Here is a 115,343-nt window from a genome sequence, read left to right as displayed (position 1 = left end):
GGCGTGACTGGATCTGCTCGATCAGCATGCGTCCCTTCTCACCGGCGGAATGCTTGAGACCGACCTGCCCGAGGAATTCTTCCTCCGTAAGGTTCAAGCCCTTCCACTGCTCAAGCACCTGCGTGGGCGTTTCATGCACGCCGCCGTAGAAGCCCGGAATGGTGATGCGGCCGTTGTCGTCGTGGAAGGCCGCGATGATCTTCGAGAGCACATGGATCGGGTTGCGCGCAGCACCCCCGAAGGAGCCGGAATGCAGGTCACGGTCGGCGCAGCGCACGATGATCTCCTCATAGACCATGCCGCGCAGAGACGAGGTGATGCCGGGCGTATCCTGGTCCCACATGCCCGTATCGCAGACGAGCGCCACATCGGCCTTCAGCTCGTCCTTGTTGGCCTCGATGAACTCAGGCAGAAACTTGGAGCCGTCCTCCTCCGCGCCCTCGACCAGGAAGGTGATGTTGATCGGCAGCGAGCCGGTCTCGGCCTTCCAGGCGCGGCAGGCCTCGACGAAGGTCATCACCTGACCCTTGTCATCGGAGGAGCCGCGCGCGCTGATGGCCTTGCGGCCATCCGACAGCGTGATCATGCGCGGCTCGAAAGGCGGCGTCTCCCACAGCTCCAGCGGATCGACCGGCTGCACGTCGTAATGGCCGTAGAACAGCACATGCAGCTTCGCGTCGCCCTTGGCATGCGCCACCACGGCCGGATGCCCGCCCGTCTCGCGTAAAGCGGCTTCGATACCGATGCTCTTCAGCTCGTCGACGAGCCACTGGCCCGCGGTGCGGCAATGGTCCTTGTAGGCAGGATCGGTGGAAATGGACGGAACCTTGAGCCACTGGAACAGGCGCTCCAGGGAGGAATCGAGATCGGAATCGATGCGCTGCAGAACTTGGTCGAGCTTGGACATGGTGGCCCTGTGTTGGAATTTGTCGCGGCCGACAAGGTGCATCCAACAGGGGACTGCCGCAAGAGGTGTTCATCAAAACGGCTATCCCGGACGGCGGAGCCAATCCAGGATCGCAAGACAAGTAGAGCGCGGGTTTCCCTCCCCCTTGTGGGGAGGGACTAAGGGTGGGGGTGTCAGCGCCAAGATTTCAAAACGTGACGCTCACACCCCCACCTCCAACTCCTCCCCACAAGGGGGAGGAGGGCTCCCGTGCCACTCTCGTCCCGCGATCCCGGATCGCCTGCGGCGTCCGGGATGACCATCGATGAAGATTACCGCCTCAGCAGCCCGCCCAGGGTTCCGCGCACGATCGCTCTGCCGATGGAGCTGCCCTGGCGGCCGCCGATGGATTTGCCGATCTCCGCGGCGAGGTTGCCGACCGTCTGGTTGACGATGGTTCGCGTTACCTCGCGGGTGACGCGCTGCGTCACCGTCATGGAGCCCTTGCGCTGCGTTCCCGCTCCGAAGAGGCCGCCCAGCATGTCGAGGATGCCGCCTCCCCCTTCCGCCGCCTGGGTCTCGGCGGCCGCCTGCTCGGCGCGCTTAGAGAGCATCTCATAGGCGGATTCCACATCGACGGTGTGGTCGTATTTTCCCTTCATGGGACTCGCCGCGATGATCTGCTGGCGCTCGGTCAACTCGATCGGCCCCACCTGCGCCATGGGCGGCGCAATCAGCGTGCGCTCCACCATGGAGGGGGCGCCCTTGCCCTCGAGGGTCGAGACCAGCGCCTCGCCGACACCGAGTTCGGTGATTGCCTTTTCCGTGTCGAAGGCCGGGTTCTCCCGGAACGACTGGGCCGCCGCCCGCACCGCCTTCTGCTCGCGTGGAGTATAGGCGCGCAGCGCATGCTGGATCCGGTTGCCGAGCTGCGCCAGCACGCTTTCGGGAATGTCGATCGGGTTCTGCGTGATGAAATAGACGCCGACGCCCTTGGACCGGATGAGACGGACCACGCGCTCCACGGTCTCGACAAGAGCCTTCGGCGCATCGTTGAAGAGCAGATGCGCCTCGTCGAAGAAGAACACCATCTTGGGCTGGTCGAGATCGCCCACCTCGGGTAGCTCCTCGAACAGCTCCGACATGAGCCACAGGAGGAAGGTGGCGTAGAGGCGCGGATTGCTCATGAGCTTGTCCGCCGCCAGGATATTGACGATGCCGCGCCCGTCGCGGTCGTTACGCATCAGGTCCTTGATGTCGAGCGCCGGCTCGCCGAGGAACTCGTCGCCCTGCTGGTTCTCCAGCACCAGGAGCTGGCGCTGAATCGTGCCGATGGTGGCCTTCGACACGTTGCCGTAGGTGGTGGTGAGCTGGCTGGCATTCTCGGAGATGAGCTGCAGCAGCGCGCGCAGATCCTTCAGGTCGAGCAGCAGAAGCCCCTGCTCGTCCGCGATGCGGAAGGCGATGTTGAGCACGCCCTCCTGCGTGTCGTTGAGATCGAGCAGGCGCGAGAGCAGCAGCGGCCCCATCTCGGAGATCGTCGCCCGCACCCGATGCCCCTGTTCGCCGAACAGATCCCAGAACACCACGGGGAACTTGTCCGGCACGTAGTCGACGCCGATCTCCTTGGCGCGCTTGACGAGGGGCTCCTTGCCGTTGCCGGTTGCCGCCATGCCGGAGAGATCGCCCTTGATGTCGGCGGCGAAGACCGGAACGCCCGCGTTGGAGAACCCCTCCGCCAGCACCTGCAGAGAAACGGTCTTGCCCGTGCCCGTGGCTCCGGTCACGAGGCCGTGCCGATTGGCGAGCCTCAGATCGAGATATTCGGGCTTGGTGCTCTTCCCGATGAAGATCTTCCCGTCCTGCAGCATCGAATCCTCCAGAATCTATCAATGGATCTTAGAAGCGTTGCCGCGAGTTTCCACTCTCGGAATTCTTGATTAAACGGTTTAGGTGTGAACTACCTGCCCGTTCCAAGCTTCAGGAGAATCAAATGGAAGAGCTCATCGCCCGCGTGACGCAGAAAACCGGCCTCGATCAGGCCACCGCCCGCAAGGCGATCGGCATCATTCTCGGCTACCTCCAGAAGGAAGGCCCCTCGAGCGAGGTCAACCAACTGATCCAGGCTCTTCCTGGCGCGATGGACGCCATCGAGGAGGGCAAGACCGGCGCCAGCGGCGGCATGATGGGCATGATGGGCTCCATGGGCGGCGGCGTGATGGCGCTCGGCGGCCAGCTCATGGGCATCGGCGTGTCCATGGGCCAGATGCAGCCGCTCGGCAAGGAGCTGTTCGCCTATGGCCGCGAGAAAGCCGGCGAGGATGTGATGGGCCCCATCGTGGGCTCGATTCCGGGGCTTTCGCAGTTCGTTTGACCGCTCAAGGCTCATCATCCTGGGGCTGTGCAGCAGAACCCGGGATCGTGTGCTGGATTAAATGTCGGATCCTCAACGCTGTCATCTCCGCGAAGGCGGGGATCCATAAACGCTAACGGTGCCGAACTGGTTTAAGGTCGTGGTTATGGATCCCGGGCTCTGCTGCGCAGCCCCGGGATTACAGTGCTGGGCTGGTCCAGCGATCCCGGATCGCCTGCAGCGTCCGGGATGAACAAGGTGGCGATGATGCCAGCGCGTCACGCCCGAAACGGATTGGAGATTGCCTCGACCCTGCCCCCATCCTTTGGGGCATTCCCACATTCCCCTCCTGCCGGTATTGTCCGCGCCATTCGCGCAGCCCTCCTCCGGACGAGGCCCTCATGGACGATCTCTCACTCGCCGCCGACTTTCCGCAAGCGACCCGCGAGCAATGGCTCAAGCTGGTCGAGGGCGTGCTGAAGGGCGCGGACTTTCAGAAGAAACTCGTCTCCCGTAGCCACGACGGCATCGCCATTCAGCCGCTCTATCCGAAAGCGGAAGGCTCAGCGCCGGTTGCGCGCGAGGAGGCCGGCCGCTGGCGGGTATCGCAGCGGGTCGACCATCCCGATCCGGCGAAGGCCAATGAGCTGGCGCTCGCCGACCTCGAAGGCGGCGCCGATGCGCTGACCCTCGTGACGCCGAAAGCCCTCGCGGCGCGCGGCTTCGGCGTGGGCATCGACTCCGTCGACGATCTCGACCGGACGCTCGGCGGCGTCATGCTCGACCTCATCCACCTGCGCGTCGATGCCGGCGGACACGGCCGCCAGATGGCCGCGCTGGTGCTGGCGCTGGCAGAGCGGCGCGGCCACAAGCTGTCTGAGCTTTCCCTCGATCTCGGCCTCGACCCTGTCGGCGCCATGGCAGCCCAGGGCCGGATGTCGGCCTCCTGGGACGCGATGGCGCAGCGCATGGGCGATACGCTTGATCACCTGACTGGCCAGGGCTTCGCCGGCCGTGCTTTCATGGCGGATGGGCGCGTCTATCACGAGGCCGGGGCCAGCGAGGCGCAGGAGCTCGCCGCCGTGCTGGCGACGGGATTGAGCTATCTGCGCGCCCTCGAAACTGCAGGGCATTCGCTTGATGCCACGCGCAAAACACTATCGTTCCTGCTCGTGGCCGATGCGGACGAGTTTCTCACTGTCGCCAAGCTCAGGGCTTTGCGCCATCTCTGGGCGCGGGTCGAGCAGGCCTGCGGCCTGGAGCCGAGGCCGATCCGCCTGCATGCGGAAACCGCCTGGCGCATGACCACGCGGCGCGATCCGTGGGTGAACATGCTGCGCACCACGGTGGCCGCCTTCTCGGCTGGCATCGGCGGTGCGGATGCCATCACGGTGCTGCCCTTCACGGCAGCGCTCGGCCTGCCCGATGCCTTCGCCCGTCGCATCGCGCGCAACACGCAACTGATCCTGCTCGATGAGTCGAACCTCGCCCGCGTGGCGGATCCAGCGGCAGGCGCCGGCGGGTTCGAGGCGCTTACCGATGCGCTGTGCCAGAAGGCCTGGGGACTGTTCCAGGAGATCGAGCGCGAGGGCGGCATTCTGGAAAGCCTTAAGGGCGAAAAGCTCCAGGTCCGGATCGCAACGGTTCGCGCCCAGCGCGAGAATGCCGTCGCCACGCGCAGGGAGCCGATCACCGGCACGAGCGAGTTCCCGAACATCAACGAAGCCGATGTGACGGTACTTTTCCCCTCCCCCTTGTGGGGAGGGGCCAGGGGTGGGGGTGCGAGCGAGAACCTACCAAGCTCTGGCGCCGACACCCCCACCTCCAACTCCTCCCCACAAGGGGGAGGAGAGCAGGACAGTGCAGCGGCTCCGACGGAAACGTCATTCTCCTCCCTCGTGCAGATGGCCTGGAATGGATCAACACTCCCGCAGCTGGCCGCGACGGCAGCAGGCTCGAACGCCGTAGCGGTCGCTCCCCTGCCCTCGGTTCGCATCGCGGAAGCCTTCGAACGCCTGCGCGACATCTCCGACGCCTACCGGGCAAAGACGGGAGAGCGGCCGAAGGTGTTCCTCGCGAATCTCGGGTCCGTCGCGGATTTCACCGCCCGCGCAACATTTGCCAAGAACTTCTTCGAGACCGGCGGCATAGAATCCATCATGAACGAGGGATTAACAGACCAACAGAGCATTAAAAGTGCCTTTGCCGTTAGTAAAGCCAAGATTAGCTGCATCTGCTCTACTGACGATATTTACAAATTTCATGCCCCTGCGACCGCAAGTACCTTGCGTCAGGCGGGAGCAGAACTTATGTTCCTGGCTGGCCGCCCCGGGGAAGATCAAAAAGAGCTGACCGAGGCCGGCATCACAACCTTTATTTTCACCGGGTGCGACACCCTCAAGATCCTCGGCGAGGCCCTCGACAAGGCCTGCGCGGAGCCTTGAGATTTCCTCCCGGCCCACAACCGGGAGGATCACGGTTATGACTTTCACAAAGACAACGGCTGTGGCCCTCAGCTTTGGCATGATGTGCACCGGCGCGGCCCTGGCTGCTCCTAAGAACAACCACGACGGCACCTGGCAGGTGCAGATGGTGACCGATTCCGGCATCTGCGGCACCAACACCTATGCCATCACGGTCGAGAAGGGGAACGTCCGCTACCACGGTGATCCCGGTGAGGCTCCGGCTCAGATCAGCGGGCAGATCGCCGCCAGCGGCGCTGTGAGCCTTGATATCCGCCGCAACTCCGCCCAGGCCCAGGCCTCGGGCAGCCTGGCGGGTCAGGCTGGCTCGGGCATCTGGAAGGTCGCCTCTTACGGCTGCTCCGGCCGCTGGAGTGCTCAGAAGCGCTCCACCATGGCGCGCAGCTGATCGACTACATCTTTCTCAGGCCGCCGCATTATCCGGTGCGGCGGCTTTTTCGTGCCTGCGACAGCACGACCCTAGAGAGGAACCGAGCCTGAAATACCCACGTTGGTTCATCCACCTCATCGTGTTCAGGGAGTGATTGATGCGTGTTCTTTCCTGGCTTGGCGGTGCCGCCCTGGCGGCCCTTGTCGCGGTTCCCCAGGCCCAAGCCCAAGCAAACCGATTCGATGGCAACTGGAGCGTCGAAGTCGTCACCGAGCAGGGCGCCTGCGACCGGGCCTACCGCTATGCGGTCGTCGTCCAGAACGGTCAGGCCCGCTATGGCGGACCGGAAAACTTCAACGTGAACGGCCGGGTGCAGCAGAACGGCTCGGTGACAGCCAGCATCTCGCGCGGTCAGGACCGGGCCAACGTCTCGGGCCGGCTCTCCGGCACCACAGGCCGCGGCACCTGGACCACCTCCGGCGGGCGGGTCTGCTCCGGCTATTGGAATGCCGAGAAGCGGGGCTGAGGGCTCAGACCTTGCTCCGATAGCATCGCGTTGGCGGATGCCCTAGAATGCACCTCATTCGATCCGTTTCCACCGGCAAGGGCATCCGCTTAATCCCATGACCAGCATCCCGGATTTCACGAGCGTCGCATTCGCCGATGCTCCCCTGGCATCCTCCTTAAAATCCCCGGCCGAGCCGTGGCTGACGCCCGAGGGCATTGCGGTGAAGGGATCCTACAGCCCCGAGGATCGCGCCGGGCTCGACTTCCTCGACACCTATCCGGGCATTGCACCGTTCCTGCGGGGCCCCTACCCCACCATGTACGTGAACCAGCCCTGGACCGTGCGCCAGTATGCGGGCTTCTCCACGGCTGAGGATTCGAACGCCTTCTACCGCCGCAATCTCGCGGCGGGCCAGAAGGGCCTGTCGGTGGCCTTCGACCTCGCCACCCATCGCGGCTACGATTCTGACCATCCGCGCGTCTCTGGCGACGTGGGCATGGCGGGGGTTGCCATCGATTCCATCTACGACATGCGTACCCTGTTTGCAGGCATCCCGCTCGACCAGATGAGCGTGTCGATGACCATGAACGGCGCGGTGCTGCCGATCCTCGCGCTCTACATCGTCGCGGCAGAGGAACAGGGCGTGCCCGCCTCCAAGCTGTCGGGCACGATCCAAAACGACATTCTCAAAGAGTTCATGGTGCGCAACACCTACATCTACCCGCCCAAAGGGTCGATGCGCATCATCTCGGACATCTTCGCCTACACGTCCGCGAACATGCCGAAATTCAACTCGATCTCGATCTCCGGCTACCACATGCAGGAAGCGGGCGCGACGCAGGACCTGGAGCTCGCCTACACGCTTGCCGACGGCGTCGAGTATATCCGCGCCGGCATCGCGGCAGGCCTCACCATCGACCAGTTCGCGCCGCGTCTGTCGTTCTTCTGGGCGGTGGGCATGAACTTCTTCATGGAAGTGGCCAAGATGCGCGCCGCGCGCCTCCTCTGGGCCAGGCTCGTGAAGGACTTCAACCCGCAAAGCGAGAAATCGCTGCCGCTGCGCACCCACTCGCAGACCTCCGGCTGGTCGCTCACCGCGCAGGACGTGTTCAACAACGTCACGCGCACCTGCATCGAGGCGATGGCAGCGACACAAGGGCATACGCAGTCGCTGCACACCAACGCGCTCGACGAGGCGCTGGCGCTGCCCACCGATTTCTCCGCCCGCATCGCGCGCAACACGCAGCTCTTCCTGCAGCAGGAAAGCGGCACCACCCGCATCATCGATCCATGGGGCGGCTCGTACTATGTCGAGCGCCTCACCTACGAGCTGGCGCAGAAGGCCTGGGCGCATATCCAGGAGGTTGAGAGCTTAGGAGGCATGGCCAAGGCCATCGAGGCCGGCATTCCGAAGCTGAAGATCGAGGAGGCGGCTGCCCGCACGCAGGCCCGCATCGATTCCGGCCACCAGAAGATCATCGGCGTCAACAGCTTCAAGTCGACGGACGAGGCCTCCATCGACATCCTGAAGGTCGACAACGCCGCCGTGCGCGCGAGCCAGATCGAGAAGCTCAAGCGCCTGAAAGCCGACCGCAATCAGGCCGATGTGGATGCGGCACTCGACGCCCTATCACAGGGCGCGGCGGGCAACGGCAATCTGCTCGACCTTGCCGTGAAGGCTGCGCGTGCCAAGGCGACCGTGGGCGAGATTTCGGACGCGCTGGAAAAGGTCTGGGGTCGTCACCGGGCCGAGATCAAATCGATTTCGGGCGTGTACAAACGGGAGGTCGGGATGGCGTCGCCAGCCGTCGAGAAGGTTCGCACTCTGGTGGAGCGGTTCGAGCATGACGATGGCCGCCGCCCGCGCATTCTCGTCGCCAAGATGGGACAGGACGGGCACGACCGCGGCCAGAAAGTGATCGCCTCGGCCTTCGCCGATCTCGGCTTCGACGTGGATATCGGCCCGCTCTTCGCAACCCCTGCGGAAGCGGCGCGTCAAGCCATTGAGAACGACGTTCATATCATCGGCGTCTCGTCGCTTGCGGCCGGACATCTCACATTGGTGCCGGAGCTGAAAAGCGAACTCGCCAAGTATGGTCGCGACGACATCATGATCGTGGTCGGCGGCGTGATCCCGTCGCAGGATTTCGATGCCCTGTACCAAGCCGGCGCCTCTGCGATCTTCCCGCCCGGCACTGTGATTGCCGATGCTGCCGTGAACCTGATCGAGGATCTCAACCGCAGGCTTGGATACGGGCCGAAACAGGCGGCGGAGTAACAGATCGAGCCTTTGGTGAACATCCTTCGATGTCATGGCCGGACTTGTCCCGGCCATCTCGCTTTGAAGAGCGCAGCGCCCTTCGCATCGAGATCACCGGCACAAGGCCGGTGATGACGAGGAATCACACGTGACGAGGGCTGAGAAGCAGGACAATCTGCAATGCAATCTATTAAGACCGCTCAATCGCCCGCTTCACCACCTGCTGCACCTCCTTGTTCGACAGGAACAGGTCGTGATTGATGATGCCGCCGCCGAATTCGGAGGCGTCGGCCACACGGACTCCCAAAGCTTCCAAACGCTCGCGGTCGGCTGCGCCTGCCCTCACGATGCCGCCGGCGAGGCGGCTTGAGACGGCGAGTGCCCGGTCGTTGGTGGAGCTGATGACGGTGATCTTCTTCGCATCCGTTCCCAGCCGCTCCAGGCCGCGGGCGAAAAGGTCGATATCGATGTCGGGCGCCGCCATCACTACCGCGCCGATCCGCTCCATGGCGCTCTCGCCGCCGGAGGCGCGCACCATGCGCAGGGTCTCAAGCGTCAGCAGCGTGCCCATGCTGTGCGCCACGATGTGGATGCGCCCGCCGCTCTGGGTCTTGGCGATGGCTGTCAGCAGATCCTCGAGGGAGTCGCGGGACCACATGGCGCTCTCGCGGTCGGCCACGTAGCTGAAGGTCGAGGCGGCGGACGGCCAGGTGAAGAGACCGGTCACGCCTGCGAACTTGATGCCCTCGGAGAGATCGACCGTCGATGTTGCGGCCGTCTCGAAGCTTTCCTTGTAGCCGTGGATGTAGAGCAGCAGGTCGCGGCCGAAGGCGGCCTGTGCGAAGGCCTGCGCGGCGTTGCTCCGCTCTACATTCTCGACCTTCGCGATGCTCCAGTCGCTCGCCGTCACGCGGCTGAGGAGCGAATCCGACGGCGGCGTCAGGCGAGCCTCCGCGAAGATCATGTCGGCCGAGCGTTCGCTGCTGAACCAAGGCTTCCTGGGCGGATCGCCCACCGGGAGCCGTGTGGTCGCGACGAGCAGCTTCGGGTCCTTCTCAAGGCCGATCTTGAAGGCTGCGGGGCTGACGAGCGCCGAATCCTCGCCGACACAGCCGGACAGGGCAATGCCGGCAAGGCAGACGATAGCGAGGCGGGACATAGAGAAGCGCATGAGGCCCTGATTTCGGGAGGAGACAAGGAAGGTCATGCTGTTTTGCCCTCGATCATGGCATGCGCAAGGCGAAAATCCTGCCGCAGCCCCCACTCGTGCCGCATTGCGGTAAAGCATTGGTGAACGAAGCTTTGGGCTTTGCGCCTTGATGCACGCAAGGGCCGACCGTACCTTCACCCCATGCTCGCCGCTCTCGCCCGTACTCTCCTTGTCATCGTTGCCCTTTTCCTCATCCCCCTGGGGGCTCATGCCCTCTGGTGGTCCCTGCGCGACGATATCGCGCCGAACCGTATCGCCGCCGATTGGTCGAGCGCGAAGCTTCTCCCGGCAGCCTCGGAAGCACCCAAGGCCATCGTCGCGGTCTACGCGGCACGGGTCGGACGCTGGCGTGGCATCTTCGCACACCACACCTGGGTGGTCGTGAAGGAAGCCGGCGCTCACCAGTACACCCGCTACGACAAGGTCGGCTGGGGCAGCCCGGTGCGCACCAACGGCTGGGCGCCGGATGGGCGCTGGTTCGGCAATGCGCCCCATCCCGTGGTGGTGATCGAAGGCCCCGAGGCCGAGCGGCTGATCCCGCAGGTGCGCCGGGCCGTGGCGAGCTACCCCTACCAGACCTTCGGCGCCTATAACGCCTGGCCCGGCCCGAACTCCAACACCTTCGTGGCGCATGTGATGCGCTCCGTTCCTGAGCTCGCCGCTCCCCTGCCGCCCACCGCGCTCGGCAAGGATTGGCAGCCCTGGCGCGACATCGTGGGTCTCACCCCGAGTCGCACCGGCGTCCAGATCTCACTGGGCGGCTATGCGGGCATCGCGGTTGGCTGGATCGAGGGCATCGAGATCGACTTCATGGGCCTCGTCGCCGGCCTCGACGTGCGCCGACCCGCCATCAAGATCCCCGCCTGGGGACGGTTCGGCATGGACCCTATCACGTGGTGAAAGCGCCGGAGCAGCGAAAGCCCTGGTAGGACCCTCGCGCCCCGGCACTTCATCTTACTGTACGCGACCGTTCCTTAGAGCACGAACCAGCTGGCCCGCATGTCATGCGCGCCTGCAAGTGCGATGACAGCTTCGGCCGCTGTGTCGCTGTCGGTGTTGAGAAGGATCAGCGTCTCATCCCCGGTCCTCTCGGCTCGGATCTGACCCGGAGCGCTGAAGGCTGCGGAGCCGATGAAGACGAAAGGCTGATTGCCTGATCGCGTCCCGTTAGCGTCGATGCGCGAGAGGTCGAGCAGATCGCCGTCGGCACCGGCAAAGTCGAGCACGCGATCGGCGCTTGCGGCGGTCGAGGATGTCTCGGAGAGCGAACGCCAGACAAATTTGTCCCCGCTGCTCCCTCCCAGGAGTGCATCCTTCCCTATACCGCCATCCATCGTGTCTGTTCCGGTGCCGCCCTCGAGGCGATCATCGCCTTCCTCACCGCGCAGGTCGTCATCGCCAGCGCCACCGAGAAGGCTGTCATTGCCTTTCAGGCCTTTGATGAGATCGGCCCCATCCCTTCCCGTCAGAATGTTCCCGGCAGCGTTGCCTGAGATGCGATTGTCGTGGTTGTTGCCGGTGAGATTGATCGCGGTCGTGCCGGAAGTGTTCTTGGTCCACAGAACCTCCACATGCATGTCGTCAGTGAGGGCATAGCTGACGGCACTGCGGATGACGTCTTCCGTGCCCTCCCCCGCTTTCTCCTCCACCACATCTGAGGCTGTATCGATGATGTAACGGTCGTTGCCGGTGCCGCCGGTCATGACGTCGTTGCCGGTGCCGCCATCGATGGTGTCGTCACCCGACCCGCCGAACACCACATCGTCGCCTCCGCGTGCGAAGATCGTGTCGCCTTGATCCTGGCCGCCGGATGTCATCTGAGGATTAAGGCGGAAGATTTCGCCGTCGTAGTCGATGAGATAGACATTACCGGCCGCGTCCTCGCCAAAGGACGATGGACGCGTGACACTGCCAGCATCCGCCGTCACGGTACGCTGCGTTACCTGCCAGGCACCGTTTACGACATTCATGCTCCAGACCCGCCCCGTGGCGTAGTCACCGAAGATGTAATGGCCCTGCAGCGCCTCGTTCGGTCCGCGGTACACATAGCCGCCGGTGATGGAACGCCCGTCTGCGCGGCCGTAGGAATGGATCGGTTGCGTATAGTCCGGGTAGTTGTTCGGATCGAATCCGCCTTCGGTGCCAGGCCAGCCGTAATTGGCACCGGAGCTTCCCAAATTGACTTCCTCTGCCGTGCTCTCTCCGACATCCGCAACGTAAAGCTGGCCTGTTGCCCGATCAAAACTGACCCGCCAGGGATTGCGCAATCCAGCTGCATAGATGCCTGTTCCCGCTGCGCTCCCGGAAATGCCGTCAATTTGGGTCGGATTGTCGGCAGGCAGGGCATAGTTCCGGCCTGGGTCATTCGGAAACGCATCTACGCTGACGTCGAGACGCAGGATCTTCCCCATCGGATTGGCAAGGCTCTGTGAGTTGGCGGAACGCGTACCGTCGCCAACGGCTGCATAAAGATAGCCATCCGGTCCAAACCCTATCCAACCGCCGCGGTGGCGGTTTGTCCCATCAGGGAAGTCGAGGGTCGTGATAAGTCGCATGCTGGCGGGATCGGCCGTGAGCGTGCCTGGAGTGTTCGTGTATTGGCGAATCTCCACATCGCCTGCGAGGTTGCTCATATAAACATAGAACTTGCCGTTGGCGGCATGGTTTGGATCAAAGGCAAGCCCCAGAAGGCCCTGTTCGCCTGCCGTGCTGATCTGACTGGCAAGATCGAGGAAGGCTTGGGATTGCAACTGGCCCGTCACGGTATCGAGCACACGGATCTGCCCCGTCTTCTGGACAACAAACAGGTGCTGGTTGTCCCCTGGAGCAGAAGCGGCAAAGAGTGCTTGAGACAAGCCCGTGGCGAGGCGCGATGACGTGATAGAAACCTCTTGGCCAGGAGCGTCAGGATCGTATCCGTAGATGCGATCGCCCGCGTCTGTTCCTTCTAGACGGTCTGCAGCATTCGTTCCTTTGATCACAAGTGTAGACGCCATGGCCAACCTCCTGTTGCCAATTGTTGCTACAAATATATTCCTATCGTTACTTTATGTTATTTCGATGGCACAATATGACGTTTCGTAATTATGCTCATTGGTATTGTGGGTTGCTTCCGAGGGCCATCTGAGGCCGAGCGCTTCATCCAATGTGAAGTTCAGGCAGCAGGCTGCAGCTTCGAATGCAGGCTCAAGGGTGCCTCTTGAAACCAGAATCGTCTAAGACGGGAGCATGAGCAGTGAACGATTACACAGGAAAGAAACAGTAACGGCTTCAGCCGTTACTGGGGGCGACCGCGCCGCGCTCGCGCGTGCCATCACGCTCATGGAATCGCGCCGTCCCGATCATCGAGAGGCGGCGCGCGCGCTCCTTCAGGAGTTGATGCCTCGAACCGGCAAGGCGGTGCGCATCGGCATTACCGGCGTTCCGGGCGTGGGCAAGTCCACTACCATCGACACCTTGGGTTCCATGCTGACCGAGAAGGGCCACAGGGTGGCGGTGCTAGCCGTCGACCCCTCCTCCACCCGCACCGGCGGTGCCATCCTCGGCGACAAGACCCGCATGGCGCGGCTGGCAGTTGATCCCAACGCCTTCATTCGTCCCTCGCCCTCCTCCGGCACCCTGGGCGGCGTCGCGGCCAAGACCCGAGAGACGATGCTGCTCTGCGAGGCCGCCGGGTTCGACGTGATCCTCGTGGAGACTGTGGGCGTCGGGCAGTCCGAGACGGCAGTGGCGGATCTCACCGACTTCTTCCTCGTGCTCATGCTGCCGGGCGCGGGCGACGAATTGCAGGGGATCAAGAAGGGCATTCTGGAGTTGGCCGACCTCATCGCCGTCAACAAGGCGGACGACGCAGGCGCCAAGGCGAAGGCGGCGGCCGCGGAGTACAAGGCGGCCCTTCACATTTTGACGCCTGCCTCGGCCACCTGGACGCCCCCCGTGCTGACGGTCTCAGGACTGACGGGCCAAGGGCTCGACGAGCTCTGGATAAAGGCGCTCGATCATCGGAAGCGCCTGGAGGCGACCGGCGAACTGGCCTCGAAACGACGTGCGCAGGACACGAAATGGATGTGGGCCTTGGTTCATGAGCGCCTGCACGAGCGCCTCGCCCACGATCCTGCTCTGCGCCAGCGCGTGCCGGAAATCGAGCGGGCCATTGCCAAGGGCACCCTTTCGCCCAATGCGGCGGCAAGCGAGATCGTACGGCTTCTGGGGATTTAGCAGCCTATCCGATGCCTATCCGGAATTGCACCTGATCCAGCCTCGAAAACTCGTTTCAATCATGGTCGATCTATTTGGTTCGCCGAGGATAGGAGCGGATTGCATTGTGATTGACAGGCTGCACCAACTGCCCCTCCTGCTCGGCGCCATTATCGTCTGCCTGATCTTCGTGGTGCCAACCCTGATCGGCTCGGCACTGCTGCAGCCTGTCGTCAGCCGTCTGCTGCGCGGGGAAAAGGATGCGAACACGGTTGTCGGCCTGCTCCTGAACGCCTTCTCGCTTTACTACGGCGTCCTTCTGGCCCTGCTCTCGATCGCAGTGTTCGAGAATTACAACAAGGCGCAGGATGCCGTCGGACGGGAGGCCTCGAGCGCAGTCGCTCTCCACCGGGTCTTCAGCGGCTATCCGGAGCCCGCCCGCACGTCACTCTCGGAGACCTTATTTCGCTATGTCGATGAGGAGACCGGCCCGGGCTGGGCCTTCCAGCAAGGCAATCAGGTCTCCACGCCGGGCATGCAGCTGGTCGACCGGCTGAGTCGAGAACTTCTGGGCTTCAGGCCCAACCGCGAGGCCGGGGAAGACCTGCTTCATGGCGAGGCCTTGAGGATCTTCGCCGAGTTCATCGAGCAGCGGCGTCTTCGGATTCAGGCGGCAGGAACCAGCATCCCGAGGGTGATCTGGGCTGTCGTCCTCGTCGGCGCGGCCCTCAACGTCTTCACACTCTGGCTGTTCGATCTGAAGCGTACGACCCACTTCATTCTCGGCGGCGTGCTGATGGCCTTCATCGGCCTCGTCGTCTACATGGTCGCTGTGCTCGACCGACCGTTCCACGGCGCGCATGGACTTCGGCCCGACAACCTCGTCCAGGCCCGCCAGCAGATGCAGCCGCGAGCCTGATGTCGGTTTACGCCGTGCCCAGGATTTCCGACGTCGGCCGGATCTGTCCGAGCTCGATCCCGTTCCAGTTCTTGAGCACAGGCTGTGCCAGGGCTTCGACGGTCTTGCGCTCGTTGTCGCTCAAGGAGAGGAAGCGAAGGACGAGACCGGCCATCATGGCCTCGGCCGCGCGGCCATTGCCGTCATCGGCCTTCAGGGCAATTCCGTAGCCGAGTTCCGGGAATGAGGCACAATAGACGCCCTCCGCGCCCACCTTCACGAAGGCGCGCTCGCCGAGACACTCCATCAGCTTCGTGTCGAACCGGCCGGTGCCGGCGACCATAAAAGGATGCCGGGCCACGGCCTTGCGGATGCGGGCGGCGGCGGCCCTGCCCTCGCCTGGCAGGCCGATCCCGGTGCCGAACCGGGCAAACCCGAAGGCAAGCGACGGGAGCCGGATTGCATAGGTAGGGATCGAGCAGCCGTCGATGCCGCTCTTCTCGATCGAGTGGCAGGCGCCGGTGATGTCCTCCAGGGTCTCACGGATGGTGCGCTGAACCGGGTGATCCGCCAGCACATAGCCCTTCGGGTTCTCACCCTGGCCGCAGGCGAGGCAGACAAAGCCTGCATGCTTGCCCGAGCAGTTGTTGTGCAGGGCGCTGGGGCTTGCTCCTGACGCCGCCAAGGCGCGGTTCGCGGCCTCGCCCATGGGCCAATGGGTGCCGCATTCGAGACAGCCGACATCCTGACCCGCCTTAGACAGCATGGACGCTGCCGCCGCCGCATGGGCCGGCTCGCCCGAATGAGAGGCGCAGGCCAGCGCGATCTCGTCGTCGGTGAGGCCGTACTTATCCGCAATCCCGCTCTCGACCAGCGGCATGGCCTGAAGCGCCTTGATGGCGGAGCGCGGAAAAACGCGCCGGTCCATATCGCCGATCGACAGAACCGTGGCTCCCTCCGCATCCACCACCGAGACGCTGCCCCTGTGGCGCGACTCGACCAGATGGCCGCGAGTGACCTCAACAAGAAATGGATTGTCCATCAATGCCCCGCTTGAAAAGCGGCGGTGTTGTGGAGGCACCGGCGGCAGAAGTCAAAGGGGACCTTGTTGCAAACCCCACTGGGCCACCACGAAATCGTCGCAAGCGACGGCTTGCGGCTGAGCCCCGGCCACCCTAAACCGGAGGTTTGAACGAGCGGGGAGCCCCTGATGCATGTCGCGATGATCGGAGCAGGCTATGTGGGCCTGGTCTCCGGCGCCTGCTTTGCGGATTTCGGCCACGAGGTCTGCTGCGTCGACAAGGATCCGGCCAAGATCGAGGCCCTCAACCGGGGCGAGATCCCGATCTTCGAGCCCGGCCTGGCCGAACTCGTCGCCAAGAACGTGCGCGAGGGGCGGCTGACCTTCACCACCGACCTGCCCCAGGCGGTCAGGAGCGCCGAGGCCGTGTTCATCGCGGTCGGCACCCCGTCCCGGCGCGGCGACGGCCATGCGGACCTCTCTTACGTCTACCAGGCCGCCCGCGACATTGCCGCCGCCATCGACGGCTACACGGTGATCGTGACCAAGTCGACCGTGCCGGTCGGCACCGGCGACGAGGTCGAGCGCATCATCCGCGAGACCCGGACTGATGCGGATTTCGCCGTGGTGTCCAACCCGGAATTCCTGCGCGAAGGCGCGGCCATCGCCGACTTCAAGCGCCCGGACCGCATCGTCATCGGCACCGACGACGAACGCGCCTTGAGCGTGATGAACGACATCTACCGGCCGCTCTACCTCAACCAGTCGCCGGTGCTCGCCATGTCCCGGCGCACCGCGGAGCTGACGAAGTATGCGGCCAATGCGTTTCTCGCCACCAAGATCACCTTCATCAACGAGATTGCGGATCTGTGCGAGCAGGTGGGCGCCAACGTGCAGGACGTGGCGCGCGGCATCGGGCTCGACAACCGCATCGGCGCCAAGTTCCTGCACGCCGGCCCCGGTTATGGCGGCTCGTGCTTTCCCAAAGACACGCTCGCGTTGATCAAGACCGCCCAGGACCATGAGGCGCCGATCCGCCTCGTGGAAACGGTGGCGGCGGTCAACAGCCAGCGCAAGCGCGCCATGGGCCGCAAGGTAATTGCCGCCTGCGGCGGCTCCGTGCGCGGCAAGACCATTGCGGTGCTGGGCCTGACCTTCAAGCCGAACACCGACGACATGCGCGACGCACCCTCCCTCGACGTGATCACGGCGCTGCAGGATGCCGGCGCCCGGGTGAAAGCCTATGATCCGGAAGGCATGCAGGCTGCGAGCTCCATGCTGACGGACGTGACCTATGCTCGTGATGCCTATGACTGCGCCCGCGAGGCCGATGCCCTGGTGCTCGTGACCGAGTGGGACACGTTCCGGGCTCTTGACCTGCGCCGCCTGAAGGCGGCCCTGGCCTCCCCAGTGGTGGTCGACCTGCGCAACGTCTACCGGCCCGACGAAATGCGCCGCCACGGCTTCACTTATGTGAGCATCGGACGGCCTTGAGCCCCGAGCGGGGATCGGCTTGCGCGCCGGTCCCGCCGATGCCATGAGAGAGGCATCTTAAAGATTGCGCTACCTGGAGCGGCCCATGCAGACCTTCTTCGTCGAGATCAAGTGCAAGCTCGGCAAGACCTACGCCGTCGCAAATGCCCTCGCGGACCGGGAGATCGCATCCGAGATCTACTCGACCGCCGGCAACTACGACATTTTGGCCAAGTTCCACGTGGATGACGGCGTCGATATCGGCCACTTCATTGCCGAGAATGTCCAGAGCATTCCCGAGATCGCCGACACCCACACGATCATCACCTTCAAGGCGTTCTGAAACCGACGATCTGCCCTCATGTGATGCAGGTCACATCAGGAAAGGACTGCAGCGGCTAACATCGAAGCTCATTCCTAAGCGGCGCATCGTTCCGCGCGGAAAACCGGGTCACTTTTCCGCACGATGCGCCAGAGGGAGAAGCCGATGTCATCTCGCATAGACTGGCAACAGGTCTACCGTTTCTGGTTCCCGGTCGATCTCTCGAACGCCGACATCGCCGCCCATTGGCAGATGCTCGCCTGGTGGATGCGCGGCGGCGCAAATGCCGATCTGGTGCGCTTCGCACCTGTCTTGCATGCGGCAAGGGCTCGCCAGCTGGACCACTGGCTGGAAACGCCGCGCGGGCGCCTGTCTCTCATCATCGTTCTGGATCAGTTTCCGCGAGGCCTGTTTGCTGGGACGGCTGAGGCTTACGCGTCGGATCAGGATGCGTTGAGCATCGCAGAGGATGGCTTCCGGAACGGGCATTACGATGCCCTGCAGAGCCCCTATGAGAGATTCTTCCATCTCCTCCCCCTCGCCCATGCGGAGGGGCCGGGCCATCTGGAGCGGATGAGGCGCATCGTTGCCATCTCGGAACAGGCGATCGAGGAGGTCCCGGAGCACCTCAAGCCCGTCTGGCAGTTCTCCCTGAGCCAAGCCCAGGCCAATTTCGAGGTGATCACCCGGTTCGGCCGGTTTCCGCACCGCAATCCGGTTCTGGGCCGTGCATCCACGCCCGAGGAGCTGGCCTATATGGCTGAAGGAGACTTCGTTCATACGCGGACGCTGCCGGCCTCGGCCTCGTCGGCGATCAGCGCAGTCGGGTAAGAGGTCCCAGGTCTGGGACCATCCCTTTATTGGACGATAGCAGTCGCTTCGGCCGTGCGCTCGGTCTGACGGCTGATCTCCGCGAGATAAGGGCCGATGCCCTCATAGCGGTCGAGGCGGCGGACGATCTTCGTGTCGATCTTGTTGTAGAGTTCGGCGACGCTTACGGGACGGCGCTTGCGGCCCTTGCCGTCCATGAAAAGCCCGGCATTGGCACGGGCCGCCTTCGGGAAGAGCTTGGAGGCCTTCATGTTAGGGTCCTGATCCAGGACTTCGAGAAACCGAACCGCGCTGGAGGCTCCCAGGAAGTGGGCAAGGTAAAGCTCGGCCTCGGCCAGTTCCCGCTCGCCCTGAGCCTGCAGGGCCCGCTCCACGTCCTTGATCAGCTCGCCGGCCATGAGCGCCGAGAAATAGGGGTCCGTGCGCAGGCTCATGACCCAGTCGCGGTCCTTAGGCTCGACGGCGAGTTCGCCGTTGACGTAGCGAATGGCCTGCGCCGCTGCCTTGAAGCCGTAATCGGCGGCATGCTCGTAGACGGTTTCGATCCAGGTACTGTCGATGAACTGGAACAGACCCTGGGCCGAGGAGGTCGGTGCCTTGGCTTCCGGCGAGAGGCTCGATTCCACATCGGCCAGGGTCATCATGTAGACCGGATCGGCGCCGGTCGCGTGGGCGGCCTTGAGAATGGAATGCACCAGCCAGCGCGGCACTGTGCGGCCGTTGAAGGGAATCAGCTCGTCTGGATCCCCAACCTCCGTCTCCGAGATGGTCGGGGATGCCGGCTTCTCGGCGCGCGGCTTTACGATGGAGAAGGCGCCGTCGAGGATGGCCTTGAACAGACCCGGATCCTTGGCGAGCTTCGGGGTGAAGGCCGCCGACGCCGTTACCACCGAACCGGTGATATCCTCCTGCACCTGCGGAACGGCAGCGGGTCGCGCCAACAGGGCGGTAGGGATGGTTGCCACGGCAGCCGGCCCGGCAGTAAGGCCCTGGAAGCCTATGATCAGGCCTGCGGCCAGGGCGAGGTGGAGAGAGAGGCGACTTCCGGTCCTACGCACATCCGCAACAGGCTGCGGTACTGCGCAAAGCAGCGTTTTCGCGTTACTCATCATCACTTATCCCGCATGGCCCGACCGGACGATCAGGCCTTCCCTTGTGTTCTTCTGAGGACAAGGGTTGACGGGTAGATGTGTCGAGAATCGGTCAGCTTGACCATAAAAAGTAGGGTTTCGCTAACCTTGTCCGGGTTTTCCCCGAAAAAATCTCTGGGTTTTTGCGGAAATTTAGGAGGATGACTGCGCGACAAGCTGCGCATTCGTCCGCTCCAGGCGCATCGCCAATTCCCGCATGATAGCGAGAGACATCTGGGGAAACTGAGCCAGAAGCTCCAGGAAGACCCGCTTGTCGATTCGCAGCGCTGTGGTCGGCTCGGCCGCCATGATCGTGGCCGAGCGCGGGGTGTCGGACAGAATTCCCATCTCGCCCACCAGGGCGTTGCTCCCCAGTTCGGCCACCTGGATATCCCCGCCAGGGGTGTTGAGGAGCACGTTGGCCCGGCCATCGAGAATGACATAGGCGGCGTCGGACGGGTCTCCCTGGGAGAAGAACCGCTGCCCCCCGGCGAACTGCACCCGCTCGCTGGTGAAGGCGAGAAGTTTCAGACGAGCGGGGTCCACATCCCGGAACATCGGGACTTGCCGCAGGGACTGAACTTCCGTCTCAAGGGTCATGCCACCTCTCCTGCTATCCTTTGGGGGGCGTCCGGCTCGGGCATGGAGGGCCTCGGAGCCGGAGCGGCCGTCTTGTCGGTTATGATCTGTCCATCGCGGAAGCGTATCTGAACATCGAAGGCGCCAGCCTGTCGATCATTCGGAAGTACCATGAACAGGCTTTGTTGATTAAAAAGGTCAAGTAGCAGCTGCATGAGTTGCTGACTGCGCGCCTCATCAAAAGGCGCGAGCGCTCCGTCGATCACGAGAATGTCCGGGCGCTTCACCAGGCAGCGAACCAGGTTGACGCTCGCGCGCTCCTGCGGCGAGAGGAGTCTTCCAGCCGTGCCGACCTGATACTCGAGCCCGACCCTCTCGACCTCCTCCTGAAGGTTGAGTTCGCGAACGACAGCGGCAACTGCTTCCGCGACCCGCGCCCGGGCATTGGCCACCTGATAGCTGACACGCCCGAACAGAAGGTTATCCCTCAAGGGGGCGGCCGTACAGATCCCTTCGGGGTCATAGAATTCGACGCCAACCGAGCCTGCCTTTTCGAGAACCTCCCTGACGAGTCCCCGTGCCTCGATGATGCGACCCATCATGGCGTCGTCGAGAAGGCCCAGGCGATGCCGGGCTTCGATATAAGCCAGCGGCAGAGAGAAGAGGCGTGTCCGGTCATCGCGTTTCAGGCTGCCCTCGCCACGGCCGCGACGGCGCAGGATGGCCTCGAAATCGGTCAACTCATCGGCGCCGATGAAGGAGAACTGTTCGAACAGGGAATGCCCGGGCGGCAGCCCTTCGAAGATCTCGGTCATGGTCTCGGCAATCTGCAGACCCATATGAACGAGGTCGTCCGTTATCCCTGCCCGGTCCATGGCGATGCGGAACTGGGCATTCTCGGCAAGGTTGCGCCCCTTGAACTCATCGGAGACCGGCACGCCGAAGAGAAGGTTTTCCGCAATGGTCGCCTGGCTGTTGTAGCGCGTTGGATCAAAGGGCTCGACCAGATCGGCCATTCCGTTGGACTGGAATGTTTCTCGGAGACGGTGTCGTGCATCGACAAGGCGCTCGGCGAGGCTCGTGTGGCGCTCCGGATCGATCCTGCCCGCAAGGCCGAACAGGTAGATCGTGTCACCCATGCCGACCCTGTCGAGGAGATCGAGGAGGATGCGATCCAGCTCGTCTTCGTCCTTTGCGCCGAGACGTTCGTAATCCACCCACTGATCCGAGATGCTCTCAATCGGATTGCCGGTTCTGAGCGCCTCTGCAATCCGGCGGTCCATCTCCTGCCTGTCCTCCTTCAACCGGCCGAGAGGCTTGGAGCGGAGTCCATAAACGAGATTATCGCGAATACTGCCGGGGAAGAGGATCGGATCAATGCCCGCATAGGCGATCCTGTGCCCGGTCACAGCCAAGGGAAGCTGGGTCAGGTCGCGCTCGCCGATGCGGATCCGCCCGCTGAACTCCAGGCTTCGACGGCCCAGGATCCGCGCTAGGATGCTGGCGGCCGCACCGCCATTCGAGATCAGCGCCACACTTGCGGGCAACTCGACTGCGAAGGCGCCACCTTCGACGATCAAATCGCCGTGCGATCCGGCGATCCGGATATCTTCGGCAACGAGGGGGCCGATCAGAGGCTGATCCGCCTCTGCCGCCTCGCGTGTCTCGATCAGCGGACCAAGCCTGTCCTCTGCGAAGTGTTGGGTGACCTGATCATACTTCACCTGGACGTCGAGGCGCTGCTGGTCCCAGTCGATCAGTTCCTTCAAGGGCGGCGGCAATTCGCGGTAAGCCGCGATGACGGCGACGAGCTGGCCGATATCAAGGGTGCCGCGCAGAGCGAAATAGCCGCCGATGGCGTAGAAGAAGAACGGCGTCAGCTGGGCCAGGAAGTTGTTGAGGGCTTTGACGAAGAATTTCCGGTTGTAGATCTTCAATCGGATGGAGAAGAGATTGAAGAGGCGTTGCCCGATCTCGGCCCTTTCCCAGCTATAGGCATTGTGAACATGCACGACCTCGATTCCGTCGAGGACCTCTGCGATGCGCCCGGCCAATTGGCGGGACGCCAGCTGGCGCTGCTTGCCGAGCCGCAGCAACTCGCGGCGCAGCCGCGGGATGATCGTGAACTGCACCGCGATCACCGCCAGTGCGATCAGGCCGAGCCAGACGTTCTGCACCATGATGAACAGGAGCGCGGTGATGGCCTGCGTGCCCAGGAACACGGGAGTGATGAAGGCATCGCCGATGAAGCCGCCGATCGGTTCGACCTCATCCTTGACGATCGTCGCGGTCTCAGAGGATTTGACAGTCCGCAGGGCTTCCGGGGTGAAGCGCAGCACCATGGAAAACAGGTCGAAGCGCATGCGCCTGAGCATCCGCTCACCCAGCACACCCTTGGAGACGTTGATCCAGTATTTGAAGGCCCCGTTCACGACCACGAAGAACAGGAAGACGAACGATAGGCCCATGAGAAGGCCGACCCTGCTGACCTGGAACCCCTCGAAGATCTCCCATGTGGCGCCCCCCAGCCAGTCTGGCCAATCGACCGCCAGATTGAGGAGAGGAGCTGTCGGATTTCCGTCACGGAAAGCCTCGCCCTGGATGGCTTGGTTCACAATCTGGCGAGGCAGATCGAGCGACATGAAGTAAAATGGCAGGGACGCCATCACGACCGCGCAGACGATCATCTGGTCGCGCTTCGAATGTGTCCAGATATAACGGAAAAGGCTCTTTTCCATCAGCGCCGTGATGCCATCTTCATGTGCCTGTGATCCCTCTTTCCGTTCCGGGGCATCGCCATAGTTTGACGAGGGGGGCTATTGCAAGGGTAGAGATAGCTGGCCTAACGTCAATAAACGATACGTCAATTTCCTTTTCTTGCCCACTAAGGGAAGCCTGCATGGCAGAGGCGGTCATAGAGCCGAAAACAGAGACAGGCCTGCCCCTGGTTGAATCCCGTCCGGGAGCAAGGGTCCTGATCTACAGCCACGACACGTTCGGGCTCGGCCATCTGCGCCGGTCGCGGGCGCTCGCCAATGCCATCGTGGAGGCGCAGCCGGGCACCTCGGTGATCATCATCTCGGGATCTCCCGTGATCGGCAACTTCGAATTCGAGAGCGGCGTCGACTACATCCGCATCCCGGGGGTTACCAAGCTTCACGATGGGGATTACCGCAGCCTCAACCTCAACGTGAACCTGGACGAGGCGGTCGGTCTGCGTCAGGCGCTCATTCTCCAGACGGCGAAGGCCTTCCAGCCGGACGTGTTCATCGTCGACAAGGAACCCACGGGATTTCGCGGCGAGGTCGTGCCGGCGCTTGAGTATCTGCAGGCTAAAGGCTGCAGGCTCGTGCTCGGCATCAGGGACGTCATGGATGAGCCTGCCCTCCTGGTCCCGGAATGGGAGCGCAAGGGCGCCAGGACGGCCCTGATCCGCTATTACGATGAGATCTGGGTCTATGGCCTGAAGGACGTCTATCAGCCCCTCAAGGCCTTGGACCTGCCCCCGGAGGTGGAAAGCCGGATCACCTATACCGGCTATCTGCGCCGGGACGTGCCGCCGACGCCCTCGCTGACCAAATACCCCAAGATTACCAAGCAGCCCTTCATCCTGGTGACCACCGGCGGCGGCGGCGACGGAGACGACCTGATTGATTGGGTGATCTCGGCCTATGAGGCGGATGCGGAACTGGACCAGCCAGCGCTGATTCTCTTCGGCCCGTTCATCGACAGGGACAAGCGCCGCTCCTTCGTGGAACGCATCGCCAAGCAGCCGAAGCTCGATGTGATGTCCTTCGACAACAAGATCGAATGGCTCATGAAGAAGGCCGAATCGGTGGTGGCCATGGGCGGCTACAACACCTTCTGCGAGGCTTTGTCCTTCGATAAACGCACCCTTATCGTGCCGCGCACGCGGCCACGGCTGGAGCAATACATTCGGGCGGTCGAGGCCGAGCGCCTCGGCCTCGTGCGCATGCTGAGCGATTACAAGGAGCCGCGCACGCCTGAGCGCATGGCGGCGGCACTGCGCGGCCTCTCGGCCCAGCCCCGGCCGTCCGAGGTGGTGATCCCGGGTCTTCTCGACGGCCTTGACCGGGTACGCGAACGGCTCAAAGTGCTGGCCGAGCCCGGAACACAATTTGCCCCTGCTTATCATCAGGCGGCCGAGTAGCGTGAAGAATGCTTCCCTCAACGACAGCCCGACGCATCGCCATCGTGGTGAAAGGTTATCCACGCCTTTCTGAAACCTTCATAGCCCAGGAAATCCTGGCCCTCGAGCAGCGTGGTCTCGACCTTGAGATCTGGTCCCTCCGGCATCCGACGGAACGGACCATGCATCCGATGCACAAGGCCATCGGGGCGAAGGTCAGCTATTTGCCGGAATATCTCTACGAAGAGCCCCTGCGCGTGCTGCGTGGCGCCCTCTGGAGCCTGAGACAGCAAGGTTTTGGGGCCACGATCAAGGCATTCTGGCGCGATTTGAAGCGCGACTTCACCGCCAATCGGGTGCGCCGCCTCGGTCAGGCCTTCGCGATGGCACGGGAATTACCAGCGGGCGTGCGGCACCTGCATGTGCATTATCTGCACACTCCGGCTTCCGTGGTTCGTTATGCTGCGCTCCTGACCGGCCGGACCTGGACCTTCTCGGCCCATGCCAAGGATATCTGGACGACACCGGATTGGGAGAAGCGCGAGAAAATGGCCGAGGCCCGCTGGGGCGTGACCTGCACGGCTGAAGGAGCCGCACACCTGCAATCGCTGTCGCGGCCGGAGCAGGTGTCGCTCGTCTACCATGGGCTCGATCTCGCGCGCTTTCCGTCCCCGCTCGAGAGCCGCCCCGCCCGCGACGGGTCGGATCCACTCGATCCGCTGCGCATCGTCTCCATCGGGCGGGCCGTGGCCAAGAAGGGCTATGGCGACCTGATCCAGGCTCTCGCCGCCCTGCCGCCGGATCTGCACTGGCGCTTCGCCCATGTGGGTGGGGGCGAGTTGCTCAACAGCCTCAAGAAACAGGCCGAGCAAGCCGGCATTGCCAGCAGGGTGGCGTTTCTCGGCTCCAAGGCACAGCCCGAGATCATCGCCTTGCTTCAAGAGGCCGATGTCTTCGTGCTGCCGTCCAAGGAGGCAAAGTCGGGCGACCGGGACGGCCTGCCGAACGTCATCATGGAAGCAGCAAGCCAGGGGCTTGCCATCGTGGCGACGGATTTTGCCGGGATCCCGGAATTCATCCGCAGCGGCACTGAGGGCGAATTGGTTCCGCCAGGGAATTGGGAAGCCTTGTCCAACGCCCTCAACCTGCTCGCCCGCGACCCTGAATGGCGTAAGATTCTCGGCTCCGCAGCCTTCGCGCGCCTGCGCCGTGACTTTTCCATGGAAGGCGGGATCGACGTTCTGGAGGCGCGCCTGCGCGCCGTGACCGACAACCCGCAAAGAGAACCGGAGCGGGTGTGACCCACGCGCGGCCAGTGGCGTTCTACGCACCCTTGAAGAGCCCGAACCATCCGCTTCCGTCGGGCGACCGCACCATGGCGCGCCTGCTGATGAAGGCCCTCGACCGAGCAGGTTACCCGCCGCAGCTCGCGAGCGAGCTGCGTACCCTCGAAAAGGCCGGCGACCCGCAATGTCAGGAAACCATCAGGCAGCAATCGCTTGAAGAAGCCTCACGCCTCATCGAGCATTATCGGGCGCTGCCGGAGCAAAGCCGCCCCTGCCTGTGGTTCACCTACCATGTCTATTACAAGGCGCCGGACTGGATCGGTCCCCGCGTGGCGCAGGTGCTGAATATCCCCTATGCCATTGCAGAAGGATCGCGGGCTGCAAAGCGTGCACACGGCCCCTGGGCCTTGGGGCATGAAGGAGCGGAGGCTGCTCTCGATCAGGCTGACGCGATTTTCGTCATGACGGCGCATGATCGGGAAGCCTTGGAAAGAGTTCGGTCGCCGCATCAGGCTCTCGTCGAACTTCCACCCTTTCTCGACATGCAGGATTGGCCTGCACCGAGCGCCCCCTCCTCACCTGGACGCGAGCCGCGCCTGCTCACCGTCGCCATGATGCGAAAGGGCGACAAGCTCGCCTCGTACAGCATCCTTGCCGCTGCCCTTGCACGTCTGCCGCATCTGCCCTGGTCGCTCGACATCGTCGGCGACGGCGAGGCGCGGGAGGAGATTGTGCAGCTTTTCTCGCACCTAGCAGACAGGGTGCGATACCACGGCCGGATCGAGGGACGAGCCGACCTGAAGACGCTCTATGAAAGCGCCGACCTGTTCGTCTGGCCTGCGGTCAACGAGGCCTACGGGATGGTGCTGCTGGAGGCGCAGGCCATGGGCTGTCCCGTGCTCGCCGGGGCCTATGGCGGCGTCGCCAGCGTGGTGAAGCATGGTGAAACCGGAATCCTTGCACAGCCCGGCGACATCTCGGCCTTTGCCGATGCCCTGCGCAATCTCGTGCAGGATCGGGACCGGCTCCGGAGCCTCGGTGCCAATGCCCTGCGCTTCGTGCGGCAGGAGCGCGATCTCGACCATGCCGCTTTGCGCTTGCGCAATGCGCTCGAACCGCTCACGGCTAGAGCGGGAGCATGACATTGCGCGTTCTCGTCGCTGTGACGCATTTGTTGGGCGCGGGCCACCTCACGCGCGCCGCCGCCTTGGCGCGTGCTTTCGCCGGCAAAGGGCATGAGACGACCCTCGTATCGGGCGGAGCCCCTGCCCGTCTGGCCGATCTCGGCGGAGCAAGGTTCGTTCAGCTGCCACCCGTGCGCACCGTCGGGACCGATTTCAGGACGCTTCTCGACGAGAACCTCCACCCGGTCGACGAGGCCTACCTCGACCGGCGCCGGTCGATCCTGCTCGACACGCTCCGCGGCACCCAGCCTGACATTCTGATCACAGAGCTCTTCCCGTTCGGACGCCGGGTGCTGGCGGGCGAGTTCACAGCGCTGATCGAAGCCGCGCGTGTCTTGGCCCCACGCCCGCTCGTCCTGTGCTCGATCCGCGACATTCTCGTGGCGCCGGCAAAAGCCGAACGCATCGAGCAGGCGCACGAGCGCATCCTTCGCAACTACGATGCAATCCTCGTCCATGGCGATCCCAATCTCGTGCCTCTGGAGGCCTCATGGCCGGTAGATGAGCGCGTCAGGCCGCTCATCCGCTACACAGGCTATGTGGACGAGAACGAAGATACCGTTACGGAAGCCCACAGGCATGGGATCGTAGTGTCGGGCGGATCGAGCGCCGCGAGCCTGCCGCTTTATCGCGCCGCGCTCCAAGCCGCGCACCTCATTATTGATCGACCCTGGCGTATCCTCATCGGGCGGGGTGTATCGGAAGAGGACTTTTTAGCGCTTAGGGATGGCGCTCCGGCCCATGCCGCCCTCGAGCGGGCAAGGCCTGATTTCAGGATGCTGCTCGCCAGCACTGAGATCTCCGTCAGTCAAGCCGGCTACAACACGGTGGTAGACCTCCTGCGCTGCGGAGTGCGATCAGTTCTCGTTCCCTTCGAAGGCGGCCGCGAGACGGAACAGCGCCTGCGGGCCGAGCGTCTGAAGAGCATGGGGCTCGCCGATATTGTATCTGAGGATGAGCTGTCTGGGACGCGTTTGGCCGAGGTGATCCGCCAGAGGCTGTCGCAGCCCGCGCCCGCGCCACCGGTCATAGCCATCGACGGCGCGCGGCAAAGCGTTGCCATCGCGGAAAGCCTGGTCCTATCCAGGCCCGCCCTGCATCCGACCATCGACTGGTCGCCTCTGGATACTGCGCTGGAGCGGGCCAGGGATCAGGGCTGCCCCATTCGTTTCTGGTGGCGGGATGACGATGCGGTCACCGACACCCCAGCCCTCGACCGCCTCCTCAAATTGGCCAGCCACTATGACGCTGGGATCGGCCTAGCCGTCATCCCGCGCGACCTTCAAGACTCCCTCGCCTCGCGCTTGGCGGATGAAATCTCAGCTTTCCCCCTCGTGCATGGCTGGAGCCATGCCAACCATGCTCCTCCGGAAGCCAAGAAGGCGGAGTTCGGCGCTCATCGCCCACTGAAAACCATGGTGGAGGAAGCCCAGCGCGGTCTGCAGGTCGCCCGCGAGCATCTCGGAGCGAAGCTGCTGCCGGTCTTCGTGCCGCCTTGGAACCGGATCTCCGGCGAACTGATCCCGCACCTGCCGCGCCTGGGTTTTGCGGGATTGTCCACATTCACAGACCGGAACACCGCCTCCCCAGTCGCAGGTCTCCTCCAGATCAACACCCATGTGGATCCCATCGACTGGCATGGCACCCGAAGTGCGATTGAGCCTCAGCAGATCATCGCCGGACTGACGGGAGCTATCGAGCGGCGCATCGACGGCAAATCCGACAGCGAGGAACCTATTGGGCTCCTGACCCATCATCTCGTTCATGATGAGGTCATCTGGATGTTATCCGAAAGGCTTATCGCGCATCTTGCCGCGCGCGACATCTATTTCCTGCGTCCTGATGTATGTTTCGGAATGGAAACAGAGTCACGTTTGCGATCTAATGGGGTCTGAAGCGTTATGCTCGTAGGCTTGGAGGAGCATATGGAAGCGCCAATCCTGTCGGTTCGCCAGCTGACAGTGGATTTCAGCACAGATGCCGGAAATTTCCGGGCGGTCGATGGGCTGACCTTCGACATTCCGAGAGGCAAGACGGTGGCGCTTGTCGGCGAGTCCGGATCCGGCAAGTCGGTGACCGCGCAGGCCATCCTCCAGATCCTGTCGAAGAAGGCGAGCATCACGAACGGCTCCCTTCTCTTCAACGACCCCTCGAACGGGGGAATCATCGATATAGCGGCGCTGCCAGCTGAGAGCGATGCCATGCATGCCCTGCGCGGCGGACGCATCGCCATGATCTTCCAGGAGCCGATGACGTCCCTGTCGCCGCTCCACACCATCGGCGACCAGATCTCCGAGGCGCTGATGATCCACGCCGACGTGGATCAGGCCGCGGCGAATCGGCGGACCATGGAGGTGCTGGACAGGGTCGGCTTCCCCGATCCCAAAAGGGCGCTCAGGACCTACCCGTTCGAACTCTCAGGCGGCCTTCGCCAGCGCGCCATGATCGCCATGGCGCTCATCACGCGCCCGGCTCTCCTGATTGCCGACGAGCCGACGACGGCGCTCGACGTCACGACGCAGGCGCAGATCCTCGACCTCATCAAGGAGCTGCAGGTCGAAACGGGCATGTCGGTGCTCCTCATTACCCACGATCTCGGCGTGGTCGCCAATGTGGCCGACGAAGTCGTTGTCATGTACCGCGGACGGATCATGGAGGCCGGTTCGCGGGATGACATCTTCCGCAATGCCCAGCATCCCTATCTTCAGGCGCTCATGCGGGCGGTGCCGCGTTTCGCCATGGCGGACAACGAGCGCCTGACGCCGATCCGTGAGGTGAAGAGCGCGAGCCTCGCAACCATCGATGCGCCGCAGCGCGTTCAGCCGGCAGGCCCCATCCTGAAGGTGGAGCGCCTCACGAAGTCCTTCACGCTCCGGTCTGGGTGGTTCTCGGGCAAGACGCGCGAGATCCGCGCCGTCAGCGAGGTCGACCTCGCCCTTCCGGCCGGCAAGACCCTGGGCCTCGTCGGCGAATCCGGCTGCGGCAAGACCACCGTGTCCAAGATGATCATGCGGGCGATCACGCCCAATTCCGGACGGGTGCTGTTCGACGACGGCACCGGCCCCAAGGACGTGCACAAGCTCGAAGGCGAGGCGCTGACCACCTATCGCCGTTCGGTGCAGTTCATCTTCCAGGACCCGTTCTCGTCCCTCAATCCCCGCATGACGGTCTACGAGCTTCTGACCGAACCCTTGCGCATCCATGACATCGGCACCTCGGACGAGCGCTACGAGCGCGTGAAGCAGCTCCTCGAGATGGTGGGGCTCGACCAGCGGGCGCTCCGGCGCTACCCGCATTCCTTCTCCGGCGGCCAGCGTCAGCGCCTCGGGATCGCGCGGGCGTTGGCCCTCGAACCGCGCGTCCTGCTCTGCGACGAGCCGGTCTCCGCCCTCGACGTCTCGGTTCAGGCGCAGGTGCTGAACCTGCTCAAGGATCTGCAGGCGGCGCTCGGCCTCTCCTACCTCTTCGTGTCGCACAACCTCGCCGTCGTGGACTACATCGCCGACACGATCGCGGTCATGTGCCGGGGCTATATCGTCGAGGAGGCTCCGAAATCCTCGCTGTTCCGCAACCCGGTTCACCCCTATACTCAGGCGCTGCTCGCGGCCGTGCCGGACGCGGATATCGATCGGCCCCTCGATTTCACCAAGCTGCGGACGGGCGGCTTCTCGCAGCCCTCTGCATGGCCGGAGCCTTTCCGCATCGAGCCGGGCGAGTTCGGGGTGATGAAGGAAATTGAGCCGGGCCATAAGGTCCGGTTGGGGCGACTGACAGCCCGGGAGGCTGCATGATGCTCAACATCCGCAAGACCACACTTGCCAAGACCACGCTTGCACTGGCCCTGACGCTCGGATGGTTTGCGCTGCCGGCCTTAGGCCAGGAATACAAGGAACCGCCCTTCTTCGCCGACCTGCCGGAGGGCAAGAAGCTCCCGCCGATAGTCGAGCGGCTTCCGAAAACTCCCATTGTGGTCGGTTCATCCGGTCAGTACGGCGGCGACATCATTACCCTCGTGCCCCGCCCGCGCGACATTCGCTACATCTCGACCTATACCTATACGCGCCTCATCGGCTACGACAGGAACCTGGACCTCCAGCCTGATCTCTTGGAAAAATTCGAGAACGAGGACGACCGGGTCTTCACCTTCACTCTGCGCGCCGGCCATCGCTGGTCGAACGGTTCGCCCTTCACGGCGGAAGACTTCCGTTACTACTGGGAGGACGTCGCTCACAACCTGGACCTCTCGCCCGCCGGCCCGCCCGAATTCATGCTGGTGGACGGAAAGCCGCCCCGCTTCGAGGTGCTCGACGATCGCACGATCCGCTACACCTGGGACAAGCCCAATCCGCGTTTCCTGCCGCAGCTTGCGGGTCCGCTCGATCCCGGCATCTACCGGGCCTCCGCTTATCTCAGACAGTTCCACGCCAAATATGCCGACAAGGCCTCCCTCGAGGACAAGGCCAAGCAGCAGAAGCTGAAATCCTGGGCTGCGCTCCACAACCGCATGGACGACATGAAGGAGCAGACCAATCCGGAGCTGCCGACCCTCATGCCGTGGCGCGTTATGAATGCGGCGCCGGCGAACCGATTCATCTTCGAACGCAATCCCTACTACCACCGTGTCGATGCGCAGGGGTTGCAGCTTCCTTACGTCGACCGGATCATCATGGACGTGTCGGCCAGCGGCCTCTTCGCCGCGAAGGCCAATGCGGGCGAGGAGGATCTGCTGTTTCGAGGTCTGTCCATGGGCGATATCCCCGTCCTGAAGCAGGGTGAGAAGGCGAAGGGCTATACGACCCTTCTCTGGCCCTATGCCCGAGGTACGGAACTCGCGCTCTATCCCAATCTCAACACGGTGGATCCGGTCTGGCGTCAGCTCAACCGGGATGTCCGTTTCCGGCGCGCCCTGTCGCTCGGAATCGACCGCAAGACGCTCAACAACGCGCTGCTCTTCGGGCTCGGTGTCGAGGGCAACAACACGATCGTGGCGGAAAGCCCGCTCTTCATGCCGGAGCTGCGCACGAAGCACGCGACCTACGATCCCAACCAGGCCTCCCGCCTCCTTGACGAGATCGGCCTGACGAAGCGCAACGGCGCAGGCATCCGCCTGCTGCCGGACGGGCGCGAGCTGGAAATCATCGTCGAGACCGACGGCGAGAGCAGCCTCGTGGTGGACGGGCTCACTCTCATCGGCGAGTTCTGGCGCGAGATCGGCGTGCGGCTCTTCGTGAAGCCGCAGGACCGGACCGTCCTGCGCAACCGCTCCTATGCGGGCCTCACCGTGATGGTGGCGGCCCCCGGCCTCGATAACGCGATCCCCACCGCCCTCATGCCTCCGACCGAGCTCGCTCCCATGCGGCAGGACAACTATGCCTGGCCGAAATGGGGGCAGTACATCGAGACCAAGGGCAAGATGGGAGAGTCGGTCGATATTCCGGAGGCCGAGCGCCTACTCAAGTCTTACGATACCTGGATGAACACCGGAAACCGCGAGGTCCAGAGGGCGGCTTGGCGCGAGATGCTGAGGAACCACGTGGAAAACCAGTGGATCATCGGCACCATCGCCGGGGCCCTGCAGCCCATCGTGGTGCGCAACGGCCTCCAGGGTCTTCCCGCCAAGGCCCTCTACAGCTGGGAGCCGACGGCAATGCTCGGGATCTACCGGTTGGATGAAATCTACTGGAACAAAGCCGCCGGCAAAGAGGCCCGTCGATGATCCGCTTTCTGTTGCGTCGCATCATCACCATGGCGGTAACCCTGCTGATCATTTCGGCCCTGGTGTTTTTCATCATCAAGCTGCCGCCGGGCGACTTCCTGACCAACCAGATTGCGGAACTGAGGGCGCAGGGGGAATCCGCCTCCATCGCCAAGGCCGAGTTCCTCATCAGGCAATACGGCCTCGACAAGCCGACCTGGCAGCAATACCTGGTCTGGCTCGGCGTGATGCCCGGCCCGAACGGCTTTTCCGGCCTGCTGCAGGGCGACTGGGGCTGGTCCTTCGAATACGACAAGCCCGTCGTGGACGTGGTGGGTGATGCGGTGTGGCTCACGCTCCTCGTCAACTTCGCGGTGGTGATCTTCATCCACCTGATCGCGATTCCGATCGCGATCTATTCGGCCACGCGGCAATATTCCATCGGCGACTACATCGCGACCTTCATCGGCTATATCGGACTTGCGACTCCCAGCTTCCTGCTCGCGCTGATCCTGCTCTATTATATGAACCGCTGGTTCGGCATCTCCATCGGCGGCCTCTACGATGCGCAGTATGCGGGCGAGCCCTGGACCTGGCCCAAGATCCAATCCCTTCTCTCGCATCTTGTGGTTCCCACTGTGGTGATCGGGCTCGGCGGAACAGCCGCCATGATCCGGCGCATGCGCGCAAACCTCCTCGACGAGCTGGGCAAGCAGTACTACGTGACCGCGAAGGCGAAGGGTCTCGGCCCCACCAAGGCCCTGCTGAAATATCCGTTTCGCATGTCGCTCAACCCCTTCATTGCCGATATCGGCAATCTCCTGCCGCAGCTTGTCTCGGGCTCGGTGCTGGTGTCGCTGGTCCTGAGCCTGCCGACGGTCGGCCCGATCCTGCTCAGTGCGCTGAAGAGCCAGGATCAGTTTTTGGCAGGCTTCATCCTCATGTTCGTCGCCGTGCTCACCGTCGCCGGCATGCTGGTCTCCGACCTCCTGCTGGCGTGGCTCGATCCGCGCATCCGCATGGGAGGCGCACGATGAACACGATCGTGACCTCCAAGCGACATTACGTCGACCCCGAGCCCTTCGATCCAGGCGCCACGGAGCCCATGGGCACCCAGAGCGAAAGCTTCTACCGCGCCTCGTCATGGCAGCTGATGTGGTGGAAGTTCCGGCGGCACAAGGTGGCGCTCGCCGCCGCCTTCGTGCTCCTCGCCTTCTATGCCATCGTGCCCTTCGTCGAGGTGATCGCGCCCTACAATCAGACCAAACGGCACGGGGACTTCCTCTATGCGCCGCCTCAAGGCATCCACCTGATGCACGAGGGGCAACTCATGCGCCCCTTCGTCTATCCCTATACCTACAGCTTCGACCTGGAGAACTTCCGGCGCGTCTACACACTCGACACCTCAAGGCCGCAGCCCATCCGCTTCCTGTGTCGGGGTGACGATTACGAATTCTGGGGGATGTGGCAGACGAACGTGCACCTGTTCTGTCCGCCGGAGAACGGAACGGTGTTCCTGCTCGGTACGGACAGACTCGGACGCGACTTGCTGTCACGCATCATCTACGGCGCGCGGATCTCGCTCACCATCGGTATCGTGGGCATCGCGGTCTCGTTTACCCTGGGGCTCTTCTTCGGCGGCCTTGCGGGCTATCTCGGCGGCTGGGTCGATCACGTGATCCAACGCACGATCGAAATCCTGCGCTCCCTGCCGGAGCTCCCCCTGTGGCTCGCCCTCTCCGCCGCCCTGCCGCCGAACTGGAGCCCGATCCTTGTCTTCTTCGGTATCACGATCATCCTCGGCCTCCTCGACTGGCCGGGTCTGGCGCGCGCCGTACGCTCCAAGCTGCTCTCGCTCCGGGAGGAGGATTTCGTGAAGGCCGCGGAGCTGATGGGAGCGTCCAAGCAGCGGGTGATCGCGCGTCACCTCATCCCCAACTTCATGAGTCACCTGATCGCCTCGGCGACGCTCTCGATCCCATCCATGATCCTTGGCGAAACGGCCCTCTCCTTCTTAGGCTTGGGCCTGCGCCCGCCGGTGACGAGCTGGGGCGTGCTCTTGAACGAGGCGCAGAATCTGGCCGCCGTGCAGCTGCACCCCTGGCTGCTATTCCCGATGGCTCCGGTGGTGCTTGTGGTGCTCGCCTTCAACTTCATGGGCGACGGTTTGCGCGACGCGGCGGATCCTTACCATTAGCCGGATAGCCTGTTGTCCTGAGGTCAAGGGAATGCGAGACATCCTGCATCGATAGAGACAGCAGAGGTGTTTCGTGGCCGAGTACCGGATTGATGCATCGCCTGAGAGCGTTCACTGGGGCTATTTCGATGCGGGCATTCCCCCGCTTCTCACGGTGGATTCCGGCGACACGGTCACGATCTCGACCGTGTCCGGCGGCCCGGAGGCGATGCCGAAGGAGCCTTTCGTCATCCCGCAGGCCCTGTCGGACATTCATGCCACCCAGAAGCCGAAGCTGCCGGGTCACATCTGCACGGGTCCCGTTGCCGTGCGCGGTGCCAAGGTCGGTCAGGTTCTCGAAGTCCGCATCAAAGACATTCAGCTGCATTACGACTGGGGCTTCACCTATTCCGCACCGCAGAAAGGCGCCCTGCCCGACGATTTCGACGAGATCCATTTCATGACGATCCCGCTCGATCGCGAGCGGATGACAGGCAGGCTGCCCTGGGGATTGGAACTACCGTTAAAACCGTTCTTCGGCGTCATGGCCGTGGCACCGCCGGCCTCCTGGGGCGCACTCAGCACTCTGCCGCCCCGCCGCAACGGCGGCAATCTCGACAACAAGGAGCTGGTGGCCGGCGCGACACTCTATTTGCCGATCCATGTGGACGGTGCCCTGTTCTCGGTCGGCGACGGGCACGGCGTCCAGGGCGATGGTGAGGTCTGCGTCACGGCCATCGAGACCGGCCTGATCGGCACCTTCGAATTGCATCTGCGCGACGACATGAGCCTCACTTGGCCCATGGCCGAGACGCCGACGCATATCATGACCATGGCGTTCGATCCGGACCTCGATGATTGCGTGGTGATCGCCCTGCGCAGCATGATCGACCTGATCGTGGCCCGCACCGGCATCACCAAGGCGGAGGCCTATGCCCTGTGCAGCCTTGCGGCGGATTTGCGCATCACCCAGGTGGTCAACGGCAACAAGGGTGTCCACGTGATGCTCGATAAGAGCCTGCTGCAGAAAGCCCAGCGTTAAACCGTCTCCGGTGGCGGCTCATCTCCGAAGATCGAGCGGCCGCCGTAAGCGTGCGACTTCGCCGTCTCCTGGCGGATGTGGTCCTCCACATCCGGACCGGTGGCATGGCGCTCCAGCTGACGGGCTTGATCGTCCAATCGCTTCAACGCGAAAAGCTCCTCCTGCTGACCGAGCTTCGCCTTCTGCACGGCGGATTTCAGCACGCGGATCGTCTCGTCATAGACGCGCACCGGCACGGGATACGGGTGTCTATCCTTGCCGCCATGGGCAAAGGAGAAGCGGGCCGGATCGCTGAAGCGGCAGGGCGTGCCGTGGACGACCTCCGCCACCATGGCGAGCGCCTGCACGGTCCGCGGACCGACGCCGGGTGTCATCAAGAGACCCGCGAAATCTTCAGGCCCGCGATCCGCTGCTGCCGCGAGGGTTCCATGGAGCCGCCGCAGCACAACGTCATTCGCTCGAACATCGTGATGCTCCGGCATCACGAGATGCGGCAACAGAGGCTGGAGGCTTGCAGTTGGTGCCGCTTCCGCTTCACGCTCCTCAATCGCCAAGAACCTGCGGGCGATGCCGTCAGGCCCGAGCGAAGCCAGAATCTCGATCTGCGCCTTGCGCGAGGCCTCTGCCTGGCGGTCGGTGAGATTGACGATAGTGCCCTGCTCTTTACCGTCGATAGCCATGTGCGGCTCGTCGATGAAGCTCTCGAGATCCTCCGACAGCCAGTGATAGCGGCGCGCCTGCCGGCTCTCGTCGTTCATGCCCTGCTGCACCACGGCCCATTTGCCATCATCCGTGACGATGAAGCCATGGAGATAGAGATCGAACCCGTCCTGGATAGCCGCGCTGTCGACCTTCGCCACCAGCCGACTGGCGTTCGCGAGAGCAGCCCCGTCGAAGCCGACGCGCTCGCCAATCGTGATCAGTTCATGCGGCGTCTGTCGCGAGTGACGTCCCCGTCCGCCGCAGACATGAATTCCGAGTTCCTTCGAGAGCGGCGTCAGTCCGCGCTTCAGAGCCCCGATGACACTGGTGGTGATGCCGGAGGAATGCCAATCCATACCCATCACGGCGCCGAAGGACTGGAACCAGAACGGATGTGCGAGCCGGCGCAGCAGCTCGTCGCGCCCGTAATGGTGCACGACGGCCTCGCTGATCACGCCACCGAGACGCGTCATCCGGTCGGCCAGCCATTTAGGCACATGCCCCGAATGCAGCGGCAGATCGGCGCTTCCGGCGCGCTTCGCCATCGATTGAAATCTCCTCGGAAAGGTTCAGGAAATTGCAGTATCAGGACCGAATACCAAGGTGCAACGCCAGCTCTCCTCCCCCCTTGTGGGGAGGAGTTGGAGGTGGGGGTGGAAGCGCTGAAGTGGATCAGCGTGGCGCCGGCACCCCCACCCTTAATCCCTCCCCACAAGGGGGAGGGAAACAGGTTGAGCCATTCTCAAGAAAAAGGCGCCCGAAGGCGCCTTAAACTGTCTTACCGGCGGCGGGGGCTTTTTTCGAGCCACGCCACCTGGGCTCCGTCACCACGGCGCCCTTCTGAGCGGTTCGCCGCGGGCTTTCCTTGAGCAGGTCGTTGCCCTTGAGCAGGCCTCTGACCTTGCGCCGGACGCTGCTGGTTCCCATTGGGCTGGCCGCCCTGCGGCTGACCGTTGCCCGCAGGCTTGCCGCCACGACCGCGACGGCGATTCGCCCCCCGGTCGGCGCTCGGATCGGCGCTGCGCGGCCCGCCATGACCCTGATGCCCACGGGCATGAGGAGCCGGACGGCTCCGCTGCGGCTGACCGTTGCGGCCGGACTGCTCGCGACGCGGCTCGGACTCAGAGACGGCGGAAGCGGCAGGAAGGCCCTCGGGAAGCGGCATGACCGGCACCTTGAGGCGGGTCAGCTTCTCGATGTCCTTCAGGTATGCCTTTTCCTCGTCGTTGCAGAACGAGATGGCGAGACCCGTGGCGCCCGCGCGGGCCGTACGGCCGATGCGGTGGACATAAGACTCGGCCACGTTCGGCAGGTCGTAGTTGATCACGTGGGACACGCCCTCGACGTCGATGCCGCGGGCCGCGATGTCGGTGGCCACCAGCACACGGCACGAGCCGTCACGGAAACCCGCAAGCGCACGCTCGCGCTGCGGCTGGGACTTGTTGCCATGGATGGCAGCGCCCGCGATGCCGGCCTTGTCGAGGCCGCGCACCACCTTGTCCGCTCCATGCTTGGTGCGGGTGAAGACGAGCACGCGCTCGACGGACGGATCGCGCAGGAGCGTCTCGAGCAGGACCTGCTTGCGGCCGGTCTGCACGAAGATCACGCTCTGCTCCACGCGCTCCGCAGTCGTCGCCACCGGAGTGACGGCCACATGGGCGGGATTGCGCAGGAAGGACTCGGCCAGGGTCGAGATCGTCTTCGGCATGGTGGCCGAGAAGAACAGGCTCTGGCGCTCCTTCGGCAGCATGGTCACGATGCGCTTCAACGCATGAATGAAGCCGAGGTCGAGCATCTGGTCGGCCTCGTCGAGGACGAGGATCTCGATTTCACGCAGGCTCAGCGCTCTGCGCTCGATGAGGTCCATCAAGCGGCCGGGAGTGGCGACGAGCACGTCGACGCCATTGACCAGCGCCTTCTCCTGGCGGGAGATGGTGACGCCGCCGAAGACTACTTCGGTGGTGAGCCTGAGGTTGCGGCCATAGACCTTGAAGCTGTCGGCGATCTGGCTCGCCAGCTCGCGGGTCGGGCTGAGCACGAGGACGCGGGGGCTCTTGGCTCTGCGCGGCTTTGGGGTCTCGGACAGGCGGTGCAGGATCGGCAGCGCGAAGGCGGCCGTCTTGCCGGTGCCGGTCTGGGCGATGCCGCAGACGTCGCGGCCTTGCATGGCATACGGAATGGTTTGGGCCTGGATCGGTGTGGGCTTCTCATAGCCTTCAGCGGTCAGGGCCTTCAGGATCGGCTGGGCCAATCCGAAATCAGTAAAGAGTGTCAAAGGAGATGTCTTTCGAACGGATACAGTGAGCCGGAAAGCAGGTCGGCTTCATAAAGCAAAGGCGCTTCAGGGCTCTTTAGGAAACAGCCCGCGTGATGGGGCCGTCTTATGATGGAGCGAATGAAGAAGGGGACCGGGGTCTTCGCTCATGCGAATATCCGTCACGCAGTCCCGCTCAAGCTGCCCGGTATGCCGGGCGCCGTCGCCTGTTGTGCATATGGGGGCTAAAAACCTATCCGTCAACCGTAAGGCCTGACATAAAGCAAGAATGTCACCCTCCGGCCCCATGCCTTGGCGCATCGTCTCGGCCCTGTCGATCACGCATCTGATCTCCTACGGGACACTGTTCTATGCCTTTGCGCTCCTCATCGAGCCCATGGAGCGGGACCTCGGATGGTCGAAGACGGCCCTCACCGCCGCCTTCTCGCTCGCGCTCATCTCTTCCGCGTTCTTCGCCGTGCCCGTCGGGCGGCTCATCGACCAGGGCTACGGGCGGGCTGTGATGACCGGAGGCTCGGTGCTGGCTGCCCTTCTTCTCGTCCTCTGGGCCTTCACGGAGAGCTACCCGACCTTCGTCCTGATCTGGATTGGCCTGGGGGCCGCCACGAGTGCCCTCTTCTACGAGGCGGGCTTTGCCGTTCTGGCCTTGAACCTCGGCCTTCTGGCCCGCCGGGGCATCACCATCATCACCCTCGTGGCCGGGTTCGCCAGCACGGTGTTCATCCCGCTCCTCCACGTGCTCATCGACCGCTACGGCTGGCGCGACACGCTTCTGGCGATGGCAGCCCTGAACATCGGGATCTGCGCCGTCCTGCATGCCACCGGTATCCCGGCCGCTCCTGAAAAGCCGAGGCATCGGGACGAAAGCCGCACCGTCGCACCCTCCCCGTCGAACCCTCGCCGCGTTCTCGCCAAGCCCGCCTTCTGGCTGTTCGTGATCACCAGCGTCCTCCAGGGGATCATCTCGGTCGGAATTCCCGTCCACCTGATCCCGATTCTCCTCGAGCGGGGATTCTCCATCGATGCAGCCGTGGCCGCATACACGGTAATCGGGCCGGCTCAGGTGGCTGCGCGGTTCCTGACCGGATTCGGGGAGCGGGCTATGAGCCTCAGAGGCATCGGGGTTGTCACCATGGCGCTCAGCGCCCTTGGCTTCCTGCTCCTGCCGTTCATCACGGCCGGATCCTGGTTGATCTTCATTTTCGCCGCCCTCTACGGCGCCTCCAACGGGATGCTGACCATCGTACGCGCTCTGCTCCCGCCGGAGCTGTTCGGGCGCGAGGATTACGGGGCGATCCAGGGCATGATCGCCATGCCGGTCCGGATCACCATGGCCGCGGCCCCCTTTGCCTTCGGCGCCCTCTGGGCCTGGTGGGGCAGCTACGATGCCGTGATCGTCCTTTGCCTCGGCATGGCCGTGTGCTCCCTCATAGCTTTCATGCTAAACTTGGCCTTGGCGAAGGAGCCCTGAACAAGTTCAAGAAATTGCTTGCCTTAGGCGGCTAAAGAAACCATCTGCAGGGCACCGGGACAGCCTGGTATCTAAGGAAAGACGCATTCCGTGACGACAGTGACCGATCTTCTGATTGTAGGCGGCGGCATCAACGGCGCCGGCATCGCGCGCGATGCCGTGGGCCGGGGCCTCTCGGTGGTGCTCTGCGAGCAGGGCGATCTGGCCGGCTACACCTCCTCCGCCTCGACCAAGCTGATCCACGGCGGATTGCGCTACCTCGAGTATTACGAGTTCCGGCTGGTCCGCGAAGCCCTGTTCGAGCGCGAGCGGCTGCTGGAATCCGCCCCCCACATCATCTGGCCCCTGCGATTCATCCTGCCGCATGAAAAGGGCATCCGCCCGGCCTGGTTCGTGCGCCTGGGCCTGTTCATGTACGACCACTTGGCTCCGCGAAAGAAGCTGCCGGGCACGGAAGGCATCAAACTCACGAGGCACCCTGCCGGAAAGGCCCTGAAGCCCGGCTTCGACACGGCCTTCGTCTATTCCGACTGCTGGGTCGAGGACAGCCGCATGGTGGCGCTCAATGCCATCGATGCCTTCGAGAAGGGTGCGGACATCCGGGTGCGCACCAAGCTCACCTCCGCCCGCCGCGATGGCCAGACCTGGGTCGCCACCCTCCAGAACGTGGAGACGGGCGACACGGAAGAGGTGCGCGCCAAGGTGATCGTCAATGCGGGCGGCCCCTTCGTGGCCGACGTGCTCAACGCCAAGCTGGGCCTCAACACCACCAAGAACGTCCGCCTCGTGAAGGGCAGCCACATCGTGGTGCCGAAGCTCTTCGACACCAAGGAAGCCTTCATTCTCCAGAACACGGACAAGCGGATCGTCTTCGCCATTCCGTATCAGGAGAAGTTCACCCTCATCGGCACCACCGACATCCCGGTCGAGTCCGTGCCGGACAAGAAGGTGGAGATCACCCAGGACGAGATCCAGTATCTCTGCAACGTCGTGAACCACTTCTTCAAGCGCGAGGTCACTCCGGCCGAAGTGGTGTGGACCTATTCCGGCGTGCGCCCGCTCTTCGACGACGGATCGAGCAATGCCTCAGCGGTCACCCGCGACTACGTGTTCGACATGGACGCGCCGCAGGGCCAGGCGCCGGTGCTCTCGATCTTCGGCGGCAAGATCACCACCTTCCGCAAGCTCTCGGAGCATGCTCTCGAGGAGCTGAAATCCTACTTCCCCAATATGAAGCCGTCCTGGACCGAGAAGGCCAAGATGCCCGGCGGCGACATGCCGGACGCGGATTTCGACCGCTTTTTCGCGACCGTGCGCCAGCGCTGGCCCTTCCTGCCCGAGCATCTCGCCCATCGCCTCGCTCGCGCCTACGGCACCCGCATCGAGGAGCTTCTGGGCTCCGCCAAGTCCATGGCCGATCTCGGCGAGGATTTCGGCGCCGAGCTCACCGCTGCGGAAGTCGACTACCTGGTGCGCTGCGAATGGGCGCGCACGGCGGAAGACATCCTATGGCGCCGGTCCAAGCTCGGGCTGCATGTGCCGGTTGACGCTCCGGCCAAGATCGATGCCTATTTGGCCAGGACAAAAGCGGCGGCCGTCGCGGCTCAATAAATTCGGGGCAAAATTCGGGGAAAGTCATGGCTCAATACGTCGGTGCCATCGATCAGGGCACGACCAGCTCGCGCTTCATCGTGTTCGACAAGGCCGGGAGTATCGTGTCGGTCGGGCAGAAGGAGCACGAGCAGATCTACCCCAGGCCCGGCTATGTGGAGCACGATCCGCTCGAGATCTGGCGCAACACGCAAGCCGTGATCCAGGAGGCGCTGGCTAAAAAAGGGCTGTCGCCCCGCGACCTCGCCGCCATCGGCATCACCAACCAGCGCGAGACGACGCTGATCTGGGACAGGCGCACGGGTCAACCCCTCCACAATGCCCTCGTCTGGCAGGACACCCGCGTCGATCCGATTGTCGAGGAGTTCGCCCGTGATGGCGGCAATGACCGCCTGCGCGACAAGACCGGCCTGCCGCTCGCGAGCTATTTCTCCGGCCTCAAGCTGCGCTGGCTCCTCGACAATGTGCCCGGCGCCCGCGAGAAGGCGCACGCCGGCGACGTGCTGTTCGGCAACATCGACACCTGGCTGGTCTGGAACCTGACCGGCGGCGTCAACGGCGGCTGCCACATCACCGACGTGACCAATGCCAGCCGCACGCAGCTCATGAACCTGCGGAGCCTCGACTGGGACGAGGAGATCCTGAGCCTCTTCAATATCCCCCGCCCCTGCCTGCCGCAGATCCGCTCGTCGAGCGAAATCTATGGCGAGGCGACCGACAATCTGGCCGGCGTGCCGATCGCCGGCATTCTGGGCGACCAGCAGGCGGCGCTCGTGGGGCAGGCCTGCTTCAAGCAGGGCGAGGCCAAGAACACCTACGGCACCGGCTGCTTCATGCTCATGAACACCGGCGAGACGCCCTACCCGTCGAAATGCGGCCTTCTCACCACGGTGGGCTACCGTTTCGGCCAGGCAAAGACTGTCTATGCCCTGGAGGGCTCGATCGCGATTGCCGGCGCCCTCGTGCAGTGGCTGCGCGACAATCTCGGCATGATCGAGAAGAGCCCAGACATCGAGACCCTCGCCCGCAGCGTCGAGGACAATGGCGGCGTGACCATCGTGCCGGCCTTCTCGGGCCTCTATGCGCCGCACTGGAACTCCCATGCCCGCGGCCTCATCGGGGGCCTGACACGCTACGCCACCAAGGCGCATGTCGCCCGCGCGGCGCTGGAGGCCACGGCCTTCCAGACCCGCGAGGTGCTTGACGCCATGACCAAAGACACCGGCATCACCGCAAGAGAGCTGCGCACGGATGGAGGTATGGTCGTCAACGAGCTGCTGATGCAGTTCCAGGCGGACATCCTCGATGTGCCGGTGGTGCGCCCGAAGGTGATCGAGACCACGGCTCTCGGTGCCGCCTATGCGGCCGGCTTGGCGACAGGCTTCTGGAGCGGGACGGACGAGCTGGTGCGCAACTGGGCCGTGGACAAGCGCTGGACGCCCGCCATGGAAGCACCCCGCCGTGAGCGCCTGAATGCCCTCTGGAACAAAGCTGTGTCCCGTTCTCTGGACTGGGCAGACTGAAGTCTCAGGAAGAAGGCGGCAGGCGCGTCCTGCCGCTCTGCCCGTATCACGCAGCTGGCAGCGCAGCGCGGATCTTGGAGGCCAGCTCCGCCAGGATCTCGGGCTTCTCCATCTGACCTGTATGAGGCTTCAGCGCTACGCCCTCGAAACGAGGGATCACATGGAAGTGGATGTGGAACACCACTTGCCCTCCTGCGCTCTCGTTGAACTGCTGGATCGTCAGTCCATCGGCTGAAAGCGCGCTCTTTGCTGCCTTTCCCACGATCTGCACTGCCTTCGCGAGTTCCGCGAGATCGTCGGGCGCAGCATCGAGCAGGTTGCGCGCTTTCGCCTTGGGGATGACCAGAACATGCCCATTGCCGCGGGGCATGACATCCATGAAGGCCAGGATTCGATCCGTCTCGTAGACCTTGTGACACGGCAGTTCACCGCGAAGGATCTTTGCGAACACGTTGTTGTCGTCGTAGGTCATCCCGTTCTCTATCCTCCGCCGTTTCTGCAGGAGCGCTCGGAGCAGCGCGCTATCCCTTATACCGACGTAAGCCGCTTGAGCACCACTCCCTGCCCCTCTCGTGCCACACAAGCATGGATCCTCAGATAACCTGAATTCAGGTTGGGATTTCACCTCCTATATTCGATCTTCTATGACTTACCTCTGATAGCTCATCTATTGGCAAATATAGACGCCATCCCTCGCCTGTATCGAGCCAATTACCTTCTTGGCTCATATTCCTACCGACAAGATGTTGCCTTGTTTCCCCCAATTAAACATTTGCCGCAATCACGCCAATTCGTGGGGCCCGAATAGTTTCGTAAACTTTTTGCAAAGGTTGACCCTTCCTCACCGGAACCATCGATTCCGGCAGCGGTTGATGAAGCACGAACACCACTCGATTAGGAGGCATAAATGGCAGGTGGTTCGACCTCGAAGCGTGGCTTCGCGTCGATGGACTCCGACCGGCAGCGTGAAATCGCCAGCAAGGGCGGCAAGAGCGTTCCCGCCGAGAAGCGGTCCTTCTCTCAGGACCGTGAACTCGCCTCGGAAGCCGGCCGCAAGGGCGGTCAGGCCTCGGGCAACACCCGCGGCAATCAGGAATAACGCTTTTCATGAGCTGCAAATAATGAAAGGGGCCGCTGAGCGGCCCCTTTACTTTGCGTCACAAAATTAATGCAAATCTTTACTGATGCCTGAAGTTGAATTCAGCGCGCGTCAGGACGGCTTCCACAAGAACCTTCTCAGCTGCCCCGATGCCGGTTATGGCTCGGAACTCGGGAAGGCTCGGGACTTCGAACGCCACAGCACCAAGATCGATCTGCCGCACCAGATCTCCCGCCAATGCCGACATGAAATCGAGCGACACGATGTCCAGATAGCGGGCTGCTTCGAGAGCCAGCTCCGAGGAGGGATCACGTGAGGCGCCAATTAGCGTCAGGAGAGTATATTCATCCAGGCTCCCATGCCTGGATCCAACTGGCCTGTGGATGAAGGGGCGTCCGCGCTGCCTGGTCAGGGCAAAGGCGAGAAGGAGGGCGTCCGAGACGATCCCTTTTGCAGTTTCAGGCTGAGTATAGGTCGCGAGCACCTGCTCAGGCCCATCGAGCATGGCAAGATCGTACTGATCCTCAAGACGGTTCAGGGAGCGGAAGACGTCGATGACCGGAACGGTGCTCGGATGGAGCAAAACCGCCACGGGGCTTGCTGCCGACGAATATGACAATGCTTCAACCATAAAGGAAAAACCTTGAACTGTTGGTCGTTCAGACGCCTGAACTCACACCGGCCGGCAACACGTGCGGCCATGCCGGAACAACGAGATGGCGCCTCAGCATCAGAGGACAGGTCACCTCATCCTGGTGACAGACGGGAACCATGCCGCTGAGCATGGAAGCCACCGACGGTTTGTCCCCGGAAGGAGAGCCTGAGGTGAGCCTGGAAAACTCATCCGGCAGCTCCTCTTGGCAGAGAATGGCATCCAATTCATTCGCTGCAGTCATGGTTTCCTCCACATCGCGCTAACGGCAACGTATGCCTCGAAACCCAGTTCCTTATGCGTCAACAAGTCCAGATCGTACGGATGGGGTCAGTAGGAGGGAGAAGAGGAATTTTTCCGAGAATTCTTTGGAACCGGAATGTGCGAGCATCGTTATGCTGATAACCGGTCCGAATGCCCCCTTGGACTGGCACCTTTAAGGCGCAGCTGTATGGCTGCGCCTTTTATTTTGATTGAACGAGCGCTGGCCATCAATACGAAGAGCGGCGCCTGGGTTTCCCCAAGCGCCGCATAACGTCTAACCCAAGTGACGGATTACGGCTTCGGAGCCGTCGTGGTCCCCGACTGACCGGCGGAACCGGTGGTCGAGTTGTTGGCGTTGCCACCATCATCGTCGAATGCAGGAGCGGCCTGGAGCTGATCCTTCGTCATACGCAGAACAACACGTTCAGGCTGGTTCTGGTTGCTCGAGGTATTGCTGGCCGTCATGTTGGACGATCCAGCCGTGCCCGAACCGGTCGTAGCGGTGTTGCCCGTTGTGGTCGAACCCGTTGCGGTCGAGCCTGTCGTCGCGACGTTGCTATTGCCGCTGCTGTTGTTGTTGTTCATGGCCTGAGCCTGCTGGGCATTCATGAACTCGAGAGCATTGAACGGAACGGCCACATCCTTCTCACCGATGCCAAGGAAGCCACCGACGCCGACCACGGCCGCCATGATCTGACCGTTACGGTCCATGATGACGTCATTGATGTCGCCGATCGACTCATTGTTGGCGCCGATGACGCGGGTGCCGATCAGATCGGAAGCCATCATCTGGTTGGCTTCCATCTTGGTCATGAACTGACCCTGCATCCCACCGCTCTGGCTCATGGTCGATGAAGAGCTGGAGGCGCCAGGCTGCATGGCCGGCGAGCCGGTTGAAGTCGTGCCAGAGCCGGATGCAGCCGGACGGTCAGTCGGAGCCGAGGGGGTCGGCGAGGTCTGTGCGAGGGCGGGCGCAGCCGCGAAAGCCGTCACTACAAGGCAAGCTGCCATATGCTTCTTCAGCATTGCTTATTTCTCCTGAGGATACATTAAATCGCGTTAAGCGCCAAAGTGCGCCAGGGTTAAACGCTCAGTGTGGGCAACCGTTCCCAACATTGACTTATTCAAGGCAATGTGAATGGCCCGTTCAACATTCCGAAAGAGGATGAATACTTATCAGTATTTCTGAACAACAAGGGCCCTCTGCCCCCCTTATGGAAAAGCAGCGAAACTCAACTTAATGAAGGGAACCTTCAGTACTGCAATTGGTTCCTGCACGGGTCAGGATAGCGACTGCTGGAGGAAAGCGAGGCAGAGGCTCGGCATCCTATCTGCACTCGCCTTGGCCAGAGGGCTGACATCGCCGAGGCAGCCAACCGGCTTGCGGGCTTTTGGTTTCTGCTCACGGGGAGCCTCGATGCCCTCTTGCTGGCTGACCGGGTGCTGGGTCGCGGGAGCCTGTACGTTCTCCTTGAGGGTGACCACGGGCAAATCCGTGTCGCGGGCGTAGATGGTGGTTCCCGAGTGAGGATCGGACTTGTAGAGCACCTTCCCATCCCGGTCGCGCAGGATCACCATCGCCTGGCTGACGCCGACGAGTTCAACGGTCGACACAGTCGCTGGATTTGCGCTCTGAACAGGGGCCATCATACGGTCCCCCTTCGACGGAGCGCTAATGCCTTGGGGCAGCGCAGCATCGGCCAGAACTTCAGATTGCGCTTGATGGGACATGTTGAACGAAGTGGGAGCGAAGCTTCCCGCAACGAAGAAAATCCCAGCCAGCCCTACCAGTGCCACAGGGATACGGAACATCCCTCTCTCCTGCTCTTCAACCTCAGCGTTTCAGAAATTCAACGCGACTGTATCTTTGATGTTCCTGCATCCTTACGTAGGAGCAGAGAATAAAAAGAGGAGTAAAAAGCCTGGAACCTTTGTTTTCAGAAGGACGTTCTTAGAGTACCGGCCTCCTGGTCCTCCCCGCATTCCCCTTGTGCATTGGCCGGCACCTTAAGACGGGCTTTAGAGCCCGTCTTTTTTTGCCCAATACATGTCAAAATAGAAAAGCCCGGCTTTGCAGCCGGGCCATTACTATTCGATCTGATATCCGTCTGGCTTTTAGGCCGTAGCCGCACGAGCCTCGCGCCGGCGGGCACTCTGCTGGAAGAACAGCGCCTGACTGATGACGGCCGACACATTCGCGGGTTGAAACGGCTTGGCGATCAGGAAGGCTGGTTCGGGCCGCTCACCTGTCAGGAACCGCTCCGGATAAGCCGTGATAAAGATGACCGGGACCTCGAAGGACTTGAGGAGGTCATTCACCGCATCGAGGCCGGAGCTTCCGTCCGCCAGCTGGATATCAGCCAGGATCAGGCCGGGCTGCTTGGCGGCAGCGAGCTTGACAGCTTCTGTCCGCGTGCGGGCAACGCCGGTGACGTTGTGGCCCAGTCCTTCGACGAGGGCTTCGAGATCCATGGCGATCAGCGGCTCGTCCTCGATGATGAGGATATCCGTTGCCATATCGGCTGCGAGCTCGCGGCCCGCCTCGTCGACGAGGTCGCGCACGGTCCGCGTGTCGACATCGAGGATCTGGCCGACCTCCTCTTCTCCGAAGCCTTCGAGGCAGGAGAGGAGGAAAGCCTGGCGGGGAAGCGGCGTGATCTGCCCGAGTCGAACCTCAGCCGGCAGGTCTCGCTGGATCTGCTCGCTCCGGCCATTCACCGAGAGGGAGTTCCAGATCCGGGTGAACACCTGGAAGAGCTCGACCTTAACGTTCCCAGATGGGCCGATGGTCTCAGGTTCGCTCACAAGCGTCTCGAGGGTCGCAGCGACATAGGCATCACCGGCCATCTGACTGCCTGTGAGTGCGCGCGCATAGCGACGAAGGTATGGTAAGTGCTGGACGACAAGCTGGGCTGTCGACATTCGCTTCCCCTTAAACTGTGCTTTTGACTCGTTGTACCGATGGTTCGTTCAACGCGGCAAAGCTGCAAAAGTTCCGCAGGATGGAACCGGGCGCAGCAATAAGCGTTATTGCTCGAAAACAAATATATGGATACTGCCAAGGTTGGCTATCCCCTATCAATACGGGATGGCAAGGGGAAAAGTATGACGGTTGATAAGGGGAACAAGCTGGCTCGGGTCAGTCTCGACAACGACTCGGGTGGAAAGCTCGCAACCGATCCTAAACTCGACAGCGGTAGCCAGAAGCGCATCGGCGACCAACTCCGCGCCATGTATGACGAGCTCATGCAGCAGCCCGTCCCGGACCGTTTCAGGGACTTGCTCGACCAACTGGACAAGAACGGACAAAAGGGCGGGTCTCAATGACCCTAGAGCCGGAGCCCGAACTACGGGAGGCTCTTCTCGCGGCGGTTCCCAGTCTCCGCGCATTCGCAATCTCACTCTCAGGTCAGGTGGACAGAGCCGATGATCTGGTTCAAGACACACTCCTGCGAGCGCTCTCCAATCTGCACAGGTTCGAACCCGGCACGAACTTGAATGCATGGCTCTTCACCATCCTGCGCAATCTCTTTCACTCCGAATATAGGAAGCGGCGCCGCGAGGTTGAGGATGCCGACGGATCCTATGCCGGACGGCTGAAGGTTCAGCCCGAGCAAAGCTCCCATCTGGATTTCGAGGATTTCCGCAGCGCCCTCTCCCAGCTCCCCTCCGACCAGCGTGAGGCCCTTCTTCTGGTAGGCGCATCAGGCTTTTCCTACGAGGAAGCCGCGAATATCTGCGGCTGCGCCGTCGGCACCATCAAAAGCCGGGTGAACCGGGCGCGCTTTCGCCTTGCCTCTATGCTGAATGTCGACGACATCCAGGATCTTGGGCCCGACAGCCTGACCCGGGCAGCCCTGCAGGGCTGACGCCACAGAAATTCGCAACTCCAAATGCCAAACGCCGCCTTTGTCGGGCGGCGTTCGACGTCAGATATGCCGTAGCGATATCACATCGGGCTGCGTCCGCGCAGCAATCCGATAACTGCAGAGATCGCAAACAGCACGATCGCAACGAAGAAAATCAGCTTTGCGATTTCCACTGCGGTGCCGGCGATGCCCCCGAAGCCGAACAGAGCTGCGACGAGAGCGATGATGAGAAAAGTGACTGCCCAACCGAGCATGGCGTTACCTCGCTAACATGACAATCGACTGTAAGCCGACGATGTCCAAATAACGCCAAGCGCGACTGTAAGGTTCCGCGTTGAGCAATTTCTTGAGACTGTTCATCAGTCGTTCAAAAGTAATATTCCAGGCTTTTATTCGTATGGAACTCGACTTCCCGCCACACGTTTTCAAAAACACTTGGGAGAGATGGCCAATGAATCGTTCGGTTGCCCTTCGTGCGCTTTTCATCTTTGCGATTGTTGCTGCCTTTGCAGCAATCACCGGTGCAGCTTCTCAGGTCGAGATCGCAGAAGTTCTTTTTCTGATCGGCGGCTCCCTCTCGGCCGTCATGCTGCTCTTCGTGCTGATGACACCTTCGCACAATCCGGTTCCGGTGCGTGTGCGCCGCAGACGCTGATCTTCCCTGCAGCGCCACAAAGAATCGGGCGGCTCGAAAGAGCCGCCCTTCTTTTTTCAGGCCTCTGTGGGATCACCGCCGTTCGGGTGCAGGACCGAGCCGGTGATGTAGGACGAATCCTCGGACGCCAGGAACAGATAGGACGGCGCCACCTCGTTCGGCTGACCAGGGCGCTTCATGGGCGTGTTGGCGCCGAACTGCTTCACCTTCTCGGCCGGGAAGGTCGAGGGGATCAGCGGCGTCCAGATCGGCCCCGGCGCCACACCGTTCACGCGAATGCCCTCGCCCGCGAGCTTCTGCGCCAGTGACCGCGTGAAGGCCACGATGGCGCCCTTGGTGGCGCTGTAATCGAGCAGCTCCGAACTGCCGCGATAGGCCGTCACCGACGTGGTGTTGATGATCACAGCACCCTTCTTGAGGTGAGGCATCGCCGCCTGCACCATGTAGAAATAGCCGAAGATGTTGGTGCGGAAGGTACGGTCGATCTGATCGGGCGTGATCTCATCAATCTCCTTCTTCGGGTGCTGCTCGGCGGCGTTGTTGACCAGCACATCGAGCTTGCCGAACTTTTGAATCACTTGATCCACCGCGGAGCGGCAGAAGCCGGGATCGCCCACATCGCCCGCGATGGTCAGGCACGAGCGCCCTTCCCTCTCCACAAGGCGCTTCGTCTCCTGCGCGTCCTCGTTCTCGTTCAGATACATGATCGCGAGATCGGCACCCTCACGGGCAAACAGAACGGCCGTCGCACGTCCGATGCCGCTGTCGCCGCCGGTGATGAGGGCAACCTTGCCCTGCAACCGGTTGCTGCCCGGATAGCGCGGCTCGTAATCGGGCCGCGGGTTCATCTCGGTCTCGTGGCCGGGCTGCTGGTCCTGCACCTGAGGCGGCAGGGTCTGGTTCTGGTCGGAGCTCATGCTGTTATCCCTTGTGCGGAAAGGATACGGACCTTCGGCCAGCCTAGCGGAAAGGGCCAAACCAAACGAAGAAGCCCGCGTTGAAGCTCAACGCGGGCTGTAAAAGCGTGTTCCTGGAAAGCTGGCTAGTGCACGGTCTCGGTGCGGTCCGCCGTGCTCGGCGCCATGTTCAGGAGATGGTAGAGGATGATCGCACCGAAGGTCGCCGTCCCAATGCCGTCCAGGGTGAAGCCGGCCACGTTCAGCTTGAAATTGCCGGCGCCCAGAACCAGGGCCACCGCGACTGTGATCAGGTTGCGTGGGTTGGAGAAATCGACCCGGTTCTCCACCCAGATCCGGCCGGCGGTTGCGGCGATGAGGCCGAAGACCACGATGGACAAGCCGCCCAGCACGGGCCCGGGAATCGTGCCGATGAAGGCGCCGAACTTGGGCGACAGGCCGAGCAGCAGCGCGAAGGCCGCGGCGATGAGGAAGACCAGCGTGGAGTAGATGCGGGTCACCGCCATCACGCCCATGTTCTCGGCGTAAGTGGTCATGCCCGTACCGCCAGCGCTGCCGGACAGCATGGTGGCAACGCCGTCGCCCATGAAGGCGCGCCCGAGATACGGATCGAGGTTGCGGCTCGTCATGGCGCCGATGGCCTTGATGTGCCCGAGGTTCTCGGCCACCAGGATCACAGCCACCGGGGCGATCAGGCTGATGGCGCGCATGTCGAAGACGGGGCTCTGGAAGGACGGCAGGCCGAACCAGGCAGCCTGGCCGATCTTCGAGAAGTCGATGGCCTGGCCGAGGCCCAGCACGTTCGCGCAGATGAAGTAGATCAGGTAGCCGAGTACGCCGCCGATCAGCACCGGCAGGCGGCGCCAGATCCCCGGCGCATAAACCGCCATGAGACCGACCGCCATGACGGTGGCAAGCGCGATCCAGCGGGCGAAGTCGCTGCCGTTCTGGTTGTCGGGCGTGACGCCGGAGGCGCTGTTGATCGCAATTGGCGCGAGCACAAGGCCGATGGCGGCCACGATGGCGCCCGTGACCACCGGCGGCATCAGCCGCTCAATCCAGCGGTGCCCCGCCAGCTGCACCAAGAGGCCGATGAGGAAGTAGAGCGCACCGGCCGCAATGATGCCGCCGAGCGCCAGGGGGATGTTAGGATTGGGGCTGCCCACGCTCGCGCCGGTGGCGACCAGGACGGGACCGATGAAGGCGAAGCTCGAGCCCAGATAGCTCGGCACCCGTCCACCGACCACGACGAAGAAGATCAGGGTTGCAATGCCGGAGAACAGGATCGAGACGTTCGGATCGAAGCCCATCAGGATCGGCGCCAGCACGGTCGCGCCGAACATGGCCACCACATGCTGCAGGCCGACCACCACCATATGGCCGGTCGGCAGGCGCTCGTCCGGCATGACGACGCCTTCGGTCTTCAGGCTCCACCGCGGCAGGAAACCATCGCTCATGACTACACCCCCAAGTACGGCGCCAATGTATGACACCATTGTCTGACACCTGGGGCTGCACCGTAGACTCGCGGCCTGTGGAATGGCTAGGTGGGATAAGGACTTATTAACCGGCGCGAAGGCCTCCATTCTGGACAAGTGCCGTTTCAGCCGTCACATCTCGGGCAGTTGATCTGGCGAGGGACAGCGATGCGCAAGAACCATGACGCACCGGCAGGCGCGGTACACAGTCTCTGGATCGAGAGCGACTGCCTCAAGAGCAATCTGCTCGGCGATCCCTTCCGGCGCCGGGTCGACGTCTATGTGCCGGCAGGCCACGATGGCCGGGATCTGCCCCTCCTCGTCGACCTCGTCGGCTACACGGCAGGCGGCCCCGCTCACACCAACTGGAAGAACTACGGCGAGAACGTGCCCGAGCGCCTCGACCGGCTGATCGGCACCGGCGCCATGCCGCCTGTCGCGGTGGCTTTCCCCGACTGCTTCACTCGGCTTGGTGGCAATGAATATGTCGACAGCACTGCCATAGGCCTCTGGGAGACTTTCCTAATCCGCGAGATGCTGCCCTTCGTCGAGGAGCGCTTTGGCTGTGGCGGCGACGGGCGCCGGGGCGTGTTCGGCAAGAGTTCGGGCGGCTACGGCGCCATGGTGCACGCACTGCGGCATGGCGGCTCCGTTTGGTCGGCAGCAGCCTCGCACTCGGGGGATGTGGGTTTCGAGTACCTCTATCACCTGGGCGAATTCGCCCGAGCGCTCCGCCATCTGGTCGATCACGGCATGTCCATCGAAGCCTTTATGCGCAAGTTCGAGGCGGGGCCCAAGGCGAAGGACAAGGATTGGCATACCCTGATGCTGCTCGCCCAGGCGGCGAGCTTTGATCCTGACCCGAGCCAATTCTACGGCATCCGCCTGCCGGTGGATCTCGAGACCTGCGAGATCATCGAGGAACGCTGGGCCAACTGGCTGCGCTGGGACCCTCTGCGGATGGTGGACGACGCGAAGCACCAAGCGAACCTGCGCCAGCTGAAGGCTTTCTACATCGATTGTGGCGACATCGACCAGTACAACATGGTCTACGGCTCACGGATCATGCGCCGGAAGCTCGATGCTGCCGGAATTTCCCACATCTATGAGGAATTCCACGACGACCATTCCTCAGTCGATTACCGGATGGACATCAGCCTGCCGCTCCTGGCGAAGGCCTTGTCCTAGCGTCTGGGCTCACGCCCCGCTGGGCTCATCCTCGGTAGGCAACTCGCAATGGTTGTGGATGTGGGTGGCGGCCAGCGCCGCATGGCCCATGCCAACCACGATCTGATCGAGACCACGGACGATATCGCCGGCCGCGTAAAGACCTTTCACGCTCGTCTGGCAATGGCTGTCGACGATCAGGCTCCCCGATGGATCGTGCTCGGCGCCAAGAGAGATGGCGAGGTCCGAGCGATACTTAAGACCGAGCGCCGAATAGAGCACGTCGAAGCGATGCTCGGTACCAGCCACATTCACCGCAGAGATCCGGTCGTGCTCCATAGAGAGGGACTCCACCGGGGCCTCGACCACCTTGACCCCGTGCTCGTCGAGCTTCACCTGCTGTTCCGGATCCAATTCCAGGTGCTGCCCCAAGGTCAGAAGCGTCACGTCCCTGGAATAGGTACGGGCGATGAAGACCGCCTCCCCTATGCCATGGTCACCATAGGCGATGACGGCGATCTTCTGGCCGCGGGACTCGTAGCCGTCGCAGATCGGGCAATAGCGGACGAGGCCGCGCTGGACGGCGTTGGGCACGTCGGGCAGGTCAGGCTCGATATCGACGGCCCCCGTGGCGATCACCACCCGCCGCGCGGCGATCTGCTTTGTGGAGCCGTCATTGCCCTCCACCACGGCGATGAACCGGTCAGGCTGCTTGCGCAGCCCCGTGACCATCCCGGGCAGGATGCAATCGCCATACTGCTCAAGATTGGTCCGCGCCCGGGCCAAGATGTCCTTGCCGGAGATGCCTTCCGCGAAGACCGGGATGTTGTGGCTCGTCGGGATCCAGGCGGCCCGGGGCGATCCGCTGTCGACCACGGCAAAGCGGCGCTTGAAGCGGGCCAGATACAGCGCCGTCGTCAGCCCCGCCGGCCCTCCCCCGACGATCAGACAGTCCAGAATATCCCCGTCGGCCGCCATCCCTCTCCGGTCCTCCTGTGAACGCAGGAGTCACAACACGCGAGGACGGGAAAAGATCGGAAGCGCGGGAAATGCTTTCAAAGTGGTGATGGCCTGTACTGCCTCAAGAGCGGAGTGCGCAGTGCTGAGAAGCGGTTAGGGTCGTTCTGCATCGGTCAGATGGCTCGTGGCCCGGCTTGCTCATCGAACAGCGGATTGACTCTATTTACTTAGCCGGCAGAGCAATTACACCATGATCGCTGCCAGCTGCAGTGCGAAATGGTTAAATGGGCTGACCTTGGTGTTCTGAGCAGACATCTTGAAATCTGCACTCCAAGGCCCGAGCATTGGGAGCGCACAGTTGGCACGCACAGCTTCTTCCACAGGCTTACCAAGTCCCGCGGGCACAGGATCTCAACCTCATTGGGATTTGCAAAACGGGTTCGGCAACCTCATCGCTTGAACTTGGACTAAGCCTGCCACCTCCGATTGTGGATGTCGCCACACACCTATGTAGCCACTGACCCATGACCCTCCGTGACCAATTCCACGCACCGTAGAAGTCTGCTCGACAGTGGACACTTGTGAAGGTGTCAGGGTAAACCGCCCCACGATAAGCTGATCGGTCAGTTCAAGTCTGATCTGCGATTCGCCTTAAATATTGGCCGTAGCTGCTCTTTGACAACTCGCCTGCTAGCTGCAGCAAGTGATCTCGGTTGATCCACCCGAGGTTGAAGGCAATTTCTTCAGGACAGGCGATGCGAAAGCCTTGACGTTTTTCGAGCGCTCGTACGAACTCTGCGGCCTCCACCAGAGAGTCTGGCGTTCCGGTGTCCAGCCAAGCGAAGCCGCGCCCCATACGCTGCACGTGAAGCTGCCCCATCTCGAGATAGGCGCGATTGACGTCTGTAATCTCGAGTTCACCTCTCGCCGACGGCTTGAGCTTCACCGCAATATCTACGACCTGTTCGTCGTAAAAATAAAGCCCGGTCACCGCCCAGCTAGATTCCGGCTTTGCAGGTTTCTCCTCGATAGAAATGGCCTGACCATCCCGGTCGAATTCGACGACGCCATACCGCTCTGGGTCGGTTACATGATAGGCGAAGACCGTCGCCCCTGCTCTGTGCCTGCGGGCCATCTGCATGAGTTCCGGCAGTCCATGACCGAAGTAGACGTTGTCACCAAGGATTAGCGCAGACGGACCGCCTGCCACGAAATCGGCACCGATAATGTAGGCCTGCGCGAGGCCTTCAGGCTTTTTCTGCTCAGCGTAGGAAAGATTGAGGCCCCAGCGGTCTCCTGTACCCAGCAGTTGCTTGAACTTCGGCAAATCGTCCGGGGTGGAGATGATAAGGATCTCCCGCACACCTGCTAGCATCAGCGTGGTGAGCGGGTAATAGATCATCGGTTTGTCGTAGATTGGCAGAAGTTGCTTTGACGTGACATAGGTCATCGGGTGCAGGCGGGTGCCGGATCCACCGGCCAGAATGATGCCTTTCATTCATGGATCTCCTGAGCGCGAACCTTATCGAGGAATCGTCTGATGCAAAGTTGAGGGAATGTCCGCCACTCAAGCAGCATCATATTGTGAACCCTGCGAATTTTGATCAGTCGAGGCAAGAGCTACCTGACCTCCCCTATCGATGACCTTGGTGCGCACGCAACCTACTCCTTACGAGAAATAGGACGGGAGCTCCGCAAAAAGCGGATTCCTCATGTCCTTGTCGGACAGGACTGCTGACCGGATATCGACAGGCCAACTGATGCCAAGCGCCGGATCGTTCCAGGCGATCCCGTGGCCGTGATCTGCCGAGTAAGGCGCAGTGACCTTGTAGTGCACCTCAGTTTTCGACTCGAGGGTGCAGAAGCCATGAGCAAAACCTACAGGAATGAGAATCTGAAGGCCGTCATCACTGGATATTTCGATCTTGATATGCTGGCCATACGTGGAAGACGATCGGCGCAGGTCGAGAGCAACATCAAGGATGCGACCGCGACCGACGCGGACGAGTTTGGCCTGCGCGAAAGGAGGGGTCTGAAAATGCAGTCCCCTTACTGTCCCTGCCTTGATGGAGTGTGAGAGGTTGTCTTGGACAAACTCATCCTCAATACCTGCCGCCGCGAAAGCTTGCTTGCTGTAAGTTTCCACGAAGTACCCACGTAAGTCCGCAAAATTCTTCGTGCGAATAATCTTCACGTCCGGAAGAGCAGTTGCCTCAACTTCGATCACCAGAGACCTTCCTTGAACTATCAAATCAAGTGAGTTGCTACGAGATCGGTTACGCGACGCTCCCGATGCCCTATCCAAGGCGTTCACCCTGGTAAACGCCTGAGCGGACTCTTTCCCACCAATTACGATTGGTCAAATACCATTCCACCGTCTTGCGTAGTCCCGTCTCGAACGTCTCTACCGGACGCCAGCCGAGATCGCGCCCAATCTTAGAGGCATCTATGGCATAGCGAAGGTCATGGCCTGGCCGATCAGTGACATAGGTTATGAGTCGTTCGCACGGGCCGATGACGGCATTTGGGGCCAACTCGTCGACAAGGGTACAGATGGCATGGACCACATCAATGTTGCGGCGCTCGTTATGTCCACCTATCGCATAGGTCTCGCCAGGGCGACCCTGCTCGACGGCCAGGATGAGCGCTCTTGCATGATCGTCCACGTAGAGCCAATCGCGAATGTTCTCGCCCTTACCGTAGACGGGCAGTGACTTGCCTTCCAAGGCGTTGAGGATGATCAGCGGGATCAGCTTCTCGGGAAAGTGATAGGGTCCGTAATTGTTCGAGCAGTTCGTGATGAGAGTCGGCAGACCATAGGTGTGGTGCCAAGCGCGCACGAAATGGTCAGACGCCGCTTTGGAGGCCGAGTAGGGCGAGCTTGGCCGATATGGGTAGTCCTCGTGGAAGAATCCTTCGTCGCCTAAGGAGCCGAACACCTCATCGGTCGAGATATGATGAAAGCGGAAAGCGGCTTGACGCCCTGGTGAAAGGCCACGCCAATACGCCAGAGCAGCCTGAAGCAGGGTATAAGTGCCGACCACGTTCGTCTGCAGGAACTCGCCCGGTCCATCAATGGAACGATCCACGTGGCTTTCCGCCGCCAAATGCATGATGACGTCAGGAGCATACGCTTGGACAATTGAGCGCATCCGCTCGGCGTCCGCGACATCAGCCCGCTCGAACCGATAACGTGGGTTGTTAACCACCGGCTTCAGGGAATCCAGGTTCCCAGCATAGGTGAGCTTATCAACGACAAGCACCTGATGGGACGTGTCACAGATGAGGGTGCGCACGACGGCCGAGCCAATGAACCCAGCACCTCCGGTCACGAGAAACCGCTTCATGATGCCCCTTGATTGCTTATCAATCATCAACTGGGCGGGAGGGAGGCGCCCGCCAGAATACGGCCTGCTTATCACATGCAATTACTCATTCTTCAATGCAATTGTCTTGAGAGCCTAGTCCAATGCACCGGCTTACGGCTTAATGGCCCCGAGGCTTCAGATATATTTTCAGAGTAACTATTTAAAAACTTATACGTTTCTTACCGCGCTTGGCGGACATACTATACCCCCTGCCTGCACAATGCCGCTCCAGCAGCCAATAGGCTCGCATAGCGCGCCATCGAAGCCGTAGCCTGGAAGCTCAAGCCTCGCGGTTCGGTATCTACCGTGGGTGTCTCCAAAACGAAGGAGGACGCGACCTCCTTGGAATGGCGGCTCGGCTTTCCAGACCGGACTGTCGCTATTGCTGCTCTCAATCTTCGGCCATGAAGGGCAATCGGGTCTTAATCCACGATCAGGAATTTCGCCTCAGCTAAGATCGATTTGCGCGGACTTCGCCATTGGCAGCTTAGCCTTGTGACCGAGGAGCTGGGAATTATGCGCGTCAGCCCTGGCAAAAATGGCATTTTGCTATGGACATTTCCGCCTCCTGTCAGTCTGCTCAGTTCCAAGTAGCAACTTCCATGCGGTCGCGTCCGGTAGCCGCGGGGCTTCTTGCTCTGATGCCGTGACCCGTAACAGGAGAATTGCTTAGCATGATTGACAATCGCAACTGACCCCTCTGCCATTTGGAAAAGCCGCTTCCATACGATGGAAGCGGCCTTCGATCTTGAGTCAGTAAACGTTGTCCTTACCGCCCGTAAATATCCTCTACGCGAACGATGTCGTCCTCACCGGTATAGCTGCCCACCTGAACCTCAATCAACTCCAGCGGGATGCGGCCGGGATTGGTCAAGCGGTGGAGCGAGCCGATTGGGATATACACGGACTCGTTCTCGTGCAGCACGACGATCTCCTGGTTTATAGTTACCTCGGCCGTTCCGCGGACCACGACCCAGTGCTCCGCACGGTGGTAGTGCTTCTGCAAGGATAGGCGTCCGCCCGGCTTGACCATGATGCGCTTAACCTGGAAGCGCGAGCCGCGATCAATCCGCTGGTACCAGCCCCAGGGACGATACATCCGCAAATGCTCGCTGGCCTCTGGACGCTGTTTCGCCCGCATTGACACTACGAGCTCCTTCACGAGCTCGGACCGGCTGCGCGAGGTCACGAGCACCGCATCAGGCTTGGCGACCACGACCACGTCATCAATGCCTACAACGGTCGTCAGAATATCGTCACTGTGGACGAGGCTGTTGCGGGCTTCGACAACCTCAACGTTACCCCGCAGGGCGTTGCCGGCCTCATCACGCTCGGAGGCATCCCAGAGCGCCCCCCAGGAGCCGATGTCTGACCACTGGAATGAAACCGGAAGTACCCCTGCCCGCTCGGTATGCTCCATCACCGCGTAGTCGATCGAGATCTTGGGCACGAGCTTGAAAGCATCTTCATGCAGGCGAATGAAGTCGAGGTCGGTAGTGGCACGCTCAAGGGCATCCCGAGCGGCCTCCAGGATGGCCGGCTGAAATTTCTCCAGTTCCTCGATCATGATGTCGGCGCGAAACAGGAAATTACCGCTGTTCCAGAGGAAGCCCTGACCGATATAGCCCTCGGCGGTCTCTACATTGGGCTTCTCGACGAAACGCTCGACCCGATAGGCATCAGTGCCCTTGATGGCCCGACCGGGCTTGATGTAGCCGTAGCTGGTGGCCGGGTATTGCGGCACAACCCCAAGGGTCATGATATGGCCTTGACGGGCTGGTTCAACCGCAGCTTGGCAGGCCACCGCGAAGGCCGCCGGATCGTCAATGACATGATCGGCCGCGATGACTAGGACGATGGTTTCCGGGGAATGACGTGCAGCGTGGCAGGCCGCAACGGCGATTGCCGCGGCCGAGTCCCGCTGGATCGGTTCGAGGATGATGTCGGCTTGCGCCCCGATCTGCGCCAGCTGCTCGGCGACGATGAAGCGGACGTCATTGCTCGAAATCACGGCCGGGCGCAGAAAGACCTGCGGTGCTGTGACGCGCTGAACGGCGGTCTGGAAGGTCGAGTTCTCGCCCAGGAGATCGATGAACTGCTTGGGCATGCTGTCCCGGGAGGCCGGCCACAGCCGCGTTCCGGAGCCTCCGCACATGATTACGGGAAGAATTTGACTGCTGCCCTCGCTCATCGCCTATCCCTTTTTTGCCTGTCAGGCGTCCTAAACACCCGCCCGGCTGGCGTCAACCGAAGAGCTACGGTATTGCGGGCAGAACCTGCCACTCGGCCAGAATCAACCGGTTTTACAATCAATGCATGACAAAAGTGAGCATGAGCCTTCCTGTGGCTGCCATAGAAAGCGACCTGCGGTCATTCTTCATTATTGGGGGCGCCGCGGTGGCGGTTCCGAATTCACTCTCTCATTAGCTCAGCACCTGCGACGGGATGCCGATGTCGCTCTTTCCTTGGCCTCTCAGAATGACAGTATCGAGAAATTTCGATCGGTGGGACTTCCGATCGTTACGTTTGATCGGCCCAGCCTGCCAACGCTCTGGCGAAAGGCATGGTCGCTTCCGAAAGAGCTGAGAAAGCACGCTCAGGCACTAGTCTCCATGAAACCTGATGCCGTCATCGTGACGATGAACGCGCCTTTTGCATGGCCCTTCGTGAATGTCTTGCAACGGCATGGCATCAGGGTCCTGTACGTTGCGCACGACGCTGAGCCTCATCCCGGTGACTACGCGGTAGTTTGGCAAAGGGTGACACAGGGTCTTCTCATCAGACAGGCAGATGAGGTCGTGACCCTGTCGAACAGCGTCGCCAAGCGGATTGAGGACCGGATCCCCGCATCCCGCCACAAACTGTCGGTGATCCCGCTGGAGACGGTCTATCCGACCAGGCGGCTCAATGGTGCCTACACAGGCCCCAATGACGGCCCAGTCCGGCTTCTCTTCTATGGCCGCCTGCTTCCGTATAAAGGCTTGGATCTGCTCTCGAAGGCGTTGGAGGCACTGCGCAACCAACCGGGATGGCGGCTCACCATCGCGGGCTCAGGCCCTCTTGAGGCCGAAATCGGGCGCACCTTTGCGGCATGGCAGCAGGTTGACCTTGAACTTGGCTGGATCTCGGATCAACGGGCGAAAGAACTACTCGCACATCACCACTTGCTGCTCTGCCCCTATGTCGAAGCCAGTCAGTCGGGTGTCATCGCTCAGGCAATGTCCTGGGCTATGCCAAGCCTTGTCATGCCGGCTGGGTCGCTCCCGGAGCAGATTGGATTCGGGCGGGCTGGTCTGGTCGCCTCGACGAAGGACGCCGAGGGCTTCCGCCATTGCCTGCAATCCGTGCTCGAGCGACCGGAGTCTCTCACCAAGCTTTCGCGGACGACGGCCGAATGGCTCACTGAACGTCAGTCGAGCCAAGCTTGGCTCAAGCTCATATGTGCTTCGCATGGCGAGAGCAATGCTTAAGCGCAAGGAACTGGTTCTGACTGGGGAGCGCCAGCTGGATGTGCCTGCTTTCACGCTAGTGAGGAAGATGGCCGCACATTGGTGGCGCGGCTAGTCGCATGTCCGATTTGGCCTACTGCGCGAGAATATCTTCCAGGCTGCCAGCGGCAACAATTTGGCCCTCGCGCAGGAGGATACCCCTATTGCAGTAGCGCTGCAGCATCTTGGGGTCATGTGAGGCGAGAACGAAAATCCGGGAATTCTCCATAACTTGCTCAATCCTCAACCTTGCCTTGTTGGCAAAGTCGGCATCTCCGACGCTGATCATCTCATCCAGAAGCAGGATGTCCGGCTGAACCGCCGTCGAGACGGCAAAAGCCAGACGAAGCGTCATTCCGCTGGAATAGGTGCGCATCGGCAGATCAACGAAGCCGCCTAACTCGGAGAACTCCTCAATCGACGGCGCAAGGTCGCTGATCTCGCGAAACGTCATGCCGAGAAAGATCCCGCGCAGGACGATGTTCTCCCGCCCCGTGAGCTCCGGATCCATTCCCATGGTCATATCTAGCAGGGACGAGACCTTCCCATGAATCTCGGCTACGCCACGGCTCGGCTCGTAAGCGCCGGCCAAAACCCTCAGAAGCGTTGATTTGCCCGCACCATTATGGCCAACGAGTGCAAGCCGGTCACCAGGTCGAAGCTCAAGATCGACCCCTCGCAGGGCCTCGACGGTTACGATCTCGCCGTTCTGACCGCCGATACGTCCGCCCACACGGCCCAGGACGTTGGCCTTCAGCGATCGGCCACGGGCGTTGTAGATCGGAAAATCGACCGTGACATTACGCAAGGAGATAGATGCCATGGGGATGATCCCTAAAGCCAGTAAACAATGCGCTGCCTGAAGCGGACGAAAAGTGGCGCCGCGACGGCGCAGAGTATGATGATCGTCACAAGGGCAGAGGCATAAGTGGTGGAACTGGGCAATCGGCCGAGCAAAGGTTCGGACACAACGCGTAGAAAGGCAGCAAACGGGTTCAGGTTGACCCAAAAGCGCACAGGCTCATCGAGAAGCTCCACCTGCCAAGTGACTGGCGATATGAAAAAAGCAACCTGGATGAAGTTCTGAATGATCTGCGGCAGGTCGCGAAAGCGGGTACAAAGGATTGCGAGGATGAGCCCACCCAGAAATCCGGCTACGGCAATGAGCACAAGACCGAACAGGGCTGCACCCCATGTCCAGGAGGGAGCAACCCCGAACACGAGGAAGATAATTGGGAGAACGATGATGTTATGGGCGAATGAGATGGCGTTTCTGACCAGGACACGCAGGATGAAGGTCGTTTTCGGCAACGCCTGCTGACGCAAAAATCCCTCTGCTTGGATGAAGGCGCTGGTGCTGTCGTTCACGATGCCGGCGATTAGGACCCAGACTACATAGGTTGTTGCAAGGTACGGAATATATTCCTTTATCGGCTGTTTGAAGAGGGCTGAGTAAACGACACCGATTGCAACAACGAAAATTGCGATGCTCAACGTAATCCAGAACTGCCCAATACGAGAACGACGGTATCGCTGCCGTATGTCGCCAATTCCGAGGAGCCACCAAACGCGCCAGTTCCTGAAGCCCTGAAGGAGGTCGAGCCAAGCCCGGCGTGCTGGCCCGCTGGACGACAGCGTCGGTTGCAGATCACCGGGAACAGACATTGTGTTGTCAATCGCGTCCATGTTTCACTGGTCTCGCTACGGCCAGCAACGGCAGTTCATCGCTTTAAGATCGCAATGCCTGCACATCTACCCAGCCGGCTCCAAACTTGGCCCAAATTTCCCGGCGGCAATCCGGGATCCTCGGCCTACTTCACACTAAAGGATGTTGCCCAGACCTGAACGGTGCACAAACGCGTTCCATTCTAATCCGGGCAACAGGAATGAAAACCGACAGGACTGCCTCCGCAGCCCTCGGCATGACTTGCCCTCAGCTTGCCGTTGCTGACGCTGTTCGGTCTGATCCACTTCGCGCCGGAACAAGAACGCCACAGGGCCTCTATTGCGCGCTGATAGCCCGGCGTAGCTCTTCAACCACACGGGCGACGTCGCTGTCGCTCAAACCGGGGTAGCTGGGGAGGCTGATGCCTCGCGACGCGATATCCTCCGACACGGGAAAATGCTCTCCCTTGGCGTACATCGGCATCTGATGCGCACAATAGAAGACTGGTCGCGTCTCAACTCCAGCGCTCGACATTCGAGCCATGACGGCGTCGCGATCAATCCCGCGCGGCAGCAGAAGGCTGACCAACCAATCCGAGCTTTTCACTCCGGACCTCAGTGTCTGGAACTCCACAGGCATGTCCGCGGTCAGTTCGCGATACAATGCACCGATTGCGCGCTTGCGGGACAGAATGGCATCAAGCCGCTCAATCTGCGCTAACCCGATGGCAGCACAGATATTGGTCATCCGGTAGTTGAATCCGAGTTCGGTATGCCAGTAGCGCTTTGTGGGGGATTGCCCCTGACCCTTGACGATCTTCAACCGGGCGGCCAAGGCAGGATCATGAGCCGTCACCATGCCTCCTTCACCGGTTGTCACTGTCTTATTGCCGAAGAAGCTGAATGTGCCGATATCACCGAAGGTACCGACATGCTGACCATTCAGGGTGGAGCCGAGCGCCTCGGCACAATCCTCCACGACCTTCAGCTTGCGGTCGCGTGCAAGCGCCATGAGCGCATCCATATCGCATATGGCACCGTACAGGTGCACCGGAACGATCGCCTTGGTGCGCGGAGTGATTTTGCGGGCCACATCCTCGACATCAATCAGCCAGTCATTGGGGCAGCATTCGACGAAAACCGGGGTGGCTCCCGTCTGAGCGATCGTGTTCACCGATGAGATATAGGTGAAGGTCGGAACGATCACCTCATCGCCCGGACCGATGTCCAGGCAGTGGTAGGCGAGGTGAAGAGCGACAGTCCCGTTCGAGACGGAATGGGCATGCTTGGCGCCGGTTTCCCGTTCGAAAGCCTTCTCGAATCGGTCGATAAAGCCTCCGAGCGAAGAAATCCAGGAGGTGTCCAGGCATTCGTTAACGTATTTCTTCTCGTTCCCAGATAAGTCGGGCTGATAGACGGGAAGAACGGACAGCGGTGCCGTCAATTTGTCAGTTTTTGTCACTTTTCAGCCCCCTCCGGTTTCCCTCAAAAAGCGCAAACATCTCATTTCCTAAGCGAGATGAAAGAGGATCATCCCAAGCAAGGCCCATTTCAGCCACCGTAGCGCCTATTGTCCACCCTGCATTCCTTAGAGGGGCGCGGTGCAGCGCTTCATCTAGCACTTCGAGGAGGTCGTCAACATACTTCTCGACGCAGCCCTCCGGACCCAGCCGGCGAGCTGCCCCCCTGTCCGGCCCGGCATCCGCAGGATCAGAATAGATGTCTCCGAGCTCCAAGGAGATCGCCGCAACGGGTCCTGCGCAAAGGCGGCGGACCCCGTCTAAGTACTGGAGATCATGCACGACAGCACCGGTTGCGAAGGCTGCCGGAAGCGCCATCCAGCCGACCTCGGCCGGTTTAACTGCTGCCTCGTCCACGAGTGCGGCTTCAGCTTCATATCTGTCGCCCCTGAGATCGTGGAATATAGTCACACTCTGGAATCGGCGAGCGATTTCCTCGGCGCGACCATGATCGCTCGCATCCCTGGCAACATTGACGACGCACAAATCGAAGTGGGATGCGAGGAAATCAGTCGTGAACAGCCTCGGAGGATAAGCCACCAGACTGCTATCGAGAACAGGAAGGGTTTCCTCCGCTCCGGTTTCGGTACGGATAATCTCGACCCTGGCACCACGGCGCTTCAGCTCCCTACAAACCCAGAGACTGTAGCGGGCGACCGCCGAACGCTCATTGAAGGGACTGGCCCAGCCGATTCTCATGGCTGCCTCATGCTAGGAGACGTTCGATGGTCGCCGGCCAATTGACTTTGAGAGACCGCCACTTTTCATTCCCGGCAGCACCCATTTCCGCGGCCTTGATGGATGATCCCAGCAGAGCCACCATGCCTCTGGCAAGCGCTTCGACCGTCGGCTCGGTCATAATACCAGTTTCACCGTTCAGAACAATATTACTTGAAATCCCCGTGTCAACCACCGTCAGCACCGGCTTGGATGCTTGAAAGGCCTCCATGAAAAGCCCTCTATCCGGGTCATCACCTGTGCAGGCCACGGCCCGAGCCCGCCCTACGAGAGCAGCAAGGCCGTCCCGAGACAGCCCGCGCATGTCAAACGCAACGCGTCCTTCAAGCCCTGCTTCACGCACCTGCTCCTGCAGTCCTCTCGCTTCGACCGCATTGTCCGGTAGGCCGGCAATGACAAGCCGCTCACCGGAGGGAAGCAGCTTCATTGCGTCGATGAGGAGAGAGAGGCTTTTCGTTTCTTCGATGCGGCCAGATGCCAGGATGTAGCCGTCGTCCCCTACCGGCTCAAAACGCTCCGGATCGGAGAGCGGCGGCAAGAGAATGTCCGGCACAAGACCATGATAGTGCTGCATCCGGGCCTGGACCGCCCTTGAACCAGCGAACAATTGCTTTGATGATTGGAAACAACGGATGTCGTTCCTGATCACAGCTTCCTTGACGGATCTAGAGCGAGGCTCGCTTCTCCCGAGAGCATTGAGTTCCTCGAAACGATCATACGACTGCGGATGCGAGCTCAATATCCAGCAGGCTCTGCTGTCGAATGGCACGAGGTACGCGGGAAATCCTAGCGAGATCACACGGTCGACATTGAGAAGTTTGAGCGACTTGAAGATGAACATCTCGTCGAGTAGCCGCTCGGGAGAATTCCCTTTGGACGGTAGCCGCATCGCCTCCGCATTTATACCTAGCAGCTTCATTTGGCGAACGAGTTGATTCGTCACTTCTTCCGCTCGCCCATACGCGAAAGGGGTCATGGTCGTGAGAACAAGGACATTCACGATGTGAGCCTCTCGATGACGTGCTCCCAATGAATCTGCAATTCCGCCAGACGCTGATGGGCATTGTGCCCGAGAACCCGCGCCAGAGGCCTATCCGTCCATAGCCGGTCAAAGACATCAGCAAGCGCGATGGGATCAGGTTCGGCAATGATCCCAGACACCCCGTCGGTGATGAATTCAGGCACTCCCCCAGAATCCGATACAGTGATGGTCATCTTGCGAGCGAGTGCTGCCTCGATGGTAGGATAACCGTAGCTGTCCTCATCCAGTGGGATGTAGATCGCCGCCAGCGCCGTCGAAAGCAGTGACACCTTTTCTCCCTCGCTGATCCAGCGCAGATCAAGCGTCACACGATCCTCGAGATCATGCATGGCGATGAGGTTGCGAAGAAAATCGGCATACTCCGCCGAGGCGCTGCGTCCAGAGATACGAAGCCGCACTGGGGTCTTCGTATGCTTCATTGCTTCGATGGCTAGATGCTGGCGCTTGTGGTGCTCGACCCGGCAAATGAGAGCGATTTCGCCGCCCCAAGCTTCTGAATAGAAACGCTCCGGCGCAAGGACCGGGGGATACAGCACTTCCGCATCGATGCCATTGAAGGCCTTCAATCGGTTTCGGACGATCGCGGAATTAGTGAAGACCTTATGCGCCTCGTCAAGAGCATTCGTGTCCGCTGCCTTGAGCTTGTCTCGATATGCTTCCCAATATGCCGTGCGGGGCAGCGGATTGTAATCGGTTTCCCATAGGTCATAGAATTGACGGATATGATGGATGAACCAAACGATCTTTGTATGGTGCTGGACGACGTGCGCCGGTGGCCGGAACGTGATGACGCGGTCGAAGCTGTCGTTCAGGTCCATGAGACGGAAGGCGAGCATCTGCTGAAAGAGTGTGTTCGGATCGTCGATCTGTGGAATCCAGATCGTTTCGACCTGATGCCCAGCCTCCACAAGTTTGGGAGCAAGCCAGTCCACGATGAAGCGCCCTCCCCCCTGAATCAAGGGGATTGCCGAGGAGACCAACCCGATCTTCACGCTTCCTCGACCTCCGGCATTTGAGCTACTTGCCGATCACTTGACGGGCAGGAACTCCAACGGCCACCACATCTGCGGCAATTTCGCCGACCACGACGCCACCGGCTCCGATGGTGGTCCTGGGACCAATTGTACTCAGTGGCCTGGCGACCGCTCCGATACCGAAGAAGACCTCCTCTCCGAGTGTCACATTACCGCCAAGCACCGAGCGTGGCGCCACATGTGCTCCCGGTCCGACGATGCAGTCATGCTCCACCACAGCGGCTGTGTTGACGATGGCAAAATCTCCAATCTGCGCGCAAGCGTGGACGACTGCCTGGGGCAGGACAGCGATCCCCTCCCCCAGGACAGCACTCGGAGACACGAAGGCGCTCGGATGAACGAGGGTGGGCAGTTGGAACCCGATAGCGCGAAGGCGCGATCCGATGCGTCGCCGGAGCTCGTTTCGGCCTAGCGCAACGAATGCCGCAGCATGTCCCTCAGCAAAGAGTTGGGGTGCGAGACTATCATCTCCAACTACAGGAACCCCCAGAACGGTCGCTCCGACCGGTGCGGGATCGAGCAAGCCGATCGGGTTCCAGCCAGCTGCACGGGCCAGTTCGATGATAACCTTGGCATGCCCGCCTGCCCCGACGATGTGAAGGTCGAAATCCCCAGACATATCAGAGCATCTCTCCATTGCCACCAACACTTGACCGCTTTTGCAATGGCCCGTCCGTCGGCAGCGTTCTCTCCCGCGGACCGATCCAGCCGATCTGCCGTGGCAATGAAACCGCCTCTCAGCCCAAGCTACTTGGCGTCTAAACGATCCAAGGTTGCCAAAGCAAGCGGAAAAGCGCCTCCGTGAAGCAAGCCAGGTCGGCCCCGCTTGGCCGAAACGTACCCCGCAACTACGTGCAACCCTCACGAGTCCTTGGCAGGCCGCTCGGTCTCTTTGGCAAGCGCCTCGATTGTCTTAGCTCGACCACCGGTCGTCTCGAGGCCCTCTGCTCGAGCCAGCACCTTGGACAGAGAGGCAGCCATCTCGTCGATCACAATACGATTAGTCTTCGCGTCCGTCTGGGCCTGGCGGACGTGGCTGTCGAGAGCTCCTCGCAAGCTGATGATCTCTTGGCGCAAGGAAGCAAGTTCCGATATCACCTGAGACAGCTCCGAAGTCACCTGAGACAGCCGCGGCAAAACTGCCGTCTCCTCAATCGCTGTTCGCACCTGCCCCCTAAAACGGCGAGAGAACGGGAGGAGAGCGGGACGGACACGTTGAACCAGCGTTCGGGCAGCGTGCCGCCAAGCCGGACGCTGGTCACCACCGATACCTGCGATCATCGCTCCTGCGTCGGTCTGCACAGCGGAAGACTGGGTAGCCGGCTCAGAATTCGGAATAGTCGCGGCAACTATGCCCGCCTCTATGAAGGTTTTGCACTCACGCAACTTGGCCCGGACAGTTGCAGGAGGGCGAGCATCCCTTGCCAATTCAGGGACAGCCGCAAGTGGGCGTACGCTCAGGCGAACCAGTCCGAGACCAATTGATCGGCTGTCCATTGCCGGCTGGGTCGGATAAGGCACCTTAAACTCGATGACACTCGCAGGCTTCTTCAGCCTGAACGGCAGGGAAACGGTCTGAGCATTGTTCATGTCAGCTCCGAACCGGGCAAGTTGGGACGATCTGCCTATCTTAATCTCGATATCGGCACCGGCATTGCGGTCGTACCCAATGGCCGCAACATCAAGGATAAACTCCCTGTCAAGCATATGATTGAGCGAGATTATCACCCGCTCGGCATCGCTCCAACGTCCCCAAGGTTCCGCAGCGGAGAGGCCTTGGATGTCCACCACGCAGGCCGGGAGGTCTACTTGATCGAAGAAGATGCTATCAGCCACGGACGAGCCGGTGGCGTCTTTCGCGGTGTCCGCATTCGGGAACGGGTTATAGGCTTTGGAATTATCGAGGGTGCGCCCGACGACCCGAACCGCCGACCTGTGTAGCTCTCGGACAATGGACTTAATTGGGCTCTGCTTGGCAAGATTGGCGAGAAGACCGGAGGTCTCAAGATTATTCTTCCAGACCGGCCTACAATAAGCGTCCGAGAAATGGTAAGCAACATCCCTCTGATCTTCTCGGATGCTTGCGATGAATGCTTCGTCGCCCGAGAGTATCTTCTGCAGAACATCACGCGCTTCACCAATCGATGAGACACGGCCTTTGACAGAGCCAGGGCACATACGACCAAGCAGTGAATCCTCAAAATAAACGATAGGCATTCCGTTGATAGCGGCTTCTACGGGCGAATAATGCACGTGCCGAGTCTCTCTGGAATGGTAGTAAAGTGCAGCGCAATCTAAATAGAGATTCTGCAACTCTTCGTCCGACACGAAGCCCGCCATGTGCGGATCATCAACCAAGGTGTCTTGATGGCCAACAATCACATGTGGCAGATCGCCAAAATCCCTTTTGAAATCCTTGTAAACCTTAGCATAATAGGAATCAGATACGACATTGGGGGCGATGAACAGAATCTCCTTGCGTGTTCCCCTCCATTTGCCCTCGTTCCTGAAGAATGAGTTTGGAATGCCGATGGGCAGGAACAGTGACTTTTCCTTAAAAAGTGGCGGTTCTATCTCGTGCAGGTGATCGTAGCCCTCACCGAACCAGAACCGCCCCTTGATACTCTCGACTCTGTAGCGGAAACCTCGGCCATACATATCTTCAAGGACTTTGTCGTACGTGTGCCTATTATCGAGGCCGAACGCGCGAAAGACGATTTCACCATCAAAATGCGTGACGGCCTGGATTACCTGTCTACCGTACGGAATGACGAAGATCGTCCCAAAGTATCTGTTGAGCAACTTGACGATGTCTGGGGGCCAATCAGCCAGATAGAAGTCGAATTCATTCAGCCGGTCTAGTGCCGCTTTCGGTATTGTCAGTGACTTGTCATACTCAAAACTTACCGCAGCGCTTCGAAAATTAGTTTTCGGCACTTTCTTCGGCACAAAAACCTCGAAGCCGAGATCCATCATCAGCGGCACTTCGTACGGCATCAAGGTTTTATGGTTCAGAAGCCATAGGATGCGGCGGCTCTTCTGGTGCATGTTAGATGTACATCCTTGTGTCGCAGTGACCACGCTCTCGGCATGCGGTTACCTACTGGCACCCGGCTGGTCAAGGCAGGCGCAAGCACGATCAGTGGCAAGTCCCCCGTCTGCAGCATAAGCAGCGAGTCTCACTGGGCGTCCATCAGCTCATGGGATCAAAGATCATGCTGCTGCCCAAGGGCGGGCCTTCGCACGATATGGACCAGTCAGCCCATCGCAGGTTTAGGTCGCAAGTCTTGTGACGAATTTTATCCTTACGTCGAAGATCGTACTTCCAAGGACCAGCATCCCGATCTGCGACAATAGCACACAACCATTGATCGCAAATGTATCAGCTTGTCAGTGTTCTGGATCGAATGGTACTAGGCGCTACCCTCTGCAAACAGCACCGCAAATGGAAACCCGATGACTCGCCTGATCGGCCAAGATCGCCGCGCATTAATCCTTCTGAGTACGCTTGCCGCGATTGCAGCCGTTTGCCTGATCTGGGCGCCTATTGGACTGTCCCTCGCTGGACTAATCGAAGAGTGGGTTATTCTGGGAAGCTTCATCGAAAACGGAACCACCTTCCTGGCACTAGATGGAAGCGCTTTTGCGTCACATAGGTTACGTCCTCTTACAATTCTGCCATTTGCCATATCCTACAGCCTCTCGCCGGATTCATTCATCGGGTGGAATGTCCTCCTCAGCGCCAGCCTAGTCCTGAAGGCTGTAAGCATGGCCTGTATCGTATGGTGGCTGATAGGGAACCGCCCGCTCGCCGTACTCGCGGGTCTTCTGTTTATCCTCTTCCCGGCCGACACTATGCAGATGAGTTTGCGTTCAGTGCATATCGATTGGGCTGTCGCATTGAGCATGAGTGCGGTTTCGATGCTCCTGTTCGCGACCGAGGCCAAATCTCTGCCTGGACGCGTCCTTGCAACGGTTGTGGCGGCAGGCTTGTTTCTAACTGGCAGCTTCATCTATGAGGCCGGCCTATTCTTGGCTCCACTGCCACTGCTACTCTGGTGGACGAGGTTTGGCATCAAACCTGGCTTTCAAAGCCTCTTCCAGCAACGTCTTCCTATTTTCGGGTGGCTTATCGCTGTCGTGATTGCTGCTGGCTACTTGGTGATCGTCAGCCGAGATCCCAATCTTTATCAACAGTCCATCAGCAGCAATATGCAGAAGACGCTCTCGACCATTATAGGTCGGATGCCTATGTTGCTGACGATCGCATTGTACAGAGTCTTTGTGCACGGGTGGTATGATAGCGCGCGTATGCTCCAGGAGCAGATTGCCTTCTGGCCATATCTCGTAATCCCATCGCTGGCACTGTTGGCTGCCTTGCTTCTTCCGGCAACAAGCACCTATCTTTCCTCCCGCACGGGTCGTTCGCTCAATATCCGCATGCTTGTCGCAGCAATTCTCGCGGCCTTGCTGGGGTATCTCCCATATCTCTCCTCTTTGTCTCATATCTATATTTCACAGCGAACCTATATCTACGCGTCAATCGGGGGTGCGCTGGCTATAACTGTGGTGTGCGCTTTCCTATATAGGCACAGTCGGATCGTCGGGGCTGCCGCCTGGGTTGCCCTCCTCGGCCTCGGCCTGAACGCACAATGGGCTCAGCTCAAACACTATACAGACCTGTCCATGCGCCAAAGGATGCTTCTGGCCGGCATTCTTCAGGCTGCTCCTTCGACAGAACCGGGCGAGAAAATTCTCATTCTCGATAAGAGCGGAAATCTTGGGAGCACATGGATGCTCCGCGGTGAGATTTTGGATGCCGCGCTAACCTATCTCTATCACAAGCCCGTCGATACGGTGACCTGCCTAGTGCCAAGCATGGTCTATAGTTCATTCGCCGTGAAACCGAACGGAGCAGCCGGAAAATGCGTTGAGACGCCGACTGCCTGGACTATCGGACAAGGGTTAGATAGCGCTTTCACCATCGGTAAGGACAAAGTTGTCACTCTGACTGTCGAGCCGGATGGATCCGTGCGCCGTACAGGCGGTTCGGAAGGGACTGGCCAGGCGCTGCCGGATGATGAACGGCGCTGGCGAAGCGTACTCGGCTGCTGGCCAGCACGTGCCTGCATGTACACACCGCACAGCGAGAGCATCTATCACTATGACTTCGGCCAGTGGTGGAGTTTGGAAGAAGCCCCGTGGGGCTCTGCTTGGCGCGATGCCACATGGCAAGTGCCGGCTCTCCAGCCACGCTCCTATGCATGGATGCTGGGTGACGACAGCAATCTTTGGTTTCAACTCAGTCCTATTCCGGATGCTATCTACCGCGTCCGGCTGCACTTGTTCGCCTGGGTCTCCCTGGAGGCTAAGAATGAACTGGCAATAAGTATTAACGGCAGCCCGATACCTCTCTCGTGGGTGGATGTAGCAACGGTCGATGCACCGGTTCCTCGTGATGTGCTTAAGCCAGGACTAAATGAACTCCGCTTCTCGGCGCCGATCGACCCGAAGCACGGCATTAGCCTCGCTGTTGACTGGGTCGAGGTTGCTCCATAGAGCATGAATCTGGAGAGCGGGAGTGCGATCCACGAGAGACGTTAGGCGCCTGCGGCTGTAATTGACGGCTCCCAATGTGTAAGTTAGGCAACGTACTCGCCATGGGGGCAATCTTGTCATATCATCTTAAGTACCGCCCACACATTGATGGACTGCGAGCCATTGCTGTTATCAGCGTAGTTCTTTTCCATCTTGGCGCCGATTATGTGCCTGGAGGCTTTGTCGGGGTTGATATCTTCTTCGTGATCTCAGGATTTCTAATCTCGCGGATCATTTACACCGAAGCCCTGGCGGGCGAATTTTCCGTAGTAAGGTTTTATGAACGTCGAGCACGACGGATCCTACCAGCGTTCCTGGCTGTCACACTTGTTACTTTCGCAGGCGTGTATTTTCTCTTCCTGCCGCCAGAGTTCGAAACCTTTGGTCGATCCGTGCTGGCTTCGGTCGCGTTCATACCCAACATCTTTTTCTATCTGACAGCCGATTACTTCGCCCCTGCAGCTGAGACGTTGCCGGCGCTCCATTTCTGGTCGCTTGGAGTTGAGGAATAATTTTATTTTATTTTCCCACTCATCGTTCTGGTGATCGTGAAAATCTCGTCGAGGGCGCTTCCGGCTGTTATCGGCTTACTCCTGGCGCTATCACTCATTGCCGCGGAGGCGGTCGTCCGGATTGACCCAGCAGCTGCTTTCTATCTGCTGCCCTTCCGGGCCTACGAGCTCCTGATCGGTAGTCTTATCGCGCTCCCCGGCACCAAGTTCCCTACGAGTACCCGTGTCGCAACGATAGTGACAGGCGCCGGCTTTGCTCTAATCCTCGCCTCATTGCTTTTCCTCACCAAAGAGACGCGCTTTCCGGGTTTCTCCGCCCTCGTCCCCACGATCGGAGCAGGCTTGGTTCTGTGGGGTAGCGACAAGACGCCTAATCCACTTGCCGCGCTGCTCGGCCAGGCGTTGATGCGCTTTGTCGGACGTATCTCATACTCGCTTTACCTCGTCCATTGGCCCTTGATCCTGTTTGCCAATCGGCTGTTCCCTTATGCCGATCCAGTACTGCGTGGCATGATGGTTTTTGCTCTGTCGATCTTGGTTGCAACGGCTTTTTATGAACTCGTCGAGCAGCCGTTCCGCAGAGGCCGTATCGCTTGGACACGCGCCCAGATTTTCAGATTATCCGGATCGGGGCTGGTGGGATTGGCCGCGCTCTCAGCGTTCATCATCCACCAGAAAGGCTTCCCCGGGCGTCTCAATTCAAGCCTCAAGGACATCATCGCCTTTCAATCATACGACCATAGGCCGCACTTCCGCTCCCGAGTCTGCTTTCTCGACCCGGATCAGCATGGCAGCGCAATTGACCTTGCTGTATGCCTGCCCAAGACATCGCAGCGGAAGGCGATCCTCTGGGGCGACAGCGCTGCCGCCCATCTTTACTCAGGCCTGCGAGAGCCACTACAGGAGAGGGGCTACTCGCTTGGGCAGTTGACGTCATCTGCCTACGCGCCAGTCGAAGGCCTTGACATTCAGCAGCGCCCCAACTGTCGCGGCTTCAATGACCTAGCTCTCCCCCAAATATTAGAGGAAAAGCCGGATCTGCTCATCATGGCAGCTTCGTGGCCGATCTCCGACGACCTTCTTGGCAAGCTAGATGCCACAATCGCAAAGCTGAACGGAGCAGGCATTCGCCCCATCATCCTCGGTGCTCCTATCCTTTACCGGGCAAGCGTGCCAGCGATCCTTACCGAGCGCCTGAAAGCAGGAAATCAAGATCCCTTCTCTGGACCCGATCTCGTCGAAAGTTACATCTCCGGCACAGACACGTCTCTGCGAGAGCGTCTCGGCAGTCGCACCGGGGTTAGATTCGTGTCCATCTTCGAGGCTGTATGTCCCAGTAGGCAATGCCCAATGATCATGAACGGCAATACCCCAGTCCATTTTGACTCGGTGCACCTTACAGCGGCCGGTTCAGCCTTCTTTGCGGAGGCTTTGCTCCCAGTGATAACTGCAGATTGAACCCTGATCATCGCTGGGACCAAGTTCCTAACGAAATTTGGAATAGCTCAGATCGCCTCACGGGCATCAAGGGTCGGCTCTTAAAGCTTTAAGCACCCCGGCCGTGACAGCCCCGGTCATTATTACTGGCGAGTGCACCCACCGCTATTATGTTGACGGCTTGAAGACCCATGTCTCGAGGATGAGAAATTGGATCAACGGGACAACAACAACAACTGCTATTACCGAAACCAACACAGGCCATTGGAGAACATCCACAATTAGGTGAACAATGGCAACTGATACCAGGAGGTTAGCAAGATGGACCCCAAGGTATTTCAGACCCTCCCGTCGGACATCGCCTGTCGATATGAAAGTGAAATTTCGCTGGAGCGGAAAATTGATGATCATTGCCGAAAGATAGGCAACGACGCTGCTGACCCAAGGCGCCAAGCCAAAGTACGACGCTGAAACCATCATGATGACAGCATAAGCGACGGAACTAGCTGCGCCCACAAGAGCGAACCTCACCACGGTCATAATCCGCGCGAGTGGCCAGTTCCGGAGGTTCGCCTGCCGAAGCATCCGGTGCATGTCCTTAACACTACCTGGACGCTTGCCCGCGATCATATTCTGGTCATATCAACCGGCACCCTGCCGGATGTATAGTACTGGGCGCCAAGCCTAAGTCCGCTAAACAGCTGGTCAACCACACGGGTGGCCTTGTTGAAGGATGGAACAGTCAGGATATGCCGAGATTCCACATTGGTGAAGCTCTCCTGGGATAGCAGGCTTTCCGCTTCTTCGTTCTTCAACAAGATCGCATCCCGGTCGAATTCGCACCGGTTCACGACCCGCATTGTCAGTGGGTTTCGCGGGTTGTGCTCGAAAATCATAAAAATTCCACCCGGGCGGAGCACCCGCCGCACACTGCGGGTCAAGCTCGCTCGACTGAGGATCGGCACATGGTGATAGACGCAGATTGCGAAGGCAGCGTCGAAAGTTGCATCCGGGAACGGCAGGTTGGTCCCGTCAAAATGTGAATACTCAACCTGTTGATTCCGTTCAGCTGCAGTCTTCAAACTCTCGTTGGAAATATCGACACCACAGAGCCTGTTTAGTTCGGGACGCAAAAGAGGATGGTAATTGCCTATGCCGCATCCAACATCCAGAACATCAACTTTCGTGCTTCCAAAGGTCTTTGAAAGAATCTCTTGAATGTAGGCTGCCTTCACTTTCGTAAAGAAATCGACGTCAAGGCCGGAAAAGGACAGCGCTGCGTTGACGTGTGCATCGTAGCTGTTGCTGTAGGCATCAAACTCTTGGGGCTGTCGGTCTAGAGCACTCATGGGCCTCACCACTTTTTCCAGGGTGCCCCGGACGCCCAAAGGGCCTCGAGGAGGTTCTTCTCGCGCAGCGTATCAACCGGCTGCCAGAAGCCGGGATGCCGGTAGGCAGCAAGATCGCCGCGCTCGGCCAGCTTTTCGAGGGGCCCGCGCTCCCAAACGGTCTCATCCCCTTCGAGTAGATCGAAGACGGATGGTTCGAGCACGAAGAAACCGCCATTAATCCATCCGGCCTCGTCGGCTGGCTTCTCGCGAAACGCTGTGATCTGACCATCGGAGCCGAGCTCTAGCGCACCGAAGCGCCCCGGAGGCTGGACTGCCGTGATGGTCGCCGCGCGCTTGTGCGAACGGTGGAAGGCAGCAAGCTCCCCGATATCTACATCGGATACTCCATCGCCATAGGTCATCATGAACGTCTCGTTGCCGATCAATTCCTTTACACGGCGCAGGCGCCCCCCAGTCATCGTATTCAGGCCAGTGTCGACCAGCGACACTCGCCAAGGCTCAACCACAGTGTTGAAATGGCGCGTAGACCCTGTGGTGAAATCAATCGCCACGTCACTGCGGTGGAGCAGGTAGTTCGAGAAGTATTCCTTGATGTAATACCCCATATAGCCGAGACAGACGATGAAATCGTTGAAGCCGTGGTGGCTGTACATCTTCATGATGTGCAGAAGCAGCGGGAGGCCGCCGACCTCGATCATTGGCTTGGGTCGTGCGTGGGTTTCCTCGGACAAGCGCGTCCCGAATCCTCCAGCGAGTAGTACAACTTTCATTCCGAGACCTTCCTGCCCATTAACCTCAATTGCTACTGCCAACATGCGCCCGGAGGAAGTTATCCTGGGGGACGGACACATTCACTGCTTCCGATAGCGCTCCGTGATCGATCACCGCCTCCGAGATCGTGATCGGCATCCGCTTCACGTTCTTGTAGATACGGCCGATATACTCACCGATGATCCCGAGTAGAAGCGCATTCATCCCAATCGACAGGAGGGTCAGAAGCGTCGAAGTCGCAACGCCAGGAGGCCAGTCGGCTCCGAAGAACAGCTTCGCGAGGAAATAGTATATGGCGCCGATGGCCGCCAGCCCAGACATGATGAGCCCGAGAAATGTGGCGATCCTGAGGGGAATGACCGAATGCTGCAGAATACCGTCCAGAGCAAGACCGAACAGGCGCATCAGGTTGAACTTGCTGGATCCGAACTCTCTGGCAGAACGGTCGTAGACGATGCCGGTCTGACGGAACCCCATCGATGCGATCAGTCCGCGCAGATAGGGCTGCTGGTCAGAGACGAACTTCAATTGATCAAGAACGCAGTGATCGACGAGCCGGAAATCTCCCGCATCGTGCGGCAACGTCTCTTCGCTCAGGTAGTCTACGAGGCGGTAGAAGACTCTGCGCATGCCGTGTAGCCACAGGTTCTCGTTGGGCCGCTCCCGGCGGATGCCATAGACGACCTTGTAACCCTCCTCCCAGTGCCGTAGGAAATCGACGATCAGTTCGGGGGGGTCCTGGAGGTCGACGTCGAGCTGGATGGCAGCCTCGCCGCGCGCATTCATGTAATTTGTGAGAATTGAACGCTGGAAGCCGAAATTCCGGGAAAATCGAATGACACGGACGCGATTATCAAGACGGCTAAGCTCCGCCAAACGCTCGAAGGTCGTGTCAGTACTGTGATTGTCTGTGACCAGGATCTCGAAGCGGTACCGGTCAGCCAGCCCATCAATGACTGCGCTCACACGGCGATAGAAGGGCTCGATATTCAGCTCTTCATTGTAGACTGGAACACAGATCGAAATGAGAGGGAGTACTGTAGACATTGTCATTTCCCCTCGGCATGAACCTGATCGGCTGTGATCATTTTCTCGATACCTGCGAGCAGCGACGTATGCGGCCGAAACCCCGTGGCGTTCTGAAAGCGACCTGCACTCCCGACAAGCCAGAAGATGTCGTCAGGCCGATAATTCAGGTCTCCAAACCCGAGCAGGTCGTATGGCTTGTCCATGGTATCCGCAACGGCAAGTGCGATCTCCTTCACCTTGATGGGTTGTCCCGAGCAAAGATTAAAGGGACCAAGCCGTCCTTCCATTGAGGCTTCGGCTGCCAGCAGGATGCCCGTCACTGCATCGTCGATGTAAAGAAAATCACGAACCTGCTCGCCGGGGGACAAAGCTACCCTCTCCTGGGCTCGCAAACGGGCGATGAGCGCAGGGATCAGCCGCGAGGCGGCCTCGCCTGGCCCGAATACGTTGAAGAGCCGCAACCATTGGAACGAGACGCCCAATCGAGCAGCAAGAGTCTGGCCCCATAGGCCGGCCACCGCCTTTGACCCGCCGTAGAGCAGATCAGGACCGATCGGCGCATCTTCCTCAACAAACTGGCCTGGGACCAGATCTCGGTACTCGGAGCACGACCCTAGGTAAATGACAGCCTTGGCCCCCGTTTCGACAGCGGCATAAACGACAGCATCGGTTCCCGCGATGTTAACGTCAAAGGTCTGCCGCGGATCGCGATCGGAGGGAGCAACCCCATAAGCAGCTAGATGGAAAACGACATCAAACCTGCGCCCTGCTAGAGCGTGGGCTATGGACTGGCGCGATAAGTCCAGAATGGTGACGACATCGCATCCCAGCGGGATCAATGCTCTCGGCCTCGCAAGAAGTGTTGTCCTGACGCCCATTTGGACAAGGCGCCGCGATAAAGCAGCCCCGATGAACCCAGTCCCTCCCGTCACCAATGCGGTTGCAAAGCTCATTGTCTCAGCCGCGCCTCATATTCGGCAATCTGCTCCGTCATAAGCATGCAAGCATCCTCGCCGTCGGCATAGCGGCGATACCATCGGGCGGTTATGCCCAAAGTATCCTGGCGGCTCAGGACTGGTCTCCAGTCAAGCCCGAACCGAGCCTTGGAGATATCGAGGCGCAAGAACTGCGCCTCAGGCATCGTTGAAGAACGGATCTCGACCGGCACCCGTTCGCCCCACTCTGCCAAGAACGCGTTCACGATCGTCTCGACATCAATCTCGTTTTCGCTGTCGGGACCGAAGTTCCAAGCAGTGGATGCAGATGTTTCACCGTCAAGGAGTTTCCTGCCTAGCACGACGTACCCGCGCACGAGTTCGAGAACATGTTGCCAGGGGCGCGTGGACTTCGGGTTCCGTAAGACAATGGGCTGGCCATCTTGAATGGCACGGATGATGTCTGGGATCAGACGATCCTCCGACCAGTCACCCCCTCCGATGACGTTCCCCCCCCGAGCAGTCGCTATCTGTATGTCGCCCGCGAGCGAGAACATGGTTTGGCGATAAGCCGCTACGACAATTTCCGCACACGCCTTGCTGGCGCTGTATGGGTCCTTGCCGCCCAGCGCGTCACTTTCGCGGTACCCCCATGCCCACTCATGGTTGTCGTAGACCTTATCGGTTGTGACACAGACGATAGCTCGCACACTGGGACACAGCCGTGCCGCCTCGAGAACATGAGTGGTCCCCATGATGTTTGTGGCGAATGTCTCAATTGGAGCCCGATAGGACCGACGAACGAGCGGCTGGGCCGCAAGGTGGAAGATGATCTCCGGTTGAGCCGCGTCCATCACCTGTCGAACGCGATCGAAGTCGCGAATGTCACCGAAGCAGGAGGACATTCCTTCAGAAACCCTCGCAGCCTCAAAAAGATTTGGTCGACCAGGCTCAGGCGGCAACGATAGGCCGGTCAAGACTGCACCATCACGCTTGAGCCACTGGCTCAGCCAACTGCCCTTGAACCCAGTATGTCCCGTTAACAAAACGCGTACGTTCGCAAAGGCCCCGTTCATCGAAATCCACCTGTCGCGCAGCGAACTCCATGCTGCATTGAAACATAAGTGTCAAGCATAGTCGCCAGCACTCTTCTTGAAGCAAATACCAAACCCGCTCTCGAATTGGCAGAGCGTTATGGAGAATCTGATAAATGAAATCTAGCTGCAGGAACTATAAACTATGCTATTGGCTATATTGTGAGGCGTAAAATTTCTCACAATCCCGCGCAATGATAGAGTTGACCATGGCTATGTCATAAAAATTCTGACCAAGAACTAAATTTTACACTTGCTGCTCTAAATCTACCAAGTAATCTAGCAAGCTTGTGGCGGCAACCCACCACAGTCCCGCTTAGTCCCGCCCTACTTGGAGGCCGGCAAACCTCCAGCATGGCCCGATGCATTATCACCGCCAGCCACTGCGCCAACCTCTCCACTGCTCGTGAGCCCCTCCGGCTTAACTGGAGCGGACAAGCCTATGATCTCTCTGATCTGTTCTGCATACTGCCAAGGAAGGAAAAACTCCGCCGCATGGCCAGCGGCAGCGGCGCCGAGCCTTTGCCGCCATATAGGATCGGTCTGGAGCGACTTGAGGGCCGCAGCCGCCTCGCTGACATCGGCCTCTGCCCACGTCGAAGCGGTATCGCCATACTTACCCTGGGAATCAATAACCGGCACCAGCTCATAGCCTACCGGCATTCCCGTCTCGCGCGTCAGAAAGTCTGTACTTCCCGACCAGTCGGTCGCAATCACCGGCAACCCCCGCAGCATGCCCTCAGCCAACGGTAGCCCCAGCCCTTCGGCCCGGTGCAGGGACATGACCACGTCCGCGCATCCATAGAGCGCGTCCATGCCCGCTTCGTCCAGAATGCCTCCTGTCAGTTCGATGTTGGCAGCATCTCCGGCTGCCTCTTCCATCAGTCGCACGCCCTCGGGCCACACGAAGTCGTTCATGTATTTCACAATGAGCCGTACAGAGTGGTCATCGCCGAAAGCTTGGCGAAACGCCGCGATAGCTGCACAGGGATTCTTGCGCGCGAAGCTCGAAGCGATGTTGAATACGACCAGTACCGTGAAGGGCTCCTCCGGCCTCCGAGCGGGACGCGGCCTCTTTTTCAGGGCCAGCGGATAGGACACGATGTGCAGCGGCCGCCCGTGTGCGATCGGACGGATGGCGTCCCGCACGAAGGTGGTGTTGACGCAGATCTCATGGATGAATGGAATGGCCGGAGACCAGTCCTTCGGAACCGCCGGCAGCTCCCAGAACCAGTGGGCGATGAAGCGCTTGTCGCGCACGAAGGCACGTCCGAGAAACCCCATCGCCAAAGGCACGAGGGGACCGCTGATGTGCAGAAAGACGGTGCCTTTGCCGATCACCGTCCGCCCGTCGTCATAGATGAAGCCGGTATGGTTCACCTCATGCATCAGTTCCTCGGTCAGGTCGATTCCATAGACCGGAAGGCCTGATGCTTTGAGCGCATCATGGCAGGCTCGAGCAGCGGCTCCGAGTCCCGATGCATGGCGTAGCATTCCCACAATAACGATAGGTGCCGTCGCTCTTGCGTCAGGCGCGGGCCGCGGTGCCCACCAGAATGCAAGGCGAAAGAGCGCGGCCCGACGCGTCCTATGCGGCAGATGGCCCCAGAGATGATGATGAGCGAATTTCAGCACCGGCTTCAGCATGACCTCGGCCTTCATCCAGCTTTGGCAAGCGGTCGAGGGACCTGTGCGCTGAGGTGCTCTTCGAGGGCCTCTGTCCGTTCCGGCGCATCATGCAGCAAGATGGCCTTGAGACGCTCGACATTCTCGGCCCAAGTCAGCCAAGGCATGTCATCAGACTTCCGGTGCTCGCCCTTTCCATGGAGCGTGAGCCAGTCTTTGATCGTCTGAGCCATCGCATCGGGATCCTTGCCGTCGAAATAGCCGGCATGGGTGCCCGCGACTTCGCGAAATACCGGGATATTGCGCGCCAAGATCGGTATGCGATGCCGCGCCGCCTCGATCAGCGGAAGACCAAAACCTTCGTCCTCCGACGCCGCGATCAGGCATATGCAAGTTGCGTACACCTTCTCGAGGTACTCATCGCTGATTCCCTCGAGCCAGAAGAGCCGCCGATCGAGTTCCTGATGGTTCCGGAGCTTCTCGACAATCATCGGAATGGTGCGGCGCTGGTCCTGGGGCACGCCCTTCCAGCCTTCCGCTCCGACAATCACGAGATTGACGTCCGCGCCTTCCGCCCAAAGGCGCTCGAATGCCGCCAGGGTCTGCAGATGGCCTTTCCTCGGCTCCACCGTACCGACCATCAGGAAGCTCGGGTGCAACGACATCTGGCCCAGAACGGCGGGAGCATTCCCTGGCAGGCCCAAGGTCGGCGCCGAGGCGGCGATGTCTGCGCCAAGGTGCAACGCCGTGATGTCAAGGTGCTCAAGCGTCTCCGGCTTGTTGGCTTCGAGCCACTGCTTTGTTTCGCCCGCCACCGCCTGGGAGATGCAAATGAGGCGATCACCACTGTCGGCGACAGCGGCGAGCCATTGTGCATGCATCTCGCTAAAGCGGTCGGGGAAGAACTCGGGTCTCGTCAGCGGCAGGACGTCATAGACCATGAAGCTTGTCTTGACGCCCCTTGCGCGCCACTCTTTGTAGAGGCCCGCTTCCGTCGCATGGACCACGCCATCCGTCCAGAAATCCGGCATATAGAAGATATCGCCTTCAGCAGCTTCCACTGGGTCATCGTCCAAGACCCCATCTGGCAAGCCGAGAAGTTGCAGGGTGTAGCGCCGTGCGTAGCGGTAATGCCAGCGACCATCGGCGTTTCCAAGCCAGACCGGCTCGACCCGGAATCCAGCGGGGGGATTGCTCAAGAGCGCGAGAAGTTGTGAGCGGACGACGCGCTGAATTCCCGTCTTGAAATCCTCGCGAGCGAGAATTGAGACATCGACCAGCAACTGACGGATGCCTCCACGCTGGAAGGGGCTCTCTTCAGCCAGATTACGGGCAAGCTCGAGCCATGCCTCATCATCCAAGGGAGCCGACACAAGGGATGCATGCTCTGCAAGAGCGCGTACGTCCGCCGTAGCAGGTGACAGCCTGGAAATAGTTTCAATGGCATCGTGATATCGGCCGGCAACCTGATCCGGCGAATGCCGAACCGCCACGCACCGAGCCTCTTGGCTCAGAGCCTGTCGCTTCTCTGGCTTATCCCGCAGCATCGTGAGTGCGTCTGCCAATTCGTCGGTGGACAGTTTGTCCGGCAGCATGACGACACTGCCCTCAGGCAACTCGACCATAGACCCATTTGCATTGACGATGGTCGGAACGCCATACGCCAAGCAGTCGAAAACCGCCGCCGATGTTTCACCGCGCGAGAGTGCACGCAGCTGCACTGCAATATCGGCTGCCATCAAATATTGCCGGTACACCTCGGGCGACACAAAGCCGGTGATCCGAATACGGCCCTTGGCGGGTGACGCATTGATGGACCTGCGCAACCGCTCGCAGTACGGGTTGTTCTGACTGTCCTGACCAACGAAGATGAGATGGCATTTCCCTTCCCCAGCCATCGGGGTCATCAGCCACGCATCGAGAAGATGCTGGTTCAGCTTGGTCTCACCGAGAATGCCGAACGTGCAGATCACGAAGTCATTATTACCGAAGCCCAGAGCCGCTCTTGCTCCATCACGGTCAATGACGTCGGGCAAGCGTCTCGGGAACGGGATGACGGCCCAATCTTCTGCAAACTTCTCACCGTAATGGGTCTGGGCGAGATACCGGGAATAGTTGCTGTGGACGATGACGCCCTGCGCCCTCTGCAGCACCGAAAGGTTCACCGGACAATTGTTGACGATGTCAGGCTCCTTCGCAGGATCGAATCTATCGCGAAGAGCAGGATACCCTTGTGACTGATAGAGTGCGCTCGCCCAGAAGCCGCTGACGCCGCCATAGAGCTCCAAATGCGCGATGAGACCTCCGAGATAGAAGTCGTGCAAGACCACGATCCCGGGATACCGGTCGAGCAGGCGGAACATGTGGTCGTGAAACAGCGAGTTTCCGAATTGATAGACGATCCTGTCATAGCCATGGGCATGCTGTTCGAACCAGGCGAGATCCCGAATAGTGCAGTTGGCTTTGACCCAAGGGTCGGAGACCTCCTTCTGGACAACGATCACGTCGATGGCATAGTGCCGGGCGAGTTCGGGAAGCAGCTCGGCGCTGTAGTCCGCGATGCCGGATTTCTCGGGTGGCAACGGCGACACGAACGCCAGATGCGGCTTGGCTCCGCTCGGCATTCGAGAGGGGGAATCCAGTCGGTCCAGGTTACTGCGTGCCCGCATGAGCCGTTGGTAGATCAGCCTGACGGATTGCGGCTCCAAGGATAGATCCAGTGTGCCGTCTTCCGGAACCTTCCGTTGTGACACGAAACTCATGGCCCGTTGATGGTAGGTCATAAGGCGCATGCGGTTGTTGATCTTGGGGAAGCGCGCTGCACTGCGCTTTGCCAGAGTGGACAGATATGGCCGCTTCAGGACTTGGTTGATGAGACCGACGACGATGGCGCGAATGGCGCGTCGCGGGCGGGAGCCCGGCTTCAGTGATATCCAGCCCCTCGCCTGATGCAGAGACGATCGAACGGTGCGCTCGGCCGCGCGAAGGGGTGCGTAAATCGTCCACGCATAGGATTCGCGAAGGTCGTTTAACTGCTGCTCCAAGACCATCAGGCGGCGGTTGAGCGTCTTCTCCTGAGCGGCTGCGGCGCGCGCGCGGTCCCCCATTTTTGCGATCTGCTGGTTAAGACGAGCAGTCTCCTCTGCCGCATGGGAAAGCTCTCGGCGCAGCCCAGCCGCGAAAGGGGATGACCCGGTGAGCACAAAATCATCAAAAACATTTGGGCCAGCGCCAAAGCTGGCCTTCAGCTCGGGGTGCACAGTGCTCACATAGAAACGGTTCAAGCCATCGAAATAGGCAAACTCGTACCCAAGCGCTAGAAGCTGCTGTTCCCATTCCCCATGAGTTGGCGTGGGCGCGTTAGGGACCGTGCTCTCGACGACGACGATCCATGGCCGGACCGGCGACGGTAGCCAACTGGCGATTACCTCTGCCTCGGCACCCTCCACGTCAATCTTGAGCCAGTGCACGTCCCGATCCCGGAAATCGTCGAGCACCTTCGACAGCGGCAGACTTGGAACCTCGATGCGCCGCACTATGAACCCAGCGGCCTCATGCCGCTGCATTGTTGCGGCATTGCCCGTGCTCAATCCAGTGTCCGGGATCTCAAAGAACGGGCTGGCCCCCTCCTCCCGCGAGATCGCAGCTTCGATGATGCGTTCGTCGGGGCGCTCCCTGCGAAGTTTGTCGGCATAAGAGGATACCGGCTCCACATGCACCCCACGCCATCCCTTTTCGTAGAATGCAAGACTTACGGAGTCGACCACGGGATCTTGTGCCCCGATGTCGATGTAAGTCCCGCGCTCAACATGCTTCAAGGCGCGCCAAAGAATGACGTCCTCGAAGTTCTGCGAATGGGAGGTCATCGTCAGGACGCTCATTGATCTACCATCAGTTGCTGGAAGGGTCTGCACAATTGAACAGAATACGGTTTATCGGCGCTGTCGTATCCGGCGCAACAGGATTTTCTTGGCATACGGTCTTAATGGCAGCCGGCCTTGGGTCGCCGCCTCAGTTCGCGTCGCACATATTTGGATCGTATACGGATCGACTGCAGCGAGGCTGAGGAAAGCAATATCCGAAACAAGGCTTTAACCTCAACCCGGACCTTCGGTCCGCCCCCTCCCTCAGACAGAGGTGGAATACCGAGGAGAGCTAGGCCCTGCGCGATCGAGCCGTTGCTAAGACCCGAGCGCGGCAATCGTCCAATACAGCCGCGAGCGTATCGTCGAAGGTATGCGCTGGAGCCCAACCAAGCGTCCGGCGCGCACGGGTAGCATCGCCAAGGATGCGCGGAAGGTCGCTGGGCCGCAAGCGCGCCGGATCCTGCTCGACTGTGATCGCAACGCGGCTCTGCCCGAGCAGCTGTTCCAGAATGTCGCCGATGCGTTGCGGCGTCCCGGACGCGATGTTGAGAATGATCCCAGGGGCCTGCATGGTGTCCGCAGACCGAACAGCCAAGGCATAGGCATTGACCACATCCCTGACATCCAGGAAATCCCGCTCCGCATCGAGATTGCCGACCCGAATGATCGGCTCCGCAAGCCCCACCTCAATCTGTGCGATCTGCATGGCAAAGGCCGGAATCACGAATGTCTCCGCCTGCCCCGGACCGAAATGGTTGAAGGGACGGAACCGGATGCTCCTCAAACCGCGTCGCGTTAGTGCGCCGAGGGCAAGGTCGGCGGCGGCTTTGGTCACGGCGTACTCGTCAACGGGGGCGAGCAGCGCAGTCTCGTCGAGAGGAAGCCCAGGTTTCGCACTGTCTCCATAGACCAAGCCGGATCCGACGTTGAATAACCAACACTGAGGGGCCTCGTCTAGGATGGCAGAGGCGAGATTGAGCACGCCCTGTACATGCACCTGCCATGCGGTCTTTGGATCTGAGGCCGCCACCGCAGGGGCAGCCAATCCCGCCAGATTGACGACATGGGTTGGCTGGTAACGGGTAATTTCGACCTTGACTGCATTGGGATCCGTGACGTCTAAAGCCGAGACAGCGCCGAGGAGCGGGTGCTCTCCCGGTGTCTTGCCGGTTGCGATGATCGTGGCGTCACCACAGACACGTCGTAGTGCTTGAGCCAGATGTAGACCGACGAAGCCCTGCGTGCCTGTGATGAGTACCCGCATGTCAGTGGTGCCGTACCGGTTCAGAGATGCTCATGCTTTTTTAGGCGAGCGAGATCGGCTTCGACCATCTCAGAAACGAGGTCCTCAAGGCTTGTCTCAGCCGTCCAGCCAAGCTTCTCCGTCGCTTTGGCCGGGTTGCCGTGCAGGACATCGACTTCGGCCGGTCGCAAGAACCGCTCATCGACCGTAACATGGTCCTCCATGTTCAAGCCAACATGGGCGAAGGCCAGCCGGCAGAAATCCCGCACTGAGGTGGTCCGACCAGTCGCCACGACATAATCGTCAGGGGTATCCTGCTGCAGCATCAACCACATGGCCTTAACGTAATCGCGGGCATGCCCCCAGTCGCGGGTGGCATCGACATTGCCGAGAGCGAGCTTGTCCTGAAGGCCGAGCTTGATACGCGCAGCACCGTCTGTGATCTTACGGGTCACAAACTCGATTCCGCGCAGCGGCGACTCGTGGTTGAACAGGATACCACTTGAGGCATGCAGCCCAAAGCTCTCACGGTAATTCACAGTCATCCAATGAGCATAGAGTTTGGCAGCCGCGTAGGGAGAGCGCGGGTAGAATGGGGTCGTTTCGGACTGGACCGGCTCCTGGATTAGGCCGTACATCTCGGAGGAGGAAGCCTGGTAGAAACGTGCTTCGGGGCAGGCTAACCGGACGGCCTCGAGCATGTTGGCAGCCCCGAGGCCGGTGACAGTGCCGGTCAGAAGCGGCTGCTGCCACGAAGATTTGACGAAGGACTGCGCGGCCAGATTGTAGACTTCATGGGGCTGGACCTCGTTCATCACTCGGATCAGGCCCGACAGATCGGTCAGATTGCCGTCATGCAGCACAATCTTGCCCGCCACGCCGATCCACTTCAGCCGAGAGTCGACCACGTCGGCTGACGCGCTGCGGCGCAGCAAGCCGTGAACCTCATACCCTTTGTCCAGCAAAAGCTTTGAAAGGTAGGCTCCGTCCTGGCCTGTGACGCCGGTAATCAGCGCCTTTTTTCTGTCCGTCATCTCATATAACCTCGAAAATTCACCTAAAGCGCCCGGAGTTTAAGACTGGGACTCTTACCCTTAGGCACGGCCCGCAGCCTAGTTCCAACAAGCCGACGGCGGCTCCTCATTAAGGCTGCACTTACCGTGCGACCTTAAGATCTGTCAACGACTCCACGGGCCTGGTTCCGTTCCGCGCTCTGGCAGGATTAGTCGACCTGTGCACGGTACAGCAGCAAATATCAGGCGCTGTGGGAGAGCAAGATCCTGCTGAACAGCTGGAGATTTACTGTGTCCTCTCATAGAAGAACAGCGTTCTTCCACTCTCAGAGACCACCTTTTGCTGCACGATCCTGGCACGTTCGGTCAGTCGGTTCGTGAAAGTCTCGATGCTATAATCATCGAAAATGTCTTCTCGCAGTGCGAGCATCGTCTTCACCGTCGGGTCATCCTTCGGCACGAACTCAATCACACCAACGGGAGCACGATCGACTAACCAGTCCACAACCTGCGGCAAGGGAACGTTCTTCGCGATGGCGAGGTGGTGCTCGAACGCCAAAGCGACCAAGGCGTCAACCTTGGCGCGCTCGCCGAAGCCGGCTCTCTCCGCCTGCATCCACCCCTGATCAGGACTCGGGTTCGACGCATCAAGCCACAACGGGAGGAACTTCAGACTCTCGGTCTCGGACCGCGAGAATGCGAGGTCGAGCGCTCTCTGATCGAAGTCGAACCCGACTACGTAGGACGCACCACCCTCTAAGGCCGCAACGGAATAATCTCCCGTATTACAGCCGATATCAATCAGGACTTTCGGGCGCGTTTTGGCGGCAAATTCAGCAATGAACCGGCGTTTTTCCTGCGCTTCCGCACCAGTATAGGTATTATCCTTGGCGTAATTTCCCCATACCGTGGCGCCGGTGTTGCCTGGCTCCAGCCGGGCGATCCAGTTGCGCAACTGGCGCAGCATTCCCTCATAAGCGGCCCTGGATAAGGTGCGGGACTTTTTTGCCTCCTGAATGGCCTGTGCCGGCGCATCGGTGGCTTTGGCCTGCAGTTTGGCCTGCAAAATCACTTGGCTCAGCATGTTCCAGGAAAACCGACTGCTTAGCGGTAGCGCCCGCGCCAGATCGGCGGTCGGAATACCTTCGAGGTTACCGCGATACCACGTGTTGAAGGAGATCCCCAGCTTCGACTGGAGAAGCAGCGGATTTAGGAACTGCTCGCAAAATTGACGGTGTCCAAGCCAGAACTCGCCCTCGCGATAGGGGCGCACGGACAGGAGATCGATGAAGATTGGCTTGGGACCGGAGAACTGTACATTATAAGCGGTGCTGTCGGAGAGAGCAGCCTTCCTCGTCAGCAGATAAAGCTGCAGATCGAGATGATGAAGGGCCGCTGCCTTTAGCGCGCGGAAGGGCCACTCGTAAGGATATGAGACGAACTCGACGCGCGGGTGCTCGACCACGTAAGCAGCCCTGGCGAAGCCCTCATCCCACTGAGCTCTCTCGACCTCGCTGCTGTCGATCAACAGCCCCTTCTGCACGGCAGAGCCAAGAATCCCTTGATCCCGCACAGCCTCATAGTCAGAACGAGCGCGCTCGTTGATGGTACGAAAGATGCGGCCGCCACTTTCATAGACATGCCCTGCAGGATCGCGGTACGATCCCGCATTACGTCGAACAGCGCTCATCTGGGGATTTTACTTTTCGTTGGACTCTTTGGAAGCAGACTGGCCCGCGAAGAAGGCCTTGATCCGCTGGTAATACATAGAGACCACCGTCACGCTGGCGGCAATGCCCCCAATCAGCGCCTGCAGCAGAATACTGCCGGTGCCAGGGTCAAGGTAGGCGTATGCAGGCGTGGTCAAAAAGAGGATAGCCATCAGGCTGAGGAAGAGCGAACGTTTTTCCATTGTGCCCACCACTGAAATGAAACAGGGAGAATCAGAGTTTTCGTAGGGTCCTATTACTGATGAAATCGTCATTTGTGAACCCGGCTGCCCAACTTACCATGCAACCGTGTTGCAGGCGCAACACCGTAAAGGAAAATTGCTAAGGCTATTGAGGCACCCTTTTCCATAGCGCGGGGCGGTTTGAACCAGCCTGCCCTCGCGCCGAGCCCCCCATAGGACTCTCTGATTCACTGAAGCTCTGGGGCTCTGATCAAAGCCCCTACTCCGGCTCACGCTATAAAAACCACCACGTTGCCATCCAGTTAGTCCGGGAAAAAGGCACCCAATTGCGCAAGATCCCATGTCGCGTTCTCATTAGCCGGGCTGACGCTCATCCTCAGTTAGCAGCCATCCTGTCGCAGCAAGCCCCCCACTAATGAAGCTTCTCGGCGCGCTCTTGTGTCGCGGCGGCGCTCTAGGCCTGCAGTTCAAGCTCGTTCCCCGAGGCATGCAAACGCAACATTCCTTATTTTCCTGTGTGATTCGCAGAGCAGAACGCCTGCTATACTCTCGACGACTCAAGATGAGCCGCCCCAGATGCGGATCCTGTGCTCAAAGGCTTAGAATGCTCCCAGGACGGAGTTGGAGGTCACCAGCGTAATGATCGTACCGGCGCTCAAATAACAGGCCACGATCACGGCAATGAGATTGCCGCACAGGGATGCCCCTACGCCGTCGTCGGTCTGCACCACCATCGGTAGAAGTGATGTGGAATCAGGAACTTGGCTAGGACTTGAATCTCCGGAAACAAGGCTCCTATGTCGACAGGGACAGAGCGGTGCCCTTAGCGGCACCGCTCACGCACTGAGTGCTTCCGGGGCACAAACCGGGGCAACCTACACCCTAACTCTCCGGATACCTTGAAGGCCTTTAATCCCTGCCCCTTGAACGTCTCGACTGCTAGACGATGGATGTGACGCTGATTTATTGCGCGTTTCTTAGGCGATAGCGATCAGCGCAGAGGCATCCGGCGCATGCTGATCCCAACAGAGGCTGCCCTGCCTTCCATGGCGGATCAGCTCACAGCCACCGTCGCATCAGAAATGCCTTACTGCACTCGGTCGGATGCCCCAGGTCGATCAGCATCAAGTCGCAATGAAAACAGTCCTATAGCCAGCTGCCTGTCATCGCGGGAGAGGCCGAGTTCCTTAGGACTTTTCGGATCTGCAATCACTAGGTCCAGTTTGACCCAGTCGTCCTCTAGGGCCTCGTCCGGGATACGGAAAGAGAACTCTCCCGCCGGCTTAGACTTGTTCAGAGCGATTTCCCCGACTTTCTTCTCATTGATCATCACGGTCGCATGCACCGGCCCAGGCTCCACGAAGCCCTGCACCTGAAGCGTGACGCGGCCCGGCAGCTTTTTGTCTGGGTTCATGACCAAGCTGGCAATCGAACTGGTCGTCCAAGTTCCCCAGGGCTCAGGCTGGGACCATCCTGTCCAAGTGTATATTACGGAGTTGCCCTTTTCGCTGAAGTCGACCGTCTCCCCAACCCGAATGGGCGCCTCCTTAATCCAGTTGTCCTTACCCCCAACAGGACCACGAACCTCGTATGGGGTAAGGCCCGCAATCGTGCTCGCTTTCCAGAATTCGTTTTTCCAGCGATAATAATTGAACAGGCGCGTACGCCCATAAGGCTCGCTCAGAGCCGAAACCCCAGCTTCCGTGGAACATACCTTGAGGAGGTCGCATAAGGTCGCTCCGAAATCTCCGATATAGATTTCACCACCGCCGGTGCGGAAAGCCCCTTTTGATCCGATAGGCTTTATCGCAAAGGTAGGATTTGCGGCCCCGACCAGTTTGGCGCGATCTCCGGTGATGCTTGTACGGGTGCTTTCAAGGCCATAATTGCCATGATCCGCCAGCAGGATGATTGCGGTTCGATCATAGAGGGCACGTGCCTTCAAGGCATCCAGCAGTTTAACGAAGCTGTCGAGCGAACACTTGACTTGGATTGAAAAATTCTCGCGGGTCCGATCCTGTTGCCGCCCAGCATAATTGCACGCCCGATCGAAAACATAAGGCGGATGGGTATTCATCAAGTGAAGGAATTTCAAGGTCGGCGCACCGGAAGATACCATTGTTGCTGCAGCCAGATCCCGAAGGAAATGATCATCCTTTATCGCACGCTGGATGAACCGCTTGTCTTCGAGCAGACTTTGAAGGATCCATTCTCCATCATTGTATGCGGCGTTCTTGAGACCCAGGGGAGCCAGTCGGAAGAGCATCGCATCAAGAATGCTCAGGCCTTCAGAACGGGCAACCGACTTCTTGCTACGCATCGCCGCATCGCCAAGGATGCACTCAACTTTGTCCGGACAAACATTCTGGATCGGATTGATCAGCATCGATCGATAGCCAGCATCGGCAACCTTGGTCAGCACCGACTGTTTTCTTACAGTTTCATTGAAGAACTCAGCGGTCGGTTTTCCGCCGCGATAAGACTGCCCTGAATGGATTGTCGGCATTGCCAGAAATGTTGTCGGAGAGGCCCCGACGGTGTCTGGATAGAAAATGAAACCGTCCAGCGCTTTTGCTATATCCGGATTTTTGGTGACAACCTCCTCAAAGACATCTGACGCCATGGTATCCATGAGCACCACTAGAGCGTTTCCCTTGTCTGAAAACTCCGCAATCCTTGGTAGTTGTCTGTCGTCTGGAAGAGTAAGCCATTTGCTGGCACTCAGTGTGGGCCAGCTTTGAAATAGAATGCCAGCCGAGAGCAGCGTCAAAAAGATCGCAAGCATCTTCTGAAGGCGCAAGGAGGCAACAAACATGACGGTAAAGCCCGCAAGAATAACCACTGCCTCGATTGCAATGTGCCGCCTTGGAACGGAGGGGGACCAACTTTGCCCGTCAATCGCGCCGAAGCTGTGGGTTTGAAAAATTCCATGTGCCCAGATATAGACAGCCACCACCGCAGCGAGCGCGGCCCAAACACGCGCTATCCGGGGAGGCAGCACGATTACTGGAGTTACAAGCAATGCAAAGAATATAGCGGCTGCGGACCAATAACTTTCCATAATGTTAAGAAATGGAGAGGTGAATTCCCCAGGGTTTGCGGCATAAATAATAACAGGCAGACCGACGAAAGCAGTTGAGGTCGCGAAAAACCCTGCTCCGGCTGCCAACGCAATGGATTGCTTTTTTGACATTCTAGATCCCGACACCTGTAAGAACTTCAATTCTTCATTGCGCCCCGGTGTCTCCGAAGCAGCCTTGGTCTGGGTCTGCAATCCATGCGGCTTAGCCGATAGACCACCTCCCCGTCTCGCCTATAAAGTAACACTTGCCGCATTGGCAAGGCGGCGCGTAGTGCCATGATGTTCAGCATTCAAGTCGCTGCAGGACCGCATTGGGCCTCGCACATCATGTATCGGGCAGGCGCTATCCTTCGCGAACTTAAGCTGGATTTTGGCCCTTCTATAGATAAAGAAAGCTTAGATTATCAGCAAAGGTTCTGATTAGTCTCACTCAACCAGCCCAATCGCACACATCGCTTATAAGACGATTAACCTAGGATTTGGCTTAACATTTAGGCCCGTGTAATTCGCTTTGGCGAACGCAGAATAAGTTGAGGATACAATGACCTCCAATCAAGCAATACAATTCGGGCTGACGGTCAGTAGCCAGGAACTGCTGGGGCGCTTCCAAAGCCGTGACGCTAAAGTTGGGATCGTCGGCCTCGGCTATGTCGGGCTGCCGCTGGCGCTCACTGCTGCTAAGGCCAACTTCTCGGTACTGGGTTTCGACATCAACCGCTCATACGTTGATCGCTTGAATCAGGGTGAGAGCTACATCAGGCACATCCCCTCCGACCTTGTTGCTAGCGCAGTAGCGACGGGGCTCCTTCAGGCGACGAATGACTTCGACCGCCTGAAGGAGCCCGACGCTATTTTGATCTGCGTGCCAACGCCGCTCACACAACATCGCGAGCCAGATCTATCGTATGTGAAGGCCACTGCTAGGACAATCGCAGCGCATTTGCGCAGAGGACAGCTAATCGTACTCGAATCTACAACCTATCCAGGAACAACCGAGGAGGTGCTCAAGCCGATCTTCGAGGCTACCGGCTTGAAGAGCGGAAAAGACTTCTTCTTGGCCTATTCTCCGGAGCGGGAAGATCCTGGTAATTTAAATTTTAGCACCTCCACTATCCCGAAAGTCGTCGGCGCTGACGGGTCCGAGGCGCTCGCCCTAGCCGATGCCCTATACAGACAGCTTGTTGTTGAAACTGTTCCAGTCTCCACGACTGCAACAGCGGAGGCCGTCAAGCTGACGGAGAACATCTTCAGAGCTGTCAACATTGCTCTCGTCAATGAGCTGAAGGTGGTCTATGCGGCGATGGGTATTGATATCTGGGAGGTGGTCGACGCCGCCAAGACCAAACCCTTCGGTTTCATGCCGTTCTATCCAGGACCGGGTCTCGGAGGCCATTGTATTCCCATAGACCCATTTTACCTCACATGGAAAGCGCGAGAATACGACATTACCACCCGGTTTATCGAACTGGCTGGGCAGGTGAACATCCATATGCCATATTACGTGGTCGAGCGACTGGTGGAGGCTGTTGATAGGAGCGGGCGACCGTTCAGCGGCTCGCAGATTCTGGTGCTTGGGGCTGCCTACAAGAAGAACGTGGATGATATGCGGGAGAGTCCGTCTCTCAAGCTGATGGAACTGATAGAGGCACGAGGGGCAAGTGCTGACTACCACGATCCTCATGTTCCGGAATTACCACCAACCCGTCAGCACGGTGCCCTGATGGGCCGTGCTTCCGTGCCGCTTACCCCGGAAAACTTGCGCCACTATGATGCCGTCCTGATTGCGACCGATCATGACGATGTGGATTACCGCCTCGTCGTCGACCATGCAAAGCTTGTCCTTGATACCCGCAATGTCTGTGCAAAGGCGGGCATCGTGGATTCCAGGATTATCAAGGCTTAAGCCTGGGCTGGCAAAGACACAGTGGCTGAATTGAGATTTCTCTTGAGCTTGGATGACTAATCAGGTTCAGGGGAACTCGGCTTCGGTTCCAATCAGTCCTTCTTTAGACTAGGCGCAAATAGATTGGCCAGGAAACTCGAATATGGCGGTGATGTCGAGAGAGCAGAACCCTTACTGCAAATGTAACCGCTAGGACTCCTCATCGTAGCTCTCTTAAACCCAAGATCCCAGGGCAACCCGATCATGGGCGAGATGACCTTGGTCATTCCAGAGGGTGAGCATTAGGCGCTCCCGTCGCTCAGAAATGGCATGAAGGTCATCTCTCACAATCGATAAAGACTGCGCTTTCGGTATCTCGCCTAGGATCATCAGAAGGTCGCTGGCGCGACTAGGGCGCTTAGCCCACGTGCTGCTGCGCGACAGCCAGTCCCCATTCGAGCAGACTTTCGGCTCGATCTTCCGTCACCGCCTCCACGTAGACACGCAGTTCCGGTGCATTGCCGGAAGGGCGAAAGTGCACGACCTCACCGTTCTTGGCCATAATCCGCAATCCGTCGCGGGAATTGACCCCGGCTACTCCCTCCAAGGGAGCCATCAGCTCGGACAGGAATGTCACATCCTGCTGCAACCTGGAAACGAAAGCTGCACTCTTATCTGTCGGGACGTCTTTCAGACGGTTGCTGGCGGCCGACTTGAAGGCAAAGGCAGCTCCGATTTCGGCGAGAGGCTTGCCCTGAGCGACGATCTCGCCGAGCGCGCACAGGATCGGCAACATGGCATCGCGGGTGGGAAGGGCAGCAAGCCGGCGGCCCTCCCGCACGATGTCGGAGCCGAGCAGCACGCCCCCATTGGCCTCGAACCCGACGACCGCCTTGGCCCCAGACGCGGAGGCCTCTGCCATGCCCTCAATGACGTAAGGCGAACCCACCCGAGTCCGAAGGACCGTCCGGAACGCCCTTGACGTCTCCAGGGCGGAGTTGGAGGTCACAGGCGTGACGATCGCGTCCGCTCCCAGAAACTTGGCCGTGATCGCCCCCACCAGATCACCGCGCAGGAAAGCGCCGGTCGCATCGGAGATCAAGGGGCGGTCCGCATCGCCATCGGTCGAGACGATTGCATCGAGCCTCTGCTCGCCGGCCCATTGCCGCGCCAGAACCTCGTCCTCCTCGCGCAGGGCCTCGGTGTCAACTGGGATGAAGCTCGTGGCCCGCCCTAACGGCACGGCCCGAGCTCCTAGGGTTTCGAGCATCTCAACGATGGTGTCTCTAGCCACCGAGGAATGTTGGTAGACTCCGACGGTGAGGCCCTCCAGCGCCCTTGCACCGAAGAAGTCGCGGTAGCGAGTCTTGTAGGCAGCGATCATATCGAGATCCGGTTTTCCCGGACGGATGACACGGGCTGTCTCCGGCACGGCTGCGATGCCCAACCTGGCATGCCATGCGAGGATGGCTGCCTCGTCCTTTTTGTCGATCTCGCCTTGAGCCCGATAGAATTTCAGCCCGTTGCGGTCTTCCGGAATGTGGCTCCCGGTGACCATGATCGCGGGGATGCCGAATCGCATGCCGTGATAGGCGAGCGCCGGTGTGGGAAGAGCTTCGCAGTCGAGCGGGACGAGTCCCGTTTCCTGTAAGGCCGCACAGCAGAGCTGGGCAATGCTGGGACTGCTCTCGCGCAGGTCTCGTCCGACCAGTACGACATTCCGGGACGCCGCTGCCGAGCCGTCCTCCTTGAGCATCTCGGCGAAAGCGCGGGTATAAGCAAAAGCCGGCGCACCGTTCAACTCGACGACAAGCCCTCGCAACCCGCTTGTGCCGAATTTCAGGGACGATGGTGCGGTTGCTGGATTCTTGCCCATTGGAGGTTGCCTCTCTGGTTTGGGACTCGGTGCCGTGCCTTAACCAAAGCGCGACATTTTAGCAAAAAGCAGAATTTCGGGCGCGGCAGCACAAGTCAATGCGGCTGGTCGGCTCGGATAAGTCACCCGGATGGAGAATGCCCTTAGGAGGACTACCGCAAAGGCTTTGCAGTCCTATACCTTAAGGTGCGGCACGAGGCCCTGATCCTAAACTCTCTCCCAGGCAGCAGATGCCTCCGATCGCCGTAAGGCATCCAGGGTGCGCATGTTCAGGATGGCATCGCCCAAGCTAAAGGCCAGGGGCTCAGCAGCTCGGATCGCACGGCTGAAAGCCTCGCCCTGAAGCTGATACTGATCCATCACGGGAAACTCGATGGCCTGGGCCGAGCGATTGCCGTGTAGGCTCCCATCGTCAACGAAGATGCGGGTCGGAAGGTCGGGCGGCGTATTGAACGGAACTTCGATCTCGATCCGCCCCTTCGTCCCGAGGATCTGGACTCGCTGATACGGCACGGACTGAGTTGAGATCGTGAAGGTCAGTTGGCGCCCGTCGCCGAAATCCATCAGGGCACTGGTGGTCCGGTCGACGCCGAAGGCCCGGTCACGGTCCATGAGCGTGACGACACGCCGGGGCTCAGCATCGAAGAAATAGCGTCCTGCAACGACGGCATAGCAACCTATGTCGAGGAGCCCTCCTCCGCCGATATCCGCCCTGTTGCGGATGTTGTCCGGTTCGACGTTGAAGTAGGAGAAGATGACCTGGATGGAGCGCAGCTCCCCGATGTCGCCGGCCCGGATGATCTCGCGGGCGCGCTGCCATTGCGGATGGTGGCGGACCATGAAGGCCTCGGCGATCAGCACCTGCGATGAGGCCTGTTTCAACGCCTCCGCCTCGTCGGCCGTGATGGCAATCGGTTTCTCGCACAGCACGTGCTTTCCGGCGGCGGCAGCTGCCAGTGTCATCGGGACATGCAGATGATTGGGCAACGGATTGTAGATGGCCTCGATGTCAGGATCGGCAAGCAGCGCCTCATAGGAGCCGTATGCTTTCCTGATCCCGAGTTCCGCAGCCATCTTAAGGGCGGCCTCCTCGCTTCTTGAGGCGACGGCGGCCACCCGGCAGAGTGGGCTCTTCATCATGCCGGGAACGACTTTCGTCCGGCCGATCTTGGCCGTGCTCAGAATGCCCCAACGAACCGGCTGCATGGCTTTCTCCTCAGGTTCTATAAGTGTCATCAGATTAAATGCGTGTTCTCAGACAGCCGAGCGGCGCAAGGACTTGTAGTCCTTGTGCAGAACAGGCCCGGTCGTCTCGCGTTCCAGAAGCATCACAGGCAGCCGAATGCTCCAGTCGTCCGGCTTCATCTCGTTGTGGATCAGCTTCAAGAGAACATCGGCGCCGACACACCCCAGCTCGTGCAGCGGCTGCCGAAATGTGGTCAGGGTGGGCTCCGTGTAATCCGCATATTCGATGCCGTCGAAACCAATGACCGATACATCCTGCGGAACACGGACCCGTTCCGCGCGAACGCGTTTGATGAAGCCGATCGCGCTCTCGTCGCAGGCTGCAAAAATGCCGGTGGGACGATCCTTCATCTGCAGGAAGGCCTCGGCTGCGGTCACGCCCGTCGAGAACACGAAGGGTCCTTCCCAGCGCAGGAAATCGTTCTGACTGAACCCGGCTGCGGCTATTCCTTCCTGAAAGCCGGCGAAGCGCTCGAACTCGATGATGGAGCCGAGCGTGCCTGAGATATAGCCGAATCGGCGGTGCCCAAGTCGGGCCAGATATTCCACCGCCTGCCGGGTCGCCTCCCGGTCCTGAACCACCACATTGGGAATGCCATCCTCATGAATGGCAGCGCACATGGCAACGATGGGGAGGCCTGAGTCCCGCATGCTGCGCGGGCCCTTCTCCGGAATGTACCCGGTCAGCAGGAGAACGCCGTCCACTTGGCGGGACAGGGCGAGATCGACATAGCGGGCCTCGCGCTCCCTGCGGTTGTCCAGATTGCCGATGATGATGCCGTATCCCGATTGTGTTAGCTCGTCGTCCACACCACGGAGGATTTCGGCGAAGACCGGATTGGTGAGCCTTGGGGCGATCACCAGCACGTTCATGGTGCGGCGCGTGCGCAGCTTTTGCGCGGTGCTGTTGGGGATGTAGCCGCTGCGCTTCACCGCCTCCATCACGAGATCGTGAGTTTTCTGGCGCACCTTGTCCGGATCGGACAGGACGCGGCTGACGGTTGCTGTGGACACTCCTGCAAGTCGAGCGACGTCGGCGATGCGTATCTCCTTCACGGCCCGCCACCTTTTCCGGCTCATTCAGGTTACCTCCGCACCCTAAGCAAGATACGTTACCCTCTTTCAGAGCTAATAACTTGCATCAACTTGAGTCTTGACTAATTTTAAAAGCACCTACAACCTATATCACAAGATGTAATCGATTACAAAAATCGATAAAACGCTTCTGGGAGGAAGCCATGAGCATGAAGACACGCGTTTCCGCGTATACCCTTTCTGTTGCCTTGATCTGGAGTTCTGGAGCGCTCGCTCAGCAGAAGGCAGAGGTCCTCCATTGGTGGACGTCGGCCGGCGAATCCGCTTCCGTGAGAGTGTTCGCCGACCAGTTCACCAAGGCGGGCGGCACCTGGGTCGACAATGCCATTGCCGGCGGCGCTAATGCCCGCACGGCCGGCATCAACCGCATGGTGGGCGGAAATCCCCCGACCATGATGCAGTTCAACACCGGCAAGCAGTTCGACGAATTGGTCAGCAACGATCTGGTGCGCGACGTCGATGCACAGGCCAAAGCAGGCAAGTGGCGCGAGATCATGCCCAAGCCGATCGTCGACGCTTCGGTTCGCAATGGTAAATTCTACGCCGTTCCGGTGAACATTCACGGCCAGAACTGGCTGTTCTACAACACCAAGGTCTTTGCCGATGCCGGCCTTCAGCCTCCGAAGACCTTCCCTGAACTGATCGAATCTGGTGAAAAGCTCAAGGCCAAGGGCATCATTCCGATTGCCCTCGGGGGCCAGCCGAACTGGGAGCACAACCTCTTCCGGGCGGTCGTCGTCGGCCATGGCGGCGCCGATATGTTCCGTCAGCTCTATGGCACCCGTAAAGCCGACATGTTGAAGAACGCAAAGTTCAAGGAAACAGTGGAGGTCTTCGGCAAGCTGCGCGGCCTCGTCGATCCAGGAAGCCCGGGCCGCAACTGGAACGACGCCACGGCCCTCGTCATCACCAACAAGGCCGCCATGCACTTCAACGGTGACTGGGCCAAGGGTGAGTTCACCGCCGCAGGCCAGACCGCCGGCAAGGAATACGGCTGCACCCTCGTGGGCGAAGGCGGCGGCAAGCTCGTGATCGGCGGCGACGTTTTCGTCTTCCCGTCGACCAAGGACAAGGCAGCCCTTGCCACCCAGGACAAGCTGGTTGAAGTTCTGCTCGATCCCACCAGCCAGCTCGAGTTCAACAAGAAGAAGGGCTCCATTCCGGCTCGCCTGGATGTGGATGTCTCGTCCATGGACATCTGCGCCCAGCGCTCCAGTGCCGTGCTGAAGGATCCTGCCAACCAGGTGGAAGCCATGGAGTTGCTGAGCCCGCCGAATTTCTCGGGCGCCATGCAGGATGCCGTGACCCAGTATTGGAACAACCCGAGCATGTCGGCGGACGCCTTCATCGAGAAGATCACCAGCGCCATGCGAGACGCAGGCTAAAATAGACGGCTCGCCCCTCGGGGCTGGGGCGAGCCGTTCTTTGCTGAAGCCTGAGTTTTCTCGACGGGATCTTCTCGATGGATACCATTTCGATCCGCGCGCCCAGCATGCCTTCAGGCAGCACCAAAAAAATTCAGCGTCGTATGAAAACGCGCCTGCCGGCGGCCATGGCCCTCCTGCCGACCGCACTTATCGTCCTTGTCGTCTATATCGGCTGTATGCTGTGGACCGTGCGGCTCTCGTTTACGAGTTCGACCCTCCTGCCCAAGCTCGATTGGGTGGGCTTCGCGCAATACAGCCGCCTCTTCGCCAATGACCGCTTTCTGACCTCGGCCTCCAACATCGTCATCTTCGGCACCCTGTTCATCTCGGGCTGTCTCATCATCGGCTTTCTTCTCGCTGTCTTCATCGATCAGAATGTGCGCGGCGAAGGTCTTTTCCGCACGGTCTTTCTCTATCCCTATTCCATGTCCTTCGTGGTCACGGGCGTGGCCTGGCAATGGTTCCTCAATCCGGGACTCGGCCTGCAGAAGCTCGTCCGCGACATGGGCTTCGAGAGCTTCACCTTCGACTGGCTCGTGAACCAGAGGATGGCGATCTACACCATCGTCATCGCAGGTCTCTGGCATGGCGCCGGATTGACCATGGCGATCCTGCTCGCGGGCCTGCGCGGCGTCGACAAGGATCTGTGGAAGGCCGCCAAGGTCGACGGGATCCCGACCTGGCGCGTCTACACCTCCGTGGTTCTGCCCCTCCTCCGGCCCATGGTGGTCACGGCCGTCGTACTTCTCACGACGGGCGTCGTGAAACTCTACGACCTCGTGGTGGCCATGACCCTGGGCGGCCCCGGCATCGCCACCGAGGTGCCAGCCAAGTTCGTCATGGATCACCTGTTCGAGCGCAACAACATCGGCCTCGGAACGGCCGCCGCGACGATCATGCTGATCACCGTGGTGAGCATTCTGGCTCCCTGGGTCTATGTCCGCTACGTCCGTCCGCAAGGGAGGCATGCATGAGCGCCGCCGTGCCGCAGGGCCGCCGTCCCCGCCACCTCACCATCGGTCGCATCGGCATCTACGCCTTCCTGGTGACCGCAGCCCTGTTTTTCATGCTGCCGCTCTGGATCATGGTCGTGACATCGCTCAAGCCCATGGAGGAAATCCGGCTCGGCAACATTCTCGCCCTGCCGGCTGCCATGACGTTCGAGGCTTGGACCAAGGCATGGTCCTCCGCCTGCACCGGCCTCGAATGCAACGGCATCAGCGTCGGCTTCTGGAACTCGGTGCGGATCCTGATTCCGTCCGTGATCCTCTCGATCATGGCCGGTGCCATCAACGGCTATGCGCTGTCGTTCTGGCGGGTCAAAGGCGCCAACGTCATGTTCGGCGTGCTGCTGCTCGGCGCCTTCATTCCGTACCAGGTCTTTCTCTACCCGCTGGTCCGCATCTTCTCGCTGACGGGCATCTACAACTCGCTCACCTGCATCGTGCTGGTGCACGTGATCTTCGGCCTGCCGACCATGACGCTTCTGTTTCGCAACTATTATGCGGGACTGCCCATCGAGCTGTTCAAGGCCGCGCGCATCGACGGCGGCGGGTTCTGGTCGATCTTCTTCCGGGTGATCCTGCCCATGTCGACGCCGATCCTGGTGGTTGCCACCATCCTGCAGGTCACGGGCATCTGGAACGACTTCATCTTCGGGCTGACCTTCGCGGGCCGTGAGAACCTGCCCATGACCGTGCAGCTCAACAACATCGTCAATTCAACGCAGGGCGAGCGCGCCTACAACGTCGACATGGCAGCCACCATGCTGGCGGCGCTCGTTCCGCTCGTCGTCTACTTCGTGTCCGGACGCTGGTTCGTCCGCGGCATCGCCGCCGGCGCTGTGAAGGGGTAAGGAATGTCGACCGTTTCCGTTCGTGATGTGACCGTCGCTTTCGAGGCTGTCCAGGTCTTCGACGGCTTGTCCCTCGACATCCAGGAAGGCGAGTTCATTGTCTTGCTCGGCCCCTCGGGCTGCGGCAAGTCTACTCTGCTCAACGCCATCGCGGGGCTGCTCGATGTGGCGGAGGGGCAGATCTGGATTAACGGAAAGAACGTCACCTGGGAGGAGCCGAAGGACCGCGGCATCGCCATGGTGTTCCAGTCCTATGCTCTTTATCCGCGCATGAACGTGCGCGAGAACATGTCATTCGGCCTGAAGATGGCGAAGACGCCCAAGCCCGAGATCGAGAAGCGCGTCGCGAAGGCAGCCGAGCTCCTGCAGATCACGCCCCTCCTCGACAGGCGTCCGGACCAGCTCTCCGGCGGCCAGCGTCAGCGCGTGGCCATCGGGCGGGCTCTGGTGCGCGATGCTGCCGTGTTCCTCTTCGACGAGCCCCTCTCCAACCTTGACGCGAAGCTGCGCAACGAGCTGCGCGTCGAGATCAAGCGGCTACACGCGCGCCTCGGCAAAACCACCATGGTCTATGTCACCCACGACCAGATTGAGGCTATGACCCTGGCCGACCGCATCGTGGTGATGAAGGAGCAGAAGATCCAGCAGATCGGCTCCCCCGACGAGATCTATCATCGTCCGGCCAATCTGTTTGTGGCAGGCTTCGTCGGCTCGCCGCAGATGAACTTCATCAAGGGCCGCTTCGAGAACACCGGAGAGGGCTTGAGCTTCCTGGCCGGCGACCGTCGCTTGTCTCTGTCCGGCTACCCGTTCATCATGGCGCCATCGTCCGGTCAGGAGGTGGTGCTCGGTGTGCGCCCGGAACATCTGGAGATTTCAGCGACCGGAATCTGGCCTGGATTTACCGTCGACATTGTGGAGCCTATGGGGGCCGATACGGTAATCTGGTGCAGCGATGGCGAGGGCTCCGTCCAGGTCCGCACCTCCGGCTCCCGCCGTGCCACTCCGGGCGAGAGCATGACGCTCCACGTCGACCCAACCCAGGTTTCGCTGTTCGCTGCGGATTCCGGCGAGCGCCTCTGACGTTACCAACATCGCGGCAGGTCTCGCGCATGACCTGTCGCGCCCGCTTTCCTGAACCCTGAGGATTCCATGAGCGTTACGGATAGATTGTCCATTCAACTCTACACCTTGCGATCGTTAGAGGATTTGGACCTGATCCTCGATATGGTCGCCGGTGCCGGCTATCGCTATGTGGAGACTGTCGGATCGCATCTCGACGAGGCTGCCGAGGTCCGCGCGAAGCTCGATGCCCGTGGCCTGAAAACATCCTCCAGCCATGTCAGCATGGCTTCCCTCCGAGAGAAGCCGGATGCCATCGTTGATGCCTGCCGCACTCTCGGGCTCACGCACCTCTACATGCCGGCCGTTCCGCCGGAGGAGCGGGATATGGCCGCTGACGGGTGGCGTGCTCTCGGCAAGGAACTCGGGCAGATTGCAGAGCGATTCCAGGCTCAAGGCATCCGCCTCGGCTACCACAACCACCATTGGGAGCTGAAGCCGAAGGACGGCGCGAAGACGGCGCTCGAACTGATCTTCGAGGCTGCCGGATCGAGTCCCCTCGCCTGGCAGGTCGACGTGGCCTGGCTCGTGCGCGGCGATGCGGATCCCAAGGAATGGATCAGCCGGTACCGCAGCAAGGTCACGGCCGCTCACGTGAAAGACATCGCCCCCGCCGGTCAGAACGAGGACCAGGATGGCTGGGCCGATGTGGGATCCGGCGTGCTGAACTGGCGCGACCTCTGGCGCGTGTGCCGCGAGGCCGGGGCCGAGTGGATGGTGGTCGAGCACGACAAGCCGGCTGACCCGGCCCGGACCGTCCGCGCCAGCTTCGATTTCCTGCGCTCCATCGAGGATTAACGATCATGACTTCGCTGAATGTCGGCATCATCGGATGCGGCAACATCTCGGGCATCTATCTCCAGAACATTCCCGCCTATCACGGCCTTAACCTTCGCGCCTGCGCAGACATGCGGCCGGAGGTTGCCCAAGCCCAGGCAAGCCGTCACGGCATCGAGGCCATGACGGTCGACCAGCTCCTGGCCCGCGACGACATCGATCTCGTGGTCAACCTCACCGTGCCGGCCGCTCATTTCGGCGTCTCGTTGGCAGCCCTCAGTGCGGGCAAGCACGTGTTCTCGGAAAAGCCCCTCGCGGTCGATTTTGAGCAGGGCCGCAGGCTCGTCGACGAGGCGGAGGCCCGCGGCCTTCATCTCGGCTGTGCGCCCGACACCTTCCTCGGCGCCGGCGGGCGGCTTGCCCGCAAGCTCGTCGACGATGGCGCCATCGGGCGCATACTGTCGGGAACCGCTTTCCTGATGTCTCACGGCATGGAGCACTGGCACCCGGATCCGGAATTCTTCTTCAAGCCCGGCGGCGGCCCGATCCTCGATATGGCGCCGTATTATCTCAGCACCCTCGTCAACCTGATCGGCCCGGTGCAGCGCGTCTTCGCCATGTCGAGCATCGGCTTTCCGGAGCGGGTCGTGACCGCGGAATCGCCGCGCAAGGGCCACAGCATCACGGTCGAGACGCCCACCCATGTAACGGCTTTGCTCGAATTCGCCTCAGGCGCGCAGGTGACCTTCTGCATGAGCTGGGACGTTTGGAAGCACAGTCATCCGGCCATCGAGATATACGGCTCGGAAGGGTCGCTGCGCGTGCCCGATCCGAACTTCTTCGGCGGCCATGTGGAGGTCACCGAGCGCGGCGGGGACTGGCGCACGGTCGATTCGAGCGAGATGCCGCTCGGCGTTCCCAACTGGCGCTCGCCGAACTGGGCCCCCGAGATGCCGAACAAGGCCAATTACCGGGCCCTCGGTCTCGCCGACCTCGCGAGCGCGGTTCTGAACGGTACACCCCACCGCTCCAGCGGGCGCCTTGGCCTGCACGTTCTCGAGGTCATGCATAGCATTCTCGAGGGTGCCGCGACGGGTCAACCCAGGGCGATCACCACCGCGCTCGAACGCCCGGCGACCCTGGAGGATGCAGACGCCTCCATTCTCTGGAAAGGCCTTCCCCAGACGGCATCCGCCGCCTGAGGCTCATGATCCTTGATGGAAAGAACGAGGCGATGCGGGAAGCACTCATCGTGTGGGGCGGCTGGGATGGCCACGAGCCGCAGCAATGCGCCGGGATCATCGCCGGAATGCTGCAGGAGGAGGGCTTCAGGGTGCGCCTGGAGACCTCGACCCGCGCCTTCGCCAGCCCTCAGCTCTCCACGATGAGCCTCGTCGTGCCGATCTTCACCATGTCGAAGATCGAGAAGGATGAGGTCGCCAATCTTTCGCTGGCCGTACGTGAGGGAACTGGCCTTGCAGGCTTCCACGGCGGCATGGGCGATGCCTTCCGCGAAGCCGTCGAATATCAGTTCATGTGCGGCGGCCAGTGGGTGGCCCATCCGGGCAACATCATCGACTACCGGGTGAACATCACCCGGCCCGATGATCCGGTGATGGAAGGCATCCGCGACTTCGACTACCGATCCGAGCAGTACTACATGCATGTGGACCCGTCAAACGAGGTTCTCGCGACCACCGCCTTCTCGGGCGAGCATGCGCCCTGGATCGAAGGCGTGGTGATGCCGGTCGTCTGGAAGCGCCGTCATGGCCAGGGACGTGTGTTCTACAGCTCGCTCGGGCATGCGGCGAAGGAGTTTGAGGTGCCGGAGATGCGCACGATCCTGAGGCGCGGCATGGTGTGGGCAGCTCGCGCCTGAACGATCTGCTGCCGCGTCGGAGGCAGCATGCTGTCAGGCCTGACGTGATCGCAATGGCAGCACGTTCGATCCGTTGCTGGCCTGCGGGATTAACCGACGCAGTTCCCGCTCCAGCTCTGCAGGGTGATAAGGCTTGTTCAGGATCGGGAAGCCTTCCCTGGCCGCACGCTCGACGGAATCGCTGTAGCCCGTCGCCAGCAGGATCGGAATGGCAGGCCAGCGCTCCCGGACAATCCGGGCCAAATCCAGGCCGTCCATTCCTCCGGGCATGACGAGATCGGAGAAAATGACATCAAACTGCGCGTCCCGCTCCAGGAATCGAAGCGCATCATGAGCGGACGCGCAATGCTCCACCTGATGCCCCAGTTCGCGCAGCAACGCGATAGCGGATTCAGCAACCTGTAAGTTATCCTCGACCACCAGGATACGTGAAGCCTGAAGTGAGGTCAGAGGAACGGCCTCTTCCAGGACGCCCTCGCTCCGATCCTTGTACGTTCGCCTGAGAAGGAGGGTCACGGCCGTTCCTCGGCCGACCTCGCTCTTGATGTCGACAGATCCTCCCGACTGCTGAACGAAGCCGTAGACCTGAGCCAAACCCAGCCCTGTGCCCCGTCCAACAGGCTTTGTCGTGAAGAACGGCTCAAAGACTTTCTGAAGGACCTCAGGCGCGATGCCAGTTCCTGTATCGCTTACTTCGATGGACACGAACTCGGCCAGCCCGTCATTGTGGGAGATGGTGTTCCGGACGCAGACCGTGAACCTGCCACCTTTCGGCATCGCGTCACGCGCATTGGCCGCAAGATTGATGAGAACGGCCTGCAGCTGCGCCGGGTCAACCTCGACAGGCCACAAGTCCTCAGCGAAATCGATCTCAAGCGTGATGTCTCCCCGCAGGGATTGCGCCAGCATATCTCCCATTCCCCCGATCAAGTCTTTCAGGTCAACGATCTCAGGTTTCAGGGGTTGGCGTCGTGAGAAAGCGAGAAGCTGCGAGGTCAGCTTACGCCCGTGCTCGACGGCATTGATGGCATTATCGATCAGACGTGGAGCACGATCAGGCTTTGCGCGCCTCAACATATCGAGATTACCCATCACGACTGTCAGCAGGTTGTTGAAGTCGTGCGCAATGCCTCCGGTGAGCTGTCCGACCGCTTCAAGGCGCTGCGCCTGGCGCAGTTGCTCTTCCATTCGGCGCTGTTCAGTGAGATCAATGGAGGTCACAAAGATTTTTGTGACCTGACCCTGCTCGTCAAGCAGCGGAACGAGAACGGTCCGGCGGGTGACTTCGCCGATCGGCACCTTTCCTGTCACTTCGAAATCCATGATCGACTTCGTCACGACACAGGTACGGTAGTGTTTGGAAACGTGATTTGCAGTCTCGGGCGCGAATATCTCCTGGGGCATTCTGCCGACGAAGCCATCACGGGCGAAACCTAAGGATTTCAGCAGCGCGCTGTTGGCATCCTCATAGACGAAGCGATCGTTCGGGTAGACGCCGATGACTGCGAGATTGAAAGGAGAATGCTCGAAAAGGGTGCTGTACTTATCCCGGCTCTGACGAAGTTCGGTCTCAGTCTCCTTCTCGTGCGTGATATCGCGCAGGGATCCGAGCACACGTACAACCGGTTCATCGCCTTCACGGATAGGAACGAGAGTCGTCATCCATACGCCCTGGCGTGCAGGGAAGGCGTGATTCTGCTCGTAGACCATCAAGTGTCCGGACGTCAGGCAATCACGGACACGCGCCTCTAGAACCGGCCATTGATCGGGAGGCAGGATGTCTCTCAATTGCCGTCCGACGATGTCGGCGGAGGGCTTGCCGATCAGGTGCTCCACCACAGGATTGCATGCTTCGGCCACGATGCCCCCGTGGGATGACAGCTTGAAGACGAAGATGCCATCCGCGCTGAACCTGAAGACGCCGGCATAGAGTGCCTCACGGTCAGCAAGAGCCACCTGGCTTTCGCGAAAGCTCGCGTTGGCCGTTTCGAGCTCCCGCGTTCGCTCCTCGACCCGCAGCGCGAGGCTCTCTTTGACCTCTCTGAGACGGTCATAAGCCTCATCGCGTTCGACCTTCTGCTGACGCAGAACCTCCCGCGTGCTTTCGAGCGCATGACGCAGCACCGAAGTTTCTCTGAATTCTACGCCGGTGGAACGGAGAGGCTCCGCAAAACCACCATCCTGAAGCGCCAGCGCATCTCTTGCCAGAACCTCAACCGGGCGGGTGATGCGCCTGGTAACGTGAAATGCCAAGGCGGCTCCCAGCGCGAGAAGTACGCTGCCCGCGGCAGCGAGGGCAAAAGCAAGATCGCGGGCGCCAGCATCGAACTCCGAGTTTGGAAGGGCTACGATTGTGGACCAACCTGAAGACGGAGATCGGGCCAAGGCCAAGACCACGGCCTCTCCATCGAGGGATGTGCCTTCGAACACCCCCTGCTCCAGACCCGACTGGATACGCCGCACATTTTCCGTGCTTACAGGCTTGCCGACGAATGGCTCTGGATTGCGGGACCGTGCCACCATTGTCCCATTCCGGTCCACGATCGCACCGATCCAGGCCGGCGGCAGGCGCTGATCGGAGAAGATGCGTGCCACAACCGGTGCTGGCATAATGACAGAAACATATCGCGGCGAGCCATCATCGAGGGTGACAAGCGTATCGATGCCGACAGTCGGCTGCTTCGCGACCACCCCCGTAAAGAGATTGCTGACTCGCACCTGTCCGGGGGTGATGCCTTTCCAATGATCCTGAACCGGCAGTTCAGGCAGGGCTGCTCCGGGCGGCAAGCGGGTGTTGACCACCTGCCGCCCCAGTTCCTCGACCACGACCCAGGCGTCCGGCATACGGGTTGCCCGGCGCGCGAGCGCATCGAAGGCGGCATGATCCTTGGTCTGGAGGACGGGCGAAGCGGCCAGAGCCCATAAAAGCGCCTCTGCCTGCCCAAATTGGCGATCCAAGACCAGCGAGAGCGCGCGCCCCGTCTCGAGCAGATGCTTCTGGATTTCCTGACGGTCCCGGTAATAACCCGTGTAGAGGGCCAAGACAGCAGCGGCGAAAGTTGGGATCAGCAGGGCAAAGACGATGAGGAGCAGGCGCACTCTCAAAGACGGCAGGCGGGGCTTGCTGCCCGGCGGCTTGAGCTTCGGCGTCCAATCCTGCCTGTGAACCACGCCCGCCCCTATAACTATATTTCAATTTGTACTTAGCTTTAGGGCAATATGCCTTATGGGTCGAGCCTGCGGAATGCTCGATGTCTAACAAATATGCCGCGCCTGCCTCATGCTTCAGAGCAGAGGATATTTCAGGCGGGGAGAGAATGAAGATGGCTGGGGCGCCAGGATTCGAACCTGGGAATGGCGGTACCAAAAACCGCTGCCTTACCACTTGGCGACGCCCCAATAGGTGTGGCGTGTACATAATCGGCTCAAACGCGGCTGGCAACACCGTTTTGCACCTGGTCCAATCCGATAGAAAAGGTTCAAATCTCCCCTTGCGGCGCTCCCCCCTCGCCGCTATAAGACCGCCTCCCGGGAATTTCTCGATGTCGGAGTGTAGCGCAGTCTGGTAGCGCACCACGTTCGGGACGTGGGGGTCGCAGGTTCAAATCCTGCCACTCCGACCATTCTTCTTCCATAAATCGACAGTTGAATTCCCGCGAAGTCATCGGGCGAGCAAGGCTCGAAGACTATCTTGTGACGTTCAGGTCATGAACTGCTTTCGCAGTCCGCTCAATGCGTCGAGAAGCGCCCGTCTTCCTGATAGGTCTCGTAGTGCAGGGTCTGGGCCGGGATCGCCTCGAGTTGACGCGGTGCCCTCGGCCAATCCTGCGGGACCTCGTTGGTCTGGGGCATGTAACGGGGGCGGAAGCGCAGGTCGACGAGGCTTCGCAACTCGGGGGCTGCCAGATCCAGCACATTGGCGTCCCGCCAGCGGCGATGCAGCCTGGCCTTACCGGTCATCCGGCCCCAGAAGCCCGCCACCTCCTCCTCGACCTGCAGCACAATGCGCCCGGTCCAAGTCTTACGCAGATTAAAACGTCCTGTCAGAGCCATTTGACGCTCCTCAACTCTTTCGATCACTTCAAAATATGAGCGCCAAAGCTGCGGCTGCTTAAGCTTTCAAGCTCGACAATCCGCGGCTCGGACGCTCGGTTGAATCCATTCCTTTAGCCAATGCCTTTGCAGACCAACGGTTCCGGCCCAGACATCCATCAACCATCAATGTCGCATCTACGATGTGCGTCAGGGCACGAGCAGCCCTTTGAGAAAGTAATTAGGCGTGAGACGCAAGAATTCAGGAGATTGAAGGATGGAAATTTTGGGATACGAGTAGCAATTGATGCATTGAAAAAGATCCCACAGCAGGCGAAATGCTTCCCAATAAATCTTAGCCCCGGCGCGGTTTCGACGTGAGATCGATGGTGACGAGTTGCCCGGTCTTAGGGTCAAGGATGGTCATGAAGGCCTCCTGTTCTGTTGGCGTAGGAGAAACGCCGCAAGACCTCGGTGGATCAAAACGTCCTGATAACGTGGTAAGCAATTCGTTACTGCAAGCTGCGCTATAAAGACTGGGAACATTTCGCCCGGGCTTGTATCCGGTGGCTCCCTCCTCGGCTAATCGGCTGTGCCGATCGCCCCTCCCCACAATTCGGAGACTAACCGATGAACACAGCTCATCTCGAAACCGTTTGGGCGCCACGCCTTCTCAGCATTCTGCGCATCGTCGCAGCGCTCATCTTCATGGCCCATGGCACGCAGAAGCTCCTTGGCTTCCCTGCTTCTCCTAATCCCAGCCCGGAAATGTTCAGCCTGCCCTGGATCGCCGGAGTGCTTGAAATCGTCGGCGGTGCGCTGCTGATCCCTGGCCTCTTCGTGCGGCCTACGGCATTCCTCCTCTCCGGCCTGATGGCGTTTGCCTATTGGCTCGCCCATGCACCGCGCAGCCCCTACCCTGTCCTGAACGGTGGCGATGCTGCAATCCTCTACTGCTTCGTGTTCCTGTTCCTCGCCGTCGCCGGCGGCGGCGCGTGGAGCCTGGATCGCACTCTGCGCAGGGCCTGAGCCTTCGCTGCGGGTGAGAGGTATCGCAGCCTCTCACCTACTCAGACTTTGTGCCCATGGGTCGACGCAGGCGCTCGTCCTCTACTTCAACATGAAGCGTGTGATCGCCACCGTCCTCGTCGCTGTTGTCGAACGGAATCGGCATGAGATCCGTCATCAGACCTGTCGTCGTCGAGGCCGCAGCGCCGATGGGCGGAGCCGGCGCCTCACCCAGCAGCCTCGTCTCCGCATCCGTCTCGATCTCACCCTCGTCATCCAGAGTGCTCACCACCCTGTCCATCTGAGCTTCGTCGACCTTCACGGTCACCAGCGCACCACCACGGCGCACGCCATCCGCATAGGTGCGCGCCTCGTCGTCGGTCAGGCCGGCATCGGCCAAGGCGCCCGTGAGACCACCGACAGCCGCACCGGCACCGGCGCCGACCAGGGTCGAGACAATCCATCCGGCAGCAATCACAGGCCCAAAACCCGGAATAGCGACCGTGCCAAGCCCGGCCAGAAGGCCCGCGCCGGCTCCTGCAACCGTTCCGGCCGCCGCCGTGGCGCCGGCAAAGTGATGCGATGATCCATCAGGCTCGAACGACCTTGACGCATGATGCGTGTAGGCATCGTTGAAGTTGTTGGACACGAGGCTGATCTCGAAATCCGGCATCCGGGCTGCCTCGAGCCGCTGCACCGCCCGTGCGGCCTCCTCATAGGTGTCGAAGAAGGCGGTAATCCTGCGCTCGGCCATGGGAGCCCTCCGGTCATTGGCTTGTACGAGGCTAATGAGCGGCTGGTTAAGCGGTTCCCTGCGCTGCGATGACACCTTCCAGCCGGCTCAACTCCCTGATAAGTTCAGGCAAAAGGTGCCCGAAAAGGGTGTTTTGGGGGCTTCCCGTCATGAGACATATCCACCTCGACGATGGCTTGCGGCTGCGCTTTCCCGGCCGCAGCGAAGATTTCGACCAAGGCGTCGAGATCGGCATGCTGGCCGTTCTGATGGACCAGGATACTCCTGAGTTCTCGCGCTGGATCGCCCGTTCCAACCTCAGCCAGGTTCAGGCCATCGCCAAGCAGATGGGCTACCGCATCGAGGAAGGCAGCGGCGACGCGGAATGGGTGGACGTCACCTTCCTCCATGGCAGCGTCAAGGCTCGGCCGAAGCTCAAGCTGGTGCACTCGGCCGGCTGAACGCCGCCGAGGATAACCACTCTTCCATCCTGAAAAGGAAGAAGCCGCCCGAAGGCGGCTTCAGAAGGCTTTCGTTTAAGGCTTATCAGGCCTTGCCGCCGCGACGGGTCACGGACCAGGCGGCCTGCATGAGGGCCACGGCCAGGGCGGTCTTGACGATGGTGGCGGCTACGAACGGGGCGGCGCCGACCGTCCAGGCCTTCGCGAAGGGCATCACCACGGACAGCTGAGCCAGACCGAAGGCGAAGATCACCGCATGGCCGGTGCTCATCATCACGATGACGCGCAGGAGCGAACGGTCCCAGCCACGCTCGGCCATGAAGCCCATCACGAGAGCCGCTGCCACGAAGCCGAACAGGAAGCCGCCGGTCGGACCCATGAGGTAACCGATGCCGGCCGTCGGGCCGGCGAAGACGGGCATGCCCATCGCACCTTCAGCGAGATAGAGGGCTACGGTCGCACCACCGAGGCGCCAGCCATAGGACGCGCCGATCATCAGCACGACCAGGGTCTGCAGCGTCATCGGAACGAAGGGCAGCGGCACCTGGACTTTGGCCGAGATGGTGAGAAGCGCCGTGCCGACGACCATCAGCACGATGGCGCGGAGCGCAGCGAAGCGGGCATCGTCCCGGGACGGCCAGAGGAGGCCGACGAGGGTCGAGGGAGAAGACAGCGAAGGGGCGCTGGTCGTCATACAGGCAATCTCCAGATCATCCGCCATGCGCGCGGCGGCTCATGAAGCCTTATAGGAGGGTCCGCCTCTTGCCTCAAGCCGCCGTCTTGAGCATTCGACCGGACTGTGAACACCCTTTAGTCCAAGGCAGAATGTTTTGACCGAAGTGGCAAGGACCTCCAATGGCAGACGACCTCACCTTTGACACCCGCCCCCCGGCTCATGCCGAGGAATGTGTGCGCGTGAGCCCGCTCGTCCGCCGAATCGTCGCCGGCAATCCGGGGCCGATCACGTTCACGGGCACCTGCAGCTACATCGTCGGCACCGGGAATGTCGCCATCATCGATCCAGGCCCGGATATGCCAGGACACGTGGAGGCGCTCCTATACGCCGTGCGGGACGAGACGGTGACCCACATCCTCGTCACCCATACGCATAAAGATCATTCGCCGGCGGCGGCGGCCATCAAGGCCGCCACGGGGGCCATCATCGTCGGCTGCGCTCCCCATCGCAGTGCCCGCCCCCTGTTCACCGGCGAGGTCAACACGCTGGAGGCGAGCTCCGACAAGGATTACGTGCCTGATCGGGAACTGTTTGAGGGCGATGCCGTCGAGGGACCCGGCTGGACCCTGGAGGCTCTCGCCACGCCGGGTCACATGGCCAACCACCTCGCCTTCGCGCTGCCTGAGGAGAAGGCTCTGTTCTCTGGCGATCATGTCATGGCGTGGTCCACCACCGTGGTGGCCCCACCCGACGGCTCCATGAGCGAGTTCATGGCCTCCCTCGACAAGCTCAGGGGCCGCGAGGAAACCCTCTACTGGCCGGGCCATGGCGGTCCGGTGCAGGAGCCTCAGCGCTTCGTGCGCGCCCTCAGCCATCATCGCCGCCAGCGCGAGGCCTCGATCCTCAACCGGCTGAGGGCTGGCGACCGGACGATCCCCGAGATTGTGGCGGCCATCTATCAGGGCCTGAACCCAGCCTTGCTCGGCGCTGCAGGGCTATCGGTCTTTGCTCATCTGGAGGATCTGGTCGCGAAGGGGCAGGCTGCCGTCGATGGCCTTCCAGCCCTCGACAGCGAGTATCGTCCCGTCTGACGGGTCTATCAGCGCACCGCGATTGCGAGGTTAGAGGCCTCTTCGAGGAAATCGCGGATATGATCCGCATTGGCGCCTAGGTCATGACTGCCGAAGCGAGAGGCCGAACGGATATCGATACGCGTGCCGTCGACACGCGGGCGGACTCGGATCGTGATGTCGTAGGGCACCCTGAAAATCAGCGACCGGTCGACCGCTTCCAAGCGTCCAAGACCGACGCGTCCGCCCGGGGGCACGGCCTCGATCACGCGCCATCCGAGATTGTCAGCTGCCTTGCGCACGATGGCAAAAGCCTCGCCAGGGCCGATGTCGAGGGTGAGCGGCGCAATCTGAACATAGGCAGCCCGCTGCATCTCTCGCGCCTCCGGCGTCACGTCGGGGGGAACGCGCCCCTCGCGTGCCTCGAGGGCAGCGCGGGAGCGGGAGAAGCCCGGCGGGTCATCCGTGTCGGTGGTCACATCGGTGATCGCCGGCAGGGTGATGGCTTTGAGCGCCATGAAGCCCGGATAGGCGAGAATCAGCATCGCGACGATCAACCCCTTGATCGCGCTTCCCACCCCGCGCCGCCCTTCCTGCCAGATGCGGACGAACCCGGCCAGGGCACACAGAATCGCCACGAGAGCGATGGCGATGCCCGCTCCCAGGGCAATGAAGCCCGACTGATAGTCGATCCGGCCGAAGCGGATCAGCAGCACGACCAGGATGGTCACGGCAAGCGCGAACCATGCCAGCGTGGGCGACCACTTCGCCGGCCGCGAATAAGGCTCTTCGATGATGAGGCGACGCATCAGGTGGTCTTACAAATCTCTTTGAGCGAGCGCCACTGCTCATCTGAGAGCAGAGGCGCGCCGGGGCGGGACGGCACCTGTTTTTCCAAAGCTTTCAGCCGTTGATCGGTGACCGGGTGGGTGGAGAGAAAAGCCGGGATCTTGAAATCGTTCCCGTCATCGTCCTCCCCAAGCTTATCCTCGATCCGCTTGAGCAGCAGGGCCATGGGATGAGCAGGCCGTCCTAGGGCAGTCATCGAGCGACCAGCGAAATCGTCGGCCGCCATCTCAGCGTCTCGCGAATAAGCGCTGTCCACGAGATAACGGCTCACGACGACGATGGCGCCGCCTCCGGTGACGTCGCCGAGCAGCAGGCCGAGGAGATAGGACGTGCC

Annotated in this window: 96 protein-coding genes, 2 tRNA genes and 1 pseudogene (2 of these 99 running past the window's edge); 44 read left to right on the top strand and 55 right to left on the bottom strand. The window is 60.6% G+C overall.

What is annotated here, in order from left to right; all coding sequences use genetic code 11:
• A protein-coding gene (locus VB618_RS01345) for a M20/M25/M40 family metallo-hydrolase (protein WP_329794689.1) crosses the window boundary here: on the bottom strand, window positions 1-907 show its 5' portion. 476 nt of this gene lie to the left of the window's left edge; only the first 907 of its 1,383 coding nucleotides appear in the window; it begins with the start codon at window positions 905-907; its stop codon lies off the left edge, out of view.
• 311 nt (window positions 908-1,218) lie between these two features.
• A complete protein-coding gene (locus VB618_RS01340) occupies window positions 1,219-2,757 on the bottom strand; it encodes a helicase HerA-like domain-containing protein (protein ID WP_329794688.1) in 1,539 nt (512 codons plus the stop codon).
• A gap of 122 nt (window positions 2,758-2,879) precedes the next feature.
• Between VB618_RS01340 and VB618_RS01335 the strand changes: the two genes are divergently transcribed.
• From VB618_RS01335 to scpA, 5 genes are all read left to right on the top strand, one after another.
• Window positions 2,880-3,260 carry a DUF2267 domain-containing protein gene (locus VB618_RS01335; RefSeq protein ID WP_329794687.1) on the top strand — a complete coding sequence of 127 codons (381 nt, stop codon included), beginning with the start codon at window positions 2,880-2,882 and terminating at the stop codon, window positions 3,258-3,260.
• A gap of 380 nt (window positions 3,261-3,640) precedes the next feature.
• Window positions 3,641-5,683: a methylmalonyl-CoA mutase subunit beta gene (locus VB618_RS01330; RefSeq protein WP_329794686.1), complete on the top strand. Its 2,043-nt coding sequence runs from the start codon at window positions 3,641-3,643 to the stop codon at window positions 5,681-5,683.
• A 37-nt stretch (window positions 5,684-5,720) separates the two neighbouring features.
• Window positions 5,721-6,110 carry a hypothetical protein gene (locus VB618_RS01325; RefSeq protein WP_329794685.1) on the top strand — a complete coding sequence of 130 codons (390 nt, stop codon included), beginning with the start codon at window positions 5,721-5,723 and terminating at the stop codon, window positions 6,108-6,110.
• Between the two features lie 139 nt (window positions 6,111-6,249).
• Complete coding sequence (locus tag VB618_RS01320) at window positions 6,250-6,618, top strand: hypothetical protein (RefSeq protein ID WP_329794684.1); 369 nt, start codon at window positions 6,250-6,252, stop codon at window positions 6,616-6,618.
• Window positions 6,619-6,715: 97 nt separating this feature from the next.
• Window positions 6,716-8,878 carry a methylmalonyl-CoA mutase gene (scpA, locus tag VB618_RS01315; protein ID WP_329794683.1) on the top strand — a complete coding sequence of 721 codons (2,163 nt, stop codon included), beginning with the start codon at window positions 6,716-6,718 and terminating at the stop codon, window positions 8,876-8,878.
• A gap of 172 nt (window positions 8,879-9,050) precedes the next feature.
• Here scpA and VB618_RS01310 read toward each other — a convergent pair whose 3' ends face one another.
• Window positions 9,051-10,067, bottom strand: a complete 1,017-nt coding sequence (locus VB618_RS01310; RefSeq protein WP_442931613.1) for an alpha/beta hydrolase — start codon at window positions 10,065-10,067, stop codon at window positions 9,051-9,053.
• Window positions 10,068-10,169: 102 nt separating this feature from the next.
• On the opposite strand from VB618_RS01310, the gene VB618_RS01305 reads away from it, so the two are divergent.
• Window positions 10,170-10,970, top strand: a complete 801-nt coding sequence (locus tag VB618_RS01305) for a DUF3750 domain-containing protein (protein ID WP_329794682.1) — start codon at window positions 10,170-10,172, stop codon at window positions 10,968-10,970.
• Between the two features lie 74 nt (window positions 10,971-11,044).
• On the opposite strand, the gene VB618_RS01300 is transcribed toward VB618_RS01305, so the two are convergent.
• Window positions 11,045-13,066: a PQQ-dependent sugar dehydrogenase gene (locus tag VB618_RS01300; protein WP_329794681.1), complete on the bottom strand. Its 2,022-nt coding sequence runs from the start codon at window positions 13,064-13,066 to the stop codon at window positions 11,045-11,047.
• Between the two features lie 232 nt (window positions 13,067-13,298).
• Here VB618_RS01300 and meaB point away from each other — a divergent pair, with 232 nt between their 5' ends.
• Together meaB and VB618_RS01290 are read left to right on the top strand one after the other, a co-directional pair.
• Window positions 13,299-14,288, top strand: coding sequence for a methylmalonyl Co-A mutase-associated GTPase MeaB (meaB, locus tag VB618_RS01295; protein WP_329794680.1), 990 nt, complete (start codon window positions 13,299-13,301; stop codon window positions 14,286-14,288).
• A gap of 106 nt (window positions 14,289-14,394) precedes the next feature.
• Window positions 14,395-15,186, top strand: coding sequence for a bestrophin-like domain (locus tag VB618_RS01290; protein ID WP_329794679.1), 792 nt, complete (start codon window positions 14,395-14,397; stop codon window positions 15,184-15,186).
• A 7-nt stretch (window positions 15,187-15,193) separates the two neighbouring features.
• Here VB618_RS01290 and VB618_RS01285 read toward each other — a convergent pair whose 3' ends face one another.
• Entirely contained in the window at window positions 15,194-16,207 is a 1,014-nt protein-coding gene (locus VB618_RS01285) for an asparaginase (protein ID WP_329794678.1), read from the bottom strand.
• A 168-nt stretch (window positions 16,208-16,375) separates the two neighbouring features.
• Between VB618_RS01285 and VB618_RS01280 the strand changes: the two genes are divergently transcribed.
• The 3 genes from VB618_RS01280 (at window position 16,376) to VB618_RS01270 (ending at window position 18,812) form a co-directional block, all read left to right on the top strand.
• Entirely contained in the window at window positions 16,376-17,680 is a 1,305-nt protein-coding gene (locus tag VB618_RS01280; RefSeq protein WP_329794677.1) for a UDP-glucose dehydrogenase family protein, read from the top strand.
• 85 nt (window positions 17,681-17,765) lie between these two features.
• Window positions 17,766-18,002 (top strand): Lrp/AsnC ligand binding domain-containing protein, encoded by a 237-nt coding sequence (locus tag VB618_RS01275; RefSeq protein ID WP_047189580.1) that lies wholly within the window; start codon window positions 17,766-17,768, stop codon window positions 18,000-18,002.
• Between the two features lie 144 nt (window positions 18,003-18,146).
• Window positions 18,147-18,812 carry a DUF924 family protein gene (locus tag VB618_RS01270; protein WP_329794676.1) on the top strand — a complete coding sequence of 222 codons (666 nt, stop codon included), beginning with the start codon at window positions 18,147-18,149 and terminating at the stop codon, window positions 18,810-18,812.
• Window positions 18,813-18,838: 26 nt separating this feature from the next.
• Here VB618_RS01270 and VB618_RS01265 read toward each other — a convergent pair whose 3' ends face one another.
• From VB618_RS01265 to VB618_RS01255, 3 genes are all read right to left on the bottom strand, one after another.
• A complete protein-coding gene (locus tag VB618_RS01265) occupies window positions 18,839-19,921 on the bottom strand; it encodes a transglycosylase SLT domain-containing protein (RefSeq protein ID WP_329794675.1) in 1,083 nt (360 codons plus the stop codon).
• 174 nt (window positions 19,922-20,095) lie between these two features.
• On the bottom strand, window positions 20,096-20,542 hold the full coding sequence (locus tag VB618_RS01260) for a Crp/Fnr family transcriptional regulator (protein WP_329794674.1): 447 nt from the start codon (window positions 20,540-20,542) through the stop codon (window positions 20,096-20,098).
• A complete protein-coding gene (locus tag VB618_RS01255) occupies window positions 20,539-23,259 on the bottom strand; it encodes an ABC transporter ATP-binding protein (RefSeq protein ID WP_329794673.1) in 2,721 nt (906 codons plus the stop codon). Before VB618_RS01255 ends, VB618_RS01260 begins: the two co-directional genes overlap by 4 nt.
• A gap of 161 nt (window positions 23,260-23,420) precedes the next feature.
• Here VB618_RS01255 and VB618_RS01250 point away from each other — a divergent pair, with 161 nt between their 5' ends.
• The 9 genes from VB618_RS01250 to VB618_RS01210 all read left to right on the top strand — a co-directional run bounded on the left by VB618_RS01250 (window position 23,421) and on the right by VB618_RS01210 (window position 36,054).
• The gene (locus VB618_RS01250) at window positions 23,421-24,692 is read left to right on the top strand and encodes a glycosyltransferase family protein (RefSeq protein ID WP_329794672.1); all 1,272 of its coding nucleotides are present in this window, start codon (window positions 23,421-23,423) and stop codon (window positions 24,690-24,692) included.
• Between the two features lie 8 nt (window positions 24,693-24,700).
• Window positions 24,701-25,972 (top strand): glycosyltransferase family 4 protein, encoded by a 1,272-nt coding sequence (locus tag VB618_RS01245; RefSeq protein ID WP_329794671.1) that lies wholly within the window; start codon window positions 24,701-24,703, stop codon window positions 25,970-25,972.
• A complete protein-coding gene (locus VB618_RS01240) occupies window positions 25,969-27,099 on the top strand; it encodes a glycosyltransferase family 4 protein (protein ID WP_329794670.1) in 1,131 nt (376 codons plus the stop codon). Before VB618_RS01245 ends, VB618_RS01240 begins: the two co-directional genes overlap by 4 nt.
• On the top strand, window positions 27,096-29,036 hold the full coding sequence (locus VB618_RS01235) for a glycosyltransferase (protein ID WP_329794669.1): 1,941 nt from the start codon (window positions 27,096-27,098) through the stop codon (window positions 29,034-29,036). Before VB618_RS01240 ends, VB618_RS01235 begins: the two co-directional genes overlap by 4 nt.
• 30 nt (window positions 29,037-29,066) lie before the next feature.
• The gene (locus tag VB618_RS01230) at window positions 29,067-30,932 is read left to right on the top strand and encodes an ABC transporter ATP-binding protein (protein ID WP_329794668.1); all 1,866 of its coding nucleotides are present in this window, start codon (window positions 29,067-29,069) and stop codon (window positions 30,930-30,932) included.
• Window positions 30,929-32,857, top strand: a complete 1,929-nt coding sequence (locus VB618_RS01225; RefSeq protein ID WP_329794667.1) for an ABC transporter substrate-binding protein — start codon at window positions 30,929-30,931, stop codon at window positions 32,855-32,857. The genes VB618_RS01230 and VB618_RS01225 overlap by 4 nt, the downstream gene beginning before the upstream one ends.
• The gene (locus VB618_RS01220) at window positions 32,854-33,873 is read left to right on the top strand and encodes an ABC transporter permease (RefSeq protein ID WP_329794666.1); all 1,020 of its coding nucleotides are present in this window, start codon (window positions 32,854-32,856) and stop codon (window positions 33,871-33,873) included. Before VB618_RS01225 ends, VB618_RS01220 begins: the two co-directional genes overlap by 4 nt.
• Window positions 33,870-35,033: an ABC transporter permease gene (locus VB618_RS01215; protein WP_329794665.1), complete on the top strand. Its 1,164-nt coding sequence runs from the start codon at window positions 33,870-33,872 to the stop codon at window positions 35,031-35,033. The genes VB618_RS01220 and VB618_RS01215 overlap by 4 nt, the downstream gene beginning before the upstream one ends.
• A gap of 73 nt (window positions 35,034-35,106) precedes the next feature.
• On the top strand, window positions 35,107-36,054 hold the full coding sequence (locus VB618_RS01210) for an acetamidase/formamidase family protein (protein ID WP_329794664.1): 948 nt from the start codon (window positions 35,107-35,109) through the stop codon (window positions 36,052-36,054).
• Here VB618_RS01210 and VB618_RS01205 read toward each other — a convergent pair.
• Window positions 36,051-37,301: a DUF763 domain-containing protein gene (locus VB618_RS01205; protein ID WP_329794663.1), complete on the bottom strand. Its 1,251-nt coding sequence runs from the start codon at window positions 37,299-37,301 to the stop codon at window positions 36,051-36,053. The genes VB618_RS01210 and VB618_RS01205 overlap by 4 nt on opposite strands.
• A gap of 233 nt (window positions 37,302-37,534) precedes the next feature.
• On the bottom strand, window positions 37,535-39,031 hold the full coding sequence (locus tag VB618_RS01200; RefSeq protein WP_329794662.1) for a DEAD/DEAH box helicase: 1,497 nt from the start codon (window positions 39,029-39,031) through the stop codon (window positions 37,535-37,537).
• Between the two features lie 268 nt (window positions 39,032-39,299).
• On the opposite strand from VB618_RS01200, the gene VB618_RS01195 reads away from it, so the two are divergent.
• From VB618_RS01195 to glpK, 3 genes are all read left to right on the top strand, one after another.
• A complete protein-coding gene (locus VB618_RS01195) occupies window positions 39,300-40,502 on the top strand; it encodes an MFS transporter (protein ID WP_329794661.1) in 1,203 nt (400 codons plus the stop codon).
• 90 nt (window positions 40,503-40,592) lie between these two features.
• On the top strand, window positions 40,593-42,113 hold the full coding sequence (gene glpD, locus VB618_RS01190; RefSeq protein ID WP_329794660.1) for a glycerol-3-phosphate dehydrogenase: 1,521 nt from the start codon (window positions 40,593-40,595) through the stop codon (window positions 42,111-42,113).
• Between the two features lie 26 nt (window positions 42,114-42,139).
• On the top strand, window positions 42,140-43,636 hold the full coding sequence (glpK, locus tag VB618_RS01185; RefSeq protein WP_329794659.1) for a glycerol kinase GlpK: 1,497 nt from the start codon (window positions 42,140-42,142) through the stop codon (window positions 43,634-43,636).
• A 46-nt stretch (window positions 43,637-43,682) separates the two neighbouring features.
• On the opposite strand, the gene VB618_RS01180 is transcribed toward glpK, so the two are convergent.
• The gene (locus VB618_RS01180) at window positions 43,683-44,108 is read right to left on the bottom strand and encodes an HIT family protein (RefSeq protein ID WP_329794658.1); all 426 of its coding nucleotides are present in this window, start codon (window positions 44,106-44,108) and stop codon (window positions 43,683-43,685) included.
• Between the two features lie 435 nt (window positions 44,109-44,543).
• Here VB618_RS01180 and VB618_RS01175 point away from each other — a divergent pair, with 435 nt between their 5' ends.
• Entirely contained in the window at window positions 44,544-44,735 is a 192-nt protein-coding gene (locus VB618_RS01175; RefSeq protein ID WP_009494027.1) for a general stress protein, read from the top strand.
• A 79-nt stretch (window positions 44,736-44,814) separates the two neighbouring features.
• On the opposite strand, the gene VB618_RS01170 is transcribed toward VB618_RS01175, so the two are convergent.
• The 4 genes from VB618_RS01170 to VB618_RS01155 all read right to left on the bottom strand — a co-directional run bounded on the left by VB618_RS01170 (window position 44,815) and on the right by VB618_RS01155 (window position 48,573).
• Window positions 44,815-45,327 carry a hypothetical protein gene (locus tag VB618_RS01170; protein WP_329794657.1) on the bottom strand — a complete coding sequence of 171 codons (513 nt, stop codon included), beginning with the start codon at window positions 45,325-45,327 and terminating at the stop codon, window positions 44,815-44,817.
• Between the two features lie 615 nt (window positions 45,328-45,942).
• Complete coding sequence (locus VB618_RS01165; RefSeq protein WP_329794656.1) at window positions 45,943-46,677, bottom strand: PRC-barrel domain-containing protein; 735 nt, start codon at window positions 46,675-46,677, stop codon at window positions 45,943-45,945.
• A 255-nt stretch (window positions 46,678-46,932) separates the two neighbouring features.
• Complete coding sequence (locus VB618_RS01160) at window positions 46,933-47,301, bottom strand: hypothetical protein (protein WP_329794655.1); 369 nt, start codon at window positions 47,299-47,301, stop codon at window positions 46,933-46,935.
• Between the two features lie 465 nt (window positions 47,302-47,766).
• The gene (locus VB618_RS01155) at window positions 47,767-48,573 is read right to left on the bottom strand and encodes a response regulator (protein ID WP_036347878.1); all 807 of its coding nucleotides are present in this window, start codon (window positions 48,571-48,573) and stop codon (window positions 47,767-47,769) included.
• Between the two features lie 183 nt (window positions 48,574-48,756).
• Between VB618_RS01155 and VB618_RS01150 the strand changes: the two genes are divergently transcribed.
• Together VB618_RS01150 and VB618_RS01145 are read left to right on the top strand one after the other, a co-directional pair.
• Window positions 48,757-48,978: a NepR family anti-sigma factor gene (locus VB618_RS01150; protein WP_329794653.1), complete on the top strand. Its 222-nt coding sequence runs from the start codon at window positions 48,757-48,759 to the stop codon at window positions 48,976-48,978.
• Window positions 48,975-49,520: a sigma-70 family RNA polymerase sigma factor gene (locus VB618_RS01145; protein WP_329794652.1), complete on the top strand. Its 546-nt coding sequence runs from the start codon at window positions 48,975-48,977 to the stop codon at window positions 49,518-49,520. Before VB618_RS01150 ends, VB618_RS01145 begins: the two co-directional genes overlap by 4 nt.
• Before the next feature lie 80 nt (window positions 49,521-49,600).
• Here VB618_RS01145 and VB618_RS01140 read toward each other — a convergent pair whose 3' ends face one another.
• Window positions 49,601-49,774: a DUF1328 domain-containing protein gene (locus tag VB618_RS01140; RefSeq protein ID WP_009494036.1), complete on the bottom strand. Its 174-nt coding sequence runs from the start codon at window positions 49,772-49,774 to the stop codon at window positions 49,601-49,603.
• Window positions 49,775-49,866: 92 nt separating this feature from the next.
• Between VB618_RS01140 and VB618_RS01135 the strand changes: the two genes are divergently transcribed.
• Window positions 49,867-50,175 carry a hypothetical protein gene (locus VB618_RS01135; protein WP_329794651.1) on the top strand — a complete coding sequence of 103 codons (309 nt, stop codon included), beginning with the start codon at window positions 49,867-49,869 and terminating at the stop codon, window positions 50,173-50,175.
• Between the two features lie 56 nt (window positions 50,176-50,231).
• On the opposite strand, the gene VB618_RS01130 is transcribed toward VB618_RS01135, so the two are convergent.
• Together VB618_RS01130 and VB618_RS01125 are read right to left on the bottom strand one after the other, a co-directional pair.
• Complete coding sequence (locus tag VB618_RS01130) at window positions 50,232-51,092, bottom strand: SDR family oxidoreductase (RefSeq protein WP_329794650.1); 861 nt, start codon at window positions 51,090-51,092, stop codon at window positions 50,232-50,234.
• Between the two features lie 125 nt (window positions 51,093-51,217).
• Window positions 51,218-52,549 carry a solute carrier family 23 protein gene (locus VB618_RS01125; RefSeq protein WP_329794649.1) on the bottom strand — a complete coding sequence of 444 codons (1,332 nt, stop codon included), beginning with the start codon at window positions 52,547-52,549 and terminating at the stop codon, window positions 51,218-51,220.
• Between the two features lie 189 nt (window positions 52,550-52,738).
• Here VB618_RS01125 and VB618_RS01120 point away from each other — a divergent pair, with 189 nt between their 5' ends.
• A complete protein-coding gene (locus tag VB618_RS01120) occupies window positions 52,739-53,758 on the top strand; it encodes an alpha/beta hydrolase (protein WP_329794648.1) in 1,020 nt (339 codons plus the stop codon).
• 9 nt (window positions 53,759-53,767) lie between these two features.
• Here the strand turns inward: VB618_RS01120 and VB618_RS01115 are convergent, their stop codons facing one another.
• The 5 genes from VB618_RS01115 to VB618_RS01095 form a co-directional block, all read right to left on the bottom strand.
• Complete coding sequence (locus VB618_RS01115) at window positions 53,768-54,715, bottom strand: NAD(P)/FAD-dependent oxidoreductase (RefSeq protein ID WP_329794647.1); 948 nt, start codon at window positions 54,713-54,715, stop codon at window positions 53,768-53,770.
• 610 nt (window positions 54,716-55,325) lie between these two features.
• The gene (rfbA, locus tag VB618_RS01110; protein ID WP_329794646.1) at window positions 55,326-56,195 is read right to left on the bottom strand and encodes a glucose-1-phosphate thymidylyltransferase RfbA; all 870 of its coding nucleotides are present in this window, start codon (window positions 56,193-56,195) and stop codon (window positions 55,326-55,328) included.
• A gap of 171 nt (window positions 56,196-56,366) precedes the next feature.
• On the bottom strand, window positions 56,367-56,924 hold the full coding sequence (gene rfbC / locus VB618_RS01105) for a dTDP-4-dehydrorhamnose 3,5-epimerase (protein WP_329794645.1): 558 nt from the start codon (window positions 56,922-56,924) through the stop codon (window positions 56,367-56,369).
• Between the two features lie 70 nt (window positions 56,925-56,994).
• On the bottom strand, window positions 56,995-58,044 hold the full coding sequence (rfbB, locus tag VB618_RS01100) for a dTDP-glucose 4,6-dehydratase (RefSeq protein ID WP_442931611.1): 1,050 nt from the start codon (window positions 58,042-58,044) through the stop codon (window positions 56,995-56,997).
• A gap of 790 nt (window positions 58,045-58,834) precedes the next feature.
• Entirely contained in the window at window positions 58,835-60,256 is a 1,422-nt protein-coding gene (locus tag VB618_RS01095) for a mannose-1-phosphate guanylyltransferase/mannose-6-phosphate isomerase (protein ID WP_329794644.1), read from the bottom strand.
• Between the two features lie 121 nt (window positions 60,257-60,377).
• Here VB618_RS01095 and VB618_RS01090 point away from each other — a divergent pair, with 121 nt between their 5' ends.
• Window positions 60,378-61,535 (top strand): glycosyltransferase family 4 protein, encoded by a 1,158-nt coding sequence (locus tag VB618_RS01090; RefSeq protein ID WP_329794643.1) that lies wholly within the window; start codon window positions 60,378-60,380, stop codon window positions 61,533-61,535.
• Window positions 61,536-61,647: 112 nt separating this feature from the next.
• Here VB618_RS01090 and VB618_RS01085 read toward each other — a convergent pair whose 3' ends face one another.
• From VB618_RS01085 to VB618_RS01050, 8 genes are all read right to left on the bottom strand, one after another.
• Window positions 61,648-62,376, bottom strand: coding sequence for an ABC transporter ATP-binding protein (locus VB618_RS01085; RefSeq protein WP_329794642.1), 729 nt, complete (start codon window positions 62,374-62,376; stop codon window positions 61,648-61,650).
• A gap of 11 nt (window positions 62,377-62,387) precedes the next feature.
• Complete coding sequence (locus tag VB618_RS01080; RefSeq protein WP_329794641.1) at window positions 62,388-63,239, bottom strand: ABC transporter permease; 852 nt, start codon at window positions 63,237-63,239, stop codon at window positions 62,388-62,390.
• Between the two features lie 316 nt (window positions 63,240-63,555).
• The gene (locus tag VB618_RS01075) at window positions 63,556-64,680 is read right to left on the bottom strand and encodes a DegT/DnrJ/EryC1/StrS family aminotransferase (protein WP_329794640.1); all 1,125 of its coding nucleotides are present in this window, start codon (window positions 64,678-64,680) and stop codon (window positions 63,556-63,558) included.
• Complete coding sequence (locus VB618_RS01070) at window positions 64,667-65,437, bottom strand: hypothetical protein (RefSeq protein ID WP_329794639.1); 771 nt, start codon at window positions 65,435-65,437, stop codon at window positions 64,667-64,669. The genes VB618_RS01075 and VB618_RS01070 overlap by 14 nt, the downstream gene beginning before the upstream one ends.
• A 7-nt stretch (window positions 65,438-65,444) precedes the next feature.
• The gene (locus VB618_RS01065; protein WP_329794638.1) at window positions 65,445-66,476 is read right to left on the bottom strand and encodes a glycosyltransferase; all 1,032 of its coding nucleotides are present in this window, start codon (window positions 66,474-66,476) and stop codon (window positions 65,445-65,447) included.
• Window positions 66,473-67,510, bottom strand: coding sequence for a glycosyltransferase family 4 protein (locus VB618_RS01060; RefSeq protein ID WP_329794637.1), 1,038 nt, complete (start codon window positions 67,508-67,510; stop codon window positions 66,473-66,475). Before VB618_RS01060 ends, VB618_RS01065 begins: the two co-directional genes overlap by 4 nt.
• A 25-nt stretch (window positions 67,511-67,535) precedes the next feature.
• On the bottom strand, window positions 67,536-68,171 hold the full coding sequence (locus tag VB618_RS01055; RefSeq protein WP_329794636.1) for an acetyltransferase: 636 nt from the start codon (window positions 68,169-68,171) through the stop codon (window positions 67,536-67,538).
• A 242-nt stretch (window positions 68,172-68,413) separates the two neighbouring features.
• The gene (locus tag VB618_RS01050; RefSeq protein WP_329794635.1) at window positions 68,414-70,600 is read right to left on the bottom strand and encodes a DUF7024 domain-containing protein; all 2,187 of its coding nucleotides are present in this window, start codon (window positions 70,598-70,600) and stop codon (window positions 68,414-68,416) included.
• Between the two features lie 408 nt (window positions 70,601-71,008).
• Here VB618_RS01050 and VB618_RS01045 point away from each other — a divergent pair, with 408 nt between their 5' ends.
• The 3 genes and pseudogenes from VB618_RS01045 (at window position 71,009) to VB618_RS01035 (ending at window position 75,120) form a co-directional block, all read left to right on the top strand.
• Window positions 71,009-73,111, top strand: coding sequence for a hypothetical protein (locus VB618_RS01045; protein ID WP_329794634.1), 2,103 nt, complete (start codon window positions 71,009-71,011; stop codon window positions 73,109-73,111).
• 74 nt (window positions 73,112-73,185) lie between these two features.
• Window positions 73,186-74,205: pseudogene (locus tag VB618_RS01040) on the top strand (acyltransferase family protein); the annotation flags it as partial.
• Between the two features lie 93 nt (window positions 74,206-74,298).
• Window positions 74,299-75,120 (top strand): SGNH hydrolase domain-containing protein, encoded by an 822-nt coding sequence (locus VB618_RS01035; RefSeq protein ID WP_329795104.1) that lies wholly within the window; start codon window positions 74,299-74,301, stop codon window positions 75,118-75,120.
• A gap of 147 nt (window positions 75,121-75,267) precedes the next feature.
• Here the strand turns inward: VB618_RS01035 and VB618_RS01030 are convergent, their stop codons facing one another.
• The 14 genes from VB618_RS01030 to VB618_RS00965 form a co-directional block, all read right to left on the bottom strand.
• Window positions 75,268-75,729 carry a GtrA family protein gene (locus VB618_RS01030; protein WP_329794633.1) on the bottom strand — a complete coding sequence of 154 codons (462 nt, stop codon included), beginning with the start codon at window positions 75,727-75,729 and terminating at the stop codon, window positions 75,268-75,270.
• Window positions 75,726-76,448 carry a class I SAM-dependent methyltransferase gene (locus VB618_RS01025; RefSeq protein ID WP_329794632.1) on the bottom strand — a complete coding sequence of 241 codons (723 nt, stop codon included), beginning with the start codon at window positions 76,446-76,448 and terminating at the stop codon, window positions 75,726-75,728. The genes VB618_RS01030 and VB618_RS01025 overlap by 4 nt, the downstream gene beginning before the upstream one ends.
• Before the next feature lie 5 nt (window positions 76,449-76,453).
• The gene (rfbF, locus tag VB618_RS01020; protein ID WP_329794631.1) at window positions 76,454-77,221 is read right to left on the bottom strand and encodes a glucose-1-phosphate cytidylyltransferase; all 768 of its coding nucleotides are present in this window, start codon (window positions 77,219-77,221) and stop codon (window positions 76,454-76,456) included.
• A 25-nt stretch (window positions 77,222-77,246) separates the two neighbouring features.
• Window positions 77,247-78,269, bottom strand: a complete 1,023-nt coding sequence (locus VB618_RS01015) for a glycosyltransferase family 2 protein (RefSeq protein ID WP_329794630.1) — start codon at window positions 78,267-78,269, stop codon at window positions 77,247-77,249.
• Window positions 78,270-78,271: 2 nt separating this feature from the next.
• Entirely contained in the window at window positions 78,272-79,204 is a 933-nt protein-coding gene (locus VB618_RS01010; RefSeq protein ID WP_329794629.1) for an NAD-dependent epimerase/dehydratase family protein, read from the bottom strand.
• The gene (rfbG, locus tag VB618_RS01005; RefSeq protein ID WP_329794628.1) at window positions 79,201-80,262 is read right to left on the bottom strand and encodes a CDP-glucose 4,6-dehydratase; all 1,062 of its coding nucleotides are present in this window, start codon (window positions 80,260-80,262) and stop codon (window positions 79,201-79,203) included. Before rfbG ends, VB618_RS01010 begins: the two co-directional genes overlap by 4 nt.
• A gap of 345 nt (window positions 80,263-80,607) precedes the next feature.
• A complete protein-coding gene (locus VB618_RS01000; protein WP_329794627.1) occupies window positions 80,608-81,774 on the bottom strand; it encodes a glycosyltransferase family 4 protein in 1,167 nt (388 codons plus the stop codon).
• Between the two features lie 164 nt (window positions 81,775-81,938).
• Entirely contained in the window at window positions 81,939-85,787 is a 3,849-nt protein-coding gene (locus VB618_RS00995) for an FkbM family methyltransferase (protein ID WP_329794626.1), read from the bottom strand.
• A gap of 274 nt (window positions 85,788-86,061) precedes the next feature.
• Window positions 86,062-87,036 carry a GDP-mannose 4,6-dehydratase gene (locus tag VB618_RS00990; RefSeq protein ID WP_329794625.1) on the bottom strand — a complete coding sequence of 325 codons (975 nt, stop codon included), beginning with the start codon at window positions 87,034-87,036 and terminating at the stop codon, window positions 86,062-86,064.
• Window positions 87,037-87,056: 20 nt separating this feature from the next.
• On the bottom strand, window positions 87,057-88,049 hold the full coding sequence (gene gmd, locus VB618_RS00985) for a GDP-mannose 4,6-dehydratase (RefSeq protein WP_329794624.1): 993 nt from the start codon (window positions 88,047-88,049) through the stop codon (window positions 87,057-87,059).
• Between the two features lie 265 nt (window positions 88,050-88,314).
• Window positions 88,315-89,718 (bottom strand): class I SAM-dependent methyltransferase, encoded by a 1,404-nt coding sequence (locus tag VB618_RS00980; RefSeq protein ID WP_329794623.1) that lies wholly within the window; start codon window positions 89,716-89,718, stop codon window positions 88,315-88,317.
• Between the two features lie 9 nt (window positions 89,719-89,727).
• Window positions 89,728-89,940, bottom strand: a complete 213-nt coding sequence (locus VB618_RS00975) for a hypothetical protein (RefSeq protein WP_329794622.1) — start codon at window positions 89,938-89,940, stop codon at window positions 89,728-89,730.
• 599 nt (window positions 89,941-90,539) lie between these two features.
• Window positions 90,540-90,674 (bottom strand): hypothetical protein, encoded by a 135-nt coding sequence (locus tag VB618_RS00970; protein WP_329794621.1) that lies wholly within the window; start codon window positions 90,672-90,674, stop codon window positions 90,540-90,542.
• Between the two features lie 353 nt (window positions 90,675-91,027).
• Window positions 91,028-93,214, bottom strand: coding sequence for a sulfatase-like hydrolase/transferase (locus VB618_RS00965; RefSeq protein WP_329794620.1), 2,187 nt, complete (start codon window positions 93,212-93,214; stop codon window positions 91,028-91,030).
• Window positions 93,215-93,563: 349 nt separating this feature from the next.
• Here VB618_RS00965 and VB618_RS00960 point away from each other — a divergent pair, with 349 nt between their 5' ends.
• Window positions 93,564-94,925: a nucleotide sugar dehydrogenase gene (locus tag VB618_RS00960; RefSeq protein ID WP_329794619.1), complete on the top strand. Its 1,362-nt coding sequence runs from the start codon at window positions 93,564-93,566 to the stop codon at window positions 94,923-94,925.
• Window positions 94,926-95,322: 397 nt separating this feature from the next.
• On the opposite strand, the gene VB618_RS00955 is transcribed toward VB618_RS00960, so the two are convergent.
• The 3 genes from VB618_RS00955 to VB618_RS00945 form a co-directional block, all read right to left on the bottom strand.
• Window positions 95,323-96,780: a phosphomannomutase gene (locus VB618_RS00955; protein ID WP_329794618.1), complete on the bottom strand. Its 1,458-nt coding sequence runs from the start codon at window positions 96,778-96,780 to the stop codon at window positions 95,323-95,325.
• Between the two features lie 207 nt (window positions 96,781-96,987).
• Window positions 96,988-97,986, bottom strand: a complete 999-nt coding sequence (locus tag VB618_RS00950) for a Gfo/Idh/MocA family protein (protein WP_329794617.1) — start codon at window positions 97,984-97,986, stop codon at window positions 96,988-96,990.
• A gap of 48 nt (window positions 97,987-98,034) precedes the next feature.
• Window positions 98,035-99,105 carry a LacI family DNA-binding transcriptional regulator gene (locus VB618_RS00945; RefSeq protein WP_329794616.1) on the bottom strand — a complete coding sequence of 357 codons (1,071 nt, stop codon included), beginning with the start codon at window positions 99,103-99,105 and terminating at the stop codon, window positions 98,035-98,037.
• 158 nt (window positions 99,106-99,263) lie between these two features.
• On the opposite strand from VB618_RS00945, the gene VB618_RS00940 reads away from it, so the two are divergent.
• From VB618_RS00940 to VB618_RS00910, 7 genes are all read left to right on the top strand, one after another.
• Window positions 99,264-100,505, top strand: coding sequence for an ABC transporter substrate-binding protein (locus VB618_RS00940; RefSeq protein WP_329794615.1), 1,242 nt, complete (start codon window positions 99,264-99,266; stop codon window positions 100,503-100,505).
• Between the two features lie 77 nt (window positions 100,506-100,582).
• The gene (locus VB618_RS00935; protein ID WP_442931610.1) at window positions 100,583-101,521 is read left to right on the top strand and encodes a carbohydrate ABC transporter permease; all 939 of its coding nucleotides are present in this window, start codon (window positions 100,583-100,585) and stop codon (window positions 101,519-101,521) included.
• On the top strand, window positions 101,518-102,402 hold the full coding sequence (locus VB618_RS00930; RefSeq protein WP_329794613.1) for a carbohydrate ABC transporter permease: 885 nt from the start codon (window positions 101,518-101,520) through the stop codon (window positions 102,400-102,402). The genes VB618_RS00935 and VB618_RS00930 overlap by 4 nt, the downstream gene beginning before the upstream one ends.
• A 3-nt stretch (window positions 102,403-102,405) precedes the next feature.
• The gene (locus VB618_RS00925; RefSeq protein WP_329794612.1) at window positions 102,406-103,485 is read left to right on the top strand and encodes an ABC transporter ATP-binding protein; all 1,080 of its coding nucleotides are present in this window, start codon (window positions 102,406-102,408) and stop codon (window positions 103,483-103,485) included.
• A gap of 69 nt (window positions 103,486-103,554) precedes the next feature.
• Window positions 103,555-104,322 (top strand): sugar phosphate isomerase/epimerase family protein, encoded by a 768-nt coding sequence (locus tag VB618_RS00920; protein ID WP_329794611.1) that lies wholly within the window; start codon window positions 103,555-103,557, stop codon window positions 104,320-104,322.
• A 5-nt stretch (window positions 104,323-104,327) separates the two neighbouring features.
• The gene (locus VB618_RS00915) at window positions 104,328-105,503 is read left to right on the top strand and encodes a Gfo/Idh/MocA family protein (RefSeq protein ID WP_329794610.1); all 1,176 of its coding nucleotides are present in this window, start codon (window positions 104,328-104,330) and stop codon (window positions 105,501-105,503) included.
• A 32-nt stretch (window positions 105,504-105,535) separates the two neighbouring features.
• Window positions 105,536-106,180, top strand: a complete 645-nt coding sequence (locus VB618_RS00910) for a ThuA domain-containing protein (protein WP_329795102.1) — start codon at window positions 105,536-105,538, stop codon at window positions 106,178-106,180.
• 33 nt (window positions 106,181-106,213) lie between these two features.
• On the opposite strand, the gene VB618_RS00905 is transcribed toward VB618_RS00910, so the two are convergent.
• Both VB618_RS00905 and VB618_RS00900 read right to left on the bottom strand, forming a co-directional pair.
• Window positions 106,214-109,351, bottom strand: coding sequence for a PAS domain-containing protein (locus tag VB618_RS00905; RefSeq protein WP_329794609.1), 3,138 nt, complete (start codon window positions 109,349-109,351; stop codon window positions 106,214-106,216).
• Window positions 109,352-109,504: 153 nt separating this feature from the next.
• A tRNA-Gln gene (locus VB618_RS00900) sits at window positions 109,505-109,579 on the bottom strand.
• Window positions 109,580-109,726: 147 nt separating this feature from the next.
• On the opposite strand from VB618_RS00900, the gene VB618_RS00895 reads away from it, so the two are divergent.
• Window positions 109,727-109,803: transfer RNA gene (locus VB618_RS00895), tRNA-Pro, on the top strand.
• A 106-nt stretch (window positions 109,804-109,909) separates the two neighbouring features.
• Here the strand turns inward: VB618_RS00895 and VB618_RS00890 are convergent.
• Complete coding sequence (locus VB618_RS00890) at window positions 109,910-110,233, bottom strand: hypothetical protein (RefSeq protein WP_329794608.1); 324 nt, start codon at window positions 110,231-110,233, stop codon at window positions 109,910-109,912.
• A 609-nt stretch (window positions 110,234-110,842) separates the two neighbouring features.
• Here VB618_RS00890 and VB618_RS00885 point away from each other — a divergent pair.
• On the top strand, window positions 110,843-111,241 hold the full coding sequence (locus tag VB618_RS00885; RefSeq protein ID WP_329794607.1) for a DoxX family protein: 399 nt from the start codon (window positions 110,843-110,845) through the stop codon (window positions 111,239-111,241).
• A gap of 37 nt (window positions 111,242-111,278) precedes the next feature.
• Here the strand turns inward: VB618_RS00885 and VB618_RS00880 are convergent, their stop codons facing one another.
• Window positions 111,279-111,974 (bottom strand): hypothetical protein, encoded by a 696-nt coding sequence (locus tag VB618_RS00880; RefSeq protein WP_329794606.1) that lies wholly within the window; start codon window positions 111,972-111,974, stop codon window positions 111,279-111,281.
• A gap of 149 nt (window positions 111,975-112,123) precedes the next feature.
• Here VB618_RS00880 and VB618_RS00875 point away from each other — a divergent pair, with 149 nt between their 5' ends.
• Window positions 112,124-112,414, top strand: a complete 291-nt coding sequence (locus VB618_RS00875; protein WP_329794605.1) for a hypothetical protein — start codon at window positions 112,124-112,126, stop codon at window positions 112,412-112,414.
• 85 nt (window positions 112,415-112,499) lie between these two features.
• Here the strand turns inward: VB618_RS00875 and VB618_RS00870 are convergent, their stop codons facing one another.
• Window positions 112,500-113,108, bottom strand: coding sequence for a biotin transporter BioY (locus tag VB618_RS00870; RefSeq protein ID WP_329794604.1), 609 nt, complete (start codon window positions 113,106-113,108; stop codon window positions 112,500-112,502).
• A 161-nt stretch (window positions 113,109-113,269) separates the two neighbouring features.
• Here VB618_RS00870 and VB618_RS00865 point away from each other — a divergent pair, with 161 nt between their 5' ends.
• Window positions 113,270-114,181, top strand: a complete 912-nt coding sequence (locus tag VB618_RS00865; protein ID WP_329794603.1) for an MBL fold metallo-hydrolase — start codon at window positions 113,270-113,272, stop codon at window positions 114,179-114,181.
• 8 nt (window positions 114,182-114,189) lie between these two features.
• Here VB618_RS00865 and VB618_RS00860 read toward each other — a convergent pair whose 3' ends face one another.
• Entirely contained in the window at window positions 114,190-114,969 is a 780-nt protein-coding gene (locus VB618_RS00860; protein WP_329794602.1) for a DUF1499 domain-containing protein, read from the bottom strand.
• On the bottom strand, window positions 114,969-115,343 hold the final stretch of the coding sequence (locus VB618_RS00855; RefSeq protein ID WP_329794601.1) for a M48 family metallopeptidase. The gene runs 711 nt beyond the window's last position; only the last 375 of its 1,086 coding nucleotides appear in the window; the start codon falls outside the window, past its right edge — the gene reads right to left on this strand; the stop codon is at window positions 114,969-114,971. Before VB618_RS00855 ends, VB618_RS00860 begins: the two co-directional genes overlap by 1 nt.

The organism is Microvirga sp. CF3062, from assembly GCF_036314045.1.
Classification (GTDB): Bacteria; Pseudomonadota; Alphaproteobacteria; order Rhizobiales; family Beijerinckiaceae; genus Microvirga.
This window is presented reverse-complemented; position numbering and strand designations above follow the sequence as displayed.

Coding starts and splice junctions, on each gene's coding strand:
- VB618_RS01340 (WP_329794688.1), bottom strand. CDS start 2,757: ATGCTGCAGGACGGGAAGATCTTCATCGGGAAGAGCACCAAGCCCGAA.
- VB618_RS01335 (WP_329794687.1), top strand. CDS start 2,880: ATGGAAGAGCTCATCGCCCGCGTGACGCAGAAAACCGGCCTCGATCAG.
- VB618_RS01330 (WP_329794686.1), top strand. CDS start 3,641: ATGGACGATCTCTCACTCGCCGCCGACTTTCCGCAAGCGACCCGCGAG.
- VB618_RS01325 (WP_329794685.1), top strand. CDS start 5,721: ATGACTTTCACAAAGACAACGGCTGTGGCCCTCAGCTTTGGCATGATG.
- VB618_RS01320 (WP_329794684.1), top strand. CDS start 6,250: ATGCGTGTTCTTTCCTGGCTTGGCGGTGCCGCCCTGGCGGCCCTTGTC.
- scpA (WP_329794683.1), top strand. CDS start 6,716: ATGACCAGCATCCCGGATTTCACGAGCGTCGCATTCGCCGATGCTCCC.
- VB618_RS01310 (WP_442931613.1), bottom strand. CDS start 10,067: ATGACCTTCCTTGTCTCCTCCCGAAATCAGGGCCTCATGCGCTTCTCT.
- VB618_RS01300 (WP_329794681.1), bottom strand. CDS start 13,066: ATGGCGTCTACACTTGTGATCAAAGGAACGAATGCTGCAGACCGTCTA.
- meaB (WP_329794680.1), top strand. CDS start 13,299: ATGAGCAGTGAACGATTACACAGGAAAGAAACAGTAACGGCTTCAGCC.
- VB618_RS01285 (WP_329794678.1), bottom strand. CDS start 16,207: ATGGACAATCCATTTCTTGTTGAGGTCACTCGCGGCCATCTGGTCGAG.
- VB618_RS01280 (WP_329794677.1), top strand. CDS start 16,376: ATGCATGTCGCGATGATCGGAGCAGGCTATGTGGGCCTGGTCTCCGGC.
- VB618_RS01275 (WP_047189580.1), top strand. CDS start 17,766: ATGCAGACCTTCTTCGTCGAGATCAAGTGCAAGCTCGGCAAGACCTAC.
- VB618_RS01270 (WP_329794676.1), top strand. CDS start 18,147: ATGTCATCTCGCATAGACTGGCAACAGGTCTACCGTTTCTGGTTCCCG.
- VB618_RS01265 (WP_329794675.1), bottom strand. CDS start 19,921: ATGAGTAACGCGAAAACGCTGCTTTGCGCAGTACCGCAGCCTGTTGCG.
- VB618_RS01260 (WP_329794674.1), bottom strand. CDS start 20,542: ATGACCCTTGAGACGGAAGTTCAGTCCCTGCGGCAAGTCCCGATGTTC.
- VB618_RS01255 (WP_329794673.1), bottom strand. CDS start 23,259: ATGGAAAAGAGCCTTTTCCGTTATATCTGGACACATTCGAAGCGCGAC.
- VB618_RS01250 (WP_329794672.1), top strand. CDS start 23,421: ATGGCAGAGGCGGTCATAGAGCCGAAAACAGAGACAGGCCTGCCCCTG.
- VB618_RS01245 (WP_329794671.1), top strand. CDS start 24,701: ATGCTTCCCTCAACGACAGCCCGACGCATCGCCATCGTGGTGAAAGGT.
- VB618_RS01235 (WP_329794669.1), top strand. CDS start 27,096: ATGACATTGCGCGTTCTCGTCGCTGTGACGCATTTGTTGGGCGCGGGC.
- VB618_RS01230 (WP_329794668.1), top strand. CDS start 29,067: ATGGAAGCGCCAATCCTGTCGGTTCGCCAGCTGACAGTGGATTTCAGC.
- VB618_RS01225 (WP_329794667.1), top strand. CDS start 30,929: ATGATGCTCAACATCCGCAAGACCACACTTGCCAAGACCACGCTTGCA.
- VB618_RS01220 (WP_329794666.1), top strand. CDS start 32,854: ATGATCCGCTTTCTGTTGCGTCGCATCATCACCATGGCGGTAACCCTG.
- VB618_RS01215 (WP_329794665.1), top strand. CDS start 33,870: ATGAACACGATCGTGACCTCCAAGCGACATTACGTCGACCCCGAGCCC.
- VB618_RS01205 (WP_329794663.1), bottom strand. CDS start 37,301: ATGGCGAAGCGCGCCGGAAGCGCCGATCTGCCGCTGCATTCGGGGCAT.
- VB618_RS01195 (WP_329794661.1), top strand. CDS start 39,300: ATGTCACCCTCCGGCCCCATGCCTTGGCGCATCGTCTCGGCCCTGTCG.
- glpK (WP_329794659.1), top strand. CDS start 42,140: ATGGCTCAATACGTCGGTGCCATCGATCAGGGCACGACCAGCTCGCGC.
- VB618_RS01180 (WP_329794658.1), bottom strand. CDS start 44,108: ATGACCTACGACGACAACAACGTGTTCGCAAAGATCCTTCGCGGTGAA.
- VB618_RS01175 (WP_009494027.1), top strand. CDS start 44,544: ATGGCAGGTGGTTCGACCTCGAAGCGTGGCTTCGCGTCGATGGACTCC.
- VB618_RS01165 (WP_329794656.1), bottom strand. CDS start 46,677: ATGCTGAAGAAGCATATGGCAGCTTGCCTTGTAGTGACGGCTTTCGCG.
- VB618_RS01160 (WP_329794655.1), bottom strand. CDS start 47,301: ATGATGGCCCCTGTTCAGAGCGCAAATCCAGCGACTGTGTCGACCGTT.
- VB618_RS01155 (WP_036347878.1), bottom strand. CDS start 48,573: ATGTCGACAGCCCAGCTTGTCGTCCAGCACTTACCATACCTTCGTCGC.
- VB618_RS01150 (WP_329794653.1), top strand. CDS start 48,757: ATGACGGTTGATAAGGGGAACAAGCTGGCTCGGGTCAGTCTCGACAAC.
- VB618_RS01145 (WP_329794652.1), top strand. CDS start 48,975: ATGACCCTAGAGCCGGAGCCCGAACTACGGGAGGCTCTTCTCGCGGCG.
- VB618_RS01140 (WP_009494036.1), bottom strand. CDS start 49,774: ATGCTCGGTTGGGCAGTCACTTTTCTCATCATCGCTCTCGTCGCAGCT.
- VB618_RS01130 (WP_329794650.1), bottom strand. CDS start 51,092: ATGAGCTCCGACCAGAACCAGACCCTGCCGCCTCAGGTGCAGGACCAG.
- VB618_RS01125 (WP_329794649.1), bottom strand. CDS start 52,549: ATGAGCGATGGTTTCCTGCCGCGGTGGAGCCTGAAGACCGAAGGCGTC.
- VB618_RS01120 (WP_329794648.1), top strand. CDS start 52,739: ATGCGCAAGAACCATGACGCACCGGCAGGCGCGGTACACAGTCTCTGG.
- VB618_RS01115 (WP_329794647.1), bottom strand. CDS start 54,715: ATGGCGGCCGACGGGGATATTCTGGACTGTCTGATCGTCGGGGGAGGG.
- rfbA (WP_329794646.1), bottom strand. CDS start 56,195: ATGAAAGGCATCATTCTGGCCGGTGGATCCGGCACCCGCCTGCACCCG.
- rfbB (WP_442931611.1), bottom strand. CDS start 58,044: ATGAAGCGGTTTCTCGTGACCGGAGGTGCTGGGTTCATTGGCTCGGCC.
- VB618_RS01095 (WP_329794644.1), bottom strand. CDS start 60,256: ATGAGCGAGGGCAGCAGTCAAATTCTTCCCGTAATCATGTGCGGAGGC.
- VB618_RS01090 (WP_329794643.1), top strand. CDS start 60,378: ATGCATGACAAAAGTGAGCATGAGCCTTCCTGTGGCTGCCATAGAAAG.
- VB618_RS01085 (WP_329794642.1), bottom strand. CDS start 62,376: ATGGCATCTATCTCCTTGCGTAATGTCACGGTCGATTTTCCGATCTAC.
- VB618_RS01080 (WP_329794641.1), bottom strand. CDS start 63,239: ATGGACGCGATTGACAACACAATGTCTGTTCCCGGTGATCTGCAACCG.
- VB618_RS01070 (WP_329794639.1), bottom strand. CDS start 65,437: ATGAGAATCGGCTGGGCCAGTCCCTTCAATGAGCGTTCGGCGGTCGCC.
- VB618_RS01055 (WP_329794636.1), bottom strand. CDS start 68,171: ATGTCTGGGGATTTCGACCTTCACATCGTCGGGGCAGGCGGGCATGCC.
- VB618_RS01050 (WP_329794635.1), bottom strand. CDS start 70,600: ATGCACCAGAAGAGCCGCCGCATCCTATGGCTTCTGAACCATAAAACC.
- VB618_RS01045 (WP_329794634.1), top strand. CDS start 71,009: ATGACTCGCCTGATCGGCCAAGATCGCCGCGCATTAATCCTTCTGAGT.
- VB618_RS01030 (WP_329794633.1), bottom strand. CDS start 75,729: ATGATCGCGGGCAAGCGTCCAGGTAGTGTTAAGGACATGCACCGGATG.
- VB618_RS01025 (WP_329794632.1), bottom strand. CDS start 76,448: ATGAGTGCTCTAGACCGACAGCCCCAAGAGTTTGATGCCTACAGCAAC.
- rfbF (WP_329794631.1), bottom strand. CDS start 77,221: ATGAAAGTTGTACTACTCGCTGGAGGATTCGGGACGCGCTTGTCCGAG.
- VB618_RS01015 (WP_329794630.1), bottom strand. CDS start 78,269: ATGTCTACAGTACTCCCTCTCATTTCGATCTGTGTTCCAGTCTACAAT.
- VB618_RS01010 (WP_329794629.1), bottom strand. CDS start 79,204: ATGAGCTTTGCAACCGCATTGGTGACGGGAGGGACTGGGTTCATCGGG.
- rfbG (WP_329794628.1), bottom strand. CDS start 80,262: ATGAACGGGGCCTTTGCGAACGTACGCGTTTTGTTAACGGGACATACT.
- VB618_RS01000 (WP_329794627.1), bottom strand. CDS start 81,774: ATGCTACGCCATGCATCGGGACTCGGAGCCGCTGCTCGAGCCTGCCAT.
- VB618_RS00995 (WP_329794626.1), bottom strand. CDS start 85,787: ATGAGCGTCCTGACGATGACCTCCCATTCGCAGAACTTCGAGGACGTC.
- VB618_RS00990 (WP_329794625.1), bottom strand. CDS start 87,036: ATGCGGGTACTCATCACAGGCACGCAGGGCTTCGTCGGTCTACATCTG.
- gmd (WP_329794624.1), bottom strand. CDS start 88,049: ATGACGGACAGAAAAAAGGCGCTGATTACCGGCGTCACAGGCCAGGAC.
- VB618_RS00980 (WP_329794623.1), bottom strand. CDS start 89,718: ATGAGCGCTGTTCGACGTAATGCGGGATCGTACCGCGATCCTGCAGGG.
- VB618_RS00975 (WP_329794622.1), bottom strand. CDS start 89,940: ATGGAAAAACGTTCGCTCTTCCTCAGCCTGATGGCTATCCTCTTTTTG.
- VB618_RS00970 (WP_329794621.1), bottom strand. CDS start 90,674: ATGGTGGTGCAGACCGACGACGGCGTAGGGGCATCCCTGTGCGGCAAT.
- VB618_RS00960 (WP_329794619.1), top strand. CDS start 93,564: ATGACCTCCAATCAAGCAATACAATTCGGGCTGACGGTCAGTAGCCAG.
- VB618_RS00955 (WP_329794618.1), bottom strand. CDS start 96,780: ATGGGCAAGAATCCAGCAACCGCACCATCGTCCCTGAAATTCGGCACA.
- VB618_RS00950 (WP_329794617.1), bottom strand. CDS start 97,986: ATGCAGCCGGTTCGTTGGGGCATTCTGAGCACGGCCAAGATCGGCCGG.
- VB618_RS00945 (WP_329794616.1), bottom strand. CDS start 99,105: ATGAGCCGGAAAAGGTGGCGGGCCGTGAAGGAGATACGCATCGCCGAC.
- VB618_RS00940 (WP_329794615.1), top strand. CDS start 99,264: ATGAGCATGAAGACACGCGTTTCCGCGTATACCCTTTCTGTTGCCTTG.
- VB618_RS00935 (WP_442931610.1), top strand. CDS start 100,583: ATGGATACCATTTCGATCCGCGCGCCCAGCATGCCTTCAGGCAGCACC.
- VB618_RS00930 (WP_329794613.1), top strand. CDS start 101,518: ATGAGCGCCGCCGTGCCGCAGGGCCGCCGTCCCCGCCACCTCACCATC.
- VB618_RS00925 (WP_329794612.1), top strand. CDS start 102,406: ATGTCGACCGTTTCCGTTCGTGATGTGACCGTCGCTTTCGAGGCTGTC.
- VB618_RS00920 (WP_329794611.1), top strand. CDS start 103,555: ATGAGCGTTACGGATAGATTGTCCATTCAACTCTACACCTTGCGATCG.
- VB618_RS00915 (WP_329794610.1), top strand. CDS start 104,328: ATGACTTCGCTGAATGTCGGCATCATCGGATGCGGCAACATCTCGGGC.
- VB618_RS00910 (WP_329795102.1), top strand. CDS start 105,536: ATGCGGGAAGCACTCATCGTGTGGGGCGGCTGGGATGGCCACGAGCCG.
- VB618_RS00890 (WP_329794608.1), bottom strand. CDS start 110,233: ATGGCTCTGACAGGACGTTTTAATCTGCGTAAGACTTGGACCGGGCGC.
- VB618_RS00885 (WP_329794607.1), top strand. CDS start 110,843: ATGAACACAGCTCATCTCGAAACCGTTTGGGCGCCACGCCTTCTCAGC.
- VB618_RS00880 (WP_329794606.1), bottom strand. CDS start 111,974: ATGGCCGAGCGCAGGATTACCGCCTTCTTCGACACCTATGAGGAGGCC.
- VB618_RS00875 (WP_329794605.1), top strand. CDS start 112,124: ATGAGACATATCCACCTCGACGATGGCTTGCGGCTGCGCTTTCCCGGC.
- VB618_RS00870 (WP_329794604.1), bottom strand. CDS start 113,108: ATGACGACCAGCGCCCCTTCGCTGTCTTCTCCCTCGACCCTCGTCGGC.
- VB618_RS00865 (WP_329794603.1), top strand. CDS start 113,270: ATGGCAGACGACCTCACCTTTGACACCCGCCCCCCGGCTCATGCCGAG.
- VB618_RS00860 (WP_329794602.1), bottom strand. CDS start 114,969: ATGCGTCGCCTCATCATCGAAGAGCCTTATTCGCGGCCGGCGAAGTGG.